Origin of the sequence: Microbulbifer sp. CAU 1566 (assembly GCF_023156515.1) — a bacterium.
In the GTDB taxonomy this organism is placed as follows: domain Bacteria; phylum Pseudomonadota; class Gammaproteobacteria; order Pseudomonadales; family Cellvibrionaceae; genus Microbulbifer.
Window position 1 is genome coordinate 173,015 of sequence record NZ_JALNMG010000004.1, and the last position, 115,343, is coordinate 288,357.

At 59.3% G+C, this 115,343-nt stretch carries 102 protein-coding genes (2 of these 102 running past the window's edge); 43 read left to right on the forward strand and 59 right to left on the reverse strand.

Going from position 1 to position 115,343, the window contains the following annotated elements:
- Window positions 1-824, forward strand: partial view of a histidine kinase gene (locus M0G74_RS11650; protein ID WP_248217159.1) — the 3' portion only. 190 nt of this gene lie to the left of the window's left edge; 824 of the gene's 1,014 nt are visible here — the last part of the coding sequence; the start codon falls outside the window, past its left edge; the stop codon is at window positions 822-824.
- A 25-nt stretch (window positions 825-849) separates the two neighbouring features.
- Here M0G74_RS11650 and M0G74_RS11655 read toward each other — a convergent pair whose 3' ends face one another.
- Window positions 850-1,395, reverse strand: a complete 546-nt coding sequence (locus M0G74_RS11655; RefSeq protein WP_248217160.1) for a TIGR02444 family protein — start codon at window positions 1,393-1,395, stop codon at window positions 850-852.
- A 69-nt stretch (window positions 1,396-1,464) separates the two neighbouring features.
- Between M0G74_RS11655 and M0G74_RS11660 the strand changes: the two genes are divergently transcribed.
- On the forward strand, window positions 1,465-3,387 hold the full coding sequence (locus M0G74_RS11660) for an ATP-binding cassette domain-containing protein (protein ID WP_248217162.1): 1,923 nt from the start codon (window positions 1,465-1,467) through the stop codon (window positions 3,385-3,387).
- Window positions 3,388-3,487: 100 nt separating this feature from the next.
- On the opposite strand, the gene M0G74_RS11665 is transcribed toward M0G74_RS11660, so the two are convergent.
- From M0G74_RS11665 to ftsY, 7 genes are all read right to left on the reverse strand, one after another.
- A complete protein-coding gene (locus M0G74_RS11665) occupies window positions 3,488-4,300 on the reverse strand; it encodes a porin family protein (RefSeq protein WP_248217164.1) in 813 nt (270 codons plus the stop codon).
- A 102-nt stretch (window positions 4,301-4,402) separates the two neighbouring features.
- Window positions 4,403-5,140 carry a tRNA (guanosine(46)-N7)-methyltransferase TrmB gene (gene trmB, locus M0G74_RS11670; RefSeq protein ID WP_248217166.1) on the reverse strand — a complete coding sequence of 246 codons (738 nt, stop codon included), beginning with the start codon at window positions 5,138-5,140 and terminating at the stop codon, window positions 4,403-4,405.
- A gap of 244 nt (window positions 5,141-5,384) precedes the next feature.
- The gene (locus M0G74_RS11675) at window positions 5,385-5,762 is read right to left on the reverse strand and encodes a DUF423 domain-containing protein (RefSeq protein ID WP_248217665.1); all 378 of its coding nucleotides are present in this window, start codon (window positions 5,760-5,762) and stop codon (window positions 5,385-5,387) included.
- Window positions 5,763-6,017: 255 nt separating this feature from the next.
- Window positions 6,018-6,872 (reverse strand): RNA polymerase sigma factor RpoH, encoded by an 855-nt coding sequence (gene rpoH / locus M0G74_RS11680; protein WP_160151986.1) that lies wholly within the window; start codon window positions 6,870-6,872, stop codon window positions 6,018-6,020.
- A 275-nt stretch (window positions 6,873-7,147) separates the two neighbouring features.
- Window positions 7,148-8,146 carry a permease-like cell division protein FtsX gene (gene ftsX / locus M0G74_RS11685; protein WP_248217171.1) on the reverse strand — a complete coding sequence of 333 codons (999 nt, stop codon included), beginning with the start codon at window positions 8,144-8,146 and terminating at the stop codon, window positions 7,148-7,150.
- Window positions 8,130-8,813 carry a cell division ATP-binding protein FtsE gene (ftsE, locus tag M0G74_RS11690; protein ID WP_248217172.1) on the reverse strand — a complete coding sequence of 228 codons (684 nt, stop codon included), beginning with the start codon at window positions 8,811-8,813 and terminating at the stop codon, window positions 8,130-8,132. Before ftsE ends, ftsX begins: the two co-directional genes overlap by 17 nt.
- 202 nt (window positions 8,814-9,015) lie before the next feature.
- Window positions 9,016-10,305, reverse strand: coding sequence for a signal recognition particle-docking protein FtsY (gene ftsY / locus M0G74_RS11695; protein ID WP_248217175.1), 1,290 nt, complete (start codon window positions 10,303-10,305; stop codon window positions 9,016-9,018).
- A 151-nt stretch (window positions 10,306-10,456) separates the two neighbouring features.
- On the opposite strand from ftsY, the gene rsmD reads away from it, so the two are divergent.
- The 3 genes from rsmD (at window position 10,457) to ggt (ending at window position 13,543) form a co-directional block, all read left to right on the forward strand.
- Complete coding sequence (gene rsmD, locus M0G74_RS11700) at window positions 10,457-11,071, forward strand: 16S rRNA (guanine(966)-N(2))-methyltransferase RsmD (protein WP_248217176.1); 615 nt, start codon at window positions 10,457-10,459, stop codon at window positions 11,069-11,071.
- Window positions 11,072-11,230: 159 nt separating this feature from the next.
- Window positions 11,231-11,719: a pantetheine-phosphate adenylyltransferase gene (gene coaD, locus M0G74_RS11705; RefSeq protein WP_160151981.1), complete on the forward strand. Its 489-nt coding sequence runs from the start codon at window positions 11,231-11,233 to the stop codon at window positions 11,717-11,719.
- 87 nt (window positions 11,720-11,806) lie between these two features.
- Window positions 11,807-13,543, forward strand: a complete 1,737-nt coding sequence (gene ggt, locus M0G74_RS11710; protein WP_248217178.1) for a gamma-glutamyltransferase — start codon at window positions 11,807-11,809, stop codon at window positions 13,541-13,543.
- Between the two features lie 86 nt (window positions 13,544-13,629).
- Here the strand turns inward: ggt and M0G74_RS11715 are convergent, their stop codons facing one another.
- The 4 genes from M0G74_RS11715 to M0G74_RS11730 all read right to left on the reverse strand — a co-directional run bounded on the left by M0G74_RS11715 (window position 13,630) and on the right by M0G74_RS11730 (window position 16,340).
- Window positions 13,630-14,667, reverse strand: a complete 1,038-nt coding sequence (locus tag M0G74_RS11715; protein ID WP_248217180.1) for a peptidoglycan-binding protein — start codon at window positions 14,665-14,667, stop codon at window positions 13,630-13,632.
- 24 nt (window positions 14,668-14,691) lie between these two features.
- On the reverse strand, window positions 14,692-15,141 hold the full coding sequence (locus M0G74_RS11720) for a hypothetical protein (RefSeq protein ID WP_248217182.1): 450 nt from the start codon (window positions 15,139-15,141) through the stop codon (window positions 14,692-14,694).
- Between the two features lie 10 nt (window positions 15,142-15,151).
- The gene (locus M0G74_RS11725) at window positions 15,152-15,625 is read right to left on the reverse strand and encodes a hypothetical protein (protein WP_248217184.1); all 474 of its coding nucleotides are present in this window, start codon (window positions 15,623-15,625) and stop codon (window positions 15,152-15,154) included.
- 340 nt (window positions 15,626-15,965) lie between these two features.
- On the reverse strand, window positions 15,966-16,340 hold the full coding sequence (locus M0G74_RS11730) for a hypothetical protein (protein ID WP_248217186.1): 375 nt from the start codon (window positions 16,338-16,340) through the stop codon (window positions 15,966-15,968).
- Window positions 16,341-16,610: 270 nt separating this feature from the next.
- Between M0G74_RS11730 and M0G74_RS11735 the strand changes: the two genes are divergently transcribed.
- On the forward strand, window positions 16,611-19,325 hold the full coding sequence (locus tag M0G74_RS11735) for a S8 family serine peptidase (protein ID WP_248217188.1): 2,715 nt from the start codon (window positions 16,611-16,613) through the stop codon (window positions 19,323-19,325).
- Window positions 19,326-19,401: 76 nt separating this feature from the next.
- Here M0G74_RS11735 and mutM read toward each other — a convergent pair whose 3' ends face one another.
- From mutM to radC, 4 genes are all read right to left on the reverse strand, one after another.
- On the reverse strand, window positions 19,402-20,217 hold the full coding sequence (gene mutM / locus M0G74_RS11740) for a bifunctional DNA-formamidopyrimidine glycosylase/DNA-(apurinic or apyrimidinic site) lyase (protein ID WP_248217189.1): 816 nt from the start codon (window positions 20,215-20,217) through the stop codon (window positions 19,402-19,404).
- Between the two features lie 234 nt (window positions 20,218-20,451).
- On the reverse strand, window positions 20,452-20,607 hold the full coding sequence (gene rpmG, locus M0G74_RS11745) for a 50S ribosomal protein L33 (RefSeq protein WP_043319942.1): 156 nt from the start codon (window positions 20,605-20,607) through the stop codon (window positions 20,452-20,454).
- A gap of 33 nt (window positions 20,608-20,640) precedes the next feature.
- Complete coding sequence (rpmB, locus tag M0G74_RS11750; protein WP_160151975.1) at window positions 20,641-20,877, reverse strand: 50S ribosomal protein L28; 237 nt, start codon at window positions 20,875-20,877, stop codon at window positions 20,641-20,643.
- 456 nt (window positions 20,878-21,333) lie between these two features.
- On the reverse strand, window positions 21,334-22,008 hold the full coding sequence (gene radC / locus M0G74_RS11755) for a DNA repair protein RadC (RefSeq protein ID WP_248217191.1): 675 nt from the start codon (window positions 22,006-22,008) through the stop codon (window positions 21,334-21,336).
- Window positions 22,009-22,146: 138 nt separating this feature from the next.
- On the opposite strand from radC, the gene coaBC reads away from it, so the two are divergent.
- From coaBC to slmA, 4 genes are all read left to right on the forward strand, one after another.
- Window positions 22,147-23,355 carry a bifunctional phosphopantothenoylcysteine decarboxylase/phosphopantothenate--cysteine ligase CoaBC gene (gene coaBC, locus M0G74_RS11760; protein WP_248217193.1) on the forward strand — a complete coding sequence of 403 codons (1,209 nt, stop codon included), beginning with the start codon at window positions 22,147-22,149 and terminating at the stop codon, window positions 23,353-23,355.
- 122 nt (window positions 23,356-23,477) lie between these two features.
- Window positions 23,478-25,814 (forward strand): phosphomannomutase/phosphoglucomutase, encoded by a 2,337-nt coding sequence (locus tag M0G74_RS11765; protein WP_248217194.1) that lies wholly within the window; start codon window positions 23,478-23,480, stop codon window positions 25,812-25,814.
- A gap of 43 nt (window positions 25,815-25,857) precedes the next feature.
- Entirely contained in the window at window positions 25,858-26,781 is a 924-nt protein-coding gene (gene argB / locus M0G74_RS11770) for an acetylglutamate kinase (protein WP_248217196.1), read from the forward strand.
- 237 nt (window positions 26,782-27,018) lie between these two features.
- Window positions 27,019-27,630 carry a nucleoid occlusion factor SlmA gene (slmA, locus tag M0G74_RS11775; protein WP_160151970.1) on the forward strand — a complete coding sequence of 204 codons (612 nt, stop codon included), beginning with the start codon at window positions 27,019-27,021 and terminating at the stop codon, window positions 27,628-27,630.
- Window positions 27,631-27,694: 64 nt separating this feature from the next.
- Here slmA and M0G74_RS11780 read toward each other — a convergent pair whose 3' ends face one another.
- Entirely contained in the window at window positions 27,695-28,291 is a 597-nt protein-coding gene (locus tag M0G74_RS11780; protein ID WP_248217198.1) for a hypothetical protein, read from the reverse strand.
- Between the two features lie 143 nt (window positions 28,292-28,434).
- Window positions 28,435-29,091: an orotate phosphoribosyltransferase gene (gene pyrE / locus M0G74_RS11785; RefSeq protein ID WP_248217200.1), complete on the reverse strand. Its 657-nt coding sequence runs from the start codon at window positions 29,089-29,091 to the stop codon at window positions 28,435-28,437.
- A gap of 123 nt (window positions 29,092-29,214) precedes the next feature.
- Here pyrE and M0G74_RS11790 point away from each other — a divergent pair, with 123 nt between their 5' ends.
- A complete protein-coding gene (locus M0G74_RS11790) occupies window positions 29,215-29,982 on the forward strand; it encodes an exodeoxyribonuclease III (RefSeq protein ID WP_160151967.1) in 768 nt (255 codons plus the stop codon).
- An 84-nt stretch (window positions 29,983-30,066) separates the two neighbouring features.
- Here the strand turns inward: M0G74_RS11790 and M0G74_RS11795 are convergent, their stop codons facing one another.
- On the reverse strand, window positions 30,067-31,773 hold the full coding sequence (locus tag M0G74_RS11795; RefSeq protein WP_248217201.1) for a hypothetical protein: 1,707 nt from the start codon (window positions 31,771-31,773) through the stop codon (window positions 30,067-30,069).
- A gap of 172 nt (window positions 31,774-31,945) precedes the next feature.
- Complete coding sequence (rph, locus tag M0G74_RS11800) at window positions 31,946-32,665, reverse strand: ribonuclease PH (protein WP_248217204.1); 720 nt, start codon at window positions 32,663-32,665, stop codon at window positions 31,946-31,948.
- Window positions 32,666-32,803: 138 nt separating this feature from the next.
- Between rph and M0G74_RS11805 the strand changes: the two genes are divergently transcribed.
- Together M0G74_RS11805 and M0G74_RS11810 are read left to right on the forward strand one after the other, a co-directional pair.
- Complete coding sequence (locus M0G74_RS11805; RefSeq protein WP_248217205.1) at window positions 32,804-33,679, forward strand: YicC/YloC family endoribonuclease; 876 nt, start codon at window positions 32,804-32,806, stop codon at window positions 33,677-33,679.
- A gap of 48 nt (window positions 33,680-33,727) precedes the next feature.
- Window positions 33,728-34,966, forward strand: coding sequence for a glycosyltransferase family 4 protein (locus tag M0G74_RS11810; protein WP_248217208.1), 1,239 nt, complete (start codon window positions 33,728-33,730; stop codon window positions 34,964-34,966).
- On the opposite strand, the gene M0G74_RS11815 is transcribed toward M0G74_RS11810, so the two are convergent.
- Window positions 34,963-36,135 (reverse strand): M56 family metallopeptidase, encoded by a 1,173-nt coding sequence (locus M0G74_RS11815; RefSeq protein WP_248217210.1) that lies wholly within the window; start codon window positions 36,133-36,135, stop codon window positions 34,963-34,965. The genes M0G74_RS11810 and M0G74_RS11815 overlap by 4 nt on opposite strands.
- Entirely contained in the window at window positions 36,128-36,502 is a 375-nt protein-coding gene (locus M0G74_RS11820; protein WP_248217218.1) for a BlaI/MecI/CopY family transcriptional regulator, read from the reverse strand. The genes M0G74_RS11815 and M0G74_RS11820 overlap by 8 nt, the downstream gene beginning before the upstream one ends.
- Window positions 36,503-36,679: 177 nt before the next feature.
- Between M0G74_RS11820 and M0G74_RS11825 the strand changes: the two genes are divergently transcribed.
- Both M0G74_RS11825 and M0G74_RS11830 read left to right on the forward strand, forming a co-directional pair.
- Window positions 36,680-37,909, forward strand: a complete 1,230-nt coding sequence (locus tag M0G74_RS11825) for an MFS transporter (RefSeq protein ID WP_248217220.1) — start codon at window positions 36,680-36,682, stop codon at window positions 37,907-37,909.
- Between the two features lie 296 nt (window positions 37,910-38,205).
- The gene (locus M0G74_RS11830) at window positions 38,206-40,311 is read left to right on the forward strand and encodes a S8 family peptidase (RefSeq protein ID WP_248217222.1); all 2,106 of its coding nucleotides are present in this window, start codon (window positions 38,206-38,208) and stop codon (window positions 40,309-40,311) included.
- Window positions 40,312-40,399: 88 nt separating this feature from the next.
- Here M0G74_RS11830 and M0G74_RS11835 read toward each other — a convergent pair whose 3' ends face one another.
- Entirely contained in the window at window positions 40,400-41,407 is a 1,008-nt protein-coding gene (locus tag M0G74_RS11835; protein ID WP_248217223.1) for an NAD(P)-dependent alcohol dehydrogenase, read from the reverse strand.
- A 171-nt stretch (window positions 41,408-41,578) separates the two neighbouring features.
- Between M0G74_RS11835 and M0G74_RS11840 the strand changes: the two genes are divergently transcribed.
- The 5 genes from M0G74_RS11840 (at window position 41,579) to M0G74_RS11860 (ending at window position 47,327) form a co-directional block, all read left to right on the forward strand.
- Window positions 41,579-42,823, forward strand: a complete 1,245-nt coding sequence (locus M0G74_RS11840; RefSeq protein ID WP_248217225.1) for a sterol desaturase family protein — start codon at window positions 41,579-41,581, stop codon at window positions 42,821-42,823.
- A gap of 338 nt (window positions 42,824-43,161) precedes the next feature.
- Window positions 43,162-43,782: a guanylate kinase gene (gene gmk / locus M0G74_RS11845; RefSeq protein WP_160151956.1), complete on the forward strand. Its 621-nt coding sequence runs from the start codon at window positions 43,162-43,164 to the stop codon at window positions 43,780-43,782.
- 333 nt (window positions 43,783-44,115) lie between these two features.
- Complete coding sequence (gene rpoZ / locus M0G74_RS11850) at window positions 44,116-44,379, forward strand: DNA-directed RNA polymerase subunit omega (protein ID WP_160151955.1); 264 nt, start codon at window positions 44,116-44,118, stop codon at window positions 44,377-44,379.
- A gap of 57 nt (window positions 44,380-44,436) precedes the next feature.
- Complete coding sequence (locus tag M0G74_RS11855; RefSeq protein WP_160151954.1) at window positions 44,437-46,554, forward strand: RelA/SpoT family protein; 2,118 nt, start codon at window positions 44,437-44,439, stop codon at window positions 46,552-46,554.
- Window positions 46,555-46,943: 389 nt separating this feature from the next.
- The gene (locus tag M0G74_RS11860; protein ID WP_160151953.1) at window positions 46,944-47,327 is read left to right on the forward strand and encodes a RidA family protein; all 384 of its coding nucleotides are present in this window, start codon (window positions 46,944-46,946) and stop codon (window positions 47,325-47,327) included.
- Between the two features lie 70 nt (window positions 47,328-47,397).
- Here M0G74_RS11860 and M0G74_RS11865 read toward each other — a convergent pair whose 3' ends face one another.
- Window positions 47,398-48,276, reverse strand: a complete 879-nt coding sequence (locus M0G74_RS11865) for an NAD-dependent epimerase/dehydratase family protein (RefSeq protein WP_248217227.1) — start codon at window positions 48,274-48,276, stop codon at window positions 47,398-47,400.
- A 222-nt stretch (window positions 48,277-48,498) separates the two neighbouring features.
- A complete protein-coding gene (locus tag M0G74_RS11870) occupies window positions 48,499-48,756 on the reverse strand; it encodes a GlsB/YeaQ/YmgE family stress response membrane protein (RefSeq protein ID WP_248217229.1) in 258 nt (85 codons plus the stop codon).
- A gap of 234 nt (window positions 48,757-48,990) precedes the next feature.
- Between M0G74_RS11870 and M0G74_RS11875 the strand changes: the two genes are divergently transcribed.
- The 4 genes from M0G74_RS11875 (at window position 48,991) to M0G74_RS11890 (ending at window position 54,065) form a co-directional block, all read left to right on the forward strand.
- Entirely contained in the window at window positions 48,991-49,914 is a 924-nt protein-coding gene (locus M0G74_RS11875) for a hydrogen peroxide-inducible genes activator (protein WP_160151950.1), read from the forward strand.
- The gene (gene recG, locus M0G74_RS11880; protein ID WP_248217230.1) at window positions 49,911-52,028 is read left to right on the forward strand and encodes an ATP-dependent DNA helicase RecG; all 2,118 of its coding nucleotides are present in this window, start codon (window positions 49,911-49,913) and stop codon (window positions 52,026-52,028) included. The genes M0G74_RS11875 and recG overlap by 4 nt, the downstream gene beginning before the upstream one ends.
- A 319-nt stretch (window positions 52,029-52,347) precedes the next feature.
- Window positions 52,348-53,040: a hypothetical protein gene (locus M0G74_RS11885; RefSeq protein ID WP_248217231.1), complete on the forward strand. Its 693-nt coding sequence runs from the start codon at window positions 52,348-52,350 to the stop codon at window positions 53,038-53,040.
- A gap of 335 nt (window positions 53,041-53,375) precedes the next feature.
- On the forward strand, window positions 53,376-54,065 hold the full coding sequence (locus tag M0G74_RS11890; protein ID WP_248217234.1) for a hypothetical protein: 690 nt from the start codon (window positions 53,376-53,378) through the stop codon (window positions 54,063-54,065).
- Window positions 54,066-54,178: 113 nt separating this feature from the next.
- Here M0G74_RS11890 and M0G74_RS11895 read toward each other — a convergent pair whose 3' ends face one another.
- Window positions 54,179-55,489: a dicarboxylate/amino acid:cation symporter gene (locus tag M0G74_RS11895; RefSeq protein ID WP_160151946.1), complete on the reverse strand. Its 1,311-nt coding sequence runs from the start codon at window positions 55,487-55,489 to the stop codon at window positions 54,179-54,181.
- Window positions 55,490-55,622: 133 nt separating this feature from the next.
- Here M0G74_RS11895 and M0G74_RS11900 point away from each other — a divergent pair, with 133 nt between their 5' ends.
- The 4 genes from M0G74_RS11900 (at window position 55,623) to phoR (ending at window position 59,513) form a co-directional block, all read left to right on the forward strand.
- Window positions 55,623-56,222 carry a chorismate lyase gene (locus tag M0G74_RS11900; RefSeq protein WP_248217236.1) on the forward strand — a complete coding sequence of 200 codons (600 nt, stop codon included), beginning with the start codon at window positions 55,623-55,625 and terminating at the stop codon, window positions 56,220-56,222.
- A gap of 18 nt (window positions 56,223-56,240) precedes the next feature.
- Complete coding sequence (gene ubiA / locus M0G74_RS11905; RefSeq protein WP_248217243.1) at window positions 56,241-57,134, forward strand: 4-hydroxybenzoate octaprenyltransferase; 894 nt, start codon at window positions 56,241-56,243, stop codon at window positions 57,132-57,134.
- Window positions 57,135-57,264: 130 nt separating this feature from the next.
- Window positions 57,265-57,969 carry a phosphate regulon transcriptional regulator PhoB gene (phoB, locus tag M0G74_RS11910; protein ID WP_160151943.1) on the forward strand — a complete coding sequence of 235 codons (705 nt, stop codon included), beginning with the start codon at window positions 57,265-57,267 and terminating at the stop codon, window positions 57,967-57,969.
- A gap of 230 nt (window positions 57,970-58,199) precedes the next feature.
- Window positions 58,200-59,513, forward strand: a complete 1,314-nt coding sequence (gene phoR / locus M0G74_RS11915) for a phosphate regulon sensor histidine kinase PhoR (RefSeq protein ID WP_248217245.1) — start codon at window positions 58,200-58,202, stop codon at window positions 59,511-59,513.
- A gap of 104 nt (window positions 59,514-59,617) precedes the next feature.
- Here phoR and traF read toward each other — a convergent pair whose 3' ends face one another.
- The 5 genes from traF to M0G74_RS11940 form a co-directional block, all read right to left on the reverse strand.
- Window positions 59,618-60,778: a conjugal transfer protein TraF gene (gene traF / locus M0G74_RS11920; RefSeq protein WP_248217246.1), complete on the reverse strand. Its 1,161-nt coding sequence runs from the start codon at window positions 60,776-60,778 to the stop codon at window positions 59,618-59,620.
- A 279-nt stretch (window positions 60,779-61,057) separates the two neighbouring features.
- A complete protein-coding gene (locus M0G74_RS11925; protein WP_248217249.1) occupies window positions 61,058-61,417 on the reverse strand; it encodes a hypothetical protein in 360 nt (119 codons plus the stop codon).
- Between the two features lie 114 nt (window positions 61,418-61,531).
- Window positions 61,532-62,137 (reverse strand): DUF938 domain-containing protein, encoded by a 606-nt coding sequence (locus tag M0G74_RS11930; protein ID WP_248217251.1) that lies wholly within the window; start codon window positions 62,135-62,137, stop codon window positions 61,532-61,534.
- 5 nt (window positions 62,138-62,142) lie between these two features.
- Window positions 62,143-62,922, reverse strand: coding sequence for a peroxide stress protein YaaA (gene yaaA / locus M0G74_RS11935; RefSeq protein ID WP_248217254.1), 780 nt, complete (start codon window positions 62,920-62,922; stop codon window positions 62,143-62,145).
- Between the two features lie 54 nt (window positions 62,923-62,976).
- Entirely contained in the window at window positions 62,977-63,468 is a 492-nt protein-coding gene (locus M0G74_RS11940) for a DUF4265 domain-containing protein (RefSeq protein WP_160151938.1), read from the reverse strand.
- A 104-nt stretch (window positions 63,469-63,572) separates the two neighbouring features.
- Here M0G74_RS11940 and M0G74_RS11945 point away from each other — a divergent pair, with 104 nt between their 5' ends.
- Window positions 63,573-64,865 carry a M48 family metalloprotease gene (locus tag M0G74_RS11945; RefSeq protein WP_248217255.1) on the forward strand — a complete coding sequence of 431 codons (1,293 nt, stop codon included), beginning with the start codon at window positions 63,573-63,575 and terminating at the stop codon, window positions 64,863-64,865.
- A gap of 92 nt (window positions 64,866-64,957) precedes the next feature.
- Here the strand turns inward: M0G74_RS11945 and M0G74_RS11950 are convergent, their stop codons facing one another.
- The 7 genes from M0G74_RS11950 to M0G74_RS11980 form a co-directional block, all read right to left on the reverse strand.
- Entirely contained in the window at window positions 64,958-65,758 is an 801-nt protein-coding gene (locus M0G74_RS11950; protein WP_248217262.1) for a putative porin, read from the reverse strand.
- Window positions 65,759-66,207: 449 nt separating this feature from the next.
- Entirely contained in the window at window positions 66,208-67,068 is an 861-nt protein-coding gene (locus tag M0G74_RS11955) for a putative porin (protein ID WP_248217264.1), read from the reverse strand.
- Window positions 67,069-67,376: 308 nt separating this feature from the next.
- Window positions 67,377-68,072 carry a phosphate signaling complex protein PhoU gene (phoU, locus tag M0G74_RS11960; RefSeq protein WP_201276893.1) on the reverse strand — a complete coding sequence of 232 codons (696 nt, stop codon included), beginning with the start codon at window positions 68,070-68,072 and terminating at the stop codon, window positions 67,377-67,379.
- A gap of 25 nt (window positions 68,073-68,097) precedes the next feature.
- Window positions 68,098-68,838, reverse strand: a complete 741-nt coding sequence (gene pstB / locus M0G74_RS11965) for a phosphate ABC transporter ATP-binding protein PstB (protein ID WP_236250629.1) — start codon at window positions 68,836-68,838, stop codon at window positions 68,098-68,100.
- Between the two features lie 187 nt (window positions 68,839-69,025).
- Window positions 69,026-70,312 carry a phosphate ABC transporter permease PstA gene (gene pstA / locus M0G74_RS11970; protein ID WP_248217269.1) on the reverse strand — a complete coding sequence of 429 codons (1,287 nt, stop codon included), beginning with the start codon at window positions 70,310-70,312 and terminating at the stop codon, window positions 69,026-69,028.
- Window positions 70,305-71,684, reverse strand: coding sequence for a phosphate ABC transporter permease subunit PstC (pstC, locus tag M0G74_RS11975; protein WP_248217275.1), 1,380 nt, complete (start codon window positions 71,682-71,684; stop codon window positions 70,305-70,307). Before pstC ends, pstA begins: the two co-directional genes overlap by 8 nt.
- Window positions 71,685-71,880: 196 nt before the next feature.
- Window positions 71,881-72,948: a PstS family phosphate ABC transporter substrate-binding protein gene (locus tag M0G74_RS11980; RefSeq protein WP_248217278.1), complete on the reverse strand. Its 1,068-nt coding sequence runs from the start codon at window positions 72,946-72,948 to the stop codon at window positions 71,881-71,883.
- A gap of 242 nt (window positions 72,949-73,190) precedes the next feature.
- Here M0G74_RS11980 and M0G74_RS11985 point away from each other — a divergent pair, with 242 nt between their 5' ends.
- Both M0G74_RS11985 and M0G74_RS11990 read left to right on the forward strand, forming a co-directional pair.
- Window positions 73,191-73,814: a TRAP transporter small permease subunit gene (locus M0G74_RS11985; RefSeq protein ID WP_248217280.1), complete on the forward strand. Its 624-nt coding sequence runs from the start codon at window positions 73,191-73,193 to the stop codon at window positions 73,812-73,814.
- Window positions 73,811-75,172, forward strand: coding sequence for a TRAP transporter large permease subunit (locus M0G74_RS11990; RefSeq protein ID WP_248217281.1), 1,362 nt, complete (start codon window positions 73,811-73,813; stop codon window positions 75,170-75,172). The genes M0G74_RS11985 and M0G74_RS11990 overlap by 4 nt, the downstream gene beginning before the upstream one ends.
- Window positions 75,173-75,527: 355 nt before the next feature.
- Here the strand turns inward: M0G74_RS11990 and M0G74_RS11995 are convergent, their stop codons facing one another.
- The 4 genes from M0G74_RS11995 to M0G74_RS12010 form a co-directional block, all read right to left on the reverse strand.
- Window positions 75,528-78,668: an efflux RND transporter permease subunit gene (locus M0G74_RS11995; RefSeq protein ID WP_248217282.1), complete on the reverse strand. Its 3,141-nt coding sequence runs from the start codon at window positions 78,666-78,668 to the stop codon at window positions 75,528-75,530.
- Window positions 78,665-80,284: an efflux RND transporter periplasmic adaptor subunit gene (locus tag M0G74_RS12000; protein ID WP_282450157.1), complete on the reverse strand. Its 1,620-nt coding sequence runs from the start codon at window positions 80,282-80,284 to the stop codon at window positions 78,665-78,667. The genes M0G74_RS11995 and M0G74_RS12000 overlap by 4 nt, the downstream gene beginning before the upstream one ends.
- Before the next feature lie 18 nt (window positions 80,285-80,302).
- Entirely contained in the window at window positions 80,303-81,592 is a 1,290-nt protein-coding gene (locus M0G74_RS12005) for a TolC family protein (protein WP_248217284.1), read from the reverse strand.
- Between the two features lie 81 nt (window positions 81,593-81,673).
- A complete protein-coding gene (locus M0G74_RS12010; protein WP_248217285.1) occupies window positions 81,674-82,054 on the reverse strand; it encodes a hypothetical protein in 381 nt (126 codons plus the stop codon).
- Window positions 82,055-82,264: 210 nt separating this feature from the next.
- On the opposite strand from M0G74_RS12010, the gene M0G74_RS12015 reads away from it, so the two are divergent.
- On the forward strand, window positions 82,265-82,654 hold the full coding sequence (locus M0G74_RS12015; protein WP_160151926.1) for an acyl-CoA thioesterase: 390 nt from the start codon (window positions 82,265-82,267) through the stop codon (window positions 82,652-82,654).
- Window positions 82,655-82,914: 260 nt separating this feature from the next.
- Window positions 82,915-83,211, forward strand: coding sequence for a hypothetical protein (locus tag M0G74_RS12020; protein ID WP_248217288.1), 297 nt, complete (start codon window positions 82,915-82,917; stop codon window positions 83,209-83,211).
- Window positions 83,212-83,322: 111 nt separating this feature from the next.
- On the opposite strand, the gene M0G74_RS12025 is transcribed toward M0G74_RS12020, so the two are convergent.
- The 3 genes from M0G74_RS12025 to uvrD form a co-directional block, all read right to left on the reverse strand.
- Complete coding sequence (locus tag M0G74_RS12025; RefSeq protein ID WP_248217289.1) at window positions 83,323-83,877, reverse strand: hypothetical protein; 555 nt, start codon at window positions 83,875-83,877, stop codon at window positions 83,323-83,325.
- 406 nt (window positions 83,878-84,283) lie between these two features.
- Entirely contained in the window at window positions 84,284-85,417 is a 1,134-nt protein-coding gene (locus tag M0G74_RS12030) for a TRAP transporter substrate-binding protein (RefSeq protein WP_248217291.1), read from the reverse strand.
- A gap of 83 nt (window positions 85,418-85,500) precedes the next feature.
- On the reverse strand, window positions 85,501-87,732 hold the full coding sequence (uvrD, locus tag M0G74_RS12035; RefSeq protein WP_248217293.1) for a DNA helicase II: 2,232 nt from the start codon (window positions 87,730-87,732) through the stop codon (window positions 85,501-85,503).
- A 283-nt stretch (window positions 87,733-88,015) separates the two neighbouring features.
- On the opposite strand from uvrD, the gene hexR reads away from it, so the two are divergent.
- The 3 genes from hexR to M0G74_RS12050 all read left to right on the forward strand — a co-directional run bounded on the left by hexR (window position 88,016) and on the right by M0G74_RS12050 (window position 92,118).
- Window positions 88,016-88,870: a transcriptional regulator HexR gene (hexR, locus tag M0G74_RS12040; protein ID WP_160151922.1), complete on the forward strand. Its 855-nt coding sequence runs from the start codon at window positions 88,016-88,018 to the stop codon at window positions 88,868-88,870.
- Between the two features lie 33 nt (window positions 88,871-88,903).
- Window positions 88,904-90,709 carry a DUF4153 domain-containing protein gene (locus tag M0G74_RS12045; RefSeq protein ID WP_248217294.1) on the forward strand — a complete coding sequence of 602 codons (1,806 nt, stop codon included), beginning with the start codon at window positions 88,904-88,906 and terminating at the stop codon, window positions 90,707-90,709.
- Between the two features lie 155 nt (window positions 90,710-90,864).
- Window positions 90,865-92,118, forward strand: coding sequence for a multidrug effflux MFS transporter (locus M0G74_RS12050; RefSeq protein ID WP_248217301.1), 1,254 nt, complete (start codon window positions 90,865-90,867; stop codon window positions 92,116-92,118).
- Here the strand turns inward: M0G74_RS12050 and gstA are convergent.
- Window positions 92,115-92,714: a glutathione transferase GstA gene (gene gstA / locus M0G74_RS12055; RefSeq protein ID WP_248217302.1), complete on the reverse strand. Its 600-nt coding sequence runs from the start codon at window positions 92,712-92,714 to the stop codon at window positions 92,115-92,117. The two genes, M0G74_RS12050 and gstA, sit on opposite strands and share 4 nt — an antisense overlap.
- Window positions 92,715-92,797: 83 nt before the next feature.
- Window positions 92,798-93,409: a hypothetical protein gene (locus tag M0G74_RS12060; protein WP_248217304.1), complete on the reverse strand. Its 612-nt coding sequence runs from the start codon at window positions 93,407-93,409 to the stop codon at window positions 92,798-92,800.
- A 185-nt stretch (window positions 93,410-93,594) separates the two neighbouring features.
- Here M0G74_RS12060 and M0G74_RS12065 point away from each other — a divergent pair, with 185 nt between their 5' ends.
- A complete protein-coding gene (locus M0G74_RS12065; protein WP_248217306.1) occupies window positions 93,595-94,317 on the forward strand; it encodes a sulfotransferase family protein in 723 nt (240 codons plus the stop codon).
- Window positions 94,318-94,337: 20 nt separating this feature from the next.
- On the opposite strand, the gene M0G74_RS12070 is transcribed toward M0G74_RS12065, so the two are convergent.
- The 4 genes from M0G74_RS12070 to M0G74_RS12085 all read right to left on the reverse strand — a co-directional run bounded on the left by M0G74_RS12070 (window position 94,338) and on the right by M0G74_RS12085 (window position 97,838).
- Window positions 94,338-95,309 carry a glutathione S-transferase family protein gene (locus tag M0G74_RS12070; protein WP_248217308.1) on the reverse strand — a complete coding sequence of 324 codons (972 nt, stop codon included), beginning with the start codon at window positions 95,307-95,309 and terminating at the stop codon, window positions 94,338-94,340.
- 12 nt (window positions 95,310-95,321) lie between these two features.
- Entirely contained in the window at window positions 95,322-95,726 is a 405-nt protein-coding gene (locus tag M0G74_RS12075; protein ID WP_248217310.1) for a DoxX family protein, read from the reverse strand.
- A 181-nt stretch (window positions 95,727-95,907) separates the two neighbouring features.
- Window positions 95,908-96,894 carry a Gfo/Idh/MocA family oxidoreductase gene (locus tag M0G74_RS12080; RefSeq protein WP_248217311.1) on the reverse strand — a complete coding sequence of 329 codons (987 nt, stop codon included), beginning with the start codon at window positions 96,892-96,894 and terminating at the stop codon, window positions 95,908-95,910.
- Window positions 96,895-96,950: 56 nt separating this feature from the next.
- Window positions 96,951-97,838, reverse strand: a complete 888-nt coding sequence (locus tag M0G74_RS12085; protein ID WP_248217312.1) for a LysR family transcriptional regulator — start codon at window positions 97,836-97,838, stop codon at window positions 96,951-96,953.
- Window positions 97,839-97,989: 151 nt separating this feature from the next.
- Here M0G74_RS12085 and M0G74_RS12090 point away from each other — a divergent pair, with 151 nt between their 5' ends.
- From M0G74_RS12090 to M0G74_RS12100, 3 genes are all read left to right on the forward strand, one after another.
- Window positions 97,990-98,943, forward strand: a complete 954-nt coding sequence (locus M0G74_RS12090) for a pirin family protein (protein ID WP_248217315.1) — start codon at window positions 97,990-97,992, stop codon at window positions 98,941-98,943.
- An 87-nt stretch (window positions 98,944-99,030) separates the two neighbouring features.
- Window positions 99,031-100,344: a sodium:proton antiporter gene (locus M0G74_RS12095; protein WP_248217317.1), complete on the forward strand. Its 1,314-nt coding sequence runs from the start codon at window positions 99,031-99,033 to the stop codon at window positions 100,342-100,344.
- A gap of 56 nt (window positions 100,345-100,400) precedes the next feature.
- On the forward strand, window positions 100,401-102,284 hold the full coding sequence (locus M0G74_RS12100) for a monovalent cation:proton antiporter-2 (CPA2) family protein (RefSeq protein WP_248217321.1): 1,884 nt from the start codon (window positions 100,401-100,403) through the stop codon (window positions 102,282-102,284).
- A gap of 23 nt (window positions 102,285-102,307) precedes the next feature.
- Here M0G74_RS12100 and M0G74_RS12105 read toward each other — a convergent pair whose 3' ends face one another.
- The 7 genes from M0G74_RS12105 to M0G74_RS18380 form a co-directional block, all read right to left on the reverse strand.
- Window positions 102,308-103,903 carry a sulfotransferase gene (locus tag M0G74_RS12105; RefSeq protein WP_248217323.1) on the reverse strand — a complete coding sequence of 532 codons (1,596 nt, stop codon included), beginning with the start codon at window positions 103,901-103,903 and terminating at the stop codon, window positions 102,308-102,310.
- Between the two features lie 111 nt (window positions 103,904-104,014).
- A complete protein-coding gene (locus M0G74_RS12110) occupies window positions 104,015-106,264 on the reverse strand; it encodes a TonB-dependent receptor (protein ID WP_248217325.1) in 2,250 nt (749 codons plus the stop codon).
- Between the two features lie 356 nt (window positions 106,265-106,620).
- A complete protein-coding gene (locus M0G74_RS12115; protein ID WP_248217327.1) occupies window positions 106,621-107,973 on the reverse strand; it encodes a cytochrome c in 1,353 nt (450 codons plus the stop codon).
- A 2-nt stretch (window positions 107,974-107,975) separates the two neighbouring features.
- Entirely contained in the window at window positions 107,976-109,583 is a 1,608-nt protein-coding gene (locus M0G74_RS12120) for a GMC family oxidoreductase (RefSeq protein ID WP_248217328.1), read from the reverse strand.
- Window positions 109,584-109,585: 2 nt separating this feature from the next.
- Window positions 109,586-110,047, reverse strand: a complete 462-nt coding sequence (locus M0G74_RS12125) for a sugar dehydrogenase complex small subunit (protein WP_160151905.1) — start codon at window positions 110,045-110,047, stop codon at window positions 109,586-109,588.
- A 267-nt stretch (window positions 110,048-110,314) separates the two neighbouring features.
- Entirely contained in the window at window positions 110,315-110,602 is a 288-nt protein-coding gene (locus M0G74_RS18375) for a lipocalin family protein (protein ID WP_348983712.1), read from the reverse strand.
- Window positions 110,506-110,850 carry a lipocalin family protein gene (locus tag M0G74_RS18380; protein WP_348983713.1) on the reverse strand — a complete coding sequence of 115 codons (345 nt, stop codon included), beginning with the start codon at window positions 110,848-110,850 and terminating at the stop codon, window positions 110,506-110,508. Before M0G74_RS18380 ends, M0G74_RS18375 begins: the two co-directional genes overlap by 97 nt.
- 221 nt (window positions 110,851-111,071) lie before the next feature.
- On the opposite strand from M0G74_RS18380, the gene M0G74_RS12135 reads away from it, so the two are divergent.
- Genes M0G74_RS12135 through M0G74_RS12145 form a run of 3 tightly spaced genes read left to right on the forward strand, consistent with a single transcriptional unit; the run spans window position 111,072 to window position 115,253 of the window.
- Window positions 111,072-113,408, forward strand: coding sequence for a TonB-dependent receptor (locus M0G74_RS12135; protein ID WP_248217330.1), 2,337 nt, complete (start codon window positions 111,072-111,074; stop codon window positions 113,406-113,408).
- 32 nt (window positions 113,409-113,440) lie between these two features.
- The gene (locus M0G74_RS12140) at window positions 113,441-114,313 is read left to right on the forward strand and encodes an oxygenase MpaB family protein (RefSeq protein WP_248217336.1); all 873 of its coding nucleotides are present in this window, start codon (window positions 113,441-113,443) and stop codon (window positions 114,311-114,313) included.
- A gap of 37 nt (window positions 114,314-114,350) precedes the next feature.
- Window positions 114,351-115,253 (forward strand): oxygenase MpaB family protein, encoded by a 903-nt coding sequence (locus tag M0G74_RS12145; RefSeq protein WP_248217338.1) that lies wholly within the window; start codon window positions 114,351-114,353, stop codon window positions 115,251-115,253.
- Between the two features lie 17 nt (window positions 115,254-115,270).
- On the opposite strand, the gene M0G74_RS12150 is transcribed toward M0G74_RS12145, so the two are convergent.
- Window positions 115,271-115,343 carry the end of a cysteine hydrolase family protein gene (locus M0G74_RS12150; protein ID WP_248217341.1) on the reverse strand. Its footprint extends 512 nt past the window's final position, so 73 of the gene's 585 nt are visible here — the last part of the coding sequence; its start codon lies beyond the right edge, outside the window; it ends in the stop codon at window positions 115,271-115,273.

A 115,343-nucleotide genomic window follows, 5' to 3' on the forward strand; every position in this document is an offset into this window, starting at 1 on the left:
CCCGCACTTCTGCAACCAAGGCGAAAACCCCCGCGGCCAAGAACGCCGCGAAAAAGAAGGTCGATACAGCCAAGGCTGCGGTGGCCAAACTCGAGAAAACTGCTAAAGAGGCAGCCAAGGCAGCCAGCGAGTCCAAAGTGGCCGAGGCCGCTGCCAAGCTGGCGGTGAAGACGGCTGACACCGTCAAGAAAGCCGCAGAAGCGGCTGGCAAGAAGGTCCTGGCAGCCGGCAAGCCCAAGAAGAAAAAAGCCGCAGCCAAAAGCGCCAAGAAAGCAGCCTCTACCAAAAAGGCAGCGGTGAAAACCAGCGCGGCAAAAGCCACAGAGAAAAAAACCACCGCGAAAAAAGCCGCGGTGAAAAAGACAGCGGCAAAAAAGGCAACCACCAAAAAGGCAGCCAGCGCCAAACCGGCCGCGGACAAGGTAGCGACCAAACCAGCCAAGAAGGCCGCCGCTAAAAAGGCGACCACCAAGAAACCGGCAGCCAGCAAGTCCGCCGCTGCCAAGGCACCCGCAGAAAAGACACCAACGAAAAAAGCAGCGGCCAAAACCCAGGCCCCCAAGAAAACTGCCGCGAAAAAGCCAGCCAAAACCAATGGCAGCAAGCCCGCAGCGGCACCGCAAACGCCAGCAGTAGAAGCCAAGCCGAGTCAGGAACCGGTGATGGGTAAAACATCAGAGCCAAAACCTCTGGTGCCGGAATCCAGTGCCGCGGCGGTAACGCCGGTAGTGCCGAGTATTACCCCGAGCACACCGCCCAACAGCCTGTTTGCGACCGAGGAGAATCCGCATTACGGCCCGGAAGAGCACAAGCACAAGTACTGAGTCCGGATAGGTGTTTCGGCAGCCGTCAGGAGTCTTCTCTTCCGGCTGCCCCGGCGCCAGCGGCCACCATGTCGCTCGCCGGGCTCGTTGCCGAGCTATAGGCATCAATCAGGCCCGCCCAGCGGGCCTGTTCTTTTTGTAACAAACCGTATTGCTGCCCGGCCAGCTCCAGCGGGGAGCGGGTCTCCGGCCAGGTTTCGCCGTGTAGCTTCCACAGTGCCGCCAGCTGTCTCTGTTCCATGCGTATCTCACAGCGCTTGCACCACTCGTAGAACCCATTGCCCTTGTTGATTCGACCCAGCCAGCGGCGCAGGTTGCGCACGCTGTTGATCATGCGTCGGCGCGGCGCCAGGCCGCGGTCCGCGACGCGCCAGCTCTCATCACTCAACTGACGTCCGCAGGCGCTGGTGTAGCTGGCCCACAACAGCAGGCAGACATCCGCCCCCTTGGCGTCCTGGCACTCCAGTAGAAAGTCGGCGACCTGGGGCTGGCGATAGAACTCCAGACTGAAATGCCACAGCGGATTTTGCAGGGGCGAGAAGGGCGGTGATGGAGGTGCGGTATCTGTCACGTTAGAATCCCGGCAAAATAGTTATGCCGATAGCCTAGTCAAAACTGGGCGATTTCAAAGAGGTTTCCATTGATTAATCTGCAAGGCGTCTCACTGCAAGTGGGCGGACGCGATCTGCTAAACAATACCAGCTGCCGTATCTTCCCCGGCCACAAGGTGGGTGTCATCGGCGCCAACGGCTGCGGCAAGTCGACGCTGTTCAAACTGCTGCTGAAGCAACAGGACAGCGACGCCGGCTCGGTAGAAGTGCCGAGCAACTGGGAAGTGGCGCACATGGCCCAGGAGGTGGACGCCAGTGACCAGAGCGCGCTGGATTACGCCCTCGACGGCGACCACCGCCTGCGCGAACTGCAGCGGGCGCTGGCGGCAGCAGAGGCCGATGGCAGTGATGGCAAGCGTATCGGCGAATTGCACGAGCAGATGGCGGCCATCGACGGCTACAGCGGCCCCGCGCGCGCCGCGCAGCTGCTCGATGGCCTGGGTTTTTCTCACGCCGACCAGCAGCGCCCGGTGAAGAGCTTCTCCGGTGGCTGGCGTATCCGCCTGAACCTGGCGCGGGCGCTGATGTGCCCCGCGGACCTGCTGCTGCTGGACGAACCCACCAACCACCTGGACCTGGATGCCACCCTGTGGCTGGAACAATGGCTGCAGCGCTTTCCCGGTACCCTGTTGATCATTTCCCACGACCGCGACTTTCTCGATGCGGTGGTGGGCGGCATCATCAGTTTCGAACAGCAGGAACTGGTGCTCTACAGCGGCAACTACACCGCTTTCGAGCGCGCCCGTGCCGAGCGCCTGGCACAGCAGCAGGTGCAATACGAGAAGCAGCAGGCCGAGCGCGCACATATGGAAGACTTTGTGCGCCGCTTCCGGGCAAAGGCCACCAAGGCCAAGCAGGCCCAGAGCCGCCTCAAGGCGCTGGATCGCATGGCGGAAATCGCCCCGGCCCACGTGGACTCACCATTCCGCTTTCGCCTGCCGTCCTCCGACAAGGTATCCAACCCGCTGATCGACCTGCGCGAAGCGAAAATCGGCTATCCGGGGAAAGTCATTTTGCCGCGCGTCGAACTGGGTATTCAGCCCGGCCGCCGCATCGGCTTGCTGGGACCCAATGGTGCCGGCAAGTCGTCCCTGATCAAATCCCTCGCTGGTGAGCTGCCGCTGCTCGCCGGCGAGCGCCAGTGTGGCGAACACCTCAAGATCGGTTACTTTGCCCAGCACCAGCTGGAGGCACTGGACAGCAACGCGTCGCCGATGCTGCACGTACAGCGCCTCTCTCCTGACGCCAGCGAACAGCAGCTGCGGGATTTTCTCGGTGGCTACGGCTTTGTGGGCGACCGGGTATTTGAAACGGTAGGCGGCTTCTCCGGCGGCGAAAAGGCCCGTGTCGCACTCGCGCTACTGGCGTGGCAGAAACCCAACCTGTTACTGCTGGACGAGCCCACCAACCACCTGGACCTGGAAATGCGCCACGCCCTGACCCTGGCACTGGCGGAATTCCCCGGCGCAGTGGTGCTGGTATCCCACGACCGCCACCTGCTGGCCAACACCACCGATGAATTTATCCTGGTGGCCGAGGGTCGTGCCGAGCCCTACGACGGCGATCTGGAGGACTACAAACAGTGGCTTCTTAGCTTCAAACGCGATGAGAAGCGCAATGAAAAACAGCGCGATGAAACCGGCAGCCAACCGCTCGACGGCAAACCCGGCGAGGATAAAAAGGCCCAGCGCCGCGCCGCGGCCGCGCTGCGTGAGCAACTGAAACCGCTCACCAACAAGCTCAAGAGCATCGAGCAGAAAATGGCGAAGGCGGAAAAGCAGGTGGCACAGCTGGAGTCGCAGCTGGCGGATGAAAGCCTCTACAGCGGTGGCCAGCAGGAAGAGATCTCCCGTCTGACCCAGGCCCAGGGGCAGGCGCGGGAAGAGCTGGAGACGCTGGAAATGGAATGGCTGGAAATTTCCGAGGCGCTGGAGGCAGCCCGGGGAGAATAGGCTAAGCGACAAAAAAGTAATACGTTGCGGGCAGGAGCTGCCCGCACTCTGGCTTGGAACTGGCTTTGAAACTGGCCTGTAAACCGATAAGAAACCGGGCTTACTTGGAAAGATCCGCCGGATCGTAAGGCTCATGGGCACAGCCATCGTAATTCACCGGCATGCCCATGGCCGTCATCGGACACTGATCGAGGTAATCCGGCACGCCGTCACCGTCGCCATCGGTCGGGCAGCCCCGCGCATCCACGTCCAATCCGGCCGGTGTCTGCGGGCACTGGTCCACATCGTCGAAGACACCGTCGCCATCGCGATCGTACACCACCGGGTCCGCACCCCACTGGTAACCGATGCTGAAGTTCAGGAAGCTGTCCAAGCCACCTTCTTCCACACCCTGGAAACCGCGCAGGTCGCCGCGGGCCTGCCAGCGCGGACCGAGGCGGTATTTAATACCGGCACCGAAGTTGACCATGGTCTGGCGTCGGTGCCAGTCATCGGGGTAGCCATAAGACGTTTCGTCGACCCGCAATTCGCCGGCACCCAAGACCACATAGGGCTGCCAGTCGTAATTGCCACAGAAACGTCCGGCGAACTGATACATCAGGTCGAGGTGGTAATTCTGCACATCCACATCTTCCAGGGTGTCCTGCACATTGACACTGAACAGGTCGTAAACCCCCTCGACTACCCAGCGGTCGGTGACGTTGTAGCCAAAGCCGATACCACCACCGGCACTGTCGTCCAGTTCAAAGCCGACATAGGGGGTGCCGTCCAGACGTGCGTCATCGAACCAGTATTGGCCGGCATTGAGGTAGAGGTTGAGCGTGCCTTCGCGATCGGCCAGGGCCTGGCCACTCAGGGCCATACCGGCACCTGCGAGCAGCAAGAGTCGGGAGATGTTGCGGATTTTTGTCATTCTAGCTCCGGAGCTTCCGTTTACCGGCGGTAGTGTGAAGATAGCATAAGGGGCCCGCGCACAGCGGATTACAGGTCACACTGCGCGCGGCCGGAGTGCGGATTATTTCCGGGTATACAGCAAATCCCAAACGCCGTGGCCCAGGCGCTCACCGCGGCGTTCAAACTTGGTCTGCGGGCGGAATGCGGGGCGCTCGGCGTAGTTGCCTTTACCCGCGGTATTTTCCAGCATGCTTTCTGCTTCCAGTACTTCGAGCATCTGTTCCGCGTAGTTTTCCCAGTCGGTGGCCATGTGCATCAGGCCGCCGGGCTTGAGTTTGCTGCACAGGAGTTTGACGAACTCGGGCTGCACGATGCGGCGCTTGTTGTGCTTTTTCTTGTGCCAGGGGTCGGGGAAGTAGAGCTGAAAGCGGTCAAGGCTAGCGTCGGCGATGCAGTCGTTGAGCACATCGATGGCGTCTGCCATGTAGACCTTGAGGTTTTTGACTTCGGCTTTACCCGCATTGTTGATCAGGCGGCCGACACCCGGGGGGTGCACTTCGATGCCGATAAAGTCTTTGTCGGTTTCTGCTTCGGTCATTTCCAGCAGGGAATCGCCCATACCGAAGCCGATTTCCAGTACTACCGGCGCTTCGCGGCCGAAAATTTCCTTCGGATCGATAGCACCGTCGTACAGTGACAGGCCATAGAGCCCCCAGTAAGTATCGAACGCCTTGCGCTGGCCTTCGGTCATACGACCGCCGCGAATCACGTAGCTGCGGATGGATTTCTTTTTGAATTCGGTGCGGTAGGGGAAGTCTTCTTCCTCGTTACCTTGTTCGTTGTTTGGCTCTTCTTGCATCTTGGTTTTGTTACCTCTTGGCTCGGAGCACAGTTCCTGGGTGCTTCGTAGCTCGTTTTGTGGCGGCCAAGCACCGGGTATAAGTTTTCAGAACCACTGTGAACCCATCCATGGGCGTTGCGGCGGCGACGTGGCCCGGCCGCTTCAACGCGGCGCCTTCGGCCCTGTCGCCGACGCTTCTGAAAACTTATACCCGGTGCTTGCCCTGCGATTTGTACTTCTCTACTTCGTAGTTCGCTGGTGCTTACTTCGTATATCCGAATGCAGCGACAAACAGCGCTATCCAGCCGCCGATCAGCAGGGTGCCACCCAGCGGTGTGATGGGACCTAGGATTCTTGGGCCACCGAAAGTCAGGCCGTAGAGGCTGCCGGAGAAAAACAGAATGCCGATAGCAAACAGGGCACCACTTGCGATAAGCGAAGTTTTTGCGCCGATCTGATGAATCAATATAGCCACAGCAATTAGTGCCAGGGCGTGGATCATCTGATAGTGCACACCGGTTTTATAGGCTTCCAAAAGATTTTCAGCGACTTTGTCACGCAATCCGTGGGCACCAAAGGCACCGAGAACGACTCCGGTGCCGCCAAAAAGTGCGGCAAGCAACAAATACAATTTAACCATATCCATTCCTTTCTTACTGGCTTACGAAGTAGTTCGGTTCAATACGAAGGGGGAGCACTGGGTGCGGGTTTTCAGAAGCGTCGGCGACAGGACGTCGCCGCCGCAGCGCCCAGGGATGGGTTCACAGCGGTTCTGAAAACCCGCACCCAGTGATCCCCCGCCACCAGACCAGCTTCAAAGCAAAAACCACCGAACCAGATACGAAAAAACCGCGCCATAAGCGCGGTTCTTGAATCCGGTTGGATCAGAAGACGATCAGGCCTCCATCGCCACCCGGACTTTTTTCATGGCGTTCTTTTCCAGCTGACGAATACGCTCAGCGGAAACACCGTACTTGTCGGCGAGGTCGTGCAAGGTCGCCTTGCTCTCGCTCAACCAGCGCGCCTCGATGATATCGCGGCTGCGGTCGTCCAGCTGCTCCATCGCAGCGGTCAGATTGTTGACGCTGGTTTCCTGCCAGTTGTCCTGTTCCAGCATGGTGGCCGGATCGTAACGGCGGTCTTCCAGGTAATGCGCCGGCGCCTGCCACGCGGAATCTTCATCGTCATCCACGCCCGCATCAAACGCCGCATCGTGGGCTGCGAGACGACCTTCCATATCGTGCACATGTTGCACATCGACGTTCAGCTCAGCTGCCACGCGCTTGGCTTCATCGTTGGTCAGCCACGCCAGTTTCTTCTTCTGACCACGCAGGTTGAAGAACAGCTTGCGCTGGGCCTTGGTGGTGGCAATTTTCACAATGCGCCAGTTGCGCAGAATAAATTCGTGAATCTCGGCCTTGATCCAGTGCACTGCAAAGGACACCAGGCGTACACCTTTCTCAGGATTGAAACGCTTTACCGCCTTCATCAGGCCCACGTTACCTTCCTGAATCAGGTCACCCTGGTTCAGACCGTAACCGGAATAGGACTTGGCGATGTGCACCACAAAACGCAGGTGGGACATAACCAGCTGACGGGCTGCGTCGAGATTTTCGTGATAGTAGAGATCTTCCGCGAGCTTCTTTTCTTCCTCGGCAGAAAGGATCTCAAAGCCGCTCACTGTCTGGATGTAGGCGTTCAGATTGGCGCCCGGCGACAGTGTGTGGATCGGCTGCAGGTTGGTTCCCATTCAGGATTCTCCTCGTAACTCAGTTGCCCCGCTTGGCACTTGCTGCCCGGACTCTTTCTTACCGGAACCAGTAGTTTGCGGCGGCTTTGTCCTCCGGCCCTTTACATCAGGCATCCGGAAGTGACAAGAATGGCCACAGTGTAGCACTCGCAACGGGAAATGGAACCCCATCCACGAGTGGCCGGCACACCGCGCCAGCCCTTGATTTGCGGCTATTTAGAACAGTTATCCACAGGGGAAGTTCCGGGCTTTACGAAACTTGACTGACTCATTGGTCAGCGCGGCTGAATTGCCGAAATATGCCGCGCCACCGCCAGCCAGGCACCGGTCAGCCCCAACAGCGCCGCGCCGCCCGCCAGACCGACCAGATAGGTGAAGCCCGGGCCATCGAGCCGGAAACCGCTGCCGTACAGATTTGCCAGCCCGCTTACCGGGCCCGCCAGCAACCAGACACCGAAACTTACCAGCAACCAGGCAATCAGCCCGCCCACCAGGCCGTACACCAGACCGGTGTACAGGAAGGGCCGGCGCACAAACGCATCCGTCGCGCCCACCAGTTTGACCACCAGGATCTCTTGGCGGCGATTCTCGATATGCAGGCGGATACTGTTCACCACCACCAGCAACACCCCCAGGGCCAGCAAACACGCCAGGCCCAGGCTCATGCGCCGGCCCAGCTCGGTCAACTGCGCCAAGCGCTGTACCCAGGCCATATCCAGTACCACCGAATCCGTCAGCGCGCTCTCCCGCAGACGCTCCGCCAGCGCCTCCAATGCCAAGCTGTCGGTACCCGACGGGCGCACCAGTAGCACCGCTGGCAGCGGATTGCTTTCCATCCCCACCAGTGCATCACCCAGCCCCGAGGCTTGCTGGAACTCGGCCAGCGCCTGCTCCGGAGAGATATAGGTCACACCCGCCACCAGCGGATCTGCGCGCAGGTCATCCGCGTAGGAAGCCACCGCGCTCTGTTTCGCGCGCTTGTGCAGGAATACCGAAATCTGTGGTTGCCCATCCCAGCCGGCAACGGCTTTCTGGAAGTTGGTGAGTCCTAACTGCAGTGCCGCCGGCAGCGCCAGGGCGATGGCGATCACCAGTGCGGTCATGCCACTGGACATGGGTGAGGCAAAGAAACGCACCCAGGATTCTCGCCACATTTCGCGGTGGTGACCCAGCCAGCTGCTGAATCGGTCACCGGCGCCAGTGCGGGCGGTGACCGCGCCGGCTGCGCGTGGGCGTTCGGTCGCAGGGGGAGAGGGCTTAGTACGCTGGTTCACGGCTGGGGTATCCGTCGTAGATCAATTGCCCCGCCTGCAGGGTCAGCACCCGCTGGCGCATGCGCGCGATCAGTTCGAGGTCGTGGCTCGCGATCAGTACCGTGGTGCCCACGGCGTTGAACTGCCGGAACAGGTCCATGATCTCCTGCGAGAGTTGGGGGTCGAGGTTACCGGTGGGCTCATCGGCCACCAGCAGGGCGGGCTTGTTCACCACCGCGCGGGCAATACCCACCCGCTGCTGCTCACCGCCGGAGAGCACGATGGGGTTCTGCTTTTCCTTGTGCAGCAGCCCCACCTTGTCCAGCGCGGCCCGCACCCGGCGGCCGACTTCGCGCTTGCTGCAGCCGGAGACCGACAGCGGCAGGGCGACGTTGTCGAACACGCTGCGATCAAACAGTAACTGGTGGTTCTGGAATACGATGCCGAGATTGCGGCGGTAGTAAGGAATCTGGCTGTTGCGCAGGCGATTCAGATTCTGGCCGCCGACAATGATGCTGCCACGGGTAGGGCGCTCGATGGCGGTAAGCAGTTTCAGCAGGGTGCTCTTGCCGGCACCCGAGTGCCCGGTGAGAAACACCATCTCCGCGCGGTCGATTTCGAGACTGACGCGACCCAGCGCGTCCTGCCCGGACTCGTAGCGTTTGTTGACGTTATCGAATTGGATCATGAGCGCGTTTTTGTTGTTCTTGGTTTTCGGGACGCGAAGGTGCTTTTCAGGTGCTGTGGCGGTGCCGCTACCGGGTCTAGCTTTGTGAGACACGCCATAAACCCATCCCTGGCCGCAGACGGTCTCACAAAGCTAGACCCGATATCGACACCTTCGCATCCGGTTTCAGATGCTTGTACGGGCCATGGAATTCTCTGCTATTTCAACCTTGGCTTCTGTTAAACAGCGCCGCAACAAAGTCCTTGGCCACAAACGGCTGCAAATCTTCCGCCTGCTCCCCCACACCGATAAAGCGTACCGGAATCCCCAGCTTCTGCGCCAGCGCGAAAATCACCCCGCCCTTGGCGGTGCCATCCAGTTTGGTGAGCACCAGTCCGGTAACACCAGCGGTATCGCGGAAGGTCTCGGCTTGCGAGAGTGCGTTCTGGCCGGTGCCGGCATCCAGTACCAGCAGAACCTCGTGGGGCGCACTGCCGTCCAGCTTGCCCATGACCCGGCGCACTTTCGACAGCTCTTCCATCAGGTTCGACTTGTTGTGCAGACGCCCAGCAGTATCGGCAATCACCACATCCACACCGCGGGACTGGGCGGACTGGATGGCATCAAAGATCACCGAGGCACTGTCGGCACCAGTGTGCTGGGCAACGACCGGCACATTGTGGCGCTGACCCCACACCTGCAGTTGCTCTACCGCAGCGGCGCGGAAAGTATCACCGGCCGCCAGCATCACGGATTTGCCTTCATTCAGGAAGCGGTGGGCGAGCTTGCCGATGGTGGTGGTCTTGCCGACGCCGTTGACCCCTACCACCAGAATCACAAAAGGCTGTTTGCCCTGGTCAATGGCCAGCGGGGCTTCGACCTGGTCCAGCAGGCTGGCCAGCTCTTCCTGCAGCGCGGCGTAGAGGGCTTCGCCGTTGGACAGCTCGCGACGGGAAACCCGGTCGGTGAGGCGGTCGATAATTTCGGTGGTGGCGTCCACACCCACGTCCGCCATCAGCAGCTGGGTTTCCAGCTCTTCCATCAGGTCTTCGTCGATCTCCTTGGCACCCAGGAACAGGTTGCCCATGCCTTCGGCAAACTGGCTACTGGTACGGGAGAGTCCGCGGCGGATGCGGGCGAAGAAGCCCTCTTTTTTTGGTTTTTCCTGCACCGCAGGCTCGGCAGAGGCCAGCTCTGGCTCTGGCTCTGGCTCTGCGACAGGCTCGGGCTCTGCCACTGGCTGCGGACTGGGGTCGAACGCGGATTCCGGCGCTTCTTCTGTGGATAACTTTTCATCGGCCACCGGCTCCTCTTCAACCACCTGCTCCTCTTCGACCACCGGCTCCGCGGGCGCTTCCGGCACTGGCTCTGGCAGCTCGGCCTGCGGTTCCGGCTCCGCTCGCAGATTGTCGGGAATCTCGAATTCCGTTTCGGCGGCCTCCGGGGTGGCTACCGGTTCGGCAGCCGCTTCTTCGCCTTCTGGCTTTTTCTTGCGCAGGAAATCAAAAATCATCGTATGCGGATTCTGTAACTGGGATTCAGTAGTGATAGCCGCTGACTGGCGGTCAGCGGCGGAAAGGCGCTAATCTTAGCACCGCTGGCTGTTTAACACACAGCCATCCCCAGTCTAATTGATGCCTATTGATTCCTGCACAGAGACCCCCTTGGCCAGAAACCGCAACTCCAGTTCATCGTCACGCCACACTTCCCCAAAAGCGCCCAAGCAAGCATCCCAGCTGCGGATCATCGGCGGCCGCTGGCGGGGCCGGAAGGTGGCGTTTGCGCCCATCGAAGGACTGCGCCCCACCGGGGACCGGCTGCGGGAAACCCTGTTCAACTGGCTCCAGTTCCATTTGCCCGGCGCCCGCTGCCTGGACCTGTTCGCGGGCTCCGGAGCCCTGGGCCTTGAGGCTCTGAGCCGCGGCGCCGAAACCGTGGACTTTGTGGAACTGGATCGCGGCGCGGCACAGATGCTGCGCCAACAGCTGGAATTGCTGCAGGCGGAAGGTGGACGGGTGCACAACTGCCCCGCAGAAGTCTTCCTGTCACAGGCAGCAGCCAGTCATCAACCTTTCGATGTGATCTTTGTTGACCCCCCGTTTGCCGGGGATCTCTGGCAAAGCACCCTTGCGGCGCTGACCGAAGCCGGCCTGATCGCCGACAACGCGCGGATTTACGTGGAATCGCCGCGGGATACCGCCATGCCGGTGCCGGCGGAATGGGAGCTGGAGAAGGAAAAACAGGCAGGGCAGGTCTGCATGCGGCTTTACGCCACCTGAACGCCACCTGAGATTCCCCCAGCCGTTAAGGTACCGCCAAATCAAATAAGGTACCCCCCAAACTAGCGCTAAATTAGCCGCAGATCCGCGCACTTTTGAGCCTTAGCGCTAAATTGTTTAAGATGCGCGTCCCTTCTGGCCGGCAAGGCGATTTGGCTTATGAAAAAAGTGGTTTACCCGGGTACCTTTGACCCCATCACCAACGGACATATGGACCTGGTCGAGCGGGCCTGCCGACTGTTCGATCACGTTATCGTCGCCGTGGCCGCCAGCACCCGTAAAAACCCGCTGTTTACCATGGAAGAACGGGTGGAGCTGGCCCAACAGGAGCTGTCTCACCTGGACAACATCGAGGTCATCGGCTTCGATATCCTGCTCGCCGACCTGGTGCGTCAAGTTGATGCCTACGGCGTAGTGCGCGGCCTGCGCGCAGTATCGGACTTCGAGTACGAGTTCCAGCTCGCGAACATGAACCGCCAGCTGGCGCCGCAGATGGAAAGCCTGTTCCTCACCCCGGCAGAGCATCTGTCCTACATCTCTTCCTCTCTGGTGCGCGAGATCGCCTCCCTCGGTGGTGATGTCACCAAGTTTGTACCACCGGGTGTGCAGAAGGCGCTGGAAGAAAAATACAGCCAGCGGACTCCGTAACTTCGGTCCCAGCACCGCACTTTTATCAGGTCTGATACACTCGGGCGTTCCAGCCACTCTCCGGCCAAACCGGTAAATGGATCGCCCGTGAACAGACTCCTGCAGTTTTCCCTCTCTGTTTTCTTTATCTCGGCCACCGCCGTCGCCGCCCCCCAGGGCGAAGTACAGCCCGAGTTCGCGACCGGCCGCACCGAGATCAAGTCCGCTACCGCCGATCGCTACATGGCGGTAACCGCCAATCCCCACGCTTCTGCAGCCGCCGAAATCATCCTCGCCAAGGGCGGGACTGCGGTGGATGCCGCCATCGCCGCACAACTGGTATTGAGCCTGGTGGAGCCGCAGTCCTCCGGCATCGGCGGCGGTGCCTTTATGCTGAGTTATCGCGCTGACGAGAAAAAGCTCTTCTCCTACGACGGCCGCGAAACCGCACCCATGGCGGTGGATGAAGACTACTTTATGCGCGACGGCCAACCGCGAGGCTTTCTCGAGGCGGTGATTGGCGGCAACTCGGTGGGTGTGCCCGGTGTCGTGCGCATGCTGGAACTCGCCCACAAACGCGATGGCAAACTGCCGTGGAAAGAGCTGTTCCAGCCCGCCATTACACTGGCCGAACAGGGCTTCAGTGTTTCGCCGAGACTGCATCAGCTGCTGGTGCAGATGCCGCGAGTGGCCGTGCGCCCGGCAATTCGCGATTACTTTTTTGATGATGGCGGCGAACCCCTACCGGTGGGCCATCTGCTGAAAAACCCGGAATATGCCGACACTTTGCGTCAGCTGGCTGAAAAGGGCAGCAAACCTTTTTACGATGGCGACATTGCCGCCGCTATCGTCGAAGCGGTGCGCAATGACCCCGAAAACCCGGGCGTAATGACCCGCAAAGATATGGCGGACTACCGGGCCAAGGTGCGCGAGCCGGTGTGCGCGGCATTTCTGGTGTACGACGTCTGTGGCGCCGCGGCGCCATCCTCTGGCGGCACCACCGTGGGCGCGATACTCGGCATGCTGCAGCAGTTTCCGCTGGACCAATATGAAGTGGGCAGCGCAGAGCTCACTCACCTGTTTGTGGAAGCCTCGGAGCTGGCGTTTGCGGATCGCAACACCTACAGCACCGACAGCGACTTTATCCCGGTGCCCACCCAGGCCATGGTTGATCCAGATTATCTCGCCGCAAGAGCCAAGCTGATCGACCCAGTAAAAGCGCAACCCGCTGTCGCCGGCGACCCCGCCGGCTTAGCCACCGTGCGCCGCACCGCCAAGTCCCCGGAACTACCCAACACCAGCCACCTGTCCATCGTCGACCAGTACGGCAATGCCGTGAGCATGACCACGAGTATCGAAACCGGCTTTGGCTCGCGGCTGCTGGTGAAAGGTTTTCTGCTGAACAACCAGCTCACCGACTTTTCTTTCGTGCCCACCAATGCCGACAAGCAGCTGGTGGCCAACCGCATCCAGCCCGGCAAGCGCCCGCGCTCCTCCATGTCACCGACTATCGTATTCAATGAAGACGGCAGCCTGCGGTTGATCGTCGGCTCCCCCGGCGGCTCGCGGATCATCGACTACACCGCGCGCACCATTCTCTATCACCTGGCCAAAGGTATGCCCATTGCCGAAGCCATTGATGCCGGCAATATCGGCGCAATCGGCTATAGAGTGGAAGTGGAACCCGGGGCGCTGAAGGAAGCGGAAATCAAACAACTGGAGGCCATGGGCCACAAGCTTGTGCAGAAAGAATTGAACAGCGGCATCCACGCCATTGCCCTGATCGACGGCAAGCTACAGGGTGGCGCCGACCCCCGCCGGGAAGGCAGCGCGCTCGGCAAATAGCTGCTTATCTACCGGGCAACCACTGTTAATTCGTGAAGTTGCCCGGAAGGTCGACTAAACGCAGCCCACCAGCCCGGCCACAGGACTTAAAACCAGTCGTCCAGAAACCTGCCAAAGTAATCGCCTGACCAAAAATCTGCAAAAAAACCGGCAGAGACAACTTGAGGGCGATTGCCGTGTTTTACGACCGGCGCACTCGGGGCCTTGGCATTAGGGAGCACCTTATTGAGTTGCGGTATCTCCAAATGCCAGCACTTGTCTTCGATTATCAGCCTAGCGATATACTCTTCTGCTTTCGCCGGCTGCCGATATCGCAAATTTTTGACCTCTGTGGACATTCCCATCAAGGCAATTTCAAAATCTTTGCGCTTACCAGCATCAATGCTGCTATATGGTATATCGAGAATATTATTTTTTTTGTAATCTGCCTCAGGCACACAGTGCAGGGATACTCTGACTCCCGCAGTGGATACAGAGGCAATTTTCTGCTTCATCAAAGAAATAACGTCTGCCCGGGGCTTTGACTTGTTGGCAAAGAAAACCTCCTCCACCTTCCTACCAGCCGCTGCATAACCCCACCCTCTTGCCGCCCTCAAACTAGCGACAGAGGTTGCAGCAGGAAAGCCGGCACAGTTGTCATACATAATCCGCGCCTGATCATCCATCGTGCGTATGGTGCTGGAAATGTCACACTTAGTGACCCCACCAAAACCCATGGCCAATTTCACTATATTTTCGGTATACGTACTCAATACTTTCTTGGCATTCGGGCGATAGTGAATAGTGCGGGGACCAGCTCCAGATTTTGCCGGTGTTTGACGGCGAAGCCCATGCTTTCTAACTAGAACAGGTATCAGATCTTTGTCTATCTCAATCGCTTTGGCCACCAGCATTTTTTCCGTTCGACCATTAGGATCAATGCGAGAATCTGGCCTTTGCAACTTTACATAGAACTTTTGAAATTTAGCAATAGCGTCTTTTGTCTGTGGACCAGATACTCCATCCACCTCTATTTCAGGCATGCGTAAATCTTGCTCAGAAAGTAGCTTAAGTAAATCCTGAACAAAACCAACATCATCCTTACCATTGTTTCCATTCAGCCCGACTGAACCGACGATATACATTACAACCTCCCTGTAATGCCAAACTCAATTTGAAGCGTAACTAATTACATAGAAACCGTTTTCAGTATCACTGATGAAATTGAACCGATATACCTTCCCATCAAAGTCGGTGAGAGGCAGAGAAAATTCCTCTTTACCCAAAACACGATTTCTTTGAAGTCGCGACCCCATTTTTTGAATGAATTCGCCATTTATTTCTACTACCTTCATCAGTTCTATAATTCGATTAGCGAGATCCTCCCTTGTAGGGGGGTAAGTTAAAACATAACTGGCATCTATAGTTCCAGTCTCACTTCTCTTTATAGACAGAATATTTCCGTGATCCTTAAGCTCAGTTTTAATTTCACTATCAGGAAAAATCTTTTTTTCTAGATCAGTACGCGAATTATCTTTTCCGCTAGAAATACTTTCGGCACACCCAGTAAGCGGAATAAATAAAAGTGTAACTAACCCCACCAACATTAAAAATTTCATAGCACTGCCCTTAGTGTTCTGGAGGAATCCAGCGATAGTGAATGACAGCTTCATATACAGGGCTTGGAAAGTCTTTTACCTGCACCCAGTGATCCCCATTTGAACCCGGTAAGGTCACCCCACCGCGAAAGTCATCTTCTGTGTGAGCCGCCACCTTTGATGCAATGGAGTCGGCTGCACTATCAGGTGGCATTACATTCAAAAGAAGAAAGCTTATATAGTCTGGTAAACCATCGTTTTTATGCTCAATCAAATAACTCGCTTTAAGTCCCAGACCGCATAAATCAAATCGCGCAGTGATACTGCTGCCGTCCTTTAACGTTGCACTATATTCTCCCCGGTCAGGCGCGAACTTTTCATCAGTAACTTGCTCAAGACCCGAAAACAGGGCTCTAGGTGTTGTAGATACCAGACATTCATTTGCCAGTAAGCTTGACGAAATGACGAATAATCCAATCGCCATCACGCCTTTGAATAACTGCATAAGATTTCCCTTGCGGTTTCAATAGCCAATAGTTCACACGATTCTATGTTCAAAACCGGTGAATTTCTATACAAGGTATCACGGGATAATTGCCAACATTACACTTAACTTGGCAAGCTAGAAAACCGCCGCACAGAATCGGTACGAGCGTTTTATTTAGCAGGTGCGGATATCTGGAAAGATTCTTTCGCTTTTAGCGCTGACTTCATAGAAAAGGCAACGATTACGCTGGCTTATGATCTTCCGGGCGAAGTTACCGGGATGTACCAAAGATGTGCTTCACCAAAAGTGTGCAAGCTGCTTTATACACCCAAAACAAGTGCAATGAACAAGTAACCACTTACTGGCCAGGCAACCACAAGTAGTTGGCTGGGTTGTCCTGGCAGGGGCCCAAGCCACATTCGAGCAGGGTGGAGAGCAGGTTTAGAGCCAGAATCACCAAAAAGCTGACGCCCGCCGACCGTCCCAACCAACCGGGATGGCGGGGCGTATCGGCGGCTTCTTGCGGCGTCATTTTGTCGATCAGCAACAGTCCACAGAGCAATATCGCCAGTACAAAGAATCCTACCAGCGCCCAGGTATAAAAATGCAAGCCGAGAAACGGCGAGCCATATCCGGGATCCCCATGAGCAATATGCAACAGTACCTGGCGCGCCGATGAAACCATTCCGGCAGAAGAGACAAGTGCCGTGAGGAAGGGCAACATCATAATCATTGCATCGGGACCGATTGGATTAACGGAGTCAAACTTAGGCTGAGTGACAACAAATACCCAGTTTCACTACCACCCATTGCCGGAGTGATGCCATTCGCATTTCCAACAAACGGTACCGGAGCCGCTTCGCATTCCCGACAAAATCGGGGATTCCCCTATAGTGACCGCGCTTTCCGCTCTCATAGCATCTTCGAGTTATTTCCATGTACTGAACGGGCTGGCCACAAGCTGCCCTCATTTCTTGCAGGTACATCATCAGGAGTGAATGAGATGACCGAGTATTTACCCGGCACAGGCTTGCGCCGCACCTTACTGGCGGCGGCAGTGCTTGTTAGCGGAGCCCTTTCTACCCACGGCGCCTACGCCAGTGAATTGGCCGTGGATATCGAACCGGCGGCGGAAACCGTTGAACCCGTAACGGCTAATGGAAAACTGGTGCGCTTCATCGAACTTTCCAGCAAGCCGCTGGCAGAGGCCGGTGTAAACCCGAATCGCAAAGCGGCTTACCTTAAGAAGCTGGCCCAGGAACAGAGCGATTTTCGTGCACAGGCCAAGGCCGCTGGTATCGCGTTTTCCGAGCGCAAGCATTTCGACGTGCTGTTCAATGGACTGTCGATCGAAGTCTCCGCAGATGACCTCGCCAAACTGGAGGCACTGGACCTGGTCAGTGCGACCTATCCAATTTACGAAGTCATGAGTGGAACCTCCCCGGTACCAGCGAAGGTACCTGAAGGTACAACCCGGGAAAATGTCACGGTTACCAACCTGACCGGCGTGCCGGAAGCGCACGCGGCCGGCATAACTGGTAAAGGTGTTGTGGTCGGCGTGATCGACAGTGGTATCGACTACAACCACCGCGCTTTCGGCGGCCCCGGCTTCCCGAACAGCAAGGTCATCGGCGGTTACGATTTTGCCGATAACGATCCGGATCCGTTCGACGACCAGTACGGCGCGGCAGAAATGCACGGCACACACGTGTCCGGTATCGTCGCCGGTAATGACGACATCATGGTCGGGGTAGCCCCGGATGCGAAACTGCGAGCCTATCGAATTTTCGGTACCCAGAATCGCGGCGCTACCGAGGATGTATTGATAGCGGCGATGGAGCAGGCGGTGGAAGACGGCTGCGACGTGGTGAATATGAGCTGGGGCAGTAATCGTGCTGAAGTGATCCAGAACGGCCTGATGGCGCGCGCCGCGGATCGCATGCTGAAAAGCGGCACCGTTCCAGTGGTGGCCATTGGCAACTCCAATGCCGGCCCATTCCTGCCGGGCGCCCCAGCCATTGCCAAGCAGGCCATCGCGGTCGGCGGTGCTTATGACGAGTCCCGCAAGGAACTGGCGTTCGAGCTCTCCAACAGTGAGACGGTGCCGTTCCGTATCATGTACAACGGCGCAGCGGTTCCCGGTGCTGGCAGCTTCCCGATCGTGGACGCAGGCGTTGCCAATTGTCAGCCGATCCCTGAGGACGTTTCCTACGAGGGCAATGTCGTGCTGCTCCAGCGCGGTCATTACACCTGCCGCACCTACACCGCAATCAATCAGTTTGCCGAGGCTGGCGCCGAGGCGGTCATTTGGTGGCAGAGTTCCTACAACCCCGAAAGCTGGCCCGGCCAGTGGAACAGCACCAAGACACCGTTGGAAATTCCCACGGTGATTGTGCGCACCATGGATGGCGAAAAAATCGCGGCCATGAGCCCGGGCGCCAGTCTCGACTGGGGACACTACTTTGATGTCCCGGGCAACTTCGGCGGCCTCACCGGCTTCTTCAGCTCCTGGGGCCCTTCCCACGAGCTGGAGCTGAAACCGGATGTAATGGCACCGGGCGGCAACATTTTCTCGACGGTTCCGAACTATGCGGGTGACTACGGTGTGATGACCGGCACCTCCATGGCCGCACCGCATGTGGCCGGTATTGCGGCGCTGATGCTTTCCGCGAATCCGAAACTGAAAGCCCACGAAGTGCGTGAAATTCTGCTGAGCAGCTCCACGCCCACACGCGCGAACTTCGACACCAGCCTGGGCTTGCAGCCAGTGGCGCAGCAGGGTGCCGGCATGGTCAATGCCCTCGCGGCGATTGCCAGCAAGGCAAAAGCGCTGCCGGCGAAGATCTCTCTGGGAGACCTGCGGGGTGCGGTCGCCAGTGAGCAAATCACCATCGAAAACAAGAGCAGCAAGGCAGTAACCTATACGCTGCGACACAATCCAGCGATTTCTGTGGCACCCCCGATGACCGCCTTCTGGAACCCGAGCAAGGCCACCGCAGACGTGACCTTTTCCGCCGACACCTTGACCGTTCCTGCCGACGGCGAAGCGAGCTTCACCGCCAGCTTCCGCGAGCCGGGAGAGTTGCCGGGTGGATCCATTCTCTCCGGTTGGATTGAACTGGTACCTGAAGCCGGCGATTCCCTGCGAGTCCCCTATCTCGGCCTGAAAGGGGCATACCAGGAACTTCCGGCACTCAACCCGACCTTTACCGACATCAACCCCGGCCTGGACAACCCGTCCCTGCGCCCGGAATCGCGCCCCTACTGCAGCGGCCCGCCCCCGACTCAGGCCCGCTGCTGTAGCGACCCGACCCCGGGATCCTGTGGCTGGTCCACCGGCAAGAGCACACCATTGACACTGGACTTCACCAACGGCGACAAGTACGACGACGCGGCCTTCGCCATGGTTTCCCAAGGCTTCCCGATGCTGCGCAAGTATCGTGCACGGGTGATCAATGAAGCCGGCCAAACAGTTGCCTGGGCCAAGGATCGCTACACCGGCCTGCGCCCTGCAAAACTGTTCGAACACTGGGTACGCAACAGCGGCGCCGGCACCGGCATCGATTTTGCGCAGTGGGACGGTATGCTGGAAGACGGCGCTCCGGCCCCAGCGGGCACTTACTACATTCGCCTGGAGTTCGACAAACTCGGGGGAGATGGTGTGAGTTTTCCGGACTTCGAAACCTGGACATCACCGCCGATTACGGTTGTGCGCTGAACAGCGCTGTCGTATCGGAAATGAAAACGGGGCCTTTTGGACCCCGTTTTTTATTGGTGTTTTTATTCGCGCTGCTTCAGCGCTGGCAGCGCGGGCAGAAGAAGGTATTGCGCTGGCCGATGATCTGCTCGCGGATGGTTCCCGGGCAGCGGGGGCAGGGCTGACCCGCTCGGCCGTAGGCGTTTAGCTGTTGGGCGAAGTAACCGGGTTTGCCGTCGCCGCCGACGAAGTCCTTTAAGGTAGTGCCGCCCTGTTCGATAGCGGCGGCGAGTACGGTTTTGATGGCCTCGACCAGTCGCTCGTAGCGCGGTCGGGAGATTTTGCCGGCGGGCGTTTGCGGGCGAATGCCGGCCATAAACAGGGCTTCGCTGGCATAGATGTTGCCAACACCGACGACGATACGGCCGTCCATGATGAAGGCTTTTACCGGGGCTTTGCGGCCGCGGGATTTACCAAACAGCAGGTCAGCATGAAAATCGTCACTGAGAGGCTCCGGGCCCAGGTGGGCGATGAGTTCGTGGCTTGCCGGGTCTTCGATGGTCCACAGCAGGGCGCCAAAGCGCCGGGGATCGTGGAAGCGCAGACGCTGACCGCTGTCGAGCAGCCAGTCGATGTGGTCGTGTTTTTCCGGCGGCAGCGTGCCGTCGACAATACGCAGGCTGCCGGACATCCCCAGGTGCCAGATGGCCATGCCCTTGTCGGTTTCCACCAGCAGGTATTTGGCGCGGCGGTCCAGACGCTGGATCCGGGCACCCCGGATCTTCTCGGCAAAGTCCGCATCCACTGGCCAGCGCAGGCTGTACTGGCGGATCTCGCACAGTTTTACCTGCCGGCCCTCCAAATGCGGGGCCAGTCCGCGTTTTGTGGTTTCTACTTCTGGTAGTTCAGGCATCGATCTGGGTTCCGGGTAGCCACTAGCGGGTTAAGTGGCGACTCCGCTAGGGACGGCCCTTTGCCAGACACGCCGTGAACCCATCCATGGGGGCTCGGCTGCGGCCGTCCTGGCCGCAGACGGTCTGGCAAAGGGCCGTCCCTAGCGAAGCCTTCGCATCTTGCTACTTAGTTTTTCTCAGGCACAAAAAAGCCCGGAAAACCGGGCTTTTTCGCGAACTAGCAAGGCAATCAATTACTTGATTTTGCCTTCCTTGTACATAACGTGCTTGCGAGCAACGGGATCGTATTTTTTGATCTCCATTTTCTCAGGCATGTTGCGCTTGTTCTTGTCAGTGGTGTAGAAGTGGCCGGTGCCGGCGCTGGAATTCAGGCGAATCTTGTCACGCATTGTTCTATCTCCGATCTGCTCTTACAGCAGTAATTAAACTTTCTCGCCGCGCTTGCGCAGCTCTGCCAGTACGGTATCGATACCTTTCTTATCGATAATACGCATACCTTTAGTAGAAATGCGCAGCTTCACGAAGCGCTTCTCTGCTTCCACCCAGAAACGGTGTGACTGCAGGTTCGGCACGAAGCGACGCTTGGTGCGGTTTTTGGCGTGAGAAACGTTGTTTCCGGTTACCGGGCGCTTACCGGTTACCTGACATACCTTAGACATCTGATTGGCCTCTTAAAAACTCTCGTGCCCTCAGCTCATAGGCGGGGCTAGGGAACAAATTCGGTATCCAGCGCGACCGCGGGATCTGTATAGAATCTGGCCCGGCCGCAAAGAGCGGCGTTTTATACCAGAACACCTATGGTGGGGCAAGTTTTGATCAATCTTTTTGCTGTCTGGCCAGACACTTTAAGTCGGCAAACTAACAGCGGGGCCCGCTGTTCCAGGGTGCGCGATGGGAAATGAAGGCCGGGGACTATATGGACTGGAGTTTAAAACATCAATATTGCCGCGAAGGTGTCGATACCGGGTCAAGCCTCGTGAGACCGTCTGCGGCCAGGACGGCCGCAGCCGAGCCCCCATGGATGGGTTCACGGCGTGTCTCACGAGGCTTGGCCCGGTAGCGGCGCCGCTACACAGCACTTTCAGAGCACCGGATCAGGCCGCCAGCGAGCTCAGCTACAAAAGCCCCCGCTCAGCAAAAGAACATCCACCCCCTTCGCCAACAATCAGATGATCCAGCACCCGGATATCCACCAACGCCAGGGCGTCCTTCAGCCGCCCGGTGATATGAATATCTGCCTGACTCGGCTCGCTGACACCCGAAGGGTGGTTATGGGCCAGGATGACCGCGGCGGCACCCTTGGCGAGGGCGGCCTGGACGACTTCGCGGGGATAGACACTGGCCGCGTTCAAGGTACCCTCAAACAGCTCTTGGTAGGCAATCACCCGGTGCTGGCTGTCCAGAAACAGGCAGCAGAACACCTCCCTGGTGCGGTGACGCAGCTGAGCGGACAGATAGTCACGCACCGCCTGGGGACTGGTCAGCGCATCAGTGCGCTTCAGATCTTCCGCCAGATGACGCCGGCCCATCTCCAGAACCGCCTGCAACTGCACGAACTTTGCGTCCCCCAACCCCTTGGCGGCACAAAATGACTTGCGATCCGCCTCCAGCAGCGGTCGCAGACCGCCGAAATCTACCAACAACTGGCGCGCCAGATCCACTGCCGACACCCCCGGCAGCCCCGTGCGCAGGAAAATCGCCAGCAGTTCAGCATCCGACAAAGCCTCGGCACCCTTCGCCAGCAACTTTTCCCGCGGCCGCTCCTCGGCCGGCCAATCCGTAATCGCCATACTCCCTCCCTGGATAAGTAATTACTCGCTTGCCACAGGCCCCGGCAAATCCCTTGCCGGCGAACCCCGACGGGTCATATTGCCCGCGGCGCTAAAATGGTAATCTTACCCGCTCTCAGAGAACCGGAACCACAGAATATGTCCTCCCTGGCCGACAAACGGATATTGCTGGGCGTTACCGGCGGTATCGCCGCCTATAAAAGCGCCGACCTGGTACGCAGGCTTCAGGATTGCGGCGCCACTGTGCGCGTCGTTATGACCGCCGGTGCCCAGGAATTCGTGCGTCCGCTCACCTTTCAGGCCCTGTCCGGCAACCCGGTACACACCGATCTGCTGGACCCCGCCGCCGAAGCCGCCATGGGACATATTGAGCTGGCCAAATGGGCCGATGTCATCCTCATCGCCCCGGCAAGTGCCAGCTGCATGGCGCGGCTCGCGGCGGGCATGGCCGACGACCTGCTCACCACCCTGTGCCTGGCCTCAGAAGCCCCGCTGGTACTGGCGCCCGCCATGAACCAGGCCATGTGGCGCCACCCCGCCACCCAGGCCAATGCGCAGACCCTCGTATCCCGCGGTGTCGCCCTGCTCGGCCCCGGTGCCGGCAGCCAGGCCTGCGGTGACGTGGGCCCCGGGCGGATGCTGGAACCACTGGAGATTGTCGATCAACTCTCCAGTCGAATTGCTCCACCCCAAGTAATGCGCGGTAAAAAAGTTACCATCACCGCCGGCCCCACCCGGGAGGCCCTGGATCCGGTGCGCTACCTGAGCAATCACAGCTCCGGCAAAATGGGTTTTGCCATCGCCGCCGCCGCCGCCCGCGCCGGTGCCGAGGTAACCCTGATTGCCGGGCCGGTGCGCCTCGACACCCCCGCCGGAGTAAAGCGCGTGGATGTGGTCAGCACCGAGGATATGCACCAGGCAGCGGAACAGGCGGCCGATGACTGCGACCTGTTTATTGCCTCGGCCGCTGTAGTGGACTTCCGCCCCGCGGTCATCGCGGCACAGAAAATAAAGAAAGAAGACGGCAACGACAGCGATGTACTGCAGCTGGTGAAAAACCCGGATATCGTCGCCGCCATCGCCGGGCGCAGTGAACGGCGCCCCTTCGTGGTGGGGTTTGCCGCGGAAACAGAAAAGGTGGTCGAGCACGCCCAGGGCAAACTGGCGCGCAAAAATCTCGACATGATCATCGCCAATGACGTCAGTGACCCGGCGGGAGGCTTCAACAGTGACCGCAACCAGGTCACGGTAATTGATAAAGCGGGGCAGCACACCCTGCCCGCGGCCCTCAAAACCGAGCTGGCCAATGAATTGATTGCACTGATTGCCGCGAAAGCGTTTTCGTAGAACGCGTGCGGCAACAAGCTCGAAAAATAACGACAAATAACAACACAAGATTCAGAAAACACTGAACCGGTCCGGGGGCTGGTCTGGGAAGACTGGGAGACTGAAAAGTCGTGGCTTCAAACATGCGAACTGAAAAAAAACCGCTGTGGCACAGCGGTTTAACCTTGCCGGCGTTACTGGCTGCTGCCGTTTGGCTGGGAGGCGGGCACCTGCTCAAGGCCAATGTGATCGACGGCCACAATGCACAGAGTGTACGCCAGGCCTCACAGCAGATTGCCGATAATTACGCACAGCAATTGCAGCAGTTTTTCAGCCAGCGCCAGCAGCAGCTCCGCGGTCTGAAGCCATTGCACACGTCCAGCACCAGCAGCGGCACCAGCGCGCTGCCCGATGCCAGCCTGCAGTTTTTCACCCCCGAGCAACTACATGTCGGCGCGGGCCAGCCACCACTGAATTTCGCCCTGGTCGACCTGTTGAAACGCAGCCGCGAAGAGCAACAGCCAAAGCCGGAATTCCTGCGCAACCAGGAAAACCAGTGGCAGCTCTACAGCGCCTCTGCAGAAGCCAATGGCGCGCTGCTGATCAGCCAGCCGTTCCGCGTATTCGAGCAGACCCTGAATCGCCTGGACCAGAACCCTGGCACCATTCAACTGAACCAGCAATTTCCCGACGGCCCGGCCCGCGGCCTCTGGAGCTCGCCTGCCGTTGCCAGTGGTGGTGAAGCGGCCAGCGCCGCGGTTAGCGGCTCTTACCTGAATGTATCGTTTATCCCCTCGCCGGCGTTTGCCCGCAGCCACAGCATCCCCGCCAGTTGGGTGTATGGTGCGGCACTGCTGGGCCTGCTGGGGACACTGCTGGCACTGTGGATATTACTGCCCGCTGACGGTGCCGCCGCGCCCTGGGAAAAATCCGCACGCAGCGGCCGGACAGCGGCAAAGAGAAGCCTGAGCAAGGAAGACCTGGCAAAACCGCCAGCGGCAACCAACCAGAGTACGGCGGTAGCCGAGGCGCCGGCCCCTGCTGCACCGGCGGCGCCGGCGGTGGAAGAAACCTCCCGCAGCGATCTGATGCGCACGCCCAGTACCGAGATCCCGGCACATGTATTCCGCGCCTACGATATTCGCGGCATCGCCGGCGAAGAAATCAACGAGCCTTTCGCCTACCAGCTGGGCCGCGCCCTTGGCAGCATTGCCCTGCAATCAGGCCAGGAACTACTGCTGGTGGGGCGCGACGGCCGCAACAGCAGCGAGCTGCTGCGGGACTGCCTGATCGAGGGCATCCTGGAAAGCGGCTGCAACGCGGTGGATCTCGGCCTGGTGCCCTCGCCACTGCTGTACTTTGCCTGCGCCAAGGGCAAGAACACCAGCAGCGGCGTGATGGTGACCGCCAGCCACAATCCGGCGGAATACAACGGCTTCAAAATCGTGATGAACGGCCGCCCGCTGGCAGACGACAAACTCCAGGATCTGCGCACGCTCATGCAGTCAGGCCAGTTCGCCAGCGGCAAGGGCAGCCACAACTTCCAGGACATCAATAGCCTGTATATCGATGAGATATTCAATGACGTCGCCCTGGCCGGCCAGCCGCGCATTGTGATCGACGCCGGCAACGGCGCCACTTCGGAACTGGCGCCGGAGCTGTTCGAGCAACTGGGTTGCGCAGTGGAAACCCTCTACTGCGAGGTGGACGGCAACTTCCCCAACCATGCACCGGATCCGTCGCGCCCGGAAAACCTGCAGGACCTGATTACGGCGGTAAAAGGCGAGGGCGCCGACCTGGGTATTGCCCTGGATGGCGACGGCGATCGCGTAACACTGATTACCCCCAGCGGCCGCATCGTCTGGGCCGACCAGCTGGTGATGCTGCTGGCGCGGGATATTCTCGCGCGCAATCCGGGCTCCGACATCGTATTCGACGTGAAGAGCTCCCGTGCACTGGCTGACCTGGTCACCCAGTACGGTGGCCGCCCGGTGATGTGGAAAACCGGCCACGCGCCCATGAAGACCAAAATGCTGGAAACCGGCGCTTTACTCGGCGGCGAGTTGTCGGGGCACATCTTTATCAAAGATCGCTGGTATGGCTTCGACGACGGCATCTACGCCGCGGCACGGGTGCTGGAAATCATGGCGCTGCGCGAACAGTCCCTCGACGAACTGCTCGACTCCCTGCCGCAGATGGTCAACACCCCGGAGATATTGCTGCCAGTACCCGAGCAGAGAAAATTTGGCCTCATCGACAAGCTGCGCAAACAAGGGCACTTTGGCGATGCCGACCTCAACACTATCGACGGCCTGCGCATCGAGTTCGCCGACGGCTGGGGCCTGGTGCGCGCATCCAACACAAGCGCTGCACTGACCCTGCGCTTTGAAGCCGACGATGAACAAGCGCTGGAACGTATCCGCAAGATTGTGGCAATCCAGCTCCAATCCATCGATCCCGCCCTGAAGATACCGGGCTGATCAACCGATCCCAGCAGTAACCCAAAGCGGTAAGGAAAACGCTATGTCCCTGGACCAGAAATCCGCCCTGCGCGTCGCACAGGTACTCAACGAAGCACTGCCCTATATCCAGCGCTTTATCGGCAAGACCGTGGTGGTCAAATTCGGCGGCAACGCCATGGTCGACGAAGAGCTGCAGAACAGCTTCGCGCGCGATGTGATCCTGATGAAGCTGGTGGGCATGAACCCGGTGGTGGTACACGGCGGCGGCCCGCAGATCGGCGACCTGCTGAACAAGCTCAGCATTGAATCCCGCTTTGTGGACGGCATGCGCGTTACCGACAGCGAAACCATGGATGTGGTGGAGATGGTTCTGGGCGGTACCGTCAATAAGCAGATCGTCAACCTGATCAACAAAAACGGCGGCCGCGCGGTAGGCGTTACCGGCAAAGACGGCCTGTTGATCCGCGCGCGCAAACTGCGCCGCAATGACCAGCAAGAAGAAAGCGCCGGCCTGCACGCTTCCGAGATCATCGACATCGGCCATGTAGGCGAAGTGGAAAGCGTCGACACCGGCGTGATCGACATGCTGATCAATAGCGACTTTATCCCGGTGATCGCCCCCATCGGCGTGGGCAAAAATGGCGAGTCCTACAACATCAACGCCGACCTGGTGGCCGGCAAAATTGCTGAGTACCTGAAAGCGGAAAAGCTGATGCTGCTCACCAATGTCGCCGGACTACAGGACAAAAACGGCGAGGTGCTTACCGGCCTCTCCACCCTGGAAGTGGACGGCCTGATTGCCGACGGCACCATCTACGGCGGCATGTTGCCCAAAATTGCCTGTGCCCTGGATGCGGTCAAGGCCGGCGTTACCTCCGCCCACATCATCGACGGCCGTGTTCCCCACGCCGTACTGCTGGAAATCTTTACCGATACCGGTGTCGGCACCCTGATCACAAACAGCAATCTGCAAGAAGATGCGTGATTTTGGTCACATTAACGATGTTAACGGCCACTAACAATTGATGCCGTGGCGCCGAATCGTTAGGATTCTGGCGCCGACCAACGGACTTTCCGCGATTTACAAAGGGCTTCTGACACCCGGCTTCCGGTGGCAACACCGAAGCAACACCATACAACGCTGAAAGACCGGCCAAAGAGAACAACATCGGCACAACAACAAAATCAGTTCCCGGCTGAATATTCCGGGTAAAGGCAGTCAATGAGCAGCGAAAAAATCAATCGGCGCCAGCAAATCCTGCAGGCCCTGGCCCATATGCTGGAGGCCAGTCCCGGCGCCCGCATCACCACCGCGGCACTGGCCAAAGAGGTGGGCTTTTCCGAAGCGGCGCTCTACCGTCACTTCCCTAGCAAATCCAAGATGTTTGAAGGTCTGATCGAGTTTATCGAAGAGACCATTTTCAGCCGCATCAAACTGATTCTCGACGACGAGCCCTCGGCGCTGAACCGCTGCCAAAAGATACTGCACCTGCTACTGGCCTTCTGCGAGCGCAACCCGGGCATCACCCGTCTCCTCACCGGTGACGCCCTGACCGGTGAAACCGAGCGCCTGCACGGCCGTATCCTGCAACTGTTCGACCGCCTGGAAACCCAGCTCAAGCAGATACTGCGGGAAGCGGAATTGCGCGAGCAATTGCGTCCGGCCATCCCACTGACCGCGGCAGCCAACCTGCTGCTGGCCAGTGCCGAAGGCCGTATCGTGCAGTATGTGCGCAGTGGTTTTAAACGCCGCCCCACCGAGTACTGGGCAGAGCAGTGGCCGGTGTTGGTGGCAGGATTCTTTCGGGAGAGTGCGCTGAGCGCGCACAACTGAGAGTAAAACCGGAAAACAGTGGCCGGGCAGTAACGTGCCGGCTTTCAGACTTTGGAATGCCGGCTTACTTGCCGGCGATTTCCTGATAACGGCTGGAGGCTTGATCAAACTCGCTGTTGATCGCCAGGGCTTCCTTCTCACGCAGTGACAGGCGCTCACTGACCACACCCACTTCCGTGCGCAGGTTTTCAATCCGCTCCAGCAGTTCGGGGGATACCGTGCCGCCATTGCGCTGGGTGCGCGCAGCGGCAGATTCTTCGCTTTCGATCTGGCGGTTGAGGCTGGTGATATTGGAGCTCAGGATGGCGATATCCTGCTGCACAATGGCAAGCTTGCGCTTGCGCGCCGATTCGATGTCCGCAAGGCTGTTATAGCGTTTCAACAATTGCAGGTCGGCCGCCATACGGGCTTCGCGACGCTGTTTTTCCGCCAGTTGCTTACCTGTCAGCTCCGGTTCCACCACCTGTAAAAGTCGGCCGGTGGGCGTAATCACTTCATAGCCCTTGGCCACAAAGCGAGGCGGCACCTGATCATCCAGCACCTGTACGCCGTGTTCGTCGGTGTAGCGGTACAACACCTTGCCGTCCCACCCCTGGGTTGCAGCTCCGACATCCAGTGTCAGAAGGGCGCCGGCCAGTGCCAGCGCATATGCAGTTTTCACGCTATCTCTTCTTCACGCTTATAGTTGTTCAAATTTCGACCAGAACCGAGATTCCTTTTGCGCTCCGGTAGATATTTGACGAGTCAGCAGGCGTATCCCTCAGGCTCCATCTGCAAAACTCGGGTGCAAAACTCGGGCCCGGATCAATCGCCGGAACTCACACCATAGCGCTCGCGGTAGTCGATGATTCGCTGCAGTAACTCATCACTGGCAGCTTCCGACTTAAGATAGGTAATAATATCGTCCAGTTCCACAATACCGATCACAGGAATGCGGTAATCTCGCTCAACTTGCTGAATTGCAGAGAGATCTGTGTCATCCCCGGCCTTTTCCTGCCGGTTGAGCCCGATCACCACTCCCGCCGGCTCTGCACCCTGGGCATGGATGATCTGCATGACTTCACGCACCGCGGTGCCGGCCGTAATCACATCATCGATGATCAAAACCTTGCCTTTAAGCGGCGCACCCACTAAGGTTCCGCCCTCGCCGTGGTCCTTGGCCTCTTTTCGGTTGTAACAGAAGGGTTTATCGACCCCTTTCTGTGCCAGCGCCACTGCGGTCACCGCACCCAGCGGGATGCCTTTATAGGCCGGCCCGAATATGACATCAAACTCCACGCCAGAGGCAATGATCGCTTCCGCATAGGCATTGCCCAGAGCGGCCAGCGCTGCACCGCTGTGGAAACGGCCGGCATTGAAGAAATAGGGGCTCTGGCGCCCGGATTTCAAAGTAAAATCCCCGAAACAGAGCACATCGTGCTCCAGGGCCAGTTGTATAAAGTCGCGCTGGTACTGCTGCATGGCAATTTGATAACTATTGGCTAAGGTGAAGGAAGGTCCCCAAGGAATGGGGAGCGGCAATCGAAAAATGTTCAGACGAATAACGACTGCAATTTTACACAGTCCGCTGGTAAGGGGCTAATAATGCGAATAGTGAGTTTGTCCGTTGATGGTGTGCACCAGGCTGCACAGCGCGGGCTCTACGATTGGCTGTCAGATCAGGACGCAGACATCATCTGTTTGCAGGATCTGCGCTCACTGGAACCGGAGCTGGATCACCCCATCTTCCATCCGGACGGTTACTACAGCTATTTCTTCGATTCTGGCACTCCCCACGAAAACGGCGTCGCCATCTATACCCGTGCCCAGCCGAAAGCGCTGATCTACGGCATGGGCTTTGCCAATGGCGTCGACATGTACGGCCGTTATCTGCAGGCGGACTTCGAGCGCTTAAGTGTCGGCTCCCTGCTGGCGCCGGTGGCTACCGACGAGGCCTCGCTGGAAACCAAGGTACAGTTCTTCGACGATATGCAGGCGCACCTGGCCAAGATCAGCCGCAAGCGCCGCGATTTCATTTTCTGTGGCAACTGGGGCATGGCCCACCGCCGCGCGGATGTGGAGAACTGGCAAGATCACCAGGATACCCCTGGGTTTATGCGCCACGAGCAGCGTTGGCTGGATCAGCTGTTCAACGAAATCGGCTATGTCGACGCCTTCCGTCGCATCGTAAAAGACGCCGATGAATTCACCTGGTGGCCCAGCGGCGAGCCGGGCAAGGGCGATGGCTGGCGTACCGATATGCAGATCGTGTCGCAGACCCTGAAAAACAAGATCGAGTACGGTGCCATCAACAAGAACGTCGCCTTCTCCAGCCACCTGCCGGTGATCATGGATTACGATCTGGAAGTCTGATGGCAGACTCGCCCCAAGCTAACCCCAGCAAAAAAGGCGCACCCAGGTGCGCCTTTTTTGTATCTGCAGTGTTGTTAACAACCGTCAGCGGATGCGCGAGGCCTTCAGTTTCACATCCGCATCCCGCCACGCCTTGCTGAAGCGGTCCTCGATCAGTTCGGCCTCATCCACCTTGTGCTGTTTGCGCAGTGCCTCCGCCAGCCCGAACAACGCCCAACCATTGTCCGGGCGCCGCTTCAGGTCCTCCCAGTAAACAGTCTCCGCCTCCGCGGGGCGTTCAGCCTCCAGCAGCACCGCACCGAGCGCCAGCCGCGGTGGGTAGTGCCACTCTGCCGGCTCGGTATACACCAGGCCGTCTTCCAATCTTACCGCGCGGCTCAGATGATTCACGGCGCTGTCGTAGTCCTTGCGCGCCGCGGCCAGCTCTCCGGCGAGCACTTCCGGCGCAATCGCCATGATCTGTTTTGCGCTGTTCGGTGAGAACATCGAGTAATCGAGCGACGGGCTGCTGCTCAGCTTCTGTACCACCTCCAGCTCTTGCTGTGCCTCGTCCAGCTGACCCTTGCCGATAAAGGCAAGCCCGCGCACATAGTGCCAGGCGACCTTCAGGTAAGGGTCCTTGGCGGGCTCCGGCAATGCCAGCACCTGATCCCACTTGCCAAATCGCGCCAGCGACCAGTAGGGAAGAACCCGGAAGCCAGCCAACAACGGCATGGCTTCCAGGGTGTCATCGGAGATCTTGGATGCAGTTTTGTTGGCCGCGTCTATGGCCTTGGCACTGTTCCCCATGGCGGTATTCGCAAACCACAAAAAGTGAATATTGTGCGGATAGTAGGCCATCGGGTAGAGCCCCTGGGCGCGGCACTGGGTGATGTAATCTTCATCCGCGAGGATCGCGCGCTCATTGGCTTTTACCGAATCGGCATAGCGACCCACCCGCTGATAAATATGGGTCGGCATATGCACGATGTGCCCGGCACCCGGCATCAGGTTTTGCAGGGTATCCGCCGCCTTTTCCGCCCGCTGCGGGTTGTTGGTGGGTTCGATCAAATGGATATACAGGTGTAGCGCGCCCGGATGTTGCGGGTTTTTCGCCATCACCCCCTCGAGCAGTGCGACGATATCTTCGGTACCCGCATAAGGCGTACCGTCGCGCATCCAGTAATTCCAGGGCCGCAGGTCCATCATCGACTCGGCATATAAGGTCGCGATATCCAGGTCGTCCGGGTACTCCGCCGCCACCTTGGCCATGGCGGCCGCGTATTTCTCGTCGGCCTCGCGGCGATTCGTCGGATCGCCGGTGTAGCGGTTTGTCAGCGCCTCGATCAATGCCCGTTCCCGCTTGTTCACGCTAGTGGCCAACGACTGCGCCTTGAGCACCAGCTCCCGCGCCTTCGGCTCGGCCTCCTGGTCCATGGGGGCATTGATGTTGGGCCCCAGCACCAACGCCTGGCCCCAGTAAGCCATGGCACAGTCCGGATCCAGTCTCGCTACCTCGCGGAAGGAACGACCGGCTTCCGCGTGATTGAACGCATACGTCAGATTGATCGCCTGATCGATGTATTTCTGCCCCTGCTCGGAGGCGCAGGAGACCGGGAAGGTGTGTTTGCCGAGGTTTTGCAGGCGGGGGGCTATGTTGCCAGCGGGGGAGGGTTTATCGCCCCCCGGGGGCTCTTCGTAGTGTTTGTGTTGGGTTTTTGCTGGGGCTTCTTGAACGGAATCCTGTGCAAATACGTGTGCCGAACTGGTCAGCAGCACTGCAAGGATGGAAGCCAGGTAACGGTTGTTCATCGGCTCTCTCACTATCCTTGTTATCAAACCTAGAGAGAAGCCTATGACAAAACCGGCCACACCCTGCCACTAGCGGTGGCAATAGCTGCCGGTTTTTCAGAAGGGATGGTTGCAGAGCAAGACCGCAGGACTAGTGTTGCAGGACTAGCGTTGCAGGAAGCGGGCGCGGGAATTATTCCGCCAGCGCCTTTTTCTGCAACTCGATCAGCTCCCTGATCCCGGCCTTGCCCAGGGCCAGCATTTCCGCAAACTGCTGTTCGGTAAACGGAGCACCTTCCGCGGTGCCCTGCACCTCGATCATGCCGCCATCCTCGGCCATCACCAGGTTCATATCGGTATCGGCATTGCTGTCTTCCGGGTAATCCAGGTCCAGCACCGCCTCTCCCTCATAAATACCCACGGAAATCGCCGCCACCATATTTTTCAGTGGATCGGTGGCGATCATTTTCTCGCGCTGCAAATAACGAATGGCGTCTACCAATGCCACACAGGCGCCGGTGATCGAGGCGGTACGGGTACCGCCGTCGGCCTGGATAACATCGCAATCGAGGGTGATCTGGTGCTCGCCGAGGAGTTTGAGGTCCACCGCCGCACGCAGGGAACGGCCGATCAGGCGCTGGATTTCCACAGTGCGGCCACCCTGTTTGCCGCGGGCCGCTTCACGCCCCATACGCGAGCCGGTGGAGCGGGGTAGCATGCCGTACTCGGCGGTGATCCAGCCACTGCCCTGGCCGCGCAGAAAGCGCGGCACTTCCGCCGCAACCGACGCATTGCAGAGCACTTTTGTATCGCCAAATTCCACCAGCACCGATCCCTCGGCGTGGCGGGTGTAGTGGCGGGTGATGCGCACGTCGCGCAGTTGCTCTGGTTTGCGGCCGCTTGGTCGCTGCATATTGCACCTCAATAGTTGATTCGCTGAGTGATTCACAAGATTCAAGGCCCGGCATTATAGCCATCTAAGACCACAATCACCCTGTGCTATGCTTTGCCGCTCTTTTTCTAGCAAGCAGCCTTTCTGGAGCACGGCAGTATGGCCAACAACAAAGTGCGCAGCATGACCGCCTTCGGACGCGCAGAAGTCAATTACTCCACCGGCACTGCCATCTGGGAGATGCGCTCGGTCAACCACCGCTACCTCGAACCCCACTTCCGCCTGCCGGAAGCCGCCCGCGCGCAGGAGCCCAAGCTGCGCGAACAACTGCGCCAGACCCTGAACCGCGGCAAACTGGAAATGACCCTCACCCTGAAGCCGGTGAGCGGCCAAACCGCCGCCATCGAAGTCAATCAGGCCCTCGCCGAACAGCTGGTCAAGGCTGCCAGCCTGGTGGCACCCGCCAGTGACAGTCTGGCGTTGAATCCGCTGGAGATTTTGAAGTGGCCGGGCGTCATCGCCGAGCCGGAAACCGACGCCGATGAGCAGGCCAGCGCCATCCTCGATGGTTTCAAGCAGGCACTGCAGCAGGTAGTGGATAACCGCGAGCGCGAAGGCGCCGAGCTCGCCGGCTTTATCGAGGCCCGCATCAAAGGCATCAGCGAACAGGTCGGCCAGGTGCGCGCGCTATTGCCGCAGATACTGGAAAACCAGCGTGAAAAACTACGCACACGACTGGCCGAATTACTTGAGGAAGTCGACAAGGATCGCATCGAACAGGAAATTGCGGTGCTGGCCCAGAAGGCCGACGTCGACGAAGAGCTCGACCGCCTCGACGCGCACGTCAACGAAGCACGCCGCGTACTAAAAAATGGCGGCGCCATCGGCCGCCGACTGGATTTCCTGATGCAGGAATTCAATCGCGAGGCGAATACCCTGTCTTCAAAATCGGTAGTGACCGATACCACCCAGGCGGCAGTGGAATTGAAAGTACTGATCGAGCAGATGCGCGAGCAGGTGCAAAACATCGAGTAACCAAGTTCAAGTATCTCGCCCTTTTGCGGCAGCCAGATGTACCAAGTCATGCCTGAAAAAAAAGCGCTACTTATCGCCAAGCAGTGGCCGGAACCCACCTCGACTGCTGCTGGCCGCCGCACCCTCGATCTCCTCGACCTGCTTGCGGAAGCAGGCTATAAGGTTGAAATCGGTTGCCCGGCACAGCCAACCCCCTTTCAGGCCAAGACCGGTTACGCTGAGCACCAGATTGAAGTCAATGCATCCAGTTTCGACGACTGGGTGCGCGCACTGAACCCCAGCCTGGTGATCTACGATCGCTTTATGATGGAAGAGCAGTTTGGTTGGCGGGTGCGTGAGCAGTGTCCCGCAGCAGTGACGGTGCTCGACACCAGTGATTTCCACAGCCTGCGCGAGGCACGCCACCAGGCATTGAAAAGTGGCCAACCGCTAAACCTGTTCCACCCGGTCGCCGAGCGCGAGATTGCCGCTATCGCTCGCTGCGATCTCACCATCATGATTTCCCAGGTTGAAGTGGACCTGCTGAAACGACATTTCTGTTTGCCGGACTGGCAGCTGCACTATCTGCCATTTCTGGTGCGGGAAATTCCAAATGCCGAAGCACTGCCCGGTTTCGCAGAGCGACAACATCTGGTGATGATCGGCGGCTTCAAGCACGCGCCTAACCGCGATGCCACTATCTGGTTCGCCCAGCAAGTATGGCCGCATTTGCATTCAATGCTGCCCGGGGTGGAGTGCCATATTTATGGTGCCTACTCCGATCACGCCATGCATCGCCTCAGCGACCCGGTAACCGGGCTACGGGTGCACGGCCGTACCGAAGATGCGCTGGCAACGCTGGCGCGCTATCGAGTGAACCTGGCGCCGCTGCGCTTCGGTGCCGGGCAGAAGGGCAAGATTCTGGAAGGCTGGCTCAGTGGTACGCCCACAGTAACCACCCCCGTTGGTGCCGAATCCATGGCTCCCACCGATACTTGGGGTTATCCGCTGAGTGATGATCCCATTCGGTTTGCACAGACAGTGGCGCAGCTATATCAACACAAGTCCGATTGGAGCGCAGTGCGCGATGCGGGCATTCGCGCACTCGAAAACGGATTTTTATACCGGGCATACGCCGGCGCATTTATTCAGCGGCTGGAAGAGATCGCCGCGAACCTGGAGGCACATCGAAACCGCAATATCTGGGGACGCATTCTCCGGCGCAGCGAGCACCGCGCCGAGGAATTTATGAGCCGCTGGATCGAGGAAAAAAACAAGCGCGCGGACGACTCGATTCAAGGCAGTTAATTTTCTTGCTCACCGGATTCGCGTGCCAGCTTAAAGGTGATTTTGGAGCGCACATTATGCGCTACCTTTCCAGTGGGATCGTATCGCCACTGCTTAACCGAGTTGATCGCGGCATTGTCAAAGTCAATCCGGTAATCCTCTTTCGCCGTGTTCTCGACCACCCGGATATCGAAGGGACGACCATCGATCCCGTCAACGCTGTACTCCACCAAAACTACCGCTTCTTCCTTTGCATCATAGGCGGATTTCGGATACTTCGGAGGTACTACCGTTTTACGCAGGGTTTCTCCGTTATCCGCAGGCGTGTCTGTCGCTGCGATGGCAGCAAGTGAGCCGCTCACCGCAAGAATCACGCAAAATACTAACCATTGCGCACCTTTCGATACAGCGACTGCAGACTGAATACAACTCATCCTTTTAAGCATCATTTTCTTATCTCCATAGTGTGTACATAGCGGTTGTTTTGAAAGGGGCGCGACCGATGCGGCCAACAGGGCTTTGGCGTAGACCAGCGGAACGTTTTGCTGACGGCCATCGAGCACAGTCTCGTCACAAGAAAGCTCCTGCAGCAGACGAAAGCGATGATGAGCTAGCCAAAAAAGCGGGTTGAACCAGAATACTGCGCGCAACCCAAGGGCAACGAGATTCCAGAGATTGTCCATACGCTGTGCGTGTACTCGCTCATGCGCGACGATCAGCTCAAGCTCGCCTGCGGAAAATTTGGTTTGGTAGTCGGGAGGAAGAAGAATGACCGGCCGAAAGATGCCTTTTAGGCAGGGGCTATGGATAGCCTCCGCCACCTGCGCCGTCATCGAGCTGATTTTAATTTCTTTAGCGGGCAAGCGCTGCAACCGAACCCAATCCCTGAATAGAACCAACAATAAAATGCCGGACCCCATCGCCCATACCCAGTGAAAAACATTCATATGGCTGGCGACTACTGCGGGTACCGCGTTTGTCACCGATAAAGAAGCCAGGATTTCCGGAGCGTAAAGCCAGGCGTCATTTTTCTGGACAATGAAAGTGATGCACACCAGCAGGGGAAGCCCCACATACATTCGGTAAATAAATCGATATCCCGTCCACCGGTGCCCGCATTTCTCGACGATCCACATGAGAAGCAGAAAACCAACCATTACCCAATGCGCGAGCATGAGATCTTCAGTCATTTTCCTTTTCCCACTTATCGATGAATGCCTTGAGCTCTTCAATATCGCTGGGCTTTAATTTCTTGCTTGAAGCAAAACCGGCAACAAAGTCTCCAATTTTTCCGTCAAACATCCGCTCCACTAGGCCGGCACTCTGCTTTTGCACATACTCCTGCCGGGCAAGACAGGGGGAGTAGAGGTAACTGCGACCTTCGCGCTCAAACGTGATCGCCCCTTTTTTCACCATACGACCGAGCAGTGTTTTTACGGTTTTATCATGCCATTCGTTTTTTTTGTTCAGGCGGCCGACCACCTCATTGGCGGAGACGGGCGCACCCTGCCAAATGGCTTCCAGCACCTCAAACTCCTTGTCGCTTACTTCAATCATCAATCATCACCAGTAACTGATTACAAATGTAATTTTAATTAGATTACACCTGTAATCCAAAAAGTCAAATGGCTTCTTTGCGATTGCACCGGCGAGCCACGCACCACTTTGCTGAGGTTTTGCGATCCACAAAATGGGAGAATGCTGGCAAACAGAATTCCTCCGCCGCGTCTGCCCATGAAATACTTCAGCCCCGCCACCATCATCGCCACCGCACAGCTACTGGGCACCTCACTTTGGTTCAGCGCCAACAGTGCGGCAGATGATCTCGCAAGGAACTGGCAGCTGATGGCGACCGATATCGGCTGGCTGACCAATGCCGTACAGGGCGGTTTTATTCTTGGCACTCTGGTGCTTGCGCTCGGGGGTATCGCCGATCGCTATCGTGCAAGTCGTATTTTTGCGGTCAGCGCCCTTGCGGGAGCGCTATTCAACGGTTGTTTTGCCTGGCTGTCAGAGGGGCTGAGCAGCGCACTGCTTTTCCGCTTTCTTGTCGGCATTTGCCTCGCCGGCATTTATCCCATGGGTATGAAACTGATTGTGAGCTGGGCACCGGAGCGGGCCGGTGCCGCGCTGTCACAACTGGTGGCAATGCTCACGCTGGGTACGGCGTTGCCGCACGGATTGCGGGAAGCCGGTGCGGGACTACCGTGGCAGCTGATAATCAGCGCCTCCTCTCTGCTTGCTGTAATTGCGGCCGTGTTGATATACCGCCTTGGCGATGGCCCACACCTACCCGCGCCCGCTGCAAAAAAATCCGCAACGCCCAATCCCAGGCGTTTTACCCAACCCGCTGTGCTGCAGGCATTTCGAATTCCGCAATTTCGCGCAGCGGCCTGGGGTTACTTTGGACATATGTGGGAGCTGTATGCCTTCTGGGCAATGGTGCCTCTTCTGGTTTCAGGCACCGCGCTATTTGCGCGGTTTCCGGCGCTTGGCGTATCCGGCCTGTCGTTTGCGATTATCGCCGTTGGCGCCATTGGCTGCCTGCTGGGTGGCCTTCTGTCGCGCCGGGTCGGCAGTGGCCCGGTCGCTCTGGGCGCGCTTGCCGCATCCGGTAGCTGCGCGCTGATTTTTGTTTTGTCCTGGAATGATTTACCGGCAATCGGGCTCGCCATTTTGTTGCTGGTCTGGGGCGCGACCGTAATTGCGGATTCGCCGCAGTTTTCTGCGCTTTCTGCCTCTGCCTGTCCGCGAGAACTGGTGGGCGCGGCCCTCGCCATTCAGAACTCCGCAGGCTTCGCGATTACCGTGGTTTCAATTGCGGGCATCAGCGCTCTGTTCGAACGGGCCGGTCCCGATGCTGTCTGGTTGCTGCTGCCCGGCCCGATACTCGGGTTGTTGGGTTTTGTACTGACGATGCGTCGCGCACACCTGGCTTCGGATAACTCGGTGCCCCCTGCGTGATAGCGCGCGATCGAACAGTGAATTTAATGCCAGCCATGGAGACCTGCATCACAGTTAAGCCCAAATGGGTTACGATCGTACCAATTACCGCCTAATTTTGGCGCGAAATCCAAAGAGTTGTCCTTCATTTTCATTGTGGGCGCAATCCCTCTCCTCGTTAAACCATGACCCCCGGAAAGAAATCCGCAACACAACTGCGGGCAGTTCCGGAGGGGCCGCTCAGGAGTTCCGCGGTGTTTTAACGGCAGCTCTACCCAGAGCCGCCGATAAAAATAATTAAGGAGAAATTCGCAACAATGAAATTATCAGCGTTATTGAAACTTGGCTCTGGACTGAAGCAGCGCCCTGGCACCGCTCTCGGTGCGGCAACCCTGCTGATCAGCGCCACTTTTGGCGCCAGCTTTTCTGCTCAGGCGGTTGAGCCGGAGCTGTCGGCCATGGCCGTGGCGGCGGATGAAGTGGTTACCGACCGCGTTATCGTCAAATACAAAAATACCATGGCAGGCGCCAATGCCATGGCCATGTCGCAGACCGCCATCGACCGGGTAGCACAGACCTCCGGTCATCGCTTCAAGCATATGCGTCGCCTCGCTACCGGGGCGCAGTTGATGAAGCTGGAAAAGCGCGCAAGCAAATCGGAACTGGATGCCATCATCGCGCGCCTGCAACAGGACCCGCAGGTGGAATACGCGGAACCCGATCGTCTGATGCAGCCCATGGCAGTACCTAACGACGCCAACTACAACCAGCAGTGGCACTATTTTGAAGCCACCGGTGGTCTGAACCTGCCGGCAGCCTGGGATGTGACGCAGGGGGAAGGTGTTGTGGTCGGTGTAATCGACACCGGCTATCGCCCGCACGCCGATCTGAATGCCAACATCCTGCCCGGTTACGACATGATCTCGGACACCACCGTGGCCCAGGACGGCAACGGTCGCGACAGTGATGCCAGCGACCCCGGTGACTGGTCTCCCGCGGGTGCCTGTGGTTCCGGGCAACCGGCACGCAGCAGTAGCTGGCACGGCACCCACGTGGCCGGTACCATCGCGGCGGTTACCAACAATGGTACCGGTGTTGCCGGTGTCGCCTATAAAGCGAAAGTGGTTCCCATCCGGGTACTCGGACGCTGTGGTGGTTACACCTCAGATATCGCTGACGGCATCATTTGGGGCGCGGGCGGCAATGTCAGCGGCGTGCCGGCCAACGCCAACCCGGCGCAGGTGCTCAACCTGAGCCTCGGCGGCGGCGGCAGCTGTGATACCACCACCCAGAACGCCATCAATACGGCTCGCAGCCTCGGCACCACCGTGGTGGTTGCAGCGGGCAACTCCAACGCCAACGCGGGCAATTACAGCCCGGCCAGTTGCGCCGGCGTCATCTCGGTGGCCTCCACCAACCGCGCCGGTAGCCGCGCCTACTACTCCAACTACGGCAGTGTGGTGGATGTGGCAGCGCCCGGAGGTGAAACGTCCACCAACAGCAATGGCGTTCTCTCCACGCTCAACAGCGGCAGCCAGGGCCCCGGCAGCGACAACTACGCCTTCTACCAGGGCACCAGCATGGCAGCGCCGCATGTGGCCGGTGCTGCGGCACTGCTCTACGCGGTCGATGGCAACATCACGCCGGATCAGGTGGAATCCACACTGAAAAATACCGCGCGCAGCTTCCCCGGATCCTGCAGCCAGTGCGGTAGCGGTATCGTGGATACCTCGGCAGCGGTGAATGCGGTCAATGGCGGTGGCAACCCGGACCCAGACCCGGAGCCCGGCAACGGCGAGCTGAGCAATGGTGTGGCGGTAACCGGACTCTCGGCTAGTACCGGTGGCGAATTGCAGTACACCCTGCAGGTTCCCGCAGGCGCTTCCAACCTGAGCTTCCAGATTGCCGGCGGTAGCGGCGACGCAGACCTCTATGTCCGCTACGGTTCCGCGGCAACCACCAGCGCCTACGACTGCCGCCCCTACCTGAACGGCAATAGCGAAACCTGCAACATCTCGAATGTTCAGGCGGGAACCTATTACGTGATGGTGCGCGCGTACAGCAGTTTCTCTGGCGTGAGCCTGACCGGCAGCTTCGATGAAGGCGGCAGCGGTGGCGGTGCCACCGGCTGGACCGAGAGCAACCTGTCGGGCGCCTCCGGCAGCTGGCAGCATTTCACCCTGAATGTGAATTCCGGCATGTCTGCACTGGAAGTGCTGATGAGCGGTGGCAGCGGTGATGGTGACCTCTATGTGCGCTACGGCTCACAGCCCACCACCAGCAGCTACAACTGCCGGCCCTACCGCTACGGCAACAGCGAGAGCTGCAGCTTCAGCAATCCACAGGCGGGCACCTGGTATATCAGCATCCGCGGCTATACCAGTTATTCCGGAGTGACCCTGCAGGCCGAAGCGGCACCTTAAGCGCTTCAGCTCTCACGTCACGCTTCGCTTTACCCCACCTTGTTTGGCCGGCAATCGCCGGCCTTTTTTATTGGGGTTTCAGTCACGGCTATTCGCCGGCCGTCAGTACGATTCGATACCGCGCCTCACCACTTTCCAGACGCTTGAACGCCTCGTTCACCTTGCTCATCGGAAACTGCTCCACTTTCGGGGCAATCTTGTGCCGCGCGGCAAACTCGAGCATATCGGCGATGGTGGCCGGGCTGCCAACGGGGGAGCCGGAAACCTGGCGCTGGGCCATCAGCAGGTTAAACACGTTGAGGTCCAGCGGCTCGGTGGTGGCGCCGACGAAGTGCAGGCGGCCGCGGGGCTTGAGGGTGGCGAGGTAGGTGTTCCAGTCCAGCTTTACATTCACCGTGGAGATAATCAGGTCGAACTGGCCGGCGGCGGCTTTCAAGGCCTCGGGGTCGCGGCTGTTGAGGGTGTGGTGGGCACCCAGCTCCAGAGCCTCCAGGCGCTTGCTGTCGCTGGAAGTAAAGGCGGTGACATCACAACCCCAGGCGTTCAGAAACTGCAGTGCCAGATGGCCGAGACCGCCGATACCGATTACCGCGGCGCGGCTGTTGGGTTTGATGTCGAACTGCACCAGCGGGTTGTACACGGTAATGCCGGCGCAAAAGAGCGGACCGACAACCTTGGGGTCCAGTCCATCGGGAATCGGCACCACGCTATCGGCACTGGCGCGCACCTTGTCGGCAAAGCCGCCGTGATGACCGATGATGGTAGGCTGGGCACTGGCGCAGAGGTTCTGGTGGCCGTTGTCGCACTCGCCGCAGTGACCGCAGTAGCCGGAGTGCCACCCCAGTCCGACGCGCTGCCCCGCCTGCAGGTGCGTGACACCGGCACCGAGCGCCTCGATCCGGCCAACCACCTCATGGCCCGGCACCACCGGGTAGGCACTCATGCCCCATTCGTTGTTCACCACGCTCAGGTCGCTGTGGCAGAGGCCGCAGTATTCCACCAGGATTTCCACCTGCCTGGGCTTCAGGCTGCCGGGATCGTAACTGAAAGGCGTGAGTTCGGCGCCGGCGGATTCGGCGGCATAGGCGTTGATCATGGTCGCTCCTGGCGGTTTTAGCTGGCATCAAGGGACAAACACACACGGATTTCGAAATCCGGTGTCCGAGGACATTGTTCACGTCGCGGGCTGTGGCAACATTACCCGCAAGGTCAAAAGCCTGACGATGAAACGATAAAGATAACGATATAGACAATTTCCGAGGTGCCTGTGGGACTCGTCACCGCTGCCATTCCATTTTTTCTGCTCGCCGTACTGCTCGAACTGGCGCTGGATCGCTGGCGCGGCTGGGGCCTGTACCGGCTGAATGACGCCATCGGCAGTCTCGGTGCCGGTATTCTCAGCCGCATTCTCGGCCTGGTGCGGATGGGGATTCTGGTACTCCTCTATATACCGCTGTACCAGTGGCTGGAGCCGACTTACCAGAGTCTCGGTATCCAGTGGTCACTGGACAACCCCTGGCACCTGCTGCTGGCAGTTGTCGCCTACGACTTCTGTTATTACTGGAAGCACCGCATCTGCCACGAGATCAATATTTTCTGGGCCGAGCACCTGGTGCACCATCAGAGCGAGGACTACAACCTCACCACTGCTCTGCGCCAGTCCAGCGACCTGGTGCCGCTGGGGTGGATTTTCTATCTGCCACTGCTGTTGATCGGCCTTCCCTGGGAACTGCTGGTGACCGCCGGCGCCATCGACCTGATCTACCAGTTCTGGGTCCACACCCAGAAATTCCCCAAGGTTCGCTGGATGGAATGGATTCTGGTCACCCCATCCAACCACCGGGTGCACCATGCCCAGAACAAGGTCTATGTGGACCGCAATTACGGCGGTGTGCTGATTGTGTGGGACCGTCTTTTCGGTAGCTATCAGGAGGAACTGGATGAGGAACCCTGCATCTACGGTGTGCGCAAACCCCTGAACACCTTCGATCCACTCGCCGCCAACCTGCAGCACTTCAAACGCATGTGGCTGGACGCGGTGTACACCAAAAGCTGGAAAGAGAAGCTCACCCTCTGGTTTCGCGCCACCGGCTACCGCCCGGCGGATGCCGAGGCGGCAATGCCGGTACCCAGTGGCGACCTGGACAACTTCCAGCGCTTTGACCCGCAGATCAGTGCCGGCCAGCGCGGTTATGTCCTGGCACAACACCTGATTTACTCCGGCGCTACCCTGGCCCTGCTGTGGTACGGCAGGGATCTCGGCTACGGCATTCTCGCCAGCATGGTTCTGATGCTGGTCATCGGGCTGGTGATCAACGGCCGTATTCTCGACGGTGAAGCGCGCAGCCGGTACTGGGAAATGAGCCGGCTGGTGGCGCTGATGGCGATTGCGCCGCTATGGCCCCAGATCCTGTGGGTGCCGCTTGCCGGCTACTGTCTCGTCAGCGCCGCCTTGTGGTACTGGTTGGTTTTTACCGACAAAGACGATACAGTCACTCCCGTTCGCAATTAGGGCCTGTTGTCAGGTCCGCAAAAAGGAATCCGCAGTAGCCAGAGCGCCCATAATGCTCAGGTTGAGTTTCCGCAGGCACTCCCGGCCGGGTTCGGTTACCTGTCTCCCCGTTGATAGGCGACTGAAAAAGCCCAACACTTTGCCCCCAGCACCGGCCGGGGGGCTGCCTGTTCACCACCCCCCCCGCGACCATTAATTCCAGCCCGGTCCTAAACTTATCCACACAGTTTCGCCCCCGGCCACCGCCTTTCGTTATAATCCCCGCCCATTACTCCCTATGCGCCAGTCCCTGTGCGCCAGGGTAGTCACCCACAATCGTTATCTAACCAAGGTTCGCCGTGTCTACAGGTACTCTCTATACGGTCTCCGCGCCTTCCGGCGCCGGGAAAACCAGCCTCGTCAAAGCACTGATCGAGAACGACAGCCAGGTCACCGTATCCGTGTCCCACACCACGCGCCCCATGCGCCCCGGCGAGATCGACGGCATCAACTATCATTTTGTGGATCGCGATAGTTTTGTTTCCATGCTCGGCGACTGTGCCTTTCTCGAGCACGCGCAGGTGTTCGAGAACTTTTACGGCACCTCCAAGGCGTGGGTGGAAGAAACGCTGGCCAGCGGCCGCGACGTAATCCTGGAAATCGACTGGCAGGGCGCCGCCCAGGTGCGCAAGCAGATGCCGGAAACCGTGGGTATCTTCATCCTGCCGCCGTCCCAGCAGGCACTGCTGGAGCGGCTCACCGGCCGCGGCCAGGACGACCAGAGCGTGATCGACAAGCGCATGGCGCAGGCGATCAGTGAAATGTCCCACTATGTGGAAACGGACTACCTGATCATCAATGACGACTTCACCACCGCCCTGGCCGAACTCCAGGCCATCATGGTGGCCGAGCGCCAGCGGCTGTCGCGCCAGCAGGAACAACACAGCGGACTGCTGCAGTCGTTGTTGCGGAAGCAGTAACCGAACAAGAGTTCTTAACAGACTCCGTGGCGGTGCCGCTACCGGGTAAAGCTTTGTGAGACACGCCGTAAACCCATCCATGGGGGCTCGGCTGCGGCCGTCCTGGCCGCAGACGGTCTCACAAAGCTTTACCCGGTATCGCCACCTTCGCATATCGCGCACTGTACATCGCCAGACAACAAATCACGCTTGCAGCGACTGTTCGATTTGCGTACACCGCGCGGTCCGGTAGAATAGCTACCCCCAGTCCACCCCTGCATTGACCTGCCGGGCAGACGCCAGAATTCGCTAATTTCGCCCACACGGGCGAGCCCACACTGGAACAGAAGATTTATGGCCCGTATTACCGTTGAAGATTGCCTCGACCACGTAGACAACCGCTTTGAGCTGGTTATCGTAGGCAGCAAGCGCGCCCGCCAGATCGCCACCGGCGGCCGCGACCCCTTCGTGCCGGAAGAAAACGACAAGCCTACCGTGATCGCCCTGCGTGAAATCGAAGAAGGCTTCGTTGACGCCAGCATCCTCGACGAGCCGGAAGACGAGCCAGTACGCCACGCCGCGCCCGCGCCGGTATTCCTGTCCGAGCAAGATCTGTAAGCCAGATCTGAGAATTTGATACAGGAACTGCTGGAACACTAAGAGGCGATCGCGGCTTTGCACACCATCGACAGTCTGGCCCATCGCCTCTCGTCCTACCTTCCCACCGACCAGATTCAGTTCGTCCGACGCGCCTATTTTTACGCGGAACAGGCCCACGAGGGCCAGACCCGGCGCTCCGGCGAACCCTATATCACCCACCCCCTCGCCGTCGCCACCATCCTGGCGGGCATGCACATGGACGCCCAGAGCCTGGCCGCGGCCATGCTGCACGATGTCATCGAAGACACCGGTATCCCCAAGGCGGCGCTGGCGGAGCAGTTTGGTGAAGAGATTGCGGATCTGGTGGACGGGGTCTCCAAGCTGACCCAGTTCGAGACCGACAGCCCGGCGGAGAAGCAGGCGGAGAACTTCCAGAAAATGGCCCTGGCCATGGCGCGGGATATCCGCGTGATCCTGGTGAAGCTCGCCGACCGCCTGCACAACATGCGCACCCTCGGCTCGCTCAAGCCGGAAAAGCGCGCGCGCATTGCCCGCGAGACCCTGGAAATCTACGCGCCCATTGCCAACCGCCTGGGCATGAACGATGTGCGGATCGAGTTCGAAGACCGCGCCTTCTTCGCCATCTACCCCCTGCGCGCCAGCCGCCTGCGCGCCGCTTTGGTTGCCGCCCGCGGCAACCGCAAGGAACTGCTGGAGAAGATCCAGAACGCCATCGAGCTGCGCCTGGAGCGGGAAAAAATCGACGCGCTGGTAATCGGCCGCGAGAAGCATCTCTACAGCATTTACCAGAAGATGCGTTCGAAGAAGAAGTCGTTCAAAGAAATCATGGACGTCTACGCCTTCCGCATCATCGTCGACAGCGTGGACACCTGCTACCGGACCTTCGGGGTTATCCACAACCTGTACAAGCCGGTGATCAGCGAGTTCAAAGACTATATCGCCATCCCCAAATCCAACGGCTACCAGTCCCTGCACACGGTTTTGCTCGGCATGCACGGGGTGCCGATCGAGGTGCAGATCCGCACCAAGGAAATGGATGAGATGGCCAACAGCGGTATCGCCGCCCACTGGCTGTACAAATCCTCTGGCGACGAAGTACTGAATACCGGCGGCACCAGCCAGGTACGCGCGCGCCGCTGGGTACAGGGCCTGCTGGAGATGCAGCAGCGCGCCGGCGACTCGCTAGAATTTATCGAGAACGTAAAGATCGATCTCTTCCCGGACGAGGTGTACGTGTTCACACCCAAGGGCAAGATCATCGACCTGCCCGCCGGTGCCACCGCGGTGGACTTCGCCTACTCGGTGCACACCGACGTGGGCAACTCCTGCGTGGCAGTGCGCATCAACCAGCGCCTGGCGCCGCTGTCGCAACCACTGGAAAGCGGCCAGAAAGTGGAAATCCTCACCAGCAAAAACGTGCAGCCAAATCCCAACTGGCTCAACTTTGTGGTGACCGCAAAAGCCCGCAGTGCCATTCGCCACTACCTCAAGCACCAGCGCCACCACGACTCCATTGCGCTGGGGCAGCGGCTACTCGAAAAAGCCCTGGCGAAGTTCAAGCTGAAAACATCCGACCTCAGCGACGAACAGAAACTGCACGGCGCCAAGGAAGCCCGCTGCGAAACCTTCGACAAGCTGCTGGAAGAAATCGGCCTCGGCAACCGCGCCGCCTTCTCCGCGGCCAAACTGCTGGTACCGCCGGGCACCGTCGAATCCGAAGCAAGCAACATCTCCTCACCGCTGACCATCGACGCCCAGGAGGGCATGATGATCAGCTTCGCCCGCTGCTGCCGCCCGATTCCCGGCGACACCATCATGGGCCACATCAGCTCCGGCAAGGGCGTAGTGGTGCACCGCGACAGCTGCCGCAATGCGGAAGAGCTGCGGGAACACCCGGAAAACATCATGGCGGTCAACTGGTCGCCGGATGTGAAAGGTGAGTTCCTCGGCGATGTGCGGGTCGAAGTGGAATCCGAGCGCGGCATCATTGCGCGACTCGCCACCCGCATTACCGAAGAGGGTGCCAGTATCGAGCAGATCCACGTGGATGAGAAAGATGCCCAGCACAGTGTCATCGCGATGACCCTGGAAGTGGCCAACCGCGTGCACCTGGCCCGGGTGATGAAACGCCTGCGCAACCTGCCTGCGGTGATCAAGATCGCCCGCCCGTAGGTGCCAATAAGCACCCAACTGCGGCAACCAACTTCTCAATTGTTCAATGCGAAGGCACTGCTACCGGTGTTTGCTCGCGGGACCGTCTGCGGCCAGGACGGCCGCAGCCGAGCCCCCAGGGATGGGTGTACGGCGTGTCTCGCGAGCAAACATCGGTAGCAGTGCCGCCACCAACCTACGAACGAAGCATTCAATGGATTGACGCGGATGCGAATTGCGAAAATCCGATGAAACCCGAAAGGGTTTTGTCGTGTTTTTCACGGAATGTGGACAGCTTCGCATATCGCTGCCTGCGGCTGACGACCGCTCCCCAAACCCCGGAAACCGCGCTATATTCTCCCGCTTTCTTTTTCAGCAAGCAGGCCTGTTGAGGCCCGGAGAAGTAACCCATGCCCAATCGCGCCGTGATAAAAACCGATAAGGCACCGGCTGCTATCGGCAGCTACTCGCAGGCCGTCAAGGTCGACAATACCATCTACCTATCCGGCCAGATTCCACTGGTGCCGGAAACCATGGAACTGGTGTCCGACGACTTCCGTGAGCAGGCGGTACAGGTTTTCCAGAACCTCAAGGCCGTGTGTGAAGCCGCCAACGGCTCCCTCGACAGCATCGTCAAGCTGAACCTTTACCTCACCGACCTCAGCAATTTCGCCACCGTCAATGAAGTCATGGAAGAAGTGTTCTCGAAACCCTTCCCGGCCCGTGCCGCGGTAGGCGTGAGCCAGCTGCCCAAGGGCGCACAGTTTGAAGCCGAAGGCGTGATGGTGATCTAAAGGCGCCCGCGCCCAAAGACAATGAGGGAAGACACTGCGCCGCCTATGAACGGCGGCGCGACAGGTATATTCAGTCGTTTTCCAGCAGGGTGTTATAGCCCGCACGGTAATCGGGATACAGCATCTCGTAGCCGCTTTCCAGCATCCGCTTGTTGCTCATCTTTTTAGAGCGCCGCTCGCTGGTGGCCACTTCCTCGCGCAAGTGCGCACTGGTGTAACCCATGGATTTAGCCAGCCAGCTCTGTAACTCATACATGGGCACCGGCGTACAGTCCGCACCGATATACAACTTCTCGAACTGCTTACCCTGCTTCTGGCCCTCGATCAGGTGCGCCAGAAAACCCACCGCATCGTCCACATGAATCCGGTTGCTGAACTGCGGTGGCGACGGCGGCGCACAGCGACCGGCACGCACCTGTGACAACAGGCGATCTCGGCCCGGGCCGTAGATACCCGCAAACCGCACAACACAACTCTCCGTCGCTACCGACTGGGCAATTTTCTCTGCCGCCAACAATGCCTCACCCTGAAAACTGCCGGGGAGGGGCTGCGAGCGCTCATCCAGCCACTGGTCGCCGCTCTGGCCATAAACACGGGTAGAGGAAATCCACAGAAAGAGGCGAGGGGGCTTTTCAAGTTTCGCCAATGCATCCCGCAGAACGTTTGCGGTATCTACATAAGCGCGCTGATAGGCTTGTGAGGTACTGGTACCCGGAGTAAAAGTGGCGATGACAATGTCGGCACCGTTGCCCAGATGCCGCTGGATGTCTTCCGGTTTGGTGGCATCACCGCGACGCCAGTTGACCACGTCGGCGCGGCGCTTGCGCGCCAGTGCCTGCAGCGGATTGCGGCGCACGCCGAAGACGTCATACGCCTTGCGATCCAGCTTCAGTGCCAGACGAGTCCCCAGATCACCACAACCGAAGATCCAGACTTTTTCCTTTGCCATAACCGCTTGAATAATCCCCCGGCACCGAAATTCGGTCCCCAAAAACAAGGCTACCGGTGAAAACCGGTACAACCGTACAAATAATTATGAATAACTGCGAACTCTCGGTCAGAAAACCATTTATATCCTGTTTGCCAACCCCGTTCTGTGACCAGGGCCCGCAGCAAGTGCGAGCCCTGTAGCCATATTAGCTATAAAGTGTCATTGACTGAATAGTCAAGGTCAACTTCGGGATTTCACCATGCGGTAAATGATCAGCAATACGATGGCGCCAATCACCGCAGTGACGATGTCGCCCAGTGAAAACCCGGTAACAGGGCCGCCGATGCCGACCAGAGAACCCAGCCAACCGCCAATGAAGGCACCCACAATACCGATGACCATGGTCACAATCCAGCCACCCGGATCCGGGCCCGGCATGATCCATTTGGCCAGTGCACCTGCAATCAGGCCGAGAATAATCCAAGACAAGATACCCATCGCGAATCTCCGCTTTGTGTGTTTTGAACACTTGCCTTTATACGTATAGCAAAAGAAGCGCCACCACACCGGCCAAGCGCGCAAGTTAATAGCAAAAATTACTAACCATAAACAATGCTAATAGCATTTTTTTCTAGATTGAGACATTTATACACCGCAACCGCAGTTTTACTGGCCGCCCGGGGGTATTTATGAATAAACTCTATCGCCAAGTTTTATCTGATTGTGTTTGCCATGACACTCAACGAATTGCGTTACATCGTCACCCTGGCCCAGGAGCAGCATTTCGGCCGCGCCGCTGAACGCTGTTTTGTGAGTCAGCCGACCCTGTCCATTGCGGTAAAAAAACTGGAAAAAGAGCTGGGCGTGGCCCTGTTCGAGCGCTCCAAAACCCGCGTGCAGGCCACCCCGCTGGGCGAACGCATCGTTGCCCAGGCGCAACTGGTGCTGGAGCAATCAGCCGCCATCCGGGACATTGCGAGTGCCGGTAAAGACCAGCTGAGCAGCCCGCTGTCGGTGGGCGCCATCTTCACCATAGGGCCCTACCTGTTCCCCCATTTCATTCCCCAGCTGCAGCAGCTGGCGCCGCAGATGCCGCTGTTTGTGGAGGAGGGCTATACCTCCACTCTGCGCGCACGCCTGCGCAAGGGTGAGCTTGACGCCGTGATCCTGGCGCTGCCCTTTACCGAGCCGGATGTGGTTACCCAGCCCCTGTACGACGAGCCCTTCGTGGTGCTGATGCCTTCCGACCACCCGCTGGCCAAATTCGATGCCCTGGCCCCGGAGCAACTGTGCGAAGACAACGTATTGCTGCTGGGTGAGGGCCACTGCTTCCGCGATCAGGTACTGGAGGCCTGCCCGCAGCTGCAGCAGACCATCGAGAAAGACAGCGGCATCGGCCATATCCGCACTGCCGCCGACGGCAGCTCCCTCGAAACCCTGCGACATATGGTCGCCTCGCGCCTCGGCATTACGGTGTTGCCGCTGTCCGCGGCCGCCGCCTCCCAGTATGCCACCGGCGTCCTGGTCACCCGTCCCTTTGTGGCACCGGCGCCCCAGCGCACCGTGGCACTGGCCTGGCGGGCCAGCTTCCCACGCCACCGCGCCATCGACATGCTGCGCGACGCCATTAACCAGTGCCAACTCAAGAGCCCGTGAACCCCAAGCAGAACGCGGGCCAAAAACCACTGGCAGAAATTCCGGTCACGGCTCTCAAGGGGGTAGGGGCAAAGCTGGCGGAGACCCTGGCCAAGCTGCACATCAGTTCGCTGCAGGACCTGCTATTCCACCTGCCGGCCCGCTACCAGGATCGCACCCGCGTGGTTCCCCTGGCGGGCCTGCGCCCGGGAATGGACGCAGTAATCGAGGGTGAAGTGCGCGCCGCTGATGTGGTTTTCGGGCGTCGCCGCAGCCTTGCGGTGCGCCTGCAGGATGCCACCGGCAGTATCACCCTGCGTTTTTTCCATTTCACTGCGGCACAGAAAGACCGCCTCACTCCCGGCACCCGGGTGCGCTGCTACGGCGAAGCCCGCCGCGGCAGTGCCGGCGTAGAACTTTATCACCCAGAAACCGAAGTTCTGGGGGAAGATATTTCCCCCGCCGCGGAAACCCTCACCCCCATTTATCCCCTGACCGAGGGGCTGGGGCAGGGGCGCCTGCGCGCACTGATCGGCCAGGGACTGGACTGGCTGGCGGAGGGTAATGTCACCGAGTTGCTGCCGGCCCCGCTGTTGCCGCGGGCAATGCAGATGCCCCTGGCCGGCGCACTGATGTACCTGCACCAGCCACCGGCCAATACGGACCTGTCACAGCTGGCAGAAGGGCAGCACCCGGCACAGCAGCGGTTGGCACTGGAAGAGCTGCTGGCCCACCACCTGAGCCTGCTGGAGCTGCGCCGCAGTGCGGCCAAGGTGGCTGCCCCGGCATTAGAGAGAAATGCCGCATTGGAGCGGGACTTCCTCGCACGCCTGCCGTTTTCACCAACCAACGCGCAACAGCGGGTTGGCAGGGAGATTGCCGACGATCTCGCCGGCACGGTGCCCATGATGCGGCTGCTGCAGGGGGACGTTGGCGCCGGAAAAACCCTGGTCGCCGCCCGCGCCGCACTGCAGACCATTGGCGCGGGTCACCAGTGCGCAGTCATGGCACCCACGGAAATTCTTGCCGAGCAGCACCGGATCAATTTCAGCAACTGGCTGGAGCCTCTGGGCATTACCGTGGCCTGGCTCACCGGCAGTATGAAGGCCGCCGAAAGGCGCGCACAGCTGGCCGCCATCGAGTGTGGCGATGCACAGCTGGTGGTGGGTACTCACGCCCTGTTTCAGGAGGGGGTGGACTTCCACCGCCTGGCGCTGGTGATCATCGACGAGCAGCACCGCTTTGGTGTCGCGCAAAGACTTCGGCTGCGCGAAAAAGGATCGGTCGAGGGCACTCCTGGAAACCAACAGCGCACCCAGCCCCACCAGCTGATCATGACCGCCACTCCGATTCCGCGCACCCTGGCCATGTCTGCCTTCGCCGATCTGGACTGCTCGGTAATCGACGAATTACCTCCCGGACGCCAGCCCATCAACACCGTGGCCATCTCCAGTGAGCGCCGCTACGACGTCATGGAGCGGGTACAGAACGCCGTGGGCGAAGGCCGCCAGGCTTACTGGGTCTGCACACTGATCGAGGAGTCGGAAACCCTGCAGGCCCAGGCCGCCGAATCCACCGCCGAGGAACTGGCGGACACCCTGAACGGCGTGCGCGTCGCCCTGGTACACGGGCGCATGAAGCCGGATGCCAAAGATCAGGTAATGAAAGCGTTCAAGGCCGGCGACGTGGACTTGCTGGTGGCCACCACGGTTATCGAGGTGGGCGTGGATGTGCCCAATGCCAGCCTGATGATCATCGAAAATCCGGAGCGCCTGGGTCTGGCGCAACTGCACCAGCTGAGAGGGCGCGTCGGCAGGGGTAGCATCGCCAGCCACTGCGTACTCATGTACAGCACGCCGCTGTCTGCCAACGGTCGCGCACGGCTGCAGGCACTGCGCAGCCACGCGGACGGCTTCGCCATCGCCGAGGAAGACCTGCGCCTGCGCGGCCCGGGGGAAATCCTCGGTACTCGCCAGACCGGCGAAATACAGCACCGGATTGCCGACCTGCAGCGGGATGCCCACCTGCTACCACAGGTGCAGAAGATCGCCGCCGCACCGGAACTCACTCCCGAATCACGCAGCGCCCTGGTGCGCCGCTGGTTGCACAACAAACCCCGTTTCGCCGAAGCCTGAGCCGCACCTCCTAATCCGCACAATTCCGGTTTTTTGTCGCTTTTGCGAACTACGGCGCCATTTCTTTGCCCACCTGCCCATTGCCAAGACTAATTAGTCACTAGCAGTCACCAATATTTTTGCGATCTTCCGCCCGGGGTGGCAGCCTCCCTATAACAGCGCATTACAACCTCGTTTAGTACAAAGGAGCTAATGCAGACGGGCGCCCCCCGGGGAACAGCTCGCCCCGCAGCCACCCCCTCCCATCGAACGTGACAGCAAAACGTGACAGCAAAACGTGAATATAAAACACGACAATAAAAAATCAGGAAGCTCCCCAGTGAACAGCCAAACCAAACGCTCAGCAGTACTCTTCGGCCTAATGTGCGCTGCCGTTCTGTTTGCCGCACCCGCCTATACCCAGAATCTTTTTGGCGGCGGCAACAAAAAACCTCTGCCCCATATCACTCTGGCCCATGCGGAAATTGCCGCCGATATTCCGACCCCGCTACAGGGGAACGACTTTGATGCCCTACTGGCCCAGGCCACCGCGGGCAGCAGCGTTTCCGCCGCCAAGGAAACCGCCATTCGCGAGTTCACCGAACAGCTGCGGCGCAAACTGGATGCCCGCCTGCGAGAATTTTTTGCCGATGAGGAAGTGCCGCTGATTACCGACAACCATTCACTTACCCTGCACAATTTTGTGGATATCTCGGTAGTGAAACAGTTGAGCGGCCTCAAGAACCGGGGGGACTACGAAGTAGAGCGGGGCAACCTGTCAGCCACTGGCGACTACCATTTCCGCCTGCAGGATCCCAGCGGCAGGGTACTGAAAGAAAAACGTGTGGATATTGCCGAACTGCGCCTCAAGGGCAAATACGAGATCAAAACCTCACTGAGCGGTGGCGACAACGAAGACAATACCGGCGAAGAGCTGGAGCAGATGCTAAATCAGTTGGTTGAGCGCATTCTCGATCGCATCGAGGGCGACCTGGAAGCAGACAGCCTGCTGGAAATTACCGGCAAGGGCTGACCCTTTTCCCCCGCGGCGGCGGACCACTCCGCCGCACACTTCCTTCCAGCGCCTCCCAGACATCCCTCCAGCCCCATTCAGTCCCCTTCAGCCCCGCCCAAACGTCGCCTATCTACACTAGCCTAACAATTCCCGCCAAGACACAGCGCACAAAAAAGACTACTACTGACGCACAAGTCACCGAAAAATTTTGCTCTCCGTACCAATAAATGGCAGCCTGTTACTGCGACGCTACAACGACAGAGCGAAACTATTCACCACCTATAAGATTCGCCGCCTATAAAAAGCCGCTAATAAAAAGTATCCCGGTATAAAAACAAAACAGGGAAAGATGCATGAGAACATTCAATGTGCGCAAGCTGGCACTGGCCGGCCTGTTCAGTCTTGGCACTATCGCATTCGCCGCACAGGCGCAGGCGCAAAATGGCTTCTGGGGAGGTGACGAGCATATCCCCAGCCTCAATATTGCACCGGCTGCCATCGACATCGATGTGCCTATGCCGGTCTCCAGCGGCAACCTGCAACTGATGCTGGCCCAGGCCACCAGTGGTGGCGGTCTCGCCGACCTGAAACAACAGGCCCTGCGCATCTATACCCAGCACCTGCACAGTGAACTGGCAAGGGAGCTCACCGACTACCTGGACGGTGAGGATGTTCCCCTGGTACAGCAGGACGGGGTGCTGAGCCTGCAGAACAACCTCAAGCTCAAGGTGATCAAACACCTGAGCGCGATCAAGCCGCAAAAAAGCTACGACCTGGAGCAGGGCAACATCGCCCTGACCGGCGAATTCAGCTACATGCTGCAAAATCGCAGCGGCACCGCGCTGCGCGAACAGCGCATCACCATCGACGATCTCGATATCACCCGCAAATACGCGATCCGCACTTACCACGACGGCCGCGAAGGCAGTGACAACACCGAGGAGGCCATCAAAAAGGCCCTAACCGAACTGGTGGAAGAGCTGGTGGAATCCATGGAGAGCAACCTGGAAGCCGACCAGCTGAAAGAGATGGCCGCGCTTTAGGCCCCGCGAGCAGCATTCGCGCTAATTCAGGTAAAAAGACAGGGACAAAAACAGATAAAAAAAGGGGCGAACCGCGCAACGGTTCGCCCCTTTTTTGTTTTATTGCACAGCAATCAGGCCGTGGAAGTGCGCTCTTCGCCGTCGTTCACCACACTGTTGTAGTTGTCGTCATTGAAGGTATCCAGGTCCAGGGCACCCTCGCTCTTGGCCACTATCGTGCTGACCACGGAATCCCCGGTAATGTTCACCGCAGTGCGCACCATATCCAGCAGGCGATCCACCCCCATCACAATCGCGATGCCCTCCAGCGGCAGGCCCACCTGCTGCAACACCATCGCCAGCATGATCAGACCGACACCGGGCACCCCGGCGGTGCCGATGGAGGCGAGGGTCGCGGTCAGAATTACGGTCAGGTAGCCCATCAGGCCGATTTCAATCCCGTACAGCTGGGAGATAAACACCGTCGCCACCCCCTGCATGATCGCCGTACCATCCATATTGATGGTCGCTCCCAGGGGAACCGTGAAGGACGCCACCTTGTTATCCACCCCCAGGCGCTTTTCCACCGTCTGCAGGGTCACCGGGATGGTGGCCGCAGAAGAGGCGGTACTGAAGGCGAACACCATGGCCGGACGCATCTTTTTCATCAGCTTCACCGGGTTCAGGCCGGAAAGCAGCTTCAACAGCAGCGAGTAGACACCGAAAGCGTGCAGCAGTAGCGCCAGCAGCACAACGCCGAAGTACTTGGCCAGCTGCGGAATCGCATCGAAGCCCAGCTGCGCAATCTTGTTCGCCAGCAGTGCAAATACACCGTAGGGGGCGAAGACCATCAGCACCCCAACCATGCGCAGGATCACTTCGTTCAGGTCATTGAAGAAGCCGGCAATGCGCTGCCCCGGCTTGCCGCTGCGGGAGATGGCGTACCCCATCAGCAGTGCAAACACGATGATCTGCAGCATATTGCCTTTGGCCATCGCGTCCACCGGGTTGGTGGGGAAGATGTTGACCAGCACCTCCGACAGCGGCGGCGAAGGTTTCGGCTCAAAACTCGCGTCCCCAGTCAGGTGCTCCATACCTACCCCGGGCTGGATCACCAGCGCCAGCACCAGCGCCAGCGTGATCGCCGCCGCCGTGGTCAACAGGTACAGCAGCACAGTTTTGCCCGCGAGCACACCCACCCGGCTGCCTTCCGACAGTGCACAGGCACCACAGATCAGGGACACCAGCACCAGCGGTACCACCATCAGCTTCAATGAGGCGATGAAAATGCGTCCGACGATATCAAACAGACCGTTGGTCAAATAGTTGTTGATAAAGTCGGTAAACCCCGCCCCCAGTGCCTGGCTGACATTGAGCACATTGCACAGCAGCCCGACCGCGATACCCGCGATCATGGCGATTACGATTTTTTTGGTGAGCCCCATGGTCATTCCTGTTTTTTTATTTCCAACTTCGGCGCCACTATATCGGCAGCGGCTACGGCGGGCAAAGCCAAGCCGTTCCCCCGGCCTGAGTGTCAGGTACAATGTGGCTATTTGAACCTGCGCGGAGTCTGCGTTGTACCACTCCCCCAAAGAGTCCCATTACGAGTCTCCCTACGTGACGGTCGGCGACTGGCATCCACAGCCGCTGGAAAGCCTGCACGGCTACACGCCCCCGGAAAACCTGCTGCCCTGGCTGCTGCATCCCGGCTCCCTCACCGCGGCCCTCAAGCATCTCAGCAACGGCCAGTTTAGCGTACAGATCCTCAGCCAGGGCTGGCAGCAGCCACACCTGGAAGAGCGCCGCACGCTCAATATCAAGGAGCGCACCCACGCCCTGGTGCGCGAAGTACTCCTCTACGGCGCCGACCAGCGACCCTGGGTCTACGCCCGCAGCGTACTCCCGGAGCGCACCCTGGACGGCAAATCCCGCTACCTGCGCAACCTCGACAACCGACCCCTCGGCGAGCTGCTGTTCAGCCAGCCCGATATCCGCCGCGGCCCCATTGTCCTCAACCGGCTCGCCCGCAATCCCCGCTGCCAGCTGGCGGAACTAACCGGTGAAGAACCGACCGCCTGGGGCCGCCGCTCCACTTTCTGGCTGCACGACAAACCGCTGCTGGTTGCGGAGACCTTTCTCAACAGTTTCAATCCCCAGACACCGCCTTTGGCCTGAACCGGAAACCCGATGCAAATGATCAGCCAACAAATCAGTGCGCAAATCGGACAACACTGGCCCGCAGCCCTGCCGTACTGGCAGCTGGCCCGGCTCGATCGCCCCATCGGCTCACTGCTGTTGCTCTGGCCCACCTGGTGGGCGCTGTGGATCGCCGCCAAAGGTTGGCCCGGACTACACCTGTTTGCGGTGTTCACCCTCGGCGTCATCCTGACCCGCGCGGCCGGCTGCGCGATCAACGACTTTGCCGACCGCAGGATCGACGGGCACGTCAAGCGCACCAACCAGCGTCCACTGGCGACCGGTGCCGCCACTCCCAAGGGCGCCCTGATGCTGTTTGCCGGTTTGATGCTACTGGCCTTCCTGCTGGTACTGACCACCAACACGCTGACCATTCTCATGTCGCTGCCCGCGCTGGCGCTGGCCTTCTGCTATCCGTTTGCCAAACGCTATACCCACTTGCCGCAGGTAGTACTGGGCGCGGCCTTCAGTATGGGGATCCCCATGGCTTTTGCCGCGGTCACCGGCGAGATACCGGCCACTGCCTGGCTGATCTTTACCGCCAACCTGCTGTGGACAGTGGCCTACGATACCTTTTATGCCATGGTGGACCGGGACGATGACCTCAAAATCGGGGTCAAATCCACCGCAATTCTGTTCGGCGACATGGACCGGATGATGACCGCCTGCCTGCAGGGGATGGTAATTGTGGCACTGCTGATGCTGGCGGGCCGCGCCGACCTGGGTGGCCACTACTACGCGGGGGTTGCGGTGGCGGCGGGGCTGTTTGGATACCAGCAGTGGCTGATCCGCGACCGGGAAAGGGATCCCTGTTTTACCGCGTTCCTGAACAACAATTGGGTCGGCGCTGCGATTTTTGCGGGAATTTTCTTCCACTATCTTGTCAACTAACCGCCTGCGCTTGCTCTCCAGCCGGGATTCACGAACGCCTGTCATATATTTGTCATTAAAGTGACGTTAAATGGCCACTCTAAGATATGTCCATTGAGTGACAACAAAATAGCTAGGGTATGGCAGCCAGATGCATAGCAAGACGATTCTCATAGTCGACGACGAGGCCCCGGTCCGGGACATGTTGCGAATAGCCCTGGAGATGGCGGATTACCGCTGCCTGGAGGCGGAAAATGCCCAGGCGGCCCACGCGCTGGTGATCGATGAGAAGCCGGACCTGATTCTGCTGGACTGGATGCTGCCGGATGTGTCCGGGGTTGAGCTGGCCCGCCGCCTGAAGCGGGATGAACTGACGTCTTCGCTGCCGATCATTATGCTGACCGCGAAGGGTGAGGAGGATCACAAGATCAAGGGGCTGGAGACCGGCGCCGATGATTACATCACCAAGCCGTTTTCTCCCCGCGAGCTGGTGGCGCGCCTGAAGGCGGTGTTGCGCCGCGCCGGGCCGAGCACGCCGGAGGAGCCATTGACGGCGGGTGGTCTGGTGCTGGATCCGATCAGTCACCGGGTGACGATCAATGGCAATCCGGTGGATATGGGGCCGACGGAGTTTCGCCTGCTGACCTTTTTCCTGTCGCATCAGGAACGCGCCTATACCCGCACTCAGCTGCTGGACCATGTCTGGGGTGGCAATGTGTATGTGGAGGAGCGCACTGTGGATGTGCATATCCGTCGCCTGCGCAAGGCGCTCACCGTCGATGGCCACGAGCGCTATATCCAGACAGTGCGCGGCACCGGTTACCGCTTTTCTGTACAGACAGTGGAAAGGGTGTAATCCTATCCCGCGTTCGTTTTTGATGACTCTGTAGAGAGTCTTGTGGCGGTCGAGCACCGGGTATGGGTTTTTGAAACCGCTGTGAATACGTCCCTGTACGCTGCGTCGGCGACATCCCTGTCGCCGACGCTTTCAAAAACCCATACCCGCCGCCCGACCTTCGCTTACAGTTCGGCACTACGAATCAAGTAGCGCCGACTTCGCCCTTTTACCTAGATGGCCCAACCATCATGCTCGATCGCAGTATTGGCGAGTTCTCGCGTTTTATCGTCATCGCCCTCGGCACCACGATTTTCGGTTTTTCCACCGGCCACTGGTGGCTGGCACTCTGTTCCGGCCTCACCGTTTACCTCTTCTGGTTGCTCTGGCAACAGAACCAGTTCGATCGCTGGCTCTCCAATGGCCGCCGCGGCCCGGCGCCCACCAGTTTCGGGGTCTGGGGGGATATTTCCGACGATTTCTATCGCATGCAGCGCCGCCACCGCAAAGAGAAGCAGAAGCTCCACTCGATGCTACGCCGGGTGCAGGACAGTACCAGTGCACTGCGCGAGGGGATCGTGGCGCTGGAAGATGAGGGCAATCTGGCCTGGTGGAATCCGGCAGCGGGACAGATGTTGCGGCTGCAGACGGACGATGCGGGCCAGCCGCTGGTGAATTTTGTGCGCGACCCGCGCTTTGTGGAGCATATCTATCAGCGGATGTCGGGGCGGCGCGGCGGGTCTCAGGAGCCGATTACACTGCCGGCGCCGGGGGACGATTCGCGTATTTTACAGATGGAGGTCACCCGTTTCGGCCAGGATGAGGCGCTGGTGATTGTGCGGGATGTGACGCGATTGCATAACCTGGAACAGATGCGGCGGGATTTTGTGGCGAATGTTTCCCACGAGTTGCGCACACCACTGACGGTGATTGCGGGCTATCTGGAGACCCTGCAGCTCAGCGGCCAGGCGCCGCGCAATTGGGAGCGGCCGCTGGGGCAGATGAGCGAGCAGACGGTGCGTATGACCAGCCTGGTGAATGATCTGCTGTTGCTGGCACGGCTGGAAACCTCGGAGCGCGACAGCGGCCGGGACAAGGTTTCGGTGCGGGAGTTGATGGAGCGGGTGGCCGGTGAGGCGCGTTCGCTGAGTGGTAAGCGCCACGATATCTCGGTGCATTTTGATGAGGATTGCACCATTACCGGAGATGCCGGTGAGCTGCACAGCGCCTTTGCCAATCTGGCGTTCAACGCGGTGAAGTACAGCCCGGATGGCGGGCCTATCGAGTTGCGCTGGCAGGTGGACGCGGCGGGCGGGCATTTTTCGGTGAAGGATTCCGGTATCGGTATTGATTCCCTGCATATCCCGCGCCTGACCGAGCGTTTTTACCGCGTGGATGCGGGCCGCTCGCGGGAAAGTGGCGGTACCGGACTCGGTCTGGCCATCGTCAAACACGTGCTGTTGCGCCACAGTGCCAATATGAGTGTGACCAGTGTGCCCGGCCGCGGCAGTACCTTTACCCTCAACTTCCCATCACAAAAGCTGACCGCGGTGAGTTCAGCGTGACGCCGGACGGGCTCACAGGCCACCCATAAAAAAGGGGCCCGAGGGCCCCAAGTACTACCGATCAAGAGATTTGCGATCAAGAGATTGGCGATCCGGAGACTGGTTTACAGCTCTAGTCCGAACTGCAGGGCGGCGCCCAGCGTGTCGTCGGAAGATTTGATGGCGGACAGGTGGAAGTGCACCACATCGAAGGGACTGAAGCCGAAACCGGCGGTGAGAGCGCCGTCGTAGGTGCCTTTCAGGTCGTGGCGGTAGCCCACACGCAACTGAGCCCAGTCGAACAGATCCACTTCTGCACCCAGGCGGGCAATCTGCACTGCACCGGCACCGTCGAACAGCTCCACCGAGTTCAGGTCCAGATCTGCCAGCACAGTGAAGATTTCACCGGTGTAACCGGCGCCCGCGGTCAATTGCGGGTCCAGTCGAATATCCACACCCCCCTGAACGGTTTCGTACTCCTGGGCCAGGGCGTTGCGCAGGGAGATACCGCCCTGCAGCTCGCCCCAGTTGATGGTGGCACCGAAGTCGATATTGAAGTTGGTGTGCTCCAGGGTGTAATCGTCTGCTTCAAAATCATCGCTGTCGAAGCCGGCAATGGTTTCGATGTATTCGATGGTTTCCACACGCTGGTGCTTCGGCGTGGCTCCCAGGGAAACCTGGTAGCCACCGAAGGTAAATTGCCGCGCGGCGGCGAAACCGATTTCCTGCATGCTGTAACCGAAGGCGCCCGCCGCCGTTTGCAGGTCGTTTTCGTCAAAAAGCTGTTCGCCGAAGTTTTCCAGCAGTGCCACATCGGAATCCGCCAGCTGGACGTCGGTGGCGATAAAGGCAGACTGGCGCACGAAAAGCACGCCCGAGGCCAGGCTGTTGGGCACAGCGATGGTCAGCTGGGCGCCGGCATCCAGGGTCAGACGGGAGTCGTCGAGAATTTCCAGCTGCGACAGGATGTAATCGGCATCGCTCTGGTTGGCGGTGTAGCCGTCGAGCTCCTCGATAAAGTCGGTCAGATCTTCACTGGTATCGAGGAATTCATTTTCGTTGTTGGCGATCAGGCCAAAATCGAAGGTCGTGGCAAAATCGTCATTTTCCTTGAAGTTGGTCGCGGTCGCCGGGTTGATCAAGGCACTGTAGGTGTAGTCTCCACCGGCAACCCCGGCGCCGGCCATGGCGGTACCGCGCCCGGAAAATACCTCTGCCGCTACCGGCGCCGTCCCCAGAATCGCCCCCACAGCAACCATGCTGGCAAGTTTATTTTTGGTCCACATGTTCATCCGTATCCTGTTTATCTTTAGTCAGAAATTTTTGTATGCAGCGTTATTAGGATTTTTTTGCTGTGCAAAAATACCGGCAAAGATTTGGCGCCTCAATGGCCCTTTTTGGCTATTTTGAGAAACCAATCAACAGAAACATGTGACCAAAAACACGCGGGCATCGAGCGTTAAGTCTCGATCAGCTGCCGGATTTAATCTCACTCACACAAAAAAGCCCCGCTATGCGGGGCTTTTTACTAACGGCAGCGCTCAAACGAGAAATTATTCCAACTCCTATTCCAACTCCTGTAACAGCTGCTGTTCGCCGCCGGACTGGTAGTGGATCTTTTCATCACCGGCCACGGGGCTGGCAGTTTTCTGCACTGTGATATGCACCAGCTTGCGCCCGCTATCGCGAATCAGCAGGTGCTCGCGCCCGTCGTCATCTTCCGGCAACTTGCGCTCGCCAACTAAACTATCGCGCAGGGCCCGCAACTGGGGCACATCCCGGTATCGATCCAGGTCTTTGGAGAGCTTGTGCTTCATACGCTCCGCTTCATGTAGTGCGGCGGCCGTTTCGCGGTATTTCCCGAAGAAAAACACCGCGGCAATGGCCGCGAAGATCGCGAGGGTGGTTTCAAACCATGGGGGCATAATGCGCTCCTCTTATTACTTACTTGAGTTACTTTCCAGAATTACTTACCTGAGTCACTTGCCTGTGCCGGGTCTTGGTTCAGGTCAAATGTGTCTCTGTTCAAGGCTGCGGGATCATCCCGCCAGCTGCCACACCAGCAACTGATTGTGCGCCGGCAGGTCGTTGTTTTCCGTGCGCACCAGACCTTCCACCGCAGCCAGTTGATCCAGCCACTCCAGATCGCGAATGCCCCGCAGGGGATCCTGCTCCTTCAGCCAACAATCAAAATCCGCATTGCTCGGGCCTATGTATTCCCCGGCGATTTTTACCGGACCGTAAACGATCAGCTGACCACCGGGCTGCAATACATTTTTCAGACGCGCGAAAAACACCTCCACCGCAGCGGCCGGCATGATGTGCAGGGTATTCGAGGTAAACACCGCATCCACACGGAGTGATGGCCAATTCCCGGTCACGTCCAGCGCCACGGGTGCCGGCAGATTGTCTGCCGGGCTGTGGTTCAACCAGGCCTGTACTTCGTGCAGATTCTGAAGGCGCTCCGAGGTCTGCCAGGTTACCCGGGGCAAGCGCGGGGCAAAATACACCGCGTGCTGGCCGGTGCCGCTGCCGATTTCCAGCAAATGCCGGCTATTCACCAGCAACCGCTGGAGGTGCTCCAGTATCGGTTGGCGATTGCGCTCGGTGGAAGGCGCGTCTGGCAGCTGGGATTCCATTGTCATTGTGCTCAGACCGGCTGTTCGTCGCGCAGGAACACCCAATCGTTGCCTTTGGAGTGCTCTTCACTGAAATAGTAACCGGCCACGTCGAAGTCTTTCAGTTGCTCCGCCTTCTTCACCCGTTGGTCGATGGCCCAGCGACTCATCATGCCGCGGGCTTTTTTCGCGAAGAAGCTGATCATTTTGTACTGGCCGTTTTTCCAGTCCTTGAAGTGGGGGGTAATGATTTCACCCTGCAGGTTTTTCGGCTGCACGGATTTGAAATACTCGTTGGAGGCGAGATTCACCAGCTCTTTACTTTTCACGGCTGTCAGCTGCTCGTTCAGCGCTGCGGTGATCTTGCCATCCCAGAATTCATACAGGTTTTTACCGCCGCTGTTGGCGAACTTGGTGCCCATTTCCAACCGGTAGGGTTGCATCAGGTCCAGCGGGCGCAGCAGACCGTAGAGGCCGGAGAGCATACGCAGGTGTTTCTGCGCAAAGGCGAAATCCCGCTTGTTCATGGTTTCCGCCGCCAGCCCGGTGTACACGTCGCCCTTGAACGCCAGTAAGGCCGGGCGCGCGTTACTGTCACTGAACGGCCGCTTCCAGCTGTGGAAACGGTCGTAATTGAGCAGGCCCAGCTTGTCCGAGATCTTCATCAGGCCAGAAATGTCCTGCGGGCTCAGCACCTTGAGCTGCTTGATCAGCACCGCGGACTCCTTGAGGAAGTCCGGCTGGGTGGCGTCCAGTTGGGGTATCTCGCTTTCGTAATCCAGGGTTTTTGCAGGGGAAATAACTATCAGCATGAAAATAACGTCTTCATCAATTCCGAGTGGCGGCAGGGGTAAGCTATTCCGGGCTTACTCCGGTTTCAGGATGTCCTGCCACCAGTTAAGCGGCGTCTGCCCGTCCACCGGGTCGTAGACGTTGCCGTAGTACCAGACGCTGTTGGCGCCGTCGCAGGCACTGTTGAGGATCTGCTCGATTTCAGCGAAGCCACAGCTGACGTGGATGCTGTACACCAGCAGACGCGGGCTCTCCATGTCTAGCTCGCCACCGAGCTTCTCCAGTTGCGGGGTCAGCTGGTCCGACAACTTGGTGCTGTCGCCGCGGCAGAAGATCCGCACCGCCAGATTGCCGGAGCGCTTGATCAGCTCAAAGCCCGGTTTGTCGGGGTCTGTGCGGTCGACCTTGATGGTGTCGCCACTGGCAATGCCCTTGATAAACGCCGGGGACCGTACCAGCTGCAGGCTGTCGTCTTCGTTGACCCGTACCTGCATCCGCTCCACCACTGGCTCGCCATCCGGATTGGTACCGGCGAATAATTCGATAATCTGCAGTGCGGTCGTCATAACCTCTCTCCCCGGACTGTGTACAATAATCGGCCTTGAACTGGCTCCACAGATCGCTGTGTCGAGCCGCGCCAAAAGATCGAACATTATACAGGGAGAGGATCATGTTTCCGCGTTCAATCTCAAACCGACTCCTGGCCACCGCCATCGCCGCTGCGGTAACCGCCGGTATTGCTGGCTGTGCGGTCAACCCGGTTACCGGCAAGAAAGAGCTGTCGCTGATGTCCCAGAACCAGGAAGTGGCCCTGGGCGCGCAACAGTATCCCAAGGCCCAGCAGACCCAGGGCGGCCAGTACCTGGTGGACCCGGCGCTGCAGAGCTATGTGAATGGCGTAGGGCAGAAACTGGCCAGGGTCTCCGACCAGCCCACCTTGCCCTATGAATTCGTGGTACTGAACAACTCCACACCCAACGCCTGGGCACTGCCCGGCGGCAAGATCGCGGTCAACCGCGGCCTGCTGGTACTGCTGGAAGACGAAGCGGAGCTCGCCGCGGTACTGGGCCACGAAATCGTTCACGCCGCCGCGCGCCACTCCGCCGCCGCCATGTCCCAGCAGCAGATCCTCGGAGCGGGTATCGCCATTCTCGGCGCCACCACCCAGAACACCGGCTACGGCGACCTGATTTCTGCCGGCAGCCAGTTCGGCGGCTCCGCCTATATCGCCAAGTACGGCCGCGATAACGAGCTGGAGTCCGACCAGTACGGCATGCGCTATATGGCCGCTGCCGGCTACGACCCCCAGGGCGCGGTGCGTCTGCAGGAGAAGTTTGTAGAACTGTCCAAGGGCAGCCAGTCCGGTGGCCTGGAAGCGCTGTTCGCCAGCCACCCGCCGTCGCAGTCGCGAGTGGATGCCAATATCAAACACGCCAAGAAACTCGGCGGTGGCACCACCAACCGCGCCCAGTATCAGAAGGCTATTGCCCAGTTGCGACGCGATGCCGATGCATATAAGAGCTATGACAATGCGCTCAAAGCGGCCAAGAACAAAGAATACGACCAGGCATTGAGCCTGACCCGCCGCGCACAGCAGCAACAGCCCAAGGAAGCGGCCTTTTACGCGCTGGAAGGGGACTTGTTGGCACAAAAGGAGCAGTACCAGCCGGCACTGAAGTCCTATGAAACCGCGGTACAGAAAAACCCCACGCTGTTTTCCAACTGGCTGATGCGCGGCATGCTGAATGCTCAGCTGAAAAACTACACCGCCGCCGAGCGCGACCTGAACCGCTCCACCCAGTACCTGGATACGCCGCACGCCCATTACTACCTGGGGCAGGTGTACGAGCAGCAGGGTAATACCAAGAATGCGTTGAGCCAGTATCAGATAGCAGCGGAATCGGAAGGGGAGATTGGCACCAAGGCGCAGGCACGGGTGCAGGCGCTGGGTAGCAAAGGGTAAGCTTGAAAATTATTTTTCGAGTTTAGAAACGAAAAAAAGCGGGCGAAGAAATTCGCCCGCTTTTTTATTTGGTAATTTTCCTATTTGGAAAATTACAGCTGAACGGTTACGCCCAGGCTGAAGATGTCCAGATCGTCGAAGTCACGATTGGAGCCATAGGATACCTTGGCAGCAACACTGCGATTGAAGAAATGGGTAGCATTAAACTGGTAATCTTCAGCTTCGCTATAACCAGCACCGATTGAGGTATTTTCGTTGAAGTAAAATTCAACTTCGCCACCCCAGAACAGATCATCTCCAGCCACATCAGTCAGACCCAGCTCGGCTGTGAAGTACTGACCACCAGACAGAGCCGTAAAGTATTTAGATGATACATGACGATAATCAAATTCATCATCTACTTCAGCGGTAAAACCGATGTAGTCAGTACCGCTTAGTTGATGGTTGTATTGACCGCGAACAAAAAGAACTGTGTCAGAGTCTTCAACTTTTCGCGCTTCCACCTCAGCCAGCAAATTCGGAGTGAACAGGAAGCCGGCTCCAGCGCTGTAGACATTGGTGGAATTCAAATCCTGAAGTTCACCAAATACTTTCCACTGACCGGTGAAATACTCTCCGCCGATATTTAGGCTATCGCTATCGCCGCCATCATAGTCCATGTAGCGGAAGCCACCATAAATATTGGAAACCGGCAGAATGTAGTTGAACTCCTTGCGCGGACCCAGAGTTTCCAACGCGCCGAAATAATACTGAGACTGTACGCTCAGTGTATCGGTATCGAAATTGCCATAATCGGCAGAAATATAATCGGCATCGGTAAAAGAGTTGTACTGCTCTGCGGAAGCAATAGCAGAAACCAGCATAAGAGGAAGTGCGGCAAACTTGAACTTCATGGAAGTGTTCCCTGTTTAATTTACATCAGTACTTTGGTACCCGTCCGATTTACCCAAACTCGCAAAATTGAGCCCGAGATAAATTCGGCGCGGATTCTAAGCAAAGGAAATGGACAGTGCAATGAAAAGAATTAATTGTGACTAGCGTCTCAAATACGATTTCAATTCGGTAGCTTAGCTACAGACGCGACAGCACTATGCGGCACGCAAGCTGAATCGAAGCTGAATCTGACTAATTGCAGTTGCTCGCAGTTTTTCCGGTCTTGCGGCCAAACAATAAAGGGAGCAACATTTTTTGGTCATACCGATCTTGACTGCCACTCTTCGAAATAATTCTCAGTTAAAACTGGCACAATAAAAAATGGCCGCAGCGGCGGCCATTGTAGGAATAATTCCGAATCGGAAATACGTGGATGCGACTTTACAGCAAGAGATCTCTTAGAATTAGATCAGAGCTGGACGGTCAAACCTATACTAAAAATATCCAAATTATACAACGACGATTCGGTTGATGAACCATATGAAAAGTTTGCTGCAACATTACGGTTAAAGAAATGAGTAGCATTCACCTCAAAGTCATCAAATTCATCATAGCGAGCGCCAACGGAAGTATCCTGATTAAAGAAAAACTCCACTTCCGCCCCCCAATAAAGATCAATACCATCCCTGTCATTGAGATTCAGTCCCGCAGTCAAATAACGCCCGGAAGATAAAGCCGTGAAGTATTTTGAGGAAATGCTGCGGCTATCAAAATCATCATCAACCTGCGCAGAGAACCCAATGTAATCAGTATCACTTATTTGATGATTGTACCTTCCCCGCAGCCAAGTCGTTGTTTCATCGTACTCTACTACGGAAGATTCATACTCAACGTCCCATTCTTGTTTATCTACTTCAACCTCCGCAAGAAAATTTGAGGTGAAAAGGTAGCCAATGCCTGCATGGTAACCTCTAGAGTTAGAATCACTCACTCCTCCAAAAATTTTCAATTGTTGTGAAAAATACTCACCTCCAACAGAAAAGCTTTCCATTGTACTATTGTAATTAGCTAAACCACCTTCATACTCTCGTTCATTACGAAAATAACTTCCGTAAACATTTGAAACAGGCAGAATATATGAAAATTCTTTGCGGGGACCGATATTATTTAAGGATCCAAAATAGTACTGAGATGAAATTAAGAAATCATTGGTCTCGGCGAACCCATAATCACCTAGGCGATAGTTGGCATCGGTAAATGATTGATACTCATCTGCAATGGTGGCACTGGAGACAAATATTAATGAAAGAGTGCAAAACTTAAACTTCATATAGCGTTCCCTGTTTTAGAATATGCGCATAAATCGACAACCCCCAATATCTCTCACATGAGATACGCGAGTTAATAAATTCATATAGAAAATGGCTTGCGAATCATAAAAAATATACCGACCCCAGAACCTCAGGTATCCAAAGTACCAAACCAAGCTTTAGATTGTAGAATCTTGAACCAGCTCGCACTCCGGATTCTATGGCAGCATCCGCGATGAATAGTTCCCACTTTCGCTAAATGAAAAAAGGCCGCAAATACGGCCTTCTTGAAATAGCTTTTCGGTAGTAATAGCTACCACGCTAACTTTTATCGTAGATTCTTTTCATTCCCATGTCGGATATCTGCGCCTTTCACCAGATACACCACCTGCTCACAGATATTCTTGGCGTGGTCGCCAATGCGCTCCAGCGAACGCAGGGTCCAGAGCACGTTCATTACCCGGGAAATGCTGCGCGGGTCTTCCATCATGTAGGTAACCATTTCGCGAATGGCGCTGCGGTAATCCATATCCACCTGCTCGTCTTCGGCCAGGGTCTCCATGGCGGACTTGACGTCGAAGCGGGTGTAGGCGTCGAGGGAATCGTTCAGCATCTTGCGCACGGCATTGGCGATGTGGCGGATTTCGGTGTAACCGCGGGGTGCGGTGCCCTCGTCCGTCAACGCTATGGCCATCTTGGCGATCTTGCTGGCCTCATCACCCACGCGCTCGAGATCGCGGGCGATGCGGATGACCGACATCACCATGCGCAGATCCGACGCCGCCGGCTGGCGCTTGGCAATGATCAGGGTCGCGTGCTCGTCCAGTTCCATTTCGCAGCGGTCGATTTCCTCTTCCACCTGCAAAACTTTTTCTGCCAGCTCGCTGTCGGCGTTGGCCAGGGCCTCTACGGCGTCGGCCACCTGGCGGGTGACCATGCCACCCATTTCCAGCATTTCCGTCTTGAGGCTTTCGAGGTCCTCGTTGAACTGGCGGGAGATGTGTTGATCGAAATGCATTTCCATAATCTTCTGTGGGCTCCCCCCAACCTTAGCCGAAACGGCCGGTAATGTAGGCTTCGGTGAGTTCGTGCTCGGGATTGGTGAACACCGTCTCGGTATCGTTTACTTCTACCAGCTTGCCCAGGTGGAAGTAGGCGGTGCGCTGGCTGACACGGGCCGCCTGCTGCATCGAGTGGGTGACGATGGCGATGGTGTAGTTCTGGCGCAGCTCGTCGATCAGCTCTTCGATACGGGCAGTAGCAATCGGGTCGAGGGCCGAACAGGGCTCGTCCATCAGGATCACTTCCGGGCTCACAGCGATGGCGCGGGCGATACACAGGCGCTGCTGCTGACCACCGGAGAGGCCGGTGCCGGGCTTGTCCAGACGGTCTTTCACCTCATTCCACAAACCGGCGCGGCGCAGGCTGTTCTCGACGATCTCATCCAGTTCCGCGCGGCGGCTGGCGATACCGTGGATTTTGGGCCCATAGGCGACGTTTTCGTAAATTGTCTTGGGGAAGGGGTTCGGCTTCTGGAACACCATGCCCACGCGCGCGCGCAGGGGTACCACATCCACCTTGGGGCCGTAGATGGCTTCACCGTCGAGGCTCAGCTCGCCTTCCACACGACACCCTTCGATGGTGTCGTTCATGCGGTTGAGACAGCGCAGGAAAGTGGACTTGCCGCAGCCGGACGGGCCGATCATGGCCACCACCTGGTTGCGGCCGATATCCAGGCTCACATCGTGAATCGCCTGGGCTTCACCGTAGAACACATTCACATTGCGCATCCGCAGCTTGGCTTCATCACAGAAGGGGCTGCCAACGGTTTTTGCGATTTCTACATTGGTTTTCACTACATTGGGCTCCGCGGCTGTGGCACCGGTATTGTCGCTGGCCGGTACACTCTGGCCGGCGTTCAGGGTCATGGTGGTCATGGCTCTATATCTCGGTTCGCTATCTTAGCATTCGCCGGCTTTACCAGCGGCGCTCAAGTTTTTTGCGCAGCCAGACTGCGCAGGTGTTCATGGTGATCAGGACTGCCAGCAGTACCATGATCGCCGCGGAAGTGCGCTCAACAAAGGCGCGCTCCGGGCTGTCGGCCCACAGGAAAATCTGTACTGGCAGCACCGTGGACGGATCGGTGACCCCGTGGGGTACGTCGACAATAAATGCCACCATACCGATCATCAGCAGCGGGGCCGTCTCACCCAGGGCTTGGGCCATACCGATAATGGCGCCGGTCAGCATGCCCGGCATCGCCAGCGGCAGTACATGGTGCAACACCACCTGCATGCGCGACGCGCCCATGCCCATGGCCGCTTCGCGGATGGAGGGCGGTACGGATTTGAGCGAGGCGCGGCTGGAAATGATGATCGTTGGCAGGGTCATCAGGGTCAGCACCAGGCCACCCACCAGCGGCGCCGAGCGCGGCAACTCGAAAAAGTTGATGAAAATCGCCAGCCCCAGCAGGCCGAACACAATGGACGGTACCGCAGCCAGGTTGTTGATGTTCACCTCGATCAGGTCGGTCCAGCGATTTTTCGGCGCAAACTCTTCCAGGTAAATGGCCGCGGCCACGCCGATGGGGAAAGACAGCGCCAGGGTCACCAGCAGGGTCAGCAGGGAGCCTACCAGGGCCGCGCGGATGCCTGCCTGCTCCGGCTCGCGGGAATCGCCGTTGGTAAAGAAGGTGGTATTGAAACGCTTCTCCAGTTCACCGCTATCGCGCAGGGACAGAATCCAGCCAGCCTGCTGCTCGCTGGTGCGCCCCATAAAGCCCTCTTTGCTTTTAGACAGGCTTTTGACATAGGTGTCGACGTCGTCGTCGGCGTTAAACCACAGCGTTTCGGTCTGGCCGAGCAATTCCGGGTGGTTTTCCAGGCGTTCACGCAGTTCAAAGCCGGCACCGTTGGAAACCAGCGCATACAGTGCACGCTTGTCGCGGCGACCACTCACATCGGGGAAACGCTCACGCAGGGCCGCGCGGATGACACCGTCGAAGTTGGCCCAAGCAAGGCTTTCGTGGTCCACCTTGTCGATGCCCAGTTCCGCCGGATCGTAATGGACCTCCAGCTGGATCTGGGTCTGCACAAAAGCGCTGGAGCCCTTGCTGATGATGTCGGTAAACAGCACCACAACCGCCAGTACACCGAATGCAATACTGGCAATGCCGAACCCGCGGAAGATTTTTTCCTTGCGATGACGGCTGGCGAGGCGCGCGGCGATTTTTTCGCGCACCTGGGCTTGAGTCAGATCAGTCATACTGTTCCCGGTATTTTTTCACGACGTGCAGGGCAATAAAGTTGAGGATCAGGGTGCTGATAAACAGCATCAAACCGAGGGCAAAGGCCGCGAGAGTTTTGGGGCTGTCGAACTCTTGGTCGCCCACCAGCAGGGTAACGATCTGTACCGTTACCGTAGTGACCGACTCCAACGGGTTGGCGGTGAGGTTGGCCGCGAGGCCCGCCGCCATCACCACAATCATGGTCTCGCCGATGGCGCGGGATACCGCCAGCAGTACACCGCCGACAATGCCCGGCAGCGCCGCCGGAATCACCACCTTGCGCACGGTTTCCGATTTGGTGGAACCGAGACCGAGAGCGCCGTCGCGCAGGGACTGCGGTACCGCATTGATCACATCGTCGGACAGGGACGAGACGAAAGGAATAATCATCACCCCCATCACCAGGCCAGCGGCCAGGGCACTTTCACTGGAGGCTTCGAGGCCGACCGACTGCGCCAGATCGCGAATGAAAGGCGCCACGGTGAGGGCGGCGAAGAAGCCGTATACCACGGTGGGGACACCGGCGAGAATTTCGATCAGCGGCTTGGCAAAAGCGCGCACCCGGTTACCGGCATATTCCGCCAGATAAATTGCTGACATCAGGCCCACGGGTACCGCCACCAACATGGCGATGGCCGATACCATTAAAGTGCCGGTAAACAGTGGTACCGCACCAAAGGCGCCGCTGGAACCCACCTGGTCGGCGCGCATCGCCATCTGCGGGCTCCAGTGCAAACCAAACAGGAATTCGGTTACCGGCACCGCCTGGAAGAAACGAATGGATTCCAGCAACACCGACATCAGGATGCCGACGGTGGTAAAGATGGCGGCACAGGCGCACACCAGCAGAATCGCGCGCAGGACCTTTTCCACTTTTTCCCGCGCGCGCATTTCCGGGGAAATACGCAGCAGGGCGAAGGCGCCGAAACCGATGGACAGAATCAGGATCAGCGCGGTCTGCAATAGCTGGCCATTTTCCCGCAGGCTGGTCAGATGCGCAGCCGCGGCTTCCAGTTGCGGCGTGCTCTCGCCAACGAGATTGCCCGCAGCCATGTTCTGAATCTGCGCGTACAACAGGTTCTGGCCAGAGAGGGTAGCGGGCTTATCCACAATACCGCCCATTACCAGGGTGCGGATGATGGAGTCGTCAAAGGCCAGCCAGGTCCCCAGGATCAACAGGGCCGGCAGGCCGCACCAGAGCGCGGTATGCACCCCGTAATAGCTGGGCAGGGAAGCCAGGCTGCGAACACCGCCGCGACTGCGGGCGGCACTCAGCGCACGACTGAAGCCGGTACCGTAGGCCACCAGAATCAGTAGCAACAGCAGGGCGAAGAGAGTGGGAGTCTGCATCGATTTGCTCGGTTAACTCTATTTCAAAGTCAGTTTCAAAAATTGCCGGCCATTATCCGGACTTCCAGCTATTTTGCATGGCGCCAACCCCAAAAGAGTTCAGAAATTACGCCAGCTTCTTATAAGCAAAAGGCCAAGCCCCCGATTTATGGATGGGGGCTTGGCCGGTAATTCCGTCTACCTGTGTTCTCGATACTTATTTGGCAGCGAGATTGGTCAGAGCGTTGAGCTTGCGTACATTGGTCGCAACCTGTTGGCGCTGGGCATTCGGCAACGGGATCATACCCTTGTCCGCCAGGTAACCTTCTTCACCCCAGGCGCGCTCATTGGTGAACTCCGCCAGGAATTGCTTGATGCCAGGTACCACGTCCACGTGGGCTTTCTTCACGTAGATGAACAGCGGGCGGGAAACGGGGTAGCTCTGATCGGCGATGGAATCGAAGGTCGGCTCCATGCCCTCGATAAGGGAACCCTGCACCTTGTCCGCATTCTGGTCGAGGAAGCTGAATCCGAAGATACCCAGGGCATTCGGGTTGGCGGCCAGCTTGTTCACGATCAGGTTGTCGTTCTCACCGGCTTCAACATAGGCGCCGTCTTCACGGATGTTGTGGCAGATGGCTTTGTACCCATTCTTGTCCGCAGCCTTTTTTGCCGCAATCCAGTCAAACTTTTTACAGCCACCTTCCAGTGCCAGTTCGGCAAAGGCGTCGCGGGTACCGGAAGTAGGGGGCGGGCCCAGTACTTCAATTTTGTGTGCGGGCAGCGCCGAGTTGACGTCTTTCCAGGTTTTATAAGGGTTGGCTACCAGCGTTTCGGAACCGTCCGGGTTGGGTACATCCTTGGCCAGGGCCAGGAAGATGTCCTTGCGCGACAGTTCGAAGGGAGTAGCGCTTTTGGCGTTGGCCAGAACGATGCCGTCGAAGCCGATCTGAACTTCCACCACATCGACGCCGTTGTCGTTGCACATGTCCAGCTCGGACTGCTTGATGCGGCGGGAAGCACCGGTGATATCGGCGGTGTTTTCACCCACGCCCTGACAGAACAGCTTCATGCCGCCGCCGGTACCAGTGGACTCAACCACCGGGGTCTTGAACTGGGTAGCGCGGCTGAAGCGCTCGGCAACCACAGTGGTGAAAGGATATACGGTAGATGAACCGACAATGCTGATGTGGTCACGCGCGGCCAGGGCGGCGTTTGAGGCAGCGATGGTCAGGGCGGCCAGGGCCGAAGCCAGGACTTTTTTGCTCGCAAGACGCTTGTTCATGGATATCTCCAGGGTGTTCAAAGTTTCTGCACGCGGCGCATGTTATGTCGAACTGGTGACGATTCTATGAATGAAAAGTTACAAAAAGATTACAGGCCCCGGGGCATTTTTTGACCGTCGATTTACCGTTGGTCACACAGCTAATCGACTCTCCAGCCACCGGTGCTGGCGCAATTTCTGACCAACAGGTAGGCTCTCACCCATTGATAACAGAAGAATAAAGATGGTTTGAGAGAACTCCCATGAAGTTTCTGCTAACAACCGCAAATGGACTGGATCGCTTTGCCAGTGCCAGTGGTCGCCTGCTGGGCTGGTTTACCCTCGCCATGGTGCTGATACAGAGCCTGGTGGTGATACTGCGCTACGGCTTTGATGGGGGCTCCCTCGCCCTACAGGACTCGGTCACCTACCTCCACGGCGCCGCTTTTATGCTGGGACTTGCCTATGCCCTGCAGACCGGTGCCCATGTGCGGGTGGATGTGTTTTACCGCACCATGTCCATCCGCGGCAAAGCCTGGGTGGACGCCGTGGGCTGCCTGATCTTCCTGCTTCCCTTGTGTACGTTTATCGCCGTTGGCAGCTGGCACTTCGCCGCCAGCAGCTGGGCAGTACACGAAACCAGCGCCAGTGCCGACGGCCTCGGCGGCGTCTTCCTGCTGAAAAGCCTGATGCCCCTGGCGGCGATCACCCTGGCACTGCAGGGAATAGCGCAATTTGCTCGCGCCCTGAACACCCTGATGCTGGTGACCCGGGAAGAATTGCGAAAATCCTCGGCGGTCAACGACACCCCTGAAGAATCTGTGGAAGAGGCCGCGCACAATAAGCCCATGGTGCGCCAGGCACCGGGCGCGGAGGTGAGCGCATGATGGAACTGATCCCCCTGCTGATGTTTCTGGTCGTGTGCGGCGCGCTGATGCTCGGCTACCCGGTGGCCTTTACCCTGGGCGGTACCGCGCTGCTGGCCGCCGGCCTCGGCATCGTCGGCGGTGTATTCGATGCGGAACTGCTGCGCGCCTTCCCCGACCGCCTGTACGGCATCATGCAAAACGGCACCCTGATGGCAGTGCCGCTATTTGTGTTGATGGGTGTGATGCTGGAGCGAGCGCGGATTGCCGAAGAATTGCTGGTAAACCTGGCGCGGGTCTTCTCCGGGATTCCCGCGGGCATAGCGGTCTCGGTGGTGGTGGTGGGCGCGCTGCTCGCCGCCAGCACCGGCATCGTCGGTGCCACCGTGGTGACCATGGGCCTGATGTCCCTGCCCACCATGCTGAAACGCGGCTACTCCCCCAAACTCGCCACCGGTACCATCTGCGCCACCGGCACCCTGGGGCAGATCATTCCCCCGTCCATCGCGCTGGTACTTTTGGGGGACACCCTGTCCAACGCCTACCAGCAGGCCCAGCTCAGCCAGGGCATCTTCAACCCGAAGCCGGTGAGTGTGGGTGACCTGTTTATGGGGGCAATCATTCCCGGGCTGTTACTGGTCGCGGCCTACATACTCTATCTGTTGTTTATCGCTCGCCGTGAACCGGCGCAAACCCAGCGGCCTGATGACGACATCGAAACACTGCAGATCCTGAAAAGCCTGTTCCCGCCCATCGCCCTGATGCTGCTGGTACTCGGCTCCATTATCACCGGTGCCGCCACGCCCACCGAAGCCGCGGCAGTCGGTGCCCTGGGTGCGGGAATACTGGCCTGGGGGCGCGGCGCCCTGAACTGGCAGCGTGCCAGCGAAGTGGGGCAGAGCACCCTGCAGGTCACTGCCATGGTGTTTGCGATCCTGATCGGCGCCTCGCTGTTCTCTCTGGTATTCCGAGGATTTGGCGGCGAGGAAGTGGTCACTCACTTTTTCAATAGCCTGCCTGGAGGGGTGATTGGCGCGACCCTGCTGGTGATGCTGGTGATCTTCCTGCTGGGTTTCATCCTCGACTTTATCGAGATCACCTTTGTGGTGGTGCCCATCGTCGGCCCGGTGCTGCTGGCCATGGGGCTGGACCCAATTTGGCTGGGTGTGATGATCGCGCTGAATCTGCAGACTTCATTCCTTACACCGCCGTTTGGTTTTGCGCTCTTCTACCTGCGCGGTGTGGCGCCGGTGGAAGTGTCTACCGGGGCCATTTACCGGGGGGTGGTGCCGTTTATTGCGATCCAGTTGCTGATGATGTGTCTGCTGGCAGTGTGGCCATCGCTGGCGACCTGGTTGCCGGGCTTCGTTGCCAGCTAGGTTGTTTTGACTGGTCCGGTGGTTCGAACTTAAGCCGGCCCGGTGGCGGTGGGACACCGGGTACGGGTTTTCACGACCGCTGTGAACCCATCCCTGGGCGCTGCGGCGCAAACATCCTGTTTGCGACGCTCCTGAAAACCCGTACCCGGCGCCCCACCTTCAGTTGTCACTAATTTACTTCGTAGCAGTGGGTCACATCCGCTAACGAAGTACTGCCCTTTGATGTGAAGGCCAAGTGCCGGGGATTCGTTTTTGAAAGCGTCGGAAACAGGGATGTTTCCGACGCAGGCTACAGGGACGTATTCATGCCGGTTTCAAAAACGAATCCCCGGTGCTTGGCCGCCACCAAACCAGCTTAAGAAGTAATCCCGGGGTCGGAGTGCAGTCCTCGCCCCTTCCACAAGCGGTACACCGCTGGCAACACCATCAAAGTCAGCAACATGGCACTGACCATGCCCCCAACCATCGGTGCCGCAATGCGCTGCATCACCTCGGAACCAACCCCCGAGCCAATCATCACCGGCACCAGGCCGATAAACACCGTGGCGGTAGTCATCAACACCGGGCGCATGCGCTGACCGGCACCGCGGCGGATCGCATCGCGCAGGTCGTCCCGGGTTGGCTTGCGGTCGGCAGCTTCACAATCGGCCTGCGTCTGTTTCCAGGCCTGGTTGAGATACACCAGCATGATCACACCGATCTCCACCGCCACCCCGGCCAGCGCGATAAAGCCAACGCCCACCGCCACCGACAGGTTGAAGTCGAGCCAGTACAGCAGCCACAGGCCGCCGATCAACGCCAGCGGCAGGGTACCCATGATCACCAGCACCTCGCCCCAGTGACGGAAACTGAAATACAGCAACAACACGATGATACCGAGGGTCACCGGCAACAGCAGGCCGAGGCGCTCGCGGGCGCGCTCCATGTACTCGTATTGCCCGGACCACGCCAGGGAATAGCCCGGCGGCAGCTCCAGTTGATCCGCTACCAGTTGCTGCGCCTCCGCCACCCAGGAACCCAGGTCGCGGTCGGCGATGTCGATATAGATCCAGCCGTTCGGTCGCGCGTTTTCGGTCTTGATCATCGGCGGGCCGCTCTGCACCTCGATGGTGGCCACGTCACCCAGGCTCAGATGGGTGCCATTGGGGGCCACCAGCGGCAGGCCGCGCAGACTTTCCGGGGAGTCCCGCCAGGCCTGTGGATAACGCACATTGATCGGGTAGCGCTCCAGGCCCTCGGTGGTTTCGCCCACCTTTTTGCCGCCCACCGCGGTGTCGATCACCGTCTGTACATCCTGAATATTCAGGCCGTAGCGCGCCGCGGCGCTGCGGTCGATATCGATATCGATATAGCGGCCGCCCTCAACGCGCTCGGCGAACACCGACGCGGTGCCGGGTACATTCTTGAGCAGGGATTCCAGTCGGGTGCCGATCTGCTCGATCTGGTGCAGGTCGGCACCGGCGACCTTGATCCCCACCGGGGTCTTGATGCCGGTGGCGAGCATGTCGATGCGGGTCTTGATCGGCATCACCCAGGCGTTGGTAACCCCAGGCAGCTGCACCGCCGCGTCCAGTTCTGCGCGCAGTTTTTCCGGGGTCATGCCTTCGCGCCACTGGTCGCGGGGCTTGAAGCGGATAATCGTCTCCACCATGGTCAGCGGCGCCGGGTCGGTGGCGGTTTCCGCGCGGCCCATCTTGCCCCACACCTGCGCCACTTCCGGCACCTGCATGATCATCTTGTCGGTCTGCTGCAGCAGTTCGCGCGCCTTACCGATGGAAATGCCGGGATGGGTGCTGGGCATATACATCAGGTCGCCCTCGTCCAGCGGTGGCATAAACTCGCTGCCGGTGCGCGACAGGGGATACAGGGCGCTGGCGAGCAACACCAGTGCGGTAATGACCACCAGCAGCGGATGCCGAATCGCCAGTTCCAGGGCCGGGCGGTAGGCGGCGGTAAATGCGCGGTTGATGGGATTGGCCTGCTCCGGCTTCACCTCACCGCGCACCAGGTAACCCATCAGCACCGGCACCAGGGTAATGGCGAGGCCGGCGGCCACGGCCATGGCGTAGGTCTTGGTATAGGCCAGCGGTGCGAACAGCCGGCCCTCCTGACCTTCCAGTGCAAACACCGGCAGGAAACTGAGGGTGATAATCAGCAGGCTGAAGAACAGTGGCGGGCCCACCTCGCTGGCGGCCTCACCGACGACCTTCCATCGGTTTTCATCCGTTAGCGGCGTGCGCTCCATATGCTTGTGCAGGTTCTCGATCATCACGATGGCGCCGTCCACCATGGCGCCGATGGCGATGGCAATACCGCCGAGGCTCATGATGTTGGCGTTGATCCCCTGCAGGTGCATCACGATAAAGGCGCCGATGATGCCCAGCGGCAGGCTGATGGCGATCACCAGCGACGAGCGCAGGTGGAACAGGAACAGCGCACAGACCAGCGCCACCACGATGAATTCCTCCAGCAGCTTGTGCCACAGGTTATCCACCGCGCTATCGATCAGTTCGCTGCGGTCGTAGGTGGGGACAATTTCCACCCCCTCCGGCAGGCTGCGCTGCAGCTCTTCCAGCCGGTTGCGCACGCCATCGATGACCGCGCGCGCGTTCTCACCGAAGCGCATCACGATCACGCCGCCGACGGCCTCGCCCTCGCCGTCGAGCTCTGACAGGCCACGGCGCATCTGTGGGCCCAGGTGTACATCCGCCACATCCCGCAACAGCAGCGGTGTGCCCGCGGCATTCACCAGCAGTGGCAGCTGGCGCAGATCTTCCACGCTCTGGATATAGCCGCTGGCGCGCACCATGTACTCGGCTTCCGCCATTTCCACTACCGAAGCACCGGACTCGCGGTTGCCGCGTTCGATCGCCGCCTGCACCTGCGCAAGCGTCAGGTCGTAGGCGCGCAGGCGCAGGGGATCTACCTGCACCTGATACTGCCGCACCATGCCGCCCACTGTAGCCACCTCGGATACCCCGGGCAGGGTCTGCAGCTCGTATTTCAGGAACCAGTCCTGCAGCGAGCGCAGTTGTGCCAGGTCGTGCTGGCCGGTTGGATCCACCAGGGTATAGCTGTAGATCCAACCGACGCCGGTGGCGTCCGGCCCCAGCTCCGAGCGCGCCGCCGCCGGCAGGCGCGGGGCCACCTGGCTCAGGTACTCGAGTACCCGGGATCTTGCCCAGTAAAGGTCAACATCGTCGTCGAAAATAACGTAAACGTAGGAATCACCAAAAAATGAATAGCCTCGTACGGTGTGCGCGCCAGGCACACTCAGCATGGCGGTGGTGAGCGGGTAGGTGACCTGGTCTTCCACCACCTGCGGCGCCTGGCCCGGATAGCTGGTTTTGACGATCACCTGTACATCGGACAGGTCCGGCAGCGCGTCCACCGGCGTGTTGCGCAGGCTGTAAAGCCCGGCAATCGCCAGCACCACCGCGCCGATCAGCACCAACGCGCGGTTGTGCAGGGACCATTGAATGATTCGCGCGATCATTTCTGCGGCTCCTGCGATCCGGAGTGATCCATGTCGCCATAATCCATCTGCGAGTGGTCCATTTTTCCGTGGTTCATCTCACCGTGATCCATCTGCGAGTGATCCATTTGCTCGTGGCCTTCGTGTCCCGGCATCAGGGAATCATCGGCCAGGGCGCGAGCGGCGATCACCTCGTATTTACCGTCGTCGCGCTGGCGCATCTGCACCCGCAGTGGCGCACCGCTTTCCAACGCCTGACGCAGTTGCTGCTGCGCCGCTTCCGCCACATGGAAACCCATCACCATGCCGGGCCAGTCCCACTCCGGCACCGGGCCGTGCTCAAGGCGTGCGTAGTGGTTGTCGTCGGGCATGCTCAGCACCGTGGCCTCGGCCCAGGCGGTATCGGCTTTTACTGACTTTTTGCCACTTTTAGAGTCACTTTCACCTTCGATACGCTGCAGATCGGCACTGATACTGGACTCGGAATCCAGCAGGAACTGGGCCGAGGTGACTACCTCGGTACCGGGTTCGAGTCCGGCGAGGATTTCCACCCGCTTGCCCAGCTCGCGGCCCACCCGCACGCGCACCGAGCGGTAGCGGCCGCCGCCCTCGGCGATCACCAGCCGGTCCATGTCACCGGTGCGGATCAGGGCGCTGCGCGGTACAGTCAAGGTGTCCACCTTCTGGCCCCCCAGCTGCAGGCGCACAAACATGCCCGGACGTAGGGCTTTGTCGGCGTTGTCCACCAGCACCCGCACGCGCAGGGTGCGGGTCTTGGGGTCGAGATCCGGGAGTATGTGCACCAGCTCGCCGGTCCAGCTGCGGCCCGGGGCAAACTCCCCCTGCAGGGTGGCGGTATCCCCCACCTGTACCTGGGCGCCCTGTTTCGGGAACAGCTCGCCTTCCACCCACACGGTTTCCAGCGGACCGATACTCATCAGGGTGGTGGCGGGGGTGATATACATACCATCGCGGGCGGCGAATTCATTCACATAGCCGTCGGTGGGCGAGTAGAGGGTGATGGTCTGGCTCACCTTCCGGGATTTATCCAGCGCGCGCAGCTGCTCGGCGGGCACCCCGAGGCTTTCCAGGCGCTCGCGGGTGGCCTCGATCAGGGTGCGGTTGCCGCTTTGCAGGGCCGCCACCAGCTCACTCTGTGCCTTGACCAGCTCCGGCGAATAGATCGCCACCAGCGGCTGCCCCTTGCGCACACGATCCCCCACGGCCTTGACCCAGCTCTTGTGCACCCAACCGCTCAGGCGGGTGTGCACGTGGTGCAGCTTGTCTTCATCCAGCTGCACCAGGCCCACGGTGTCGACCTCGATGGTCACCGGGCCTTTCTCCGCTACCGCGGTGCGCACACCCAGGTTGTTTTCCACCTGGGAGGAGATGGATACGGTGCCCGGCTTGGCCTCACCTTCCTCGCCCTCGTAGACGGGCACCAGGTCCATGCCCATGGGCGATTTGCCGGGGCCGTCGCGACGGTAGTTGGGGTCCATGGGCGCGACCCAGTAGAGGATTTTCTTTTCGCCGCTGCCGCCCTGCGCGGTGTCGTCACCGCCGGACAGGCCGCGCCCCACAAGAATTCCCACCACCAGGGCGATGATGGCGAGCACGACTATCAATATTTTGTTCATAACGTTGCAGATCGCTGATTATTTGAGGTTGGCGTCGAGCTCGACGGCGCGGAAATAACGGATGCGCGCCACGGCGCGGAAGTAGCCATAGGTGAGGCGCGCAGCGCTGATCTGGGTCTCGATGTCATCCATGCGCGCGGCAATGGCCGCTTCCAGATCTGCGGTATTGCTGGCGTAGCCCCGCAGTACCGCATCGGCGGTGGCGTCCGCCTGGGGCAACAGGTACTCCCGGTACTCCGCGCGGCGGCGATCGAGGGTCTGGGCCATGGCCACGGCGCCGTTTAGCTCGGCGTGCAGCTGCTGCAGCAGGTTCTGGCGCTGCAGGATGCCGGCGCTTTCGCGCGCACGGCTGGCGGCGAGGCGCCGGTCCTGGCGCTTCTGGCGGAACAGGGGCAGGTCGAACGACACCATCACACTGGCGAAGTCGGAGCCATCACTCATGGGAGTCCGGTCGCGCTGGCCGTAACTGAAATCGACACCGAACTGCGGCTTGTAGGCCTCCTGGGCCAGTGCCACATTGGCTCGCTCTGCGGCCACACGGGCATTGCTGGCAGCCACCGCCGGATGCTGCTCCACCAGCGCCATCGACACCGGCAGGGACTGCCCCGCCAGCCAGTCGCGGGTATCCCGCCAGGCCGGCGGCGTTGCATCCAGCGCACCCCAGGCGGCGCCGCCGATCCAGCGGCTGAGAGTGCCGCGGGCGCGATTGATCTCGCCATCCACCGCGGCAATACGATCGTCCAGTCGTGCCAGCGCCAGCTGCGACTGCAGCAGCTGCTGGGACTGGATCTGCGCACTGGCGAGGCGCGCGCGGTTGTAGCCCACCAGCTCCTGCATCCAGCGACGGTTCTCCGCCAGCAGTTCACGCACCCGCAGCTGCTCGGCCACGCTGAGGTAGGCCTGCGCCACATCCCGCGCCAGTGCTAGCTCCATATCCGCGGCACCGGCATAGCCCGCCTCCGCAGTGTGGGCGCCGCGCTCGCCGGCGAGTGTCGCGGAATCCCCGCGCGGCAGTTTCTGGCTGATGCCGATGACTTTCTGGGTCATCGGCTGGTCGTCAAAAGCGAAGGTGTCGGTGGGCAGGTTGGCGATACCCAGCTTGAGCATTGGGTCCGCCCACTGGGCGTCCGCTACCGCGGTTTCCGCCGCAGCGTCGGCCGCGGCAATCGCCGCCGCAGTTTGCGGATCCTGTTCCTGCGCCAGCTGGATGGCGCCCTCCAGATTCAGCTGTGCCCGCGCGGGCAGGGCAACCGCACAAATCACCAGCGCCGGGACCAGTGGGCCCAGAGCGCGCAATACATATCCCATGGAGTAATCCTGTGTATCTGATACCTGGTCGACGACTCGACCGTAGATTTCAGCGCCAAATGAGACGCTGAAGGGGAGGCATCAGGCGCTTATTGGGGGGCGCAACAGGTTGCGCTGCGAAGCAGCGAGTGGGGAGGGGGTAATCGACTGAAGCAGGGCGGAGGCAGACAATGTCGCGGCCTGCCAGTCCTGTGCCGGGGGAACGGCCGCACCACAACCGCCAACGGCACAGGTCAGCTGGCAGAGTTCTGCCGCCGATTTGTCGCCGGCCTCATCGCAGCAGGGCATGCTGTGGTGATCAGTGGCGGACATGTCACTCGCGGCATGCACAGCGGTATCCGCCATCATCATGGCGTGATCGGCGTGGGAATCAGCCCCCGGATCGCAGGCAGGCGCAATCGCCAGAGCCAGGCTCTGGGCAGCGAAACACCACAGGATCAAAGTCAGGACAATTCCACGCATGGGCGGAATTCTAGGTGCCACAGGGCAGAGCGGCAAGCCCATGCCCCGCGGCAAGGTTGATAAATCAACCGATTATTCTGTTCAGCGCAAAATTTCAGTTATTGGGCTCTGGCTAATTAGTACCCAGTTTGTGCTAGAATGCGCCACCCGGTAACGGTGACCCAAAACGCCACCCCGGATCAATAAATCTAAGAATTGTGAGCATTTGCGATGTCCGCCATTGATGAAGAACCGCAACCCACGGGTACCCTGACCCTGCAGACCCAGTCCATGCCACGGGACACCAATCCCCAGGGTGACGTTTTTGCCGGTTGGCTGATGTCGCAGATGGACCTGGCCGGTGCCATTCTTGCCCAGAGCATCGCCCGCGGCCGCGTTACCACTGTTGCCGTCGGCAGCATGGTATTCCTGCGCCCGGTGCCCGTCGGCTCCACCGTCAGCTGCTACGCCGAAGCGGTGGAAGTCGGTCGCTCATCCATTCAGACCATGGTGGAAGTGTGGCTGACCCGCGTCGATACCGGTGAACAGGTCAAAGTGACCGAAGGCGAATTCGTGTTCGTGGCCATCGACGATCGCGGCCGCACCCGGCCGCTGCCGTAAGCTCTTTTCGGGCCCGGAATCAAAACCCGGGCCCGCCGACCTCGCAACGACGAGGTCTCTTCCCATACCCCTGTCGCCGTGCGGAAATAGCAAATGCTATTTGCCCTGTTGAGCTGCCACCGAACAGCCTCCCACCCGCCAAACAAAACACTGGTACCAAGTAAACCTCTGTTTTGCAAAATGCAAAGCGCGTTTATTTTTTGCCTGCTGGCACTGGGATAGTATTCGGGCTCGTTAAACACCGGATAAGGAATTTCCCAATGATGTTACCCGCACTGGCCATGGCCTCCATTTTTACTATCGTCTTTTTCAGCGGCTTGGCGTTCGCCCGAAAAGCCAGAAAAATGTGGGCCAAGATCGCCATCAGGATCGGAACGGTACTGCTCACTATTGCGCTATTTGGCATTGTGCCGGCAGTGATGGAAGCAAGCCTGATGACCACAGAGCTGGCAGGGCGTTACTTTTTCTTTTTAATGATTGGCGGGGCGTTAATTTATAAACTATGGCTGGTTAAATTTATTCCGTTACCTTCCGTGCAGAAACAGGCAAAAAATTAAGGGGGAAAGCTTCGAGTATTTCTCGATGTCTTGGAAAAATTTAAAAAGGCAGAGCCAACAGCTCTGCCTTTTTTATTACTCACGGCATTACACCGGTTAATTACAGCGCATTTATTCCAATTCGATATCGACGATATTGGTAACAAACGGGGTCACGGTAAGTTCACCGCTGGTGAAGTATTTCTGACCGCCTTTCCAATTTTTGAATTTAATATAGTAAGTGCCGGCGGCCAGAGTAATAACCGGGTTGTTCAGGTCGTCAAAATGGATCGGATCTTCGACCAACCAGCCCTCTTCCGTGACCTCAAACAGATAGCCACCACAGCGCATGGGCCCAACATTTGGCTGCTTGCACGAATTCAACGCCAACTTGGTTTGGCTTTGTGGGTTTTTTTCTGTTTTTACGACCACGACTTTCCCGTAATCGGATTGTGAGCGCGTCGCACTTACTGTGCTGAAATTTCTTCGGCCTACGGAATATGAGTTGGACCCTGTGCGACTGGACTGCGGCGCCGATGCCGCGTTGCCAGAGGTGTTTCCTGTAATGCTGCTGATCGTTGTACCAGCAGCGGCCGACATCGAATCTCTTGCTATCTTTTCAAAGTCGGCACTGGTGCAGGCCGTCATTCCCGTTAACACAAAAATTACTACAAATAACCGAAACATCCATCATCCCTCGATATTAATTTCCCTGAAGCGCCAGCGGCACAATTTTTTCACCACTGGTATTTGGCACCAATGTCCCGGTCCCTGAAAGGGCCGGGGCGCTTACGATACTAAAAAGTGTTTGAGTGAAAAATATCGAAATGAAAGTATCTCTGGAACGATAGAACCAACTGCAGAAGGTTTTTTTGGAATTTAATAAGTGTCCGCCGCGCTTATACAGAAATAGGGTTTGCGAACTAGCAAGCCAGTACCAACTTCAAGGCTCACATATTCCGATAAGAGAATACGTCGGGCACAGCTTCAGGCTCTTCGTTCCCGTAATAACCAGGAATTGATAGTTACAGGTATAGAGGGTTGCCTGTTTTGGCATAACGCCGCCACTGAAGGCAACCCACAGCCTGTCGATTTATCGGGTTGCCTGGTCTCTTGTCCGGTAATACGCCTCTTCGCTAATCCGGTGATAGGGAATCACCTGGGATTCAAACTCCTTGAAGGCTTTATAGACCCGATTGAATTGTGGATCTTTTGCCGCCGTTTCTTCCATGATGCCCTGATTGATTTGTTTCAGGTGGGCAATTACATCGTCCGGTAGCTTGCGCAGCTCTACACCGTGCTCTTCCAGCAGCTCTTTCAGCGCACGATTGTTGCGCGCGGTGTATTCGTCGAGCATGTCCTGGTTGGCGTCGTGGGCGGCGGTGCGGACTATGGCCTGCAGGTCCTTCGGCAGTTTCTCGAACGCGGTTTTATTGACGATGATTTCGAGGATGGAACCCGGTTCGTGCCAGCCGGGATAGTAGTAATACCTGGCGATCTGGTGAAAACCGAAAGCGAGGTCATTGTAGGGGCCGACCCATTCGGTGGCATCGATCACGCCGGTCTGCAGCGCAGTGTAAAGCTCACCACCGGGGATGGTGACCGCGGTGCCGCCGGCGCGGTTCAGTACTTCACCACCGAGACCGGGGATACGCATCTTCAGGCCTTTCAGGTCTTCGACGGAGTTGATCTCTTTATTGAACCAGCCCGCCATCTGCACACCGGTGGAACCGCCGGCCATGGGGATCAGATCAAAGGGTGCGTAGAGCTCTTCCCAGAGTTCCAGCCCACCACCGTAGTGCAGCCAGCCATTCATTTCCTGGGCATTCAGCCCGAAAGGCACCGCAGTAAAAAACTGGGCCGCGGGTATCTTGCCTTTCCAGTAATAGGCGGCGCCGTGGCCAACCTGGGCCGCACCATCGGACACCGCGCCAAATACACCCATGGCGGGCACCAGTTCACCGGCACCGTAGACCTTGATCTTCAGGCGGCCGTTGGACATTTCGTCGATTTTTTTCGCGAAGCGCTCCGGGGCACTGCCGAGACCGGGGAAATTTTTCGGCCAGGTTGTGACCAGCTTCCACTCAAAAGTCTTTTGGCCGGTGTTTTCGAGAGTGGTGATTTTCTGTTCCTGGTCGGAACGGGAGATCACCAGCGAGCCGAAGGTAAGCACCAGCAGGGCGAGCAGGCCGAGGATTACGGGGGGATACCAGTTTATTTTTTTCATGTCCGTTTGAATTTTTATTGTTGGTTTTGTCTGGGCGACACCCTCCCGGGAGCGACGCAATAGCGACCGGGAGGGTGTACCAATCAGAGAGGCTGCAATTTGGCCATGGATACTACCAGCCATTTGCTGCCGGCGTCGTCGAAGTTGACCTGCACCCGCGCGCGCGGGCCACTGCCTTCAAACTGTACCACCGTGCCCTCACCGAATTTGGCATGGTCAACACGTCCACCGAGCGCCAGGGGTGGCAGGTCGTCGTCGAACTCCGGCGCGGCATCGGAGTAGGGGTTGATGCCGCCACCATAGTTGCCGAACGACTTGGGCTGGAACAGCGGCTTGGAAATTTCCGTTTTGAGTCGCACCTCGTGGATATACTCCACCGGAATTTCACTCACAAACCGCGATGGCTTGTTATAGGTTTCGCTGCCGAACAGGCGGCGGCACTCGGCGTAGGTCATGTACAACTTCTGCATGGCGCGGGTGATACCCACGTAGCAGAGGCGGCGCTCTTCCTCCATGCGCCCGGGTTCCTGGGCGGACATTTTGTGCGGGAAGAGGTTTTCCTCCACCCCGGCCATAAACACCAGCGGGAACTCGAGGCCCTTGGCCGAGTGCAGGGTCATCAGCTGTACCGCGTCTTCAAACTCGTCCGCCTGACCCTCGCCGGCATCCAGCGCGGCGCTGTCGAGGAACTGGTTCAGCAGCGGAATCTCTTCCTCGTCCACCGCTTCGCCATCGGCGTCTGCGGTGGGCACGCCGTCGAAGGCGCGACAGGCGCTGACCAGTTCCTTGAGGTTTTCTACCCGGGTCTGGCCCTTCTCGCCTTTTTCCTTACTGTGGAAATCGATCAAGCCGGTCTGCTCGATGGCCAGCTCGGCAATGTGATCCAGGGTTTTGTCGGTGCTCTCTTCGTCCAGCGCGTCGATCAGGCTGAGGAAGTTCGCCAGGGCATTACCGGCGCGCGCGGCGAGGACTTTCTGCTGCAGCATCTTGGCCGCCGCATCCCACATGGAGCTACCGTGCTCGCGGGCAAATTCCCGCACCAGCTCCACGGTGCGCGCACCGATGCCGCGGGTGGGGGTATTCACCACCCGCTCGAAGGAGGTGTCATCGTGGCGATTGGTGATCAGGCGCATGTAGGACAGCGCGTTCTTGATCTCCAGCCGCTCGTAGAAGCGCTGGCCGCCGTAAATACGGTAGGGAATCTGTTCCCGCAGCAATCCTTCTTCCAGCACCCGCGACTGGGCGTTGGAGCGGTACAGGATGGCGACACTGTCGCGGCGGTTGCCGTCGCGCACCCAGTCGCGGATACGTTCGACAATAAACCGCGCTTCATCCTGCTCGTTGTAGGCGGTGTAGAGGGAAATGGGCTCGCCTTTTTCCCCTTCGGTCCACAGTTCCTTGCCCAGGCGACCGGAATTTTGCGCAATCACCGCGTTGGCAGCGTTCAGGATGGTGCTGGTGGAGCGGTAGTTCTGCTCCAGGCGCACCGTCTGCACATCTCTCAGGTCCGCTTCAAAATGCTGGATATTCTCGATTTTGGCACCGCGCCAGCCGTAGATGGACTGGTCATCGTCACCCACCGCCGTGATGGCACACTGGTCGCCGGCCAGCAGGCGCAGCCAGGCGTACTGAATGGTGTTGGTATCCTGGAACTCGTCCACCAGAATGAACGGGAAGCGGCGGCGGTAATGGGCGAGGATATTGTCGTTATCCCGCAGCAGTTCGTGGGCGCGCAGCAGCAACTCGCCGAAGTCCACCACACCGGCGCGCTGGCAGGCCGCTTCATAGGCGCTGTAAATCCGCACCATGGTCTGTAGCCAGGGGTCACCGGTGAGCTGGAGATACTGCGGGCGAATACCCTCGTCTTTCTGGCCGCCGATCCACCATTGGGACTCCCGCGGCGACCAGCTTTTCTCGTCCAGCCCCAACTCGTTCTGCACCCGCTTGATCAGGCGCAGCTGGTCGTCACTGTCGAGAATCTGGAAATTCTGCGGCAGCTTCGCCTCCTGCCAGTGAGCACGCAGCAGGCGGTGGGCAAGGCCGTGGAAGGTGCCCACCCACATGCCGAAGGTATTCACCCCCAGCAGCTCCTCGATGCGCCCGCGCATCTCCCGCGCCGCTTTGTTGGTGAAGGTCACCGCCATGATGGAGTAGGGCGATGCCCCCTCCACCTGCATCAGCCAGGCGATACGGTGCACCAGCACCCGGGTTTTACCCGAGCCGGCACCGGCGAGAACCAATTGATTGCCCGGGGGCGCGGCTACTGCCTCGCGCTGGGGATCGTTGAGGGGGTCTAAAAGTTCAGATACGTCCATGGGGCGGATTGTATCAGGGGTTTTGGAGTAACTGGGTATATAAACAGGGTTTTGACCCACTGAAATTCAATGCGAAGGCGCTGATGCCGGGTAGGCCTTTGTGAGACCGTCTGCGGCCAGGACGGCCGCAGCCGAGCCCCCATGGATGGGTTCACGGCGTGTCTCACAAAGGCCTACCCGGCAGCAGGGCCGCCACAATGCCAGAATCGAGCTGAGCCAAAGCTCGCCAGCACCCCGCCATGCCGCTAAACTGCACAGCCTGAACCAGAGTTAAGGTAGTGTCGTGAAGCCAGCGGAAGTCACGCAAAGGATCAGCGAGCAGCTGAGTGCCATGCGTAAATCTGAGCGCAAGGTCGCTGAATATATCCTCGCCAACCCCGGCGAAATCATTCATATGCGGATAGTGGATCTGGCCACCGAGGCGCAGGTGAGTGAACCGACCGTGGTGCGTTTCTGCCGTGCTGTGGGTTGCTCCGGGTTCCAGGAGTTCAAGCTCAACCTCGCGCAACAGCTGGCCTCCAGCCCCAGTTTCGGGCAGATCGCCGTTACCGAAACCGACTCCATCGCCGAATACAAACGCAAGGTGTTCGACTCTACCGTCGACACCCTGCTGAATGTGCGCGACAAAATCGACTCTCGCGCTCTTGAAGCCGCCGTTACCGCCATTGCCGCCGCCAAGCGGGTGGAATTCTTCGGTTTTGGCGCCTCCGGTGCCGTGGCCGCCGACGCCCAGCACAAGTTCTTCCGCCTGCAAATGGCTACCGCCGCCCATTCTGACCACCATATGCAGAGCATGTCCGCCATGAGCATGGCGCCCGGCGATGTGGTGGTCGCCATCTCCCAGAGCGGCCGCACCTCTTCACTGCTGCGCTCCATGGAAATGGCCAAAGCCCAGGGCGCGACCGTCATCGGCCTCGGTCCCAGCGGCTCCCCCATGACCCGTCAATCCAGTATCCCGCTGGAAGTGGATGTGGAGGAAGACATCGAGCTCTACACGCCGCTGTCGTCCCGCATCGCGCATTTGGTGGTAATCGACGTACTCGCCATCGGCGTGGCCCAGCGCAAGGGGCCGCAGCTGCAGGAACACCTGCTGAAGCTGAAGAAGGGCCTATACAACCTGCGGGAAGAAAAACACTAAACGCACCGCGAAAAGCCCGGAACAGGACGCGATATGCACGGAAGCAGTGGCGAAACCTCGAACAACCAGCCTGAACACCAGGCTCCGGAAGACGCGCATTCGCTCAGTGTTGCCGAGAAGCGCCTGGTCCTGATCGCCGCGCTGGTACAGGGACTGGTACTCTACTGGCTGAAGTCCTGGTCCGGCAGCGAGAGCTGGCTGCCGGTATGGCGCTACCTTTGCTATACCCTCTCGATCGCCATCCCCCCGCTGGTCATTGTCACCACCGCACCGCGCCTGGCCCACAGCTACTGGTGGGTAATTGCCGGTTACACCCTGCTTCTCGGGCTGGTGGCCAGCTACCGCGGCTACCAGTGCACCCCGACGGATATGGTGTATTGCAACTGGCCGCATACTTTTATCGTCACCACCGCCATTGCCTCCTTTGTGGTCGCCTTTCTGCTGCGCGCCTGCGCCACCGGCGTACAGCGACTCAGGCGGCCCGAGTATCCGGCGCTCTTCCACTATTCCTGGGATATAGCACTGACCGTCGGCCTGACCCTGGTGTTCACCGCCATCTTCTGGCTGATCCTGTTCCTGTGGCAGGCGCTGTTCAGTCTGGTGGGCGTGGCGCTGTTCCGTGAGCTGTTCTCGAAAGAGTGGTTTATTTTCCCGGTGACCGGGCTGGTGGTCGGTTGCGGCGCCGTTCTGTTCCGCTCCCAGCAGAGCTTCGTACTGACGCTCAAGCGCCTGCTGCGCACCATGCTGGTGGCGTTGCTGCCCCTGCTGGCACTGCTGACCATCGTGTTCCTTGCCACCTTGCCGTTTACCGGGCTGCAACCAATCTGGAACACCGGGCACGGCAGCGCACTGTTGTTGTGGCTGGTGGCGCTGCTGCTGTTTTTCAGCAACGGCGTGATTCAGGACGAGTTTCCTTTCTCCCGCTACCCCAAGTGGGTCAACCGGGTATTGTTGCTGGCACTCGTCGTCGCCCCCTTTTACACCGCCTTCGCGCTCTACGGGCTGATGCTGCGGGTGCAGCAGTACGGCTGGACCCCCGAGCGGCTGTGGGGTTTCGTGGTGGCTTTCACCCTGATGTTGCTGGCCACCAGTTACAGCCTGGCCATCCTGCGCCGCGGTGAGCACTGGGGTGCCTGGCTGCGGCGGATCAATACTGGACTGGCACTGTGGGTACTGGCGGTATGTCTGGTTACCCAGTCGCCACTAGCGAACTTCTGGCGCATCAGTGCCACCAGCCAGATGGCGCGCCTGCAGCAAGAACAAGTGGAGTTGGCGGAGTTCGATTTCTTTTTTCTGCGGCAGAAACTCGGGCGGCCGGGGCTGGAGGCGCTGCAGCAAATCGCCACTCTTCCGGCCGTTCAGCAGGACCCTCAGATGGCGGCATACCTGGTGGAACTGTTAAAACCGGCGCCGTCCGATTGGAGCCTCCGCCAGAACCCGGTCGCGCAGCGGCAGGCCAACCAGAAAATCCGGGGAATAGAAGTACTCCCTGGCGGCAGCAGCTTGCCGGCGGCGTTTGAAAGCCGCCGCTACCTGATGGACTGTGACCAGGCCGCGGTAAACTGCATCTGGCTGGAAAAGGATCTCAACGGAGATGGCGAAAGCGAGTTTCTGCTGTTTTCCCTCCGCTCCCGGCAGAACAAGGAAAACTTCCTCACCGTGTCCGCCTTCGCCCTGGTGGATACCAGCTGGCAGCAAATTGGTCACAACAACCGGACTACAGAAGAGGAGTTCGACGCCCTGCGACAGCGGCTGCAGTCCGGACAGACAGTAACCCGCGCTTCCAGATGGCCGGCACTGTATCTGGGTGATGAACTGCTGTTCGACCCCACCCAGTAGACCGGCGACCGCAAATTCTCCCACTGTCATGGAAACCGCCGGCGGTGCCGGCTACCATGCGCGCACCCGGCGCCGGCTATCCTTTGGCTGGCGCCACCGGGATTTTCCCGCACCAATCCAACGCTGTACCCAGGCCCTTATTTTACCCATTCGATATGCCGCCAAATTTCTTCAATGCCGAAGGCCAACCACCGCGCTGGCTGGCCCCCTGTCTCGCCGCACTGGTAGCGCTGACGCCCTTTGCCATCGATACCTACCTGCCGGCAATTCCGGCCATGGCCGCCGCGCTGGGCGTGGAGGTGGCGCAGGTGCAGCACTCGGTGTCCAGTTATCTGCTGGGATTTGCGGTGGGGCAGTTGTTCGGCGGACCGCTGTCCGACCGCTGGGGACGGATACTGGTGGGCACCATCGGCCTCAGCATTTTTATTGTCAGTACCTGCCTGATTCTGTTTACCAATAATGTCGAGTTGCTGGTGGCACTGCGCTTCTGCCAGGCGGTGGGCGGTGGTTTTGCCACGGTGATCTGTGGGGCCATAGTGCGCGACCTCTACCACGGTCGCGAGGCGGCGCGCATCATGTCGATGATCGCCACCATGATGCTGATCGCGCCCATGGTGGCACCGGTGATCGGGTCCACCCTGCTGACCTTCGGCGACTGGCACGCGATTTTCATTTTTCTGCTGGTGTACGGATTGCTGATGATGCTTCTGGTGCGCGGCATTCTGCCGGAAACGGTGTCCCGCTTCCGCCGCGCGCGCCGCCAACGCCAGCCCCGCCGCAGCATGCTCAAGGGTTATGCACAGATTTTCCGCACCCGGCGCGCCCTCGGGTTCCTGTTTGCCCAGGCGCTGATCAGCGGCTGTATGTTTATCTACATCACCACCGCCCCCTTTGTGTTCATGGAGCACTTCGGTGTCAGCGCGCAGACATTCCCCATGCTGTTTGGCAGTTGTGTGCTGGGACTGGTCCTGATGGTGCAGCTCAATATCCGCCTGCTGAAGGTGTTTGAACCGCGGCAGATACTGGTGGTGGGCATCTGCCTGCAACTGTTTGCCTGCGCGCTGCTGCTGGCGAGCACCGTCTATTTCGGCAGTGAGCAGCCCCTGCTCGGATGGATGATCCCGCTGGTGATGGCGATGGGGGCCATCGGCATCATTACCCCCAATTCCGCCGCCTGTTACCTGGAGTTTTTCCCCACCATCAGCGGTACCGCCAACGCACTCTACGGGGCGTCGCTGTTTATCTTTGGCGGGGTACTCGGGGGGGCAGTGAATGCGGTGCATACCGGCACCCTGGTGCCAATTGCGGTAGGTATGTTGTGCTGCTCGGCCGCCGCGCTCGGCCTGGTGCTGCTGGTGGCGCGGGCGCGGCAACCGATCGAGATTAAACCGCGCGCGGGGCGGGGCTAGATCAGGCCCTCGGCCTGCATTGCCTTCTGAACGCCCGGGCGCTGGGCCATGCGCTCGGCAAAGGCGGCCAGTTTTGGCCAGCCGCCGGTATCCACATCAACCTTGGCGCACCAGCTGTACACCGTGAACAGGTAGGCGTCGGCGACACTGAAATCATCCCCCAGCAGGTAGTCACCGCTGAGACTGTCTTCGACAAACTGAAAGCGCTTGCTGACTGCCTGACTGGCCCTGGCCTTCTCGTCTTCAGAGCCGTTCCAGAACAGGGGTACAAAGGATTTGTGCACTTCGGTGGAGATGTAGTTCAGCCACTCCAGCATCCGGTAGTGAGGCAGGGTTCCGTACTCCGGCGCCAGCTTTTTATCCGGGCGCTGTTCCGCAAGAAACTGGACAATGGCCGGCCCTTCGGTCAACACCTCGCCACCTTCCAGCTGCAGCGCCGGCACATAGCCCTTGGGGTTTACCTGGGTGTAGTCCCCACCGGATTCGGTTGTTTTGGCCTTGAGGTCAACCTGGCACAGTTCGAGGTTGAGCCCGGCCTCGCAGGCGACGATATGCGGCGACAGCGAGCAGGCTCCAGGGGCATAGAAAAGTTTCATGGGGTCTTCCGGCGTTAAAACGATGGTTCGAGTATAGCCGGGGCCAGGCGCCCGTCAGCTGCCGGGGCGCCGCCGCACGCGGATCACCGCAGGAAGCGCGAGGAATACAGCGAGCGGAACTTGTACAAAAGGCTCTTTTTCTTGCGCGCGTACTTGTTGCCGCTTTTTACCGTGCGCAGCGCCCCCAAGATTTTGTCCCTGTCTCCCTTGAGGCCGGCGGCATCCATGAACTTGAAGAAATCTTCTTCCAGATGCTCCATGCGCACTTCCACCCAGTTCTGGCGGCGGCTCAAAAAGAAGGTCACATTGTCGGCCACGGTATCCACCATCAACCGGCAGGCTTGCAGTGCCTGCGCCATATCCGGCTTGCGGCGGCACATCAGGGTGCCGTGGTAGAAGTGCCTGGCGATGCAGATGGCGCCCTGCCAGCGGTCGCGATAGCTGCGCGCGATCTTGTCGTGATCGCGGGTCAGGTGCACGTAGAAGGTGTCTTTGTCGTCGTAGATGCGATCCAGGGTGCCGAGAAACCACACCAGGCGGTTATCCGACTCGATGTGATTGTCCGGGTACTGCAAGCGTCCCTCGATCATGCCGGCGTGGATTTCATGACCCGACGTCATGCCGTCGATGTGGGTGCAGGCTTCTTCGAACGTGGTTGACCCGGAACGCCCGGTTGTTAATACAAAAATCCGCATATCTTTCTCTTACAGCAATGAAGTTCCCAGGCAACCCACACCGGATACCCCGGTCCGATACTCCAGCATTAAACCGGACAAAAAAGCGGCAAGATAATACGCTGACCGGGGCACCGTTATCCACCAATAGGGCTGTGATAGCATGGTGACTTGCCAGTAACCTGCTTTCCGGAACCTGAAAGATCATGCACCCAGCTCTGGACAAACTGTTCTTCAACCGGGCCACGCTGCCACTGCGGCCCTTTTACCGCCGCTACCCCTTCCGCTCGCCAGCCTCCATGCGCAGTGCCAACGACCGCGGCATGGTAGACCTGGAACTCGGGTTTTTCTGCAACCGGGTTCCCAAGGCCGCCAATTCCACCATTGTCACCAACCTCACGCGGCTCAAGCTGAACCGCGACCTGCCATCTGAGCAGGCAAAGAAGATCTCTACCCGCCCCGGCCACCTGAGCCGCGCGGAAATGACGCAGTTCGACAAACTTTTCAAATTCACCGTGGTGCGCAACCCGTACAGCCGGGTGCTATCGGCGTATCTCAACAAGGTGGTGCGCTTCCCGGAGCGCTGTGGTGACATCAGCTTTGCGCAGTTTCTGCAACGGCTGGCGACAGAGCGGGACTTTCTCTATAGCAACGCCCACTGGGTACCCCAGGCGGACCTGATGCTGATTCCGGCGGAAGAGTTCGACTTTATCGGCAAGGTGGAAACCCTGGACCGCGACCTGGCGGAGATCAAGCAGCGCATCCGCCCGGACATTAAGGACGAAATCACCAGCGCCGGGCCGCCGCCCACCGGGGCATCGAAGAAGTTGCGTGAGTATTACAGCGACGATTCCCTGGTCGCGCTGGTGGCGGACATTTACCGGCAGGATTTCACCACTTTCGGTTACCCCACCGAGTTACCCGCCTAGCTCATTCCCTCGATGCACTACTAGCCGCGCCCGTGGGGCGCGGCGTAGTCCAGTTCCGGTCCCACAGGAACAATCCCGGTGGGATTGATGTTTTTGTGGCTGGCGTAGTAGTGGGTTTTGATGTGGTAAAAATCCACCGTCTCCGCGATGCCGGGCCACTGGTATAGCTCGCGCACATAGGCCCACAGGTTTTTGTAGTCCGCCAGGCGCTGTTTGTTGCACTTGAAGTGGCCGTGGTACACCGCATCGAAGCGGATGAGGGTGGTGAACAACCGCCAGTCCGCTTCGGTAATACGCGGACCGGTGAGATAGCGGTTTTCCTGCAGCCGCTGCTCCAGTATTTCCAGCACCTCGAACAGCCGGTGGTAGGCCGCCTCATAGGCTTCCTTGCTGGTGGCAAAGCCCGCGCGGTAAACCCCGTTATTGACGTTCTGGTAAACCAGATCGTTGGTGGCATCGATATCGCCGCGCAGATCCTCGGGGTAGAAATCCTGGGTATCGCCGGTGAGTTCATCAAATGCCGTGTTGAACATGCGGATGATTTCCGCCGACTCATTGCTGACGATGCACTCGCGCTCCTTGTCCCACAGTATCGGCACCGTCACACGGCCGCTGTAATCCGCGCGGTTGCGGGTGTAGACCTGGTGTAAGTATTCACTGCCAAACAGGCGGTCGCCGCTACTCCCTTCCTTGTTATTGAAGGTCCAGCCGTTCTCCAGCATGTAGGGGCTGACCACCGATACATCGATGTAATCCTCCAGCCCCTTGAGCTTGCGGAAAATCAGCGTGCGGTGGGCCCAGGGGCAGGCGAGGGAGACGTACAGGTGATAGCGGTCTTTCTCTGCCGCAAAACCGCCCTCGCCGCTGGGCCCGGCACTGCCATCGGCGGTGACCCAATTGCGCAGCTGGGCCGCCTCGCGTTCAAATTCACCGCCGCTTTTATCGGTGTCGTACCATTGGTCTTTCCATGTGCCTTTGACAAGCAATCCCATTGGTCGGTCCCCTTACTTCTGTTTCACTTTCGCCATGGCGTGGTCAAAGCTGAACTTGCCGGCACCGGTGCAGGCCAGGAACAGAAAACCACCGGCAATCGCCAGGTTCTTCATAAACAGGATCTGCTGCATCTGATCACCGGGCACGTTGTGGAACATCCAGGCACTGATCAAACAGAAAGCGGCAAACGCCAGCGCCACCCAACGGGTAAAAAAGCCAAATAAAATCGCCAGGCCACCACCCAGCTCCAGCAGGATCACCAGTGGCAACAGAAACCCGGGCACACCGGCCGCCGCCATATACTCCTGGGTACCGGCGTAACCGGCGATCTTGCCGTAGCCCGCGGTGATGAAGATGACCGAGATCAGAATGCGCCCGATCACTTTGGTGAAGTCGCACAGTACGCTGTTGTTCATAGCGAGGTCCTCAATGATTTACTTCCAGCAGGGAAGTGTATGAAGTGACAACGCTGTTCAGTGTAGTTCGATTATTGGAAACGAAAACCGCATATTTTCGGCGGGAAAGATCGGTTTTTTAGAAGATTTCACGGGGTAGCAGTGCCAGGTAGCAGTGCCGGCTAATCGCGCGCGGCGGGGCTTATTGCAAGCCCGCCAGTATCTGGTCCATCACCCGGGACGCCTTGGCACCCTCGGCACCGGCAACCGGGTGGCGGCCATTGCCTCGCAGGTGCTCGACCATATTTTCAATATGGAAGTACTGGATGTTTTCCGGGTGGGCAATCTCCACCGTTTCGGTTGCATCGCCGGCGTCGAGCAGCAGTGGCTCGTCAGCAAATACGGAAAAGCGGATGGTCCCCCGGCTGCCGTAAATCATCACCTCATCGCGGTATTCGCTGGCACCGAAGTTCCAGAAGCCCGCACCGGTGGCGCCACTGTCAAACACCCAGCAGGCGGAAACCGCATCCTCGGCGTCGTACAAATTCTGTTGATTGACGGCGAGGCCCCTGGCCTCGCGAATATCGCCGACCAGATGCATAAACAGGTCGAGGCCGTGACAGGCCAGATCCACGAAGTGGCCGCCGCCGGACACCGCGGGATCGGTGCGCCAGTCGTAGTCCGGCGACAGGTCGGCCGCGGAAGGGGCGCGGGCATAGCTCCAGTTGATGTGGCGAATATCGCCGATTTTGCCACCGTCGATCCACGCCTTGACCTGATTGAAACGGGGTAGGGAGCGGCGGTAATAGGCGACAAACAGCTGTGCGTCCTTGCCAGCGAAGGCCGCGGCAATTTCCTCACACTCGGCAAAATTGAGTGCCATGGGCTTTTCCAGACAGCAGTGTTTGTTGGCACTCGCTATCTTGAGGGCGTACTCCCGGTGGCTGCCCGGTGGCGTGGCCACGTAGATGGCATCGATGTCCGGGTCGCCAATCAGCTCGTCGGCACTTGCATAGGTTTTGGGGACGCGGTGACGCTGGGCGTAATCGAGCAGTTTTTCCCGGTCCCGGCGCATCACCGCCAGCAGCGATGAGCCGGGAACCTTGTTGAACGCCGGACCGCTTTTCAACTCGGTGACATTGCCGCAGCCGATGATGCCCCAGTTGATCTTGTCGCCATCTCGTTTCATTCCGCCCATCCTGTCGTAAATTTTTTGGTAAAGCCCAAGAAGCTCGCCTAGCGGGCTCACTCTATGGGTGGCAGGCCTTCGCGCAGGGCCCGCAGCAGCAGGCAGGCCGCGGGGCCGGCGCGGTCACGGTCCGCGTAGACCAGATAGACGGTGACATCCCGCTCCCAGGGCTCTTCGGTTCGCAGCGGCAACAGCCGGTCTGCCGACAGAGAGTCGCGAATCCGGGTCTGCGGCAGCCAGGCAAACCCCAGCCCGCGCTCGATCAGTTCGATGGAGGTGTGCACATTGCTGACGGTGATGCGCTGGTCGGAACCCAGCCAGCCGGCATCCTGGCGATTCTTAAGGGCAGAGTCGCGCATCACTATCTGGCGGCTCGCTTTCAGGTCTTCGCGGTTCACCGGCCGCCCCAGCTGGTGCAGCGGGTGATCGGGATGGGCGACGGGTACAAACTTGACCCGCGACACCGGCTCACCCACGAACCCCTGGGGTACCCGCGCGGTGAGAATAAAGTCCACTTCCTGCTGCAGCAGCAGCTCCTCGGCGCCGGACAGTACGGTTTCGCGCAGCTCCAGGCGGGTGTGGGGATACTCGGCGGCAAAGCGCTCCACCGCGTTTAACAGTGCCTCGTAGTCAAACAGTACATCCACCGCCAGGCGCAACTGCGCCTCGGTCCCCGCGGCCAGGCTTTCGGCCACCGACTCCAGTGCCTCCGCCTCTTCCAGCAGGCCACCGGCGCGGTTCAGCAATACGCGGCCGGCATCGGTCAGCTCCGCCTTGCGCCCGCGCACTTCCAGCAGCGCCACACCCAGGCTTTCCTGGAGTTTGTGTACCGCGTGATTGATCGACGACTGGCTTTTATGGACGGCCTCTGCCGCCTGGGAAAAACCACCGTGTTCCACCACCGCCTGAAACATGCGCCACTGTTCCAGCGTTACCTTGGCCATAGACTGTCCTTTGTCTGTTTTCGATATCTGCGTCGAATCGTAAAACGGTTATCGGTTTGATCTGTCGAGCTTGTCGAATATTAGCTGCGATTATTTGCCATTTTCTAGCGATTTTATCGGCCTATACTGCCGGAAATGGAGGAGCAGAACCATGCCTAACTTCACAGACAAAGCCACACCAGAAAACGCGAACAACGCCAGTATCCGCCCCGCGGCGCGGGTAGTGGCGGGGCATCCATCCGCCGACGGCGCCGGGGTGAAAATCCACCGGGTGGCGGGCTTCCAGTCCCGGGAGTTCAGCCCGTTTCTGATGATCGACGAGATCCGCTCGGAAGACCCGGACGACTATATTGCCGGCTTCCCCCCGCACCCCCACCGCGGTATCGAAACCCTCACTTATATGTTGAGCGGGGAATTCGAGCACCAGGATCACCTGGGCAATCGCGGCGCCATTGCCCAAGGCGGCGCCCAGTGGATGCGCGCCGGGCGCGGCATCATCCATTCGGAAATGCCATCCCAGCCCAAAGACGGAAGCGAGGGCGGTATGCACGGCTTCCAGCTGTGGATCAACATGGCGGCCAAAGACAAGATGAGCAAACCCGGCTGGCGGGATATTCAGCCGGGCGAAGTGCGCGAGGTGCCGCTGGATGACAACGGCTCGCTGGCGCGCCTGATCGCCGGCGAGTGGCAACTTCGAGGTGAACCCCAGTGTGGCCCTCTGCTGGATGCCGCGGCGGAGTCGGCGGTCGCCGATGTGCGTATCGCCCCGGGTGCGGAAGTCAGCCTCGGGATACCCGCCGAACACTCGGCGCTGGTGTATATCTACCGCGGTGCCCTGGAAACCGCGCGCGGCACCGTTACCCGCGGCAATCTGGTGTTGTATGGCGCTGGCGAGTCGTTACAATTGCGCGCGCCCGCCGGGGCACCACAAGCGGACGTGGATTCGACACCAGGCTCAGGGCTGTTATCTGGCTCAGGGCTGCTGGTATTGCACGGCCGACCGCTCAACGAACCGGTGGTGCACTACGGGCCTTTCGTGATGAATACCCGCGAGCAGATCGAGCAGACACTGCGCGACTACAATAACGGCACGCTGACGGATTGATCCGGCGCGCGCCGCAGCCAATGCGCGGCGCGCGCTCTCCGTTTATACCGAGCACCGCCGCATTTTTCCCCGAGGTATCCCCAGGGCATGGACGTCTATTACACCTTCTGTTTTCTCGCCGCCGTGTCCGTGTTTCTCGGGTTTCTCAATCAGTATGTGCTGCGCACCCAGGCCACCATCGCCATCACCGCCGGTTCCCTGGCGCTGTCGCTGATTGTGATAGGCCTCGGCAAGCTGGAAATTGTCGAGCTGCGGGACTGGGCGGGCCAGTTGCTGCCACTGCTGAACCTCGAAGACCTGTTGCTGAAGGGCATGCTCGGCTTCCTGCTGTTTGCCGGCAGTCTGCACATTGACCTGCTGATGCTGCGCAACCAGAAGGTGGAAATCACCCTGCTGGCGATTTTCGGCACCCTGATCTCCACCTTCGCGGTGGGTTACATGCTGTTCTATTTCTTCAGCTGGATCGGCATGCCGGTGGACCTGGTGTACTGCCTGCTGTTCGGCGCGCTGATTTCTCCCACCGACCCCATCGCGGTACTCGCCATCATCAAGAGCCTGAAGGCACCGGAGCAGGTGTCGATCCAGGTAGAAGGGGAGTCGCTGTTCAACGACGGTTTCGGCATGGTGGTGTTCGCGGTGATTTACGCGCTGGCGTTTGAGGGCACCGAGCCCACACTGCCCGCCATCAGCCACCTGTTTATGGTGGAGGCCCTCGGTGGCATCGGCCTGGGTCTCGCCATTGGCGGCCTGTTCCACTGGCTGATCTGTTCCACCAACGACCACAGCCTGGAATTGCTGCTGACCCTGGTCGTTCCCACCGCCGGCTTCGCTACCGCCAATATGCTCGGTGTATCCGGTGCGCTGGCGATGGTGGTGGCCGGCATCATCATCGGCAACTTTACCCGCGAGAAGGGCTTCTCCCGGGTGAGCCAGCACGAACTGGACAACTTCTGGACCATCACCGAGGAATTCCTCAACGGTATCCTGTTCCTGCTGGTGGGCCTGTTCATGATCACCATCGACTTCCAGCCTATCGACTATGTGCTGATTGCCGCGGCCATTGTCATCGTGCTGCTGGGGCGCACCCTGGCGGTGGGGGTACCCTTCCTGTTCCTCAAGCGGCGCCGCAAATACCACCCCTACACCGAGCGCATCCTGATCTGGGGCGGACTGCGCGGCGGCCTGGCGCTGGCGCTGGCGATGTCGATTCCCGCCGGCTACGTCATCGGCAACAGCCAGGACGGCAGCAGTCACGATCTGCGCCACCTGTGGGTGGTGATGACCTACGGCGTGGTACTCTTCTCCATCGTGGTGCAGGGCTCCACCATTGCGCCACTGATTCATCGCAGCCGCGAAGCCAGTTTCCCCGAGGGTGATCCCGGCACACCACAACCGGACTGATTCCACTCCGCTGCGGCCCTGCGATCATTTATTCACGACAATCAATAAGCCAGGCCATGCCGCACGACAATTTTCTGCTCCAGACCGTTATCTTTCTCGCCGCCGCCGTGGTGTCCGTACCGCTGGCCAAACGCCTGGGTTTCGGCTCGGTGCTCGGCTATCTGGTGGCCGGGGTACTGATTGGCCCCCACGCCTTTGGCCTGGTCGGCGACACCAGTGAAGAGCTGCACTTTGCCGAGTTCGGCGTGGCGTTGATGCTGTTCCTGATCGGGCTGGAACTGCAGCCGAAAAAGCTCTGGGCCCTGCGCGGTTCTATCTTTGGCACCGGTGGTGCCCAGGTCATCCTGACCGCGGCCGCGGTGTGTGGCCTGGGTATCGCCCTGTTCGGTTTCGACTGGCGCAGTGCCACCGCCGTGGGCCTGATCCTGGCGCTGTCTTCCACCGCCATCGTGCTGCAGTCCCTGTCGGAAAAGAACCTGCTCAAAACCGAGGGCGGCCGCAATGCCTTCAGTGTGCTGCTGTTCCAGGACATCGCGGTCATCCCCATTCTCGCGCTGTTGCCGCTATTGGCGACGGTGGAAGTGGCCGCCGATCCCGACGACTTACAGGGCTGGGCCTACGCGCTGGCGGTACTGGCGGCAGTCGCCGCGCTGATCCTGGCCGGGCGCTACCTGCTGACACCATTGCTGCGCATTGTAGTGGGCACGCGCACCCGGGAACTGTTTACCGCCTGCTCCCTGCTGATCGTACTGAGCGCCGCCGCGATCATGTCCTGGCTGGAACTGTCCCCAGCCCTGGGTACCTTTATCGCTGGTGTGGTCCTGGCGGAAAGCGAGTTCCGCCACGAACTGGAAGCGGATATCGAGCCCTTCAAGGGCTTGCTGCTGGGCCTCTTCTTCCTCGCCGTGGGTGCCAACCTGGACCTGGCACTGGTGATGCAGAAACCGCTGCTGTTGCTGGGGCTACTGGCGCTGCTGGTGGTGGTGAAGTTCGTTATCCTGTTCGCGCTGGCGCGGGTGCGCGGTATGGCGAAAGGGGAGGACTGGCTGTTCGCGCTATCGCTGGCGCAGGCGGGGGAATTCGGTTTTGTATTGCTGGCCTATGCCAGCCAGAACCATGTGCTGCCCGCGGATGTGACCAGCGTGCTGATCGCGTTGATTGCCCTGTCCATGGCCTTCACTCCCATGCTGCTGCTGGCCTATGAACAGTTGATTCAGCCCCGCTACTTCAGTGGCCCGCGGCAGCCGGATGTTGCCGACAGCGCGCCCCAGGACGACGGCACCCCGGTGATCATCATCGGCTACGGTCGCTACGGGCAGATTGCCGGGCGCCTGCTGAATGCCTGCGGCTTCGACACCACCCTGCTGGAACACAATGCCGAACAGCTGGAGCTGGTGCGCCGCTATGGCATCAAGGCGTATTACGGGGATGCCTCGCGCGAGGACCTGCTGCATGCCGCCGGTGCCGAGAATGCGAAGATTGTCATCCTCACCCTGAGTGATCAGGCGGCCTCGCTGGAAATTGTCAGCCGCATCCAGAAGTACTTCCCACACCTGACCATACTCGCGCGCGCGCGCAACCGCATGCACCAGTACGCACTGATGGAAGCGGGGGTACACTATATCTATCGCGAGACCGTCGACAGTGCATTGGAGATCGGCGCCGGTGCCCTGCAACTTCTGGGTCTGTCCAAACACCAGGCACAGCGCGCCGCGCGCAAATTCAAGCAGCACGACCAGCGTATGCTCGAATCCCTGTTCCCTTACTGGCGCAACGAGTCCCAGCACGTCGCCCAGACCAGGATTTACCGTGAGCAACTACTGCAGGCATTGCGGGAAGACAGGCGCGATGCGGATCTGCATCTGGATCACCATTGGGGTGATAGCGTCGGCAAGCCCAAAAAGGGAGTGGACAAAACGTCCAGTAAACCGGGGCTCTAAGCACCTGCTACCCCGGACAAGACTCAACTGTCTGGCGGCAAGATACCCGCGCTTTCCAGGATTTTCCGATAGGGCTGTAGTTGCGCAGCAAATTCCCGCCAGCGACCGCTCGAGCGACGGTGGATTGGTTCGCGCACCTGGGTGGCGCTGGCGGTGGCGGCCGTCAGGCCCGCCCGGTGAAATTCCAGGCAAGCGCGTTCAAACGGCAGCCGCAGCCAATCCAGCAAAGACCGTGTCTCCCGTTCAGGCTCCGCCACCAGTAAATCGTAATCGATCGTATAAATGCGGCCCGACAGCAGCGCCTGCCACTGCTGCATCAGCTGGTGATACTGCACATAGTAGTGGCCCAGCTCTTCGAGGTCGTAGGACCAGGGGTAGGCGTCCGCGAACAGTTGCTTGTACGTGGCGAGACCGGCGTCCATGGGGTTGCGCCTCACATGTACGAAGCGGGCGCCGGGCAGGGCACGGGCAATCAGCGACAGGTAAAGGAAGTTGCCTGGCAATTTGTCCGTGAAGCAGCGCCGTTCACTGCGCAGGTGCCGGATACTCTGCAGGTAGGTCCGCCCCAGCGCCGCCGGTGACTGTGCGGCAATCGCACGCGCGTCCGCAGGGCTCAACAGCGCCGCTTCGCCACGGCCCAGCTGTTGCTTCACCGCCAACGGCCACTGCACCAGCTCACCCAGAGCCTGCACCTGTGCATGGCTACCCAGTATCTGTTCCACCAGGGTGCTGCCCGCCCGCGGCAGGCCGACAATGAAAATCGGGGTTTCCCCGCCGCTTGCCGGCGGGCTGTGGTCTCCGGTCCGGTGGTACCAGCTCTCCCCCAGATGCTCATGCACCGCGTTAAAGGTATCCCGCTCACTTTCCGTATCGTAGTGCAATCGTTGCCGCTGGGCGTCGGCGCCAGCCTGGTAGTGTTGCCATGCGCAGTCCCAGGCCCTCAGGTCTTCACTCAGTTTACCGGCGGCGTAGTGCAAATAGGGTTGCGCCACCGGTGGAGCGGTACCGGCGAGGGCTTGCAACGCATCCAGGTGCGCGCGCGTTTCCGTGTGGTTGCCGCGGCGGCTTTTTGCCAGCAGCCAGTGGGCGCGGTAGTGGTCCGGAGCCCGCTCAAGGACCCGCCTTAGTGCGATACCGGCGTCCGCGCTGCGACCGAGAAAGAGTTGTACCGCCGCCGCATTGACGAGAATGCCGATATTGTCCGGCGCCAGTTGCAGAGCCTGCCGGTAGAGCGACAGCGCCTGTTGCTGACGGCCCAGGCGGCTGTAAATCGTCGCCAGCATATCCAGCAGTTCTGGGTCGCCCGTAATCTGCGGCAGACACAGTGCCGCCTCGGACTCAGCCGCGGCAAACCGGCCGTTGGCGGCAAGAATCCGCGCGAGATATACCCTGGCCTCAGCAAACTCCGCGTCGGCGCGCAGCGCCGCCTTGAAGGCGCGCACCGCGATCTGCGGCCTGCCTCCTTCGAGCGCGGCGAGGCCCAGCAGGGTATGCGCCTCGGCCCGCTGGGGTTCGGACTTCAGCACCCCGATACAGCGCGCAGACACGGCGCGCCAGTCGCCCTCGGTAGCGGCGCGGCGGGCGAGATCGAGCTGTTGGCGGTTGATGTCATTGGACATGGTGATTCACATGCAATGTTGGTTGGCGTTCGCTCGGTGTAGACATGGTTGTGCCAGAAGCAAAAAAGGCGGGGCAAGCCCCGCCGAAGGTTAGTCCTGTGAGACCGGCGATCAGAACTCGTAAGCGACATTCACTCCGAAGGTGCGCGGCTGCCCCACATAGTAGAACTGGCCGCGCTCGCCGTAGCGTTTGGCACTGCGCACACCGTTGTAATACAGCTCGTTGGTGACGTTATCCGCGAATAGCGAAGCGCGCCACTGGTCCAGGCGATAGTCCGCCGACAGGTTGAACAGGTGGTAGTCCTTCAGGGTTTCGTTGTCGAAGTTGTCATCGAGGCTGTTGAGACGGGTGTCGACGGCATCCTTGTAATACATATTGCCGCGCAGGGTCAGCTCGCCGGTCGGTACCGCAACGTTGTAATCCAGCGCAAGGTTGTATTGCAGATTGGGCACGCCGGGGAAGCTGTCGCCGTCATAGCCGCCGATCTCCGGCGCATCGCCATCGAGTGCGTGGTCGTAATAGGTCACCCAGCCGTTCAGCATCAGGTTGTCGCTGAGTGCGGCCTGAGCGGACAGTTCGAGGCCACTGATCTGGCCCTGGCTGGCGTTTTTGGTGATGTTGATCGCCGCTTCCTGAGACTTGGTCGGTACCTGCAGATCGCTCCAGTCGATCATGAATACCGCACCGTTCAGGATGATGTTGCCGCCGAGGGTGGTGTGCCAGCCCAGCTCGTAGTTCACCACAGAGTCGGAGCTGAAGGTCTGCTCGCTGTCGAGCAGCTGCGGACCGGCGTTGGTGCCGCCGCGGCGAAAGCCTTCGGCCACGGTCGCGTAGAGCATGACGTCGTCGGTGAAGTTGTAGGCGGCATTCAGCTTGAATACGGTGTCGTCGATCTCGCCATCGCCATCGCGGCAGTCAGGATCGGTACCGGTGTAGAACGGCAGCATGGTGCAGTCGTAGGCGAATTTCTCTTCCTGCTGGAAGTAGCGCGCGCCCAGGGTGAACTGCAGCTGCTCGTTGGCGTGGAAGGTGGCTTCACCGTACACCGCCTGCTCTTTGAAGGTGCTGTCCGCATAGCGCCAGTATTCCAGGTCGCCCAGGCCAGTGGGAGACCAGTCCCATTCGTTCACCACGAAGTCGCCAAAGCCGGGCGTGTACTCACGGGCATCCAGCAAGGTGTCGGTTTCCTCGTAGTAGACGCCGGCGATCCAGTCGAGCCACTCGGGGGAGTTCTCGTCGGTGGACAGGAAACGGGTCTCGTGTACCAGGGACTCGGACTGATTGTCATCTACGGTGTATGCGGAGAACTGCGGGAAATCGCAATAGCCGCTCCAGATGTCTACACACAGCAGGTCGGTCTGGTCGCGGTTACCGATGCCTTCGTATTCCGCCACGGAGGTGGTGGAGAAGATTTCGATGGCGTCGCTGTTGTATCCCAGCTCCACGTTGAACAGGGTGTCCTTGTTCTCACGCACTTCTTCGTAGCGCAGGGAGGAGGTGAAGTCGTCCCCGGTAAAGCCCGGGTTCACCGCCTGACGGCCACCGGCCTTGGAATCCTGCAGGTAGTAGTTGGCCTGGGCGAAGAAGGTATCGGTCGGCTCCCAGCGCAGGGCGATACGGGCAGAAGTGGCTTCTTCGGTGTTGGCGTCCTTGATCTTGCGCTCGTCGTTGGAAACGCCCGGCTCAGCCAGCACGTTGTTGTAATCCACAAAGCCGGCATCATCCACGCGGGTACCGGACATACGCAGAGCCAGGGTGTCGGACAGCGGCAGGTTGAGTACGCCACTTACCTCATTGGAGAAACCGTCACTCTCGCTGTTCTTGTACACCTCGGTGCGCAGCGAACCCTCGGTAGCTTCAGTGTTCGGTTTGTTGAGGATATAGCGCAGGGTACCGGCCATGGCACCGCGGCCGTACAGGGTGCCCTGGGGCCCACGCAGGACTTCCACGCGCTCGATGTCCACCAGTTTGAAGTCGATCAGCAGCGGCGTGTCGTTGACGTAGCGGGAAATGATGTCCTTACCGCCCTGGTTCTCGGATGCTTCCAGGCCACCGACGTTCATACCGCGGAGGGTCACCAGACCGGTGCTGCGGGCGCCGGCGTCGATCATCTGCATGCCCGGAATGAACTGGGACATTTTGCTCAAATCGTCAGCGCCGATGTCGTTGATAAACTCGCCGGTTACCGCGGTTATGTTGTAGGGAATGTCCTGGATGCTCTCGGCGCGGCGACTGGCTGTTACCACGACTTCTTCGAGCACCGTTTTTTTTTCGGTTTCACTCTGTGCCAGCACCGCTACCGGTGCGCAGTTGACCGCGGCGATCGCCAAAGCCAGTAGTTGCTTGTTGGATGATTTCATCACTTTCCCCTTGGGTGTGTCGTCGTTGTTGTAAGTCTTGGGTCTCGCCGGCACAGCCGAGGCAATACAACGCAAATAGCGCACAGCCAGAGACTGAGCCGGGGTTGGAAGCTGGGAAAAAATCAGGCAGGAAAGGGCTGCCCGTTACCAGATCTGGTAACGGTCAACTAATTGTCGAACCACTCGCTGAGGTGGTAATCGCTGGAGCGCTTGCACTGCGGATCACCGACAGTGCCTTGGATGTGAAACATAAAGCCATTTATCTTAGGTTTATGTGTCGGTTCTACCGGATCAGAAGAGGCGACACAAGGTAAACCGTCGCCGCGGGATATTTTGGTAAAGTTTCTGTCAGAAAGTTATGGAATGGCAGTTTGCGGAGACGCCGCCTGATCAATTTTTACGGAAGCATCACTCGGTGGTGGCGCAGCGAACTGCCGGCGGAGGTATTCCAGTAGCTTGCTCAGATCTTCCTCGCTCAACTCGCTGGCGAAGCCTGGCATCATTTTTTCTTCGCCGTTCACGGTGCGACTTATGCCCTGCAGAATCGCCTGGCGCAGGTTGTGCTCGCTGGCCGCGCCGACGGTGGAATTACGGATCAGCGAGGGGTAATGGCCATCGTTGCTGCCACCGCCGTCGACACCGTGGCAGCTGGCACACAGCCCCAGATACAGGCGCGCGCCATCGGATCGCAGCACCGGGCTGCGGTCGATGGCCAGCAGGTTACCGCGCTTGATAATGACATCGGTGGCCGGTGTACCTCGCGCCTGTCGCGCTACCCGGTTTTTTCCACTGACCGGCGGAATACTGCGCAGATAGGTCACCATCGCGCGGATATCGGCGTCCGTCATTTTTGCAAAACTGTTTTCGATCGCCTCGGCCATGGGGCCGCCGGCCTGGGCAAGGCGATTTACGTGACCGGTTTTCAGATACTGCTGCAATTGCGCGGAAGTCCAGTCACCGATGCCACTCACCGGGTCGGGCGTGATGTTGTAGGCTTCCCAGCCGTCCAGTACCGGGCCGCCACTGAGATACCCCTTGCCCTTCTCGTCGTAGGCTTTTTCCTGTAACGCGATCCCCCGCGGGGTGTGGCATTCGCCGCAATGCGCCAGGCCCTGTACCAGATAGGCGCCGCGGTTCCACTCCGCACCCTGGTCCGGGCTCGGCTCAAAAGGTCCACTGGGCCTGAACAAGAAATTCCAGATTGCCAGCGGCCAGCGCGCACTGAGCAGCCGGGGAATCTTGTTGGCTGGCGGCGCTTCATGTACCGGCTCTATCCCGAACAGGAAATAGGCGTAGAGTGCCTCAATATCCTCATCGGTAATTTTGGCGTAGGACTCGTAGGGCATGGCGGGGTAGAGGTTGCGCCCGTTTTTGCCAATTCCCCGACGCAGGGCGCGCTCGAACTCCTCCAGTTTCCAGCCACCAATGCCGGTGTTGATATCCGGTGTGATATTGCTGCTGTAGAGGGTGCCCAGCTTGGGGATTTCCAGCCCGCGACCACCGGCAAAGGCGGTGCCGCCGGGTTTGGTATGGCAGGCCTGGCAGTCCCCGGCGATGGCCAGGTAGCGGCCTTTTTCGATGAGTGCTGGCTGGTTCAGTTCGGTATTCACTTCAGACACCGCGGCCTGATCCCAGATCTCCTGGGCGCTCAGCCAGGCCAGGGGCAACAGTGCACACACCAGTCCCGTGAGCGCCAAACGCCAGTGCATCCTCACGACTCCTTGATCAGCGTATCCGCCAGGCGCAGGGCCAGCGCGGCGATGGTGAGGGTGACATTGACGGTACCCACGGTGGGCATCACCGAGCTACCGGCAATAAACACATTGGGGTGATCGAAGGTGCGGCAGTCCTTATCCACCACCGAATCCTCCGCCCTGGCGCCCATGATGGTGGTGCCGCTGATATGGTTGTTGGGGGCGAAATCATCGCTATAGGCGATGTCGGTACCGCCCAGTACTTTGGCGATTTCGGCATAAGTTGCACGGGTGTGCGCGGCACTTTTCACCACATAGTCATCGATGTGGTAGGTAATTTCCGGCCGCGGGATGCCACTGGCATCTTTTTCCGAGGTGCTCGGGCGGATGCGATTTTGCGGCAGTGGCAGTATCTCGTGGAAGCTGTTGAACTCCACATGGCGCGCAGCGCGATCCCGGAGCCGCACGGTGAGTTCGGGCACATCGATGGGCTCCCGCTGTTGCAGCACCGCGCGGGCCGCCTTCTGTACCGCGGAGATATTCGACAGGTGCAGTTTCTTGCCCGCGTACCGGGCGCGGAAATCGCCGTCGCGAAAGCCGACCATCGAGGTCATTTCCTGGGGACCGCGCCCCGGCCACAGGTGCTCATCGGCGTAAAAACGCACTCCGGTCCCCGGGTGGTCCATCAGATTGCGCCCTACCATATCCGAGCGATTGCCCACCCCGGTGGGATTGTGGCGGCCGTAGGACATCAGCATCAATTTTGGGGTTTCGATGCCGTTGGCGGCGAGAATAAAGTTTTTGCCGGTAATCCGATAATTATTGCCCAGCGGATCCTTGTACTCGGCGGCGATGATTCGATCCCCCTCACTCACCAGCCGGTTTACCACCGCGCTGTGGATAAGTTCGGCACCATTTGCCTCGGCCTTTTCCACATGCACTATGCCGTTGTACATGGCGCCAATAGGGCAAATGGGCATGCAGTTGTTATTGCCACAGCAGGTGGGGCGGCCGTCATAGGGGCGGCTGTTGCGCGCCACCGGCTCTGTCACCACTCGCCACGCCGGGTTGTAGCCATTCATGCGCTCTTTTACCCGCGCCTCGTTGTACGACAGCGGCAGAGGTTGCATGGGGTAGGGTGCCGAGCGCGGTGAGCTCAGTTCTTCGTCTGCAGGTCCCCAGACACCCAGCTCCTGCTCGGCGCGCTGGTACCAGGGTTCCAGCTCGGCGTATTCAATCGGCCAGTCGCGCCCCACGCCGTAAAGGCTGTTCAATTTGAAATCGCTGGGTAAAAACCGCCAGCAGGAGGCAGCCCAGTGCCAGGTGGTACCACCCACGGCGCGGATATATTGCGAGTTGAATGGGTGGCTGCCTTTGAAGATCAGGTAGTCATTCGCGAATTCACCGTATTGCGGATGAGGTGCCCAGGGGGCGGACTGATACGCCGCCATAAAGTCCGATTTGTCGCGCAGGTTGCGAAAGCGCTCCAGCGTCTGCCAGCGGGGAACCCTGGGGCCGGCCTCGAGGATAAGCACCGACTTTCCGGCTCGCGCCAGCTCATTCGCCACCAGCGCCCCGGCCACGCCGGAACCGATCACCACATATTCCGCTTCCTGGCTCGCCAAACTCACGACTCCCCAAAATTTGCATGTGGTGCCGCAGCCCAGTCACCGGGTTTGCCATAGCAATAACTGGGTACCGGGAGCACATCCGCGGTAAGCCGGTACATGAGTGCGCGCTCGAAAGTCACCAGTGTTTTGCCCACCGAACCGAGGTACCAGGCGGACACGATCAGCTGTGCCACCGGTGAGTGCCGCTCGGCAGGACCGGGGTCATCGGGCATCAAATCCAGCTGCTGGGGAAAGCTCGGAAACTCGCTGTTGAGCGCTGCCAGTAAACGCGCGGCCACGCGTCGATCCAGCTGGGTATTCACCGGCAGCGGCTGCAGCAGTTTCTGTGATACCTCGAAAAACTTGCCCAGGCGACGCCCAGCCTCACGGGTGCTGTCCGGCAGAGTGTCAGACTGCGCGTGAAGCAGGGCGGCGGGTAACAGCGCCAAACCGCCGCCAAGCAGCAACTGTGTGTGCACGAACCTGCGCCGCGCCGGCGATCGAGGAGAGGATCGGCCGCTAACGCCGCCGTCGGCTGTAGAGAATTTGGAAACACCAGCGCCCACACCGCCCCTCACTGTGCAACGATTAATCCGTTACAGCCAGTATAGATAAGGCTCCATAAGCGGCGGTCAGGAGAAAAATCACCCCTGACTTTCTTCTCTTATAAAACAGAAAAGCCAGGGGCCGGGATTAGGGGGCGGATTTTGAGGCCGAGTTTAGGGATCAGACACCGATGCAAGGATTTACTCGGTCGGCAGCGGTGACTGTTCCACAAAGATCAGCGCATCGGCGTCAAAGCCCAGTTCCGCAGCGCGCTGCAAAAACCGCTGTTTCAAGGAGGCATCGACGGTAGGCGTGCGCGACAACAACCACAGATAGGAGCGGTCCGGCCCAGACACCATGGCGTAGCGATAGTCGTCGTCCAGTTCGAAAATCACATAGGAACCGTAAAAGGGTCCGAAGAAAGAGACCTTGAGGTGCCCACATTGGGCGCGCCAACAAAATAGGCCTTGCCCTCGGACTGCTGCCACCGGGCGCGCTCGGCATCAAACCCGCGGTTCACCACTTTAACGCCGCCGTCATCCCGCAAGCTGTACTCCGCCGTTACCCGGCTCAGGCCGCGCTCGAAAGAGTGATCCAGGCGCGCAATTTCATACCACTTGCCCAGATAGCGATCGAGGGTGAAATCATCGATGGGCGCTACCCCCTCGGGAACTCCGGTACAACTCGCGGCAAGCAGGCTACACAGCAACAGCAGTAGCCCAGCAAGGTTTTTCATATCCCACCTCAAAGTCATTGATACGCAGCACGGGGCAACCGGATCAGGTCGCTCATCAGGAATGATTAAAGCCCACCGACGACATCTGCTCCGTTGAAATTCATCCAAACGGACGAATCAATTTTTGATGCCCTGCGCATACTGGCCCAATCCGGCTCAATAACCACAACGATACAAATATCACGAGACAAACATAACAAAAGGATGAGAGGGAAGCCGCCATGCCGATGATGAAACGCACAACACCACCACCCCTGCGCACATGGACCCTGGTCACCAGCGCCCTGGCCTCGGCCATTGCCGCCGCGATACCGGTGGCTGCAGCCGCCCAGGAAAAACTGCAGCTGGAAGAGGTCGTAGTTACCGCCCAGCGTCGCGAACAGAGCATGCAGGATATCCCGGTGGCGGTCACCGCCGTTACCGGCGAGGAACTGGCGGCGGCCCAGGTCGACAGCATCGCCAATATCCAGCAGATTTCCTCCAGCGCCCGCTTTGCGGTGGTGAACAGCGCCGCCAACAGCGCCAATATTGTGATTCGCGGTATCGGCACCGTCGGCAACAGCCGCGCCTTTGAAGGCGCGGTGGGTGTGTTTGTGGACGGCGTCTATCGCACCCGCGCCGGCCAGGCGATGCAAAACTGGCTGGATATGGCGAGCCTGGAAATCCTGCGCGGCCCCCAGGGCACCCTGTTCGGCAAGAACACCTCGGCGGGCGCACTGATCCTCAACAGCAATGCCCCCGATACCGATGCCTTCACCCTGGATTACGAAGTGGGCGTGGGCAATTACGGCAACCAGCTGGTGCGCGGCGCGGCCAATATGCCGCTGAACGATGACTGGGCCATGCGCGTGGCCGCCATCTGGGGCAGTGAGGATGGCTATATTGAAGATCCCAATGGCGGCGACTACAACGGTCGCGAGCCCCGCGGTACCAAGGTCCAGTTCCTGTACGACCCCTCGGAAACCTTTTCCAGCCGCCTGATCCTCGACTGGTTCCAGGAAGACAATAACTGCTGCTACGGCCAGGTGGATGCCATCGACGGACCCACGCAGCCGCTGATCAACGCACTGGTACAGGCCCAGGGCAAACAGCTGCCGTCGGAGAACCTGCGCGATTACCAGCAGGTGTTGAGCAACAAGACCGACCAATCCATCGAAGACAAGGGCGCGGTACTGCAGATGGCCTGGCAGCTGGACGGCGGGCGCACCCTCAAGTCCGTATCCAGCCTGCGCGACTGGCGCATCTCCCAGCAGGGCATGGACGCGGACTTTGTCGGCGCGAATATCCTGACCATCAACGAGTCACTGCAGACCAAGTTGTTTTCTCAGGAGTTCACCCTGAACGGCGACCTTCAGCAAGTCGGCCCCTTCGCCAGTGCCGACTATGTGGTAGGGCTCTACTATGCCGATGAGGACATCGACGCCCACCACGAACTCTGGTGGGGCGACCAGGCGCAGTTTTACTGGGATACCCTGTTCTTCCAGCTCTACGGCTACCCGCCCGGAACCGTGGACGCCACCGAAGGGCAGTGGAGCGATGTGGATATGCCCGCAGACAGCATTTCCTACGCCGCCTTCAGCCACTGGAACCTGGACATCAACGAACAGTGGAGCCTGACCGCCGGCCTGCGCTATTCCCGCGACGAAAAGAACGGTGCCATGTTCCGCAACAGCTTCACCGAGGCGCGCAACGCGGTATTCCGCGTGCTCACCGCGCAGCCGGGCCCCGAGTTTGACGACCACTACGAAGAGGACGCCTTCAGCGGCTCCCTTTCCGCCCAGTACCACTATTCAGACCGGGCGATGGCCTACGCCTCCTACAGCCGCGGCTACAAATCCGGTGGGGTAAACATCGACAACAGCGGCGCCGGCACCAACCTGAATAACCCGGAAGAAGTGCCCGGCGCCATCCCCGAAGATCCCAGCTACCATGCGGAATATATGGACGGCTACGAGCTGGGACTCAAGGCCGAATACTGGAACGGCCGCGCGCGCAGCAACCTGGCGCTGTTCTATAACGACATCACCGACTTGCAACTGGCCCAGTTCCAGGGCACCAAGTTCACCGTGGACAATGCGCCCGAGGCCACTGTTTACGGCCTGGAACTGGAAAACCAGTTCCTGCTGAACGACACCTTCTCGCTGATGTTCGACCTGACGCACCTGGCGGAAGCGCGCTTTGGCGACGACCCGGTGCTCGGATTCCTCGCCGAACGTCGCTTTGCCATGGCACCGGAGCTGTCCGCCAACCTGGCACTGGATTTCGAGCGTCCCATCGCCAGCGGCCTCAACCTGTTTGGGCGTGTAGGGATGGTGTACAACTCGGAAATTTTCTCCAACACCTCCAACGACCTGAAGGTGGATGCGCAGAGCGAATACACCGCTAACATCGGCGTGCGCCCGGACGCTGCCAACTGGTCGCTATCCGCCTGGTGCCAGAACTGCGGCGACAACCGCTACGCCAGTGTGCACTTCGACTCACCGCTGCAAGCCGGGGACTACAATGCCTACGTGTCTTACCCCCGCACCTATGGTTTAACGTTGCGTGGCAACTTTTAGGGCCTGACCTTGCGAGGCAATTTCTGAGATTTATGGATTTTATTGAACAAGCCGTAAACCGGCGAATGGGCGACGAGCGCTTCGACTTCCGCCAGCCGCCGGGAGAAGCGGCCCTGCTCCCGGCGGACTCGGTTACCTGGCGCATCTTTAAGAATCCGGTGTCCATGTTTGTCGGCGGTATCACCGCCGTCATTCTGGAACTGGCGGAGCCACGGGTGCGCGACGGGGTGTGGAACAACACCAGCTTCCGCACCGACCCCATGGGTCGCCTGCGCCGCACCGGTCTCGCCGCCATGGTCACCGTGTACGGACCGCGCAGTAAAGCGGAAGCCATGATCGCCGGCATCCGCCGCATGCACGGAAAAGTCTCCGGCGTTACCAGCGAGGGTTTTACCTACAATGCCAACGACGAGGAACTGCTGAACTGGGTACAGGCCACCGCCAGTTACGGCTTTCTGGAAGCCTACAGCCAGTTGGTGAAGCCTCTCACCGATGTGGAAAAAGACAGCGTCTACCGCGAAGGCAGCCTTCCGGCAAGCCTCTATGGCGCACTGGGAGCGCCGCGTTCACAGGCAGAACAACAGTCGCTGTTTGCAGCCGTGCAACCGAAACTGAAACCCACGGACGTCATCGGGGAATTTCTTGAGCTGATGCTAAGCACTCCGGTATTCCCGAAACTCCTGCGACCCTACCAGCACCTGCTGGTGCGCGCCGCCGTAACGATACTGCCAGCGGAAACCCGACAGCACCTAGAACTCGACGCCCCGCGCTGGCAGCTGAAATCCTGGCAGCATTCCCTGATCAAACTCAGCGGCCGCCTCGCGGATCGACTGGTAATCAAGGCAAGTCCCGCGGTCCACGCCTGTCAGCGACTCGGCCTGCCCGACGGATTTCTCTACAAATAGTTTTTAAAAAGAAAACGCGGGTAATGAGGCGGGGGCAATGTTGAGGAGGAAACACATTCGCCGGGAAATAGACCGGCTAAATCCATTTGCTGATCACTGCGAAATTGTCCGACTGATCGTGTGTGACGGCTTTTTGTGGGATTTCAATCGCGCCCTGGAGCTGGCCCTGTTTCGCACATTCGCCTCGCCCAGCATCAGCGGCCTGCTTGCGCGTACCGGGGAATTTACGCGCAACGGCCAGAAGCGCTACGACGATACCTCGCTACTGATGCTTCAGCTGCTGCGCTATGGCTACGACAGTGTGGAGGGAAACGCGGCACTGGCCAGAATGAACCGCACCCACGGGCATTTTGCCATCGCCAACAGAGACTATCTGTTCGTACTTTCTACTTTCATACTGGATCCTATCGACTGGATTCAGCGGTTTGGCTGGCGCCGTCTGACGGGCAAAGAACAGGAATCCCTGTTCCTGTTTTGGTACCGGGTTGGCGAAAGAATGGGGATTCGCAATATTCCCGAGTCACTGCTAGAACTGCGCGGCTTCAGCGAACAGTATGTGCGGGAGCAGTTCCGGTTCAGCAACGCCAACCGCAGCGTATCCGACGGCACATTCGGCGTTGTGGAATCCTGGCTTCCGCGACCGCTGCGACATTTTGTACGTCCGGTTTCCGCCGTGTTATTGGACGAAGCAACGCGCGCTGCCGTAAAGCTGCCGGCACCGAATCGCTTTTATCGGTTAATCGTGCCGGGCGCGCTGAAATTGCGCGCGAAGTGGCTGGCACTCTTTGGCAGGTCCGGAGAGCCAGCCTGGCCCGATGGATATCGAAGTTACCCGCAGGGTTATACCATTGAAACACTGGCACCGAAGCGGATTCTGGAAGTGGAGCAACAGGCTTCAAACAGCAGAAAAAACCCGACCGACAGAGAGACGGTGGAGTAGGGATACCAGCACTCTATTTACCTCGCCGTTTCGCGCAGGCTTCCCAGTAATTGCTCTGCAGAACAAACCCTGCTGTATTCACCGTCAAGA

Coding starts and splice junctions, on each gene's coding strand:
- M0G74_RS11665 (WP_248217164.1), bottom strand. CDS start 4,300: ATGACAAAAATCCGCAACATCTCCCGACTCTTGCTGCTCGCAGGTGCC.
- trmB (WP_248217166.1), bottom strand. CDS start 5,140: ATGCAAGAAGAGCCAAACAACGAACAAGGTAACGAGGAAGAAGACTTC.
- M0G74_RS11675 (WP_248217665.1), bottom strand. CDS start 5,762: ATGGTTAAATTGTATTTGTTGCTTGCCGCACTTTTTGGCGGCACCGGA.
- rpoH (WP_160151986.1), bottom strand. CDS start 6,872: ATGGGAACCAACCTGCAGCCGATCCACACACTGTCGCCGGGCGCCAAT.
- ftsE (WP_248217172.1), bottom strand. CDS start 8,813: ATGATCCAATTCGATAACGTCAACAAACGCTACGAGTCCGGGCAGGAC.
- ftsY (WP_248217175.1), bottom strand. CDS start 10,305: ATGATTTTTGATTTCCTGCGCAAGAAAAAGCCAGAAGGCGAAGAAGCG.
- coaD (WP_160151981.1), top strand. CDS start 11,231: ATGAAAAAAGTGGTTTACCCGGGTACCTTTGACCCCATCACCAACGGA.
- M0G74_RS11715 (WP_248217180.1), bottom strand. CDS start 14,667: ATGTATATCGTCGGTTCAGTCGGGCTGAATGGAAACAATGGTAAGGAT.
- M0G74_RS11720 (WP_248217182.1), bottom strand. CDS start 15,141: ATGAAATTTTTAATGTTGGTGGGGTTAGTTACACTTTTATTTATTCCG.
- M0G74_RS11725 (WP_248217184.1), bottom strand. CDS start 15,625: ATGCAGTTATTCAAAGGCGTGATGGCGATTGGATTATTCGTCATTTCG.
- M0G74_RS11730 (WP_248217186.1), bottom strand. CDS start 16,340: ATGATTATGATGTTGCCCTTCCTCACGGCACTTGTCTCTTCTGCCGGA.
- M0G74_RS11735 (WP_248217188.1), top strand. CDS start 16,611: ATGACCGAGTATTTACCCGGCACAGGCTTGCGCCGCACCTTACTGGCG.
- mutM (WP_248217189.1), bottom strand. CDS start 20,217: ATGCCTGAACTACCAGAAGTAGAAACCACAAAACGCGGACTGGCCCCG.
- rpmG (WP_043319942.1), bottom strand. CDS start 20,607: ATGCGTGACAAGATTCGCCTGAATTCCAGCGCCGGCACCGGCCACTTC.
- rpmB (WP_160151975.1), bottom strand. CDS start 20,877: ATGTCTAAGGTATGTCAGGTAACCGGTAAGCGCCCGGTAACCGGAAAC.
- radC (WP_248217191.1), bottom strand. CDS start 22,008: ATGGCGATTACGGATTGGCCGGCCGAGGAGCGGCCGCGGGAAAAGTTG.
- coaBC (WP_248217193.1), top strand. CDS start 22,147: ATGTCCTCCCTGGCCGACAAACGGATATTGCTGGGCGTTACCGGCGGT.
- M0G74_RS11765 (WP_248217194.1), top strand. CDS start 23,478: ATGCGAACTGAAAAAAAACCGCTGTGGCACAGCGGTTTAACCTTGCCG.
- argB (WP_248217196.1), top strand. CDS start 25,858: ATGTCCCTGGACCAGAAATCCGCCCTGCGCGTCGCACAGGTACTCAAC.
- slmA (WP_160151970.1), top strand. CDS start 27,019: ATGAGCAGCGAAAAAATCAATCGGCGCCAGCAAATCCTGCAGGCCCTG.
- pyrE (WP_248217200.1), bottom strand. CDS start 29,091: ATGCAGCAGTACCAGCGCGACTTTATACAACTGGCCCTGGAGCACGAT.
- M0G74_RS11790 (WP_160151967.1), top strand. CDS start 29,215: ATGCGAATAGTGAGTTTGTCCGTTGATGGTGTGCACCAGGCTGCACAG.
- M0G74_RS11795 (WP_248217201.1), bottom strand. CDS start 31,773: ATGAACAACCGTTACCTGGCTTCCATCCTTGCAGTGCTGCTGACCAGT.
- rph (WP_248217204.1), bottom strand. CDS start 32,665: ATGCAGCGACCAAGCGGCCGCAAACCAGAGCAACTGCGCGACGTGCGC.
- M0G74_RS11805 (WP_248217205.1), top strand. CDS start 32,804: ATGGCCAACAACAAAGTGCGCAGCATGACCGCCTTCGGACGCGCAGAA.
- M0G74_RS11810 (WP_248217208.1), top strand. CDS start 33,728: ATGCCTGAAAAAAAAGCGCTACTTATCGCCAAGCAGTGGCCGGAACCC.
- M0G74_RS11815 (WP_248217210.1), bottom strand. CDS start 36,135: ATGACTGAAGATCTCATGCTCGCGCATTGGGTAATGGTTGGTTTTCTG.
- M0G74_RS11820 (WP_248217218.1), bottom strand. CDS start 36,502: ATGATTGAAGTAAGCGACAAGGAGTTTGAGGTGCTGGAAGCCATTTGG.
- M0G74_RS11825 (WP_248217220.1), top strand. CDS start 36,680: ATGAAATACTTCAGCCCCGCCACCATCATCGCCACCGCACAGCTACTG.
- M0G74_RS11830 (WP_248217222.1), top strand. CDS start 38,206: ATGAAATTATCAGCGTTATTGAAACTTGGCTCTGGACTGAAGCAGCGC.
- M0G74_RS11835 (WP_248217223.1), bottom strand. CDS start 41,407: ATGATCAACGCCTATGCCGCCGAATCCGCCGGCGCCGAACTCACGCCT.
- rpoZ (WP_160151955.1), top strand. CDS start 44,116: ATGGCCCGTATTACCGTTGAAGATTGCCTCGACCACGTAGACAACCGC.
- M0G74_RS11860 (WP_160151953.1), top strand. CDS start 46,944: ATGCCCAATCGCGCCGTGATAAAAACCGATAAGGCACCGGCTGCTATC.
- M0G74_RS11865 (WP_248217227.1), bottom strand. CDS start 48,276: ATGGCAAAGGAAAAAGTCTGGATCTTCGGTTGTGGTGATCTGGGGACT.
- M0G74_RS11870 (WP_248217229.1), bottom strand. CDS start 48,756: ATGGGTATCTTGTCTTGGATTATTCTCGGCCTGATTGCAGGTGCACTG.
- M0G74_RS11875 (WP_160151950.1), top strand. CDS start 48,991: ATGACACTCAACGAATTGCGTTACATCGTCACCCTGGCCCAGGAGCAG.
- M0G74_RS11890 (WP_248217234.1), top strand. CDS start 53,376: ATGAGAACATTCAATGTGCGCAAGCTGGCACTGGCCGGCCTGTTCAGT.
- M0G74_RS11895 (WP_160151946.1), bottom strand. CDS start 55,489: ATGGGGCTCACCAAAAAAATCGTAATCGCCATGATCGCGGGTATCGCG.
- ubiA (WP_248217243.1), top strand. CDS start 56,241: ATGATCAGCCAACAAATCAGTGCGCAAATCGGACAACACTGGCCCGCA.
- phoB (WP_160151943.1), top strand. CDS start 57,265: ATGCATAGCAAGACGATTCTCATAGTCGACGACGAGGCCCCGGTCCGG.
- phoR (WP_248217245.1), top strand. CDS start 58,200: ATGCTCGATCGCAGTATTGGCGAGTTCTCGCGTTTTATCGTCATCGCC.
- traF (WP_248217246.1), bottom strand. CDS start 60,778: ATGTGGACCAAAAATAAACTTGCCAGCATGGTTGCTGTGGGGGCGATT.
- M0G74_RS11925 (WP_248217249.1), bottom strand. CDS start 61,417: ATGCCCCCATGGTTTGAAACCACCCTCGCGATCTTCGCGGCCATTGCC.
- M0G74_RS11930 (WP_248217251.1), bottom strand. CDS start 62,137: ATGACAATGGAATCCCAGCTGCCAGACGCGCCTTCCACCGAGCGCAAT.
- yaaA (WP_248217254.1), bottom strand. CDS start 62,922: ATGCTGATAGTTATTTCCCCTGCAAAAACCCTGGATTACGAAAGCGAG.
- M0G74_RS11940 (WP_160151938.1), bottom strand. CDS start 63,468: ATGACGACCGCACTGCAGATTATCGAATTATTCGCCGGTACCAATCCG.
- M0G74_RS11945 (WP_248217255.1), top strand. CDS start 63,573: ATGTTTCCGCGTTCAATCTCAAACCGACTCCTGGCCACCGCCATCGCC.
- M0G74_RS11950 (WP_248217262.1), bottom strand. CDS start 65,758: ATGAAGTTCAAGTTTGCCGCACTTCCTCTTATGCTGGTTTCTGCTATT.
- M0G74_RS11955 (WP_248217264.1), bottom strand. CDS start 67,068: ATGAAGTTTAAGTTTTGCACTCTTTCATTAATATTTGTCTCCAGTGCC.
- phoU (WP_201276893.1), bottom strand. CDS start 68,072: ATGGAAATGCATTTCGATCAACACATCTCCCGCCAGTTCAACGAGGAC.
- pstB (WP_236250629.1), bottom strand. CDS start 68,838: ATGCGCAATGTGAATGTGTTCTACGGTGAAGCCCAGGCGATTCACGAT.
- pstA (WP_248217269.1), bottom strand. CDS start 70,312: ATGACTGATCTGACTCAAGCCCAGGTGCGCGAAAAAATCGCCGCGCGC.
- pstC (WP_248217275.1), bottom strand. CDS start 71,684: ATGCAGACTCCCACTCTCTTCGCCCTGCTGTTGCTACTGATTCTGGTG.
- M0G74_RS11980 (WP_248217278.1), bottom strand. CDS start 72,948: ATGAACAAGCGTCTTGCGAGCAAAAAAGTCCTGGCTTCGGCCCTGGCC.
- M0G74_RS11985 (WP_248217280.1), top strand. CDS start 73,191: ATGAAGTTTCTGCTAACAACCGCAAATGGACTGGATCGCTTTGCCAGT.
- M0G74_RS11990 (WP_248217281.1), top strand. CDS start 73,811: ATGATGGAACTGATCCCCCTGCTGATGTTTCTGGTCGTGTGCGGCGCG.
- M0G74_RS11995 (WP_248217282.1), bottom strand. CDS start 78,668: ATGATCGCGCGAATCATTCAATGGTCCCTGCACAACCGCGCGTTGGTG.
- M0G74_RS12000 (WP_282450157.1), bottom strand. CDS start 80,284: ATGAACAAAATATTGATAGTCGTGCTCGCCATCATCGCCCTGGTGGTG.
- M0G74_RS12005 (WP_248217284.1), bottom strand. CDS start 81,592: ATGGGATATGTATTGCGCGCTCTGGGCCCACTGGTCCCGGCGCTGGTG.
- M0G74_RS12010 (WP_248217285.1), bottom strand. CDS start 82,054: ATGCGTGGAATTGTCCTGACTTTGATCCTGTGGTGTTTCGCTGCCCAG.
- M0G74_RS12015 (WP_160151926.1), top strand. CDS start 82,265: ATGTCCGCCATTGATGAAGAACCGCAACCCACGGGTACCCTGACCCTG.
- M0G74_RS12020 (WP_248217288.1), top strand. CDS start 82,915: ATGATGTTACCCGCACTGGCCATGGCCTCCATTTTTACTATCGTCTTT.
- M0G74_RS12025 (WP_248217289.1), bottom strand. CDS start 83,877: ATGTTTCGGTTATTTGTAGTAATTTTTGTGTTAACGGGAATGACGGCC.
- M0G74_RS12030 (WP_248217291.1), bottom strand. CDS start 85,417: ATGAAAAAAATAAACTGGTATCCCCCCGTAATCCTCGGCCTGCTCGCC.
- uvrD (WP_248217293.1), bottom strand. CDS start 87,732: ATGGACGTATCTGAACTTTTAGACCCCCTCAACGATCCCCAGCGCGAG.
- M0G74_RS12045 (WP_248217294.1), top strand. CDS start 88,904: ATGCACGGAAGCAGTGGCGAAACCTCGAACAACCAGCCTGAACACCAG.
- M0G74_RS12050 (WP_248217301.1), top strand. CDS start 90,865: ATGCCGCCAAATTTCTTCAATGCCGAAGGCCAACCACCGCGCTGGCTG.
- gstA (WP_248217302.1), bottom strand. CDS start 92,714: ATGAAACTTTTCTATGCCCCTGGAGCCTGCTCGCTGTCGCCGCATATC.
- M0G74_RS12060 (WP_248217304.1), bottom strand. CDS start 93,409: ATGCGGATTTTTGTATTAACAACCGGGCGTTCCGGGTCAACCACGTTC.
- M0G74_RS12065 (WP_248217306.1), top strand. CDS start 93,595: ATGCACCCAGCTCTGGACAAACTGTTCTTCAACCGGGCCACGCTGCCA.
- M0G74_RS12070 (WP_248217308.1), bottom strand. CDS start 95,309: ATGGGATTGCTTGTCAAAGGCACATGGAAAGACCAATGGTACGACACC.
- M0G74_RS12075 (WP_248217310.1), bottom strand. CDS start 95,726: ATGAACAACAGCGTACTGTGCGACTTCACCAAAGTGATCGGGCGCATT.
- M0G74_RS12080 (WP_248217311.1), bottom strand. CDS start 96,894: ATGAAACGAGATGGCGACAAGATCAACTGGGGCATCATCGGCTGCGGC.
- M0G74_RS12085 (WP_248217312.1), bottom strand. CDS start 97,838: ATGGCCAAGGTAACGCTGGAACAGTGGCGCATGTTTCAGGCGGTGGTG.
- M0G74_RS12090 (WP_248217315.1), top strand. CDS start 97,990: ATGCCTAACTTCACAGACAAAGCCACACCAGAAAACGCGAACAACGCC.
- M0G74_RS12095 (WP_248217317.1), top strand. CDS start 99,031: ATGGACGTCTATTACACCTTCTGTTTTCTCGCCGCCGTGTCCGTGTTT.
- M0G74_RS12100 (WP_248217321.1), top strand. CDS start 100,401: ATGCCGCACGACAATTTTCTGCTCCAGACCGTTATCTTTCTCGCCGCC.
- M0G74_RS12105 (WP_248217323.1), bottom strand. CDS start 103,903: ATGTCCAATGACATCAACCGCCAACAGCTCGATCTCGCCCGCCGCGCC.
- M0G74_RS12110 (WP_248217325.1), bottom strand. CDS start 106,264: ATGAAATCATCCAACAAGCAACTACTGGCTTTGGCGATCGCCGCGGTC.
- M0G74_RS12115 (WP_248217327.1), bottom strand. CDS start 107,973: ATGCACTGGCGTTTGGCGCTCACGGGACTGGTGTGTGCACTGTTGCCC.
- M0G74_RS18380 (WP_348983713.1), bottom strand. CDS start 110,850: ATGAAAAACCTTGCTGGGCTACTGCTGTTGCTGTGTAGCCTGCTTGCC.
- M0G74_RS12135 (WP_248217330.1), top strand. CDS start 111,072: ATGCCGATGATGAAACGCACAACACCACCACCCCTGCGCACATGGACC.
- M0G74_RS12140 (WP_248217336.1), top strand. CDS start 113,441: ATGGATTTTATTGAACAAGCCGTAAACCGGCGAATGGGCGACGAGCGC.
- M0G74_RS12145 (WP_248217338.1), top strand. CDS start 114,351: ATGTTGAGGAGGAAACACATTCGCCGGGAAATAGACCGGCTAAATCCA.